General features: G+C 73.3%; 86 protein-coding genes and 1 rRNA gene (1 of these 87 running past the window's edge). 65 read left to right on the forward strand and 22 right to left on the reverse strand.

The features are described from left to right. Together rrf and ACZ7BZ_RS27930 are read left to right on the forward strand one after the other, a co-directional pair. Nucleotides 1-92 (forward strand): 5S ribosomal RNA (gene rrf / locus ACZ7BZ_RS27925); the annotation flags it as partial. A gap of 61 nt (nucleotides 93-153) precedes the next feature. Beyond that, nucleotides 154-999 (forward strand): phosphatase PAP2 family protein, encoded by an 846-nt coding sequence (locus ACZ7BZ_RS27930; RefSeq protein ID WP_470360749.1) that lies wholly within the window; start codon nucleotides 154-156, stop codon nucleotides 997-999. A 13-nt stretch (nucleotides 1,000-1,012) separates the two neighbouring features. Here ACZ7BZ_RS27930 and ACZ7BZ_RS27935 read toward each other — a convergent pair whose 3' ends face one another. After that, nucleotides 1,013-1,576, reverse strand: coding sequence for a GPR1/FUN34/YaaH family transporter (locus tag ACZ7BZ_RS27935; RefSeq protein WP_470360750.1), 564 nt, complete (start codon nucleotides 1,574-1,576; stop codon nucleotides 1,013-1,015). 267 nt (nucleotides 1,577-1,843) lie between these two features. Continuing rightward, nucleotides 1,844-4,405, reverse strand: coding sequence for a SpoIIE family protein phosphatase (locus ACZ7BZ_RS27940; protein ID WP_470360751.1), 2,562 nt, complete (start codon nucleotides 4,403-4,405; stop codon nucleotides 1,844-1,846). 581 nt (nucleotides 4,406-4,986) lie between these two features. Here ACZ7BZ_RS27940 and ACZ7BZ_RS27945 point away from each other — a divergent pair. From ACZ7BZ_RS27945 to ACZ7BZ_RS27985, 9 genes are all read left to right on the forward strand, one after another. Further along, nucleotides 4,987-9,501, forward strand: a complete 4,515-nt coding sequence (locus ACZ7BZ_RS27945; RefSeq protein WP_470360822.1) for a HAMP domain-containing protein — start codon at nucleotides 4,987-4,989, stop codon at nucleotides 9,499-9,501. 311 nt (nucleotides 9,502-9,812) lie between these two features. After that, the gene (locus tag ACZ7BZ_RS27950) at nucleotides 9,813-10,448 is read left to right on the forward strand and encodes a response regulator (protein WP_470360752.1); all 636 of its coding nucleotides are present in this window, start codon (nucleotides 9,813-9,815) and stop codon (nucleotides 10,446-10,448) included. Nucleotides 10,449-10,596: 148 nt separating this feature from the next. Then, entirely contained in the window at nucleotides 10,597-13,278 is a 2,682-nt protein-coding gene (locus ACZ7BZ_RS27955) for a DNA translocase FtsK (RefSeq protein WP_470360753.1), read from the forward strand. A gap of 315 nt (nucleotides 13,279-13,593) precedes the next feature. Further along, entirely contained in the window at nucleotides 13,594-14,454 is an 861-nt protein-coding gene (locus ACZ7BZ_RS27960) for a helix-turn-helix domain-containing protein (protein ID WP_380462133.1), read from the forward strand. Nucleotides 14,455-14,550: 96 nt separating this feature from the next. Then, nucleotides 14,551-16,056 (forward strand): 30S ribosomal protein S12 methylthiotransferase RimO, encoded by a 1,506-nt coding sequence (rimO, locus tag ACZ7BZ_RS27965; RefSeq protein ID WP_470360754.1) that lies wholly within the window; start codon nucleotides 14,551-14,553, stop codon nucleotides 16,054-16,056. Further along, on the forward strand, nucleotides 16,053-16,691 hold the full coding sequence (pgsA, locus tag ACZ7BZ_RS27970; RefSeq protein WP_380462131.1) for a CDP-diacylglycerol--glycerol-3-phosphate 3-phosphatidyltransferase: 639 nt from the start codon (nucleotides 16,053-16,055) through the stop codon (nucleotides 16,689-16,691). The genes rimO and pgsA overlap by 4 nt, the downstream gene beginning before the upstream one ends. Nucleotides 16,692-16,706: 15 nt before the next feature. Then, entirely contained in the window at nucleotides 16,707-17,183 is a 477-nt protein-coding gene (locus ACZ7BZ_RS27975; protein ID WP_380462130.1) for a CinA family protein, read from the forward strand. Between the two features lie 313 nt (nucleotides 17,184-17,496). Continuing rightward, nucleotides 17,497-17,865 (forward strand): helix-turn-helix domain-containing protein, encoded by a 369-nt coding sequence (locus ACZ7BZ_RS27980; RefSeq protein ID WP_049660741.1) that lies wholly within the window; start codon nucleotides 17,497-17,499, stop codon nucleotides 17,863-17,865. A gap of 75 nt (nucleotides 17,866-17,940) precedes the next feature. Next, the gene (locus tag ACZ7BZ_RS27985) at nucleotides 17,941-18,240 is read left to right on the forward strand and encodes a hypothetical protein (protein WP_470360755.1); all 300 of its coding nucleotides are present in this window, start codon (nucleotides 17,941-17,943) and stop codon (nucleotides 18,238-18,240) included. 72 nt (nucleotides 18,241-18,312) lie between these two features. Here the strand turns inward: ACZ7BZ_RS27985 and ACZ7BZ_RS27990 are convergent, their stop codons facing one another. Then, the gene (locus tag ACZ7BZ_RS27990; protein WP_470360756.1) at nucleotides 18,313-23,109 is read right to left on the reverse strand and encodes an ATP-dependent helicase; all 4,797 of its coding nucleotides are present in this window, start codon (nucleotides 23,107-23,109) and stop codon (nucleotides 18,313-18,315) included. A 368-nt stretch (nucleotides 23,110-23,477) separates the two neighbouring features. Here ACZ7BZ_RS27990 and ACZ7BZ_RS27995 point away from each other — a divergent pair, with 368 nt between their 5' ends. The 6 genes from ACZ7BZ_RS27995 to rny all read left to right on the forward strand — a co-directional run bounded on the left by ACZ7BZ_RS27995 (nucleotide 23,478) and on the right by rny (nucleotide 30,726). After that, the gene (locus ACZ7BZ_RS27995; RefSeq protein WP_470360757.1) at nucleotides 23,478-25,184 is read left to right on the forward strand and encodes a S8 family serine peptidase; all 1,707 of its coding nucleotides are present in this window, start codon (nucleotides 23,478-23,480) and stop codon (nucleotides 25,182-25,184) included. Between the two features lie 278 nt (nucleotides 25,185-25,462). After that, nucleotides 25,463-25,657 (forward strand): DUF3046 domain-containing protein, encoded by a 195-nt coding sequence (locus ACZ7BZ_RS28000; protein ID WP_350507756.1) that lies wholly within the window; start codon nucleotides 25,463-25,465, stop codon nucleotides 25,655-25,657. Nucleotides 25,658-25,774: 117 nt separating this feature from the next. Beyond that, nucleotides 25,775-26,908 (forward strand): AI-2E family transporter, encoded by a 1,134-nt coding sequence (locus ACZ7BZ_RS28005; protein WP_465751201.1) that lies wholly within the window; start codon nucleotides 25,775-25,777, stop codon nucleotides 26,906-26,908. A gap of 223 nt (nucleotides 26,909-27,131) precedes the next feature. Beyond that, nucleotides 27,132-28,247, forward strand: coding sequence for a recombinase RecA (gene recA / locus ACZ7BZ_RS28010; RefSeq protein ID WP_380454849.1), 1,116 nt, complete (start codon nucleotides 27,132-27,134; stop codon nucleotides 28,245-28,247). A 7-nt stretch (nucleotides 28,248-28,254) separates the two neighbouring features. Continuing rightward, nucleotides 28,255-29,118 (forward strand): regulatory protein RecX, encoded by an 864-nt coding sequence (locus ACZ7BZ_RS28015; RefSeq protein WP_470360758.1) that lies wholly within the window; start codon nucleotides 28,255-28,257, stop codon nucleotides 29,116-29,118. A 138-nt stretch (nucleotides 29,119-29,256) separates the two neighbouring features. Then, complete coding sequence (gene rny / locus ACZ7BZ_RS28020) at nucleotides 29,257-30,726, forward strand: ribonuclease Y (protein WP_470360759.1); 1,470 nt, start codon at nucleotides 29,257-29,259, stop codon at nucleotides 30,724-30,726. A gap of 20 nt (nucleotides 30,727-30,746) precedes the next feature. Here rny and ACZ7BZ_RS28025 read toward each other — a convergent pair whose 3' ends face one another. The 5 genes from ACZ7BZ_RS28025 to ACZ7BZ_RS28045 form a co-directional block, all read right to left on the reverse strand. Beyond that, nucleotides 30,747-32,480 carry an FAD-dependent monooxygenase gene (locus tag ACZ7BZ_RS28025; RefSeq protein ID WP_470360760.1) on the reverse strand — a complete coding sequence of 578 codons (1,734 nt, stop codon included), beginning with the start codon at nucleotides 32,478-32,480 and terminating at the stop codon, nucleotides 30,747-30,749. Nucleotides 32,481-32,602: 122 nt separating this feature from the next. Beyond that, nucleotides 32,603-33,451 (reverse strand): amino acid ABC transporter permease, encoded by an 849-nt coding sequence (locus ACZ7BZ_RS28030; protein WP_470360761.1) that lies wholly within the window; start codon nucleotides 33,449-33,451, stop codon nucleotides 32,603-32,605. After that, nucleotides 33,448-34,098 carry an amino acid ABC transporter permease gene (locus ACZ7BZ_RS28035; protein WP_465749377.1) on the reverse strand — a complete coding sequence of 217 codons (651 nt, stop codon included), beginning with the start codon at nucleotides 34,096-34,098 and terminating at the stop codon, nucleotides 33,448-33,450. Before ACZ7BZ_RS28035 ends, ACZ7BZ_RS28030 begins: the two co-directional genes overlap by 4 nt. Before the next feature lie 56 nt (nucleotides 34,099-34,154). Continuing rightward, nucleotides 34,155-35,060, reverse strand: coding sequence for a glutamate ABC transporter substrate-binding protein (locus tag ACZ7BZ_RS28040; protein WP_380454837.1), 906 nt, complete (start codon nucleotides 35,058-35,060; stop codon nucleotides 34,155-34,157). Between the two features lie 119 nt (nucleotides 35,061-35,179). Next, the gene (locus tag ACZ7BZ_RS28045) at nucleotides 35,180-35,953 is read right to left on the reverse strand and encodes an amino acid ABC transporter ATP-binding protein (RefSeq protein ID WP_380454835.1); all 774 of its coding nucleotides are present in this window, start codon (nucleotides 35,951-35,953) and stop codon (nucleotides 35,180-35,182) included. A gap of 393 nt (nucleotides 35,954-36,346) precedes the next feature. On the opposite strand from ACZ7BZ_RS28045, the gene ACZ7BZ_RS28050 reads away from it, so the two are divergent. Together ACZ7BZ_RS28050 and ACZ7BZ_RS28055 are read left to right on the forward strand one after the other, a co-directional pair. Further along, the gene (locus ACZ7BZ_RS28050) at nucleotides 36,347-37,105 is read left to right on the forward strand and encodes a response regulator transcription factor (protein WP_380454833.1); all 759 of its coding nucleotides are present in this window, start codon (nucleotides 36,347-36,349) and stop codon (nucleotides 37,103-37,105) included. A gap of 6 nt (nucleotides 37,106-37,111) precedes the next feature. Beyond that, complete coding sequence (locus ACZ7BZ_RS28055) at nucleotides 37,112-38,545, forward strand: sensor histidine kinase (protein WP_470360762.1); 1,434 nt, start codon at nucleotides 37,112-37,114, stop codon at nucleotides 38,543-38,545. A 77-nt stretch (nucleotides 38,546-38,622) separates the two neighbouring features. Here the strand turns inward: ACZ7BZ_RS28055 and ACZ7BZ_RS28060 are convergent, their stop codons facing one another. Further along, nucleotides 38,623-39,642: a TAXI family TRAP transporter solute-binding subunit gene (locus tag ACZ7BZ_RS28060; RefSeq protein WP_470360763.1), complete on the reverse strand. Its 1,020-nt coding sequence runs from the start codon at nucleotides 39,640-39,642 to the stop codon at nucleotides 38,623-38,625. A gap of 121 nt (nucleotides 39,643-39,763) precedes the next feature. On the opposite strand from ACZ7BZ_RS28060, the gene miaB reads away from it, so the two are divergent. Together miaB and ACZ7BZ_RS28070 are read left to right on the forward strand one after the other, a co-directional pair. Beyond that, nucleotides 39,764-41,266: a tRNA (N6-isopentenyl adenosine(37)-C2)-methylthiotransferase MiaB gene (gene miaB / locus ACZ7BZ_RS28065; protein WP_470360764.1), complete on the forward strand. Its 1,503-nt coding sequence runs from the start codon at nucleotides 39,764-39,766 to the stop codon at nucleotides 41,264-41,266. Nucleotides 41,267-41,356: 90 nt separating this feature from the next. Next, entirely contained in the window at nucleotides 41,357-42,055 is a 699-nt protein-coding gene (locus tag ACZ7BZ_RS28070) for a class III extradiol dioxygenase subunit B-like domain-containing protein (protein WP_470360765.1), read from the forward strand. Nucleotides 42,056-42,061: 6 nt separating this feature from the next. Here ACZ7BZ_RS28070 and ACZ7BZ_RS28075 read toward each other — a convergent pair whose 3' ends face one another. After that, on the reverse strand, nucleotides 42,062-42,319 hold the full coding sequence (locus ACZ7BZ_RS28075) for an antitoxin (RefSeq protein ID WP_380454823.1): 258 nt from the start codon (nucleotides 42,317-42,319) through the stop codon (nucleotides 42,062-42,064). A 177-nt stretch (nucleotides 42,320-42,496) separates the two neighbouring features. Between ACZ7BZ_RS28075 and miaA the strand changes: the two genes are divergently transcribed. The 5 genes from miaA to hflX all read left to right on the forward strand — a co-directional run bounded on the left by miaA (nucleotide 42,497) and on the right by hflX (nucleotide 49,234). Then, nucleotides 42,497-43,432, forward strand: coding sequence for a tRNA (adenosine(37)-N6)-dimethylallyltransferase MiaA (gene miaA, locus ACZ7BZ_RS28080; RefSeq protein WP_470360766.1), 936 nt, complete (start codon nucleotides 42,497-42,499; stop codon nucleotides 43,430-43,432). A 229-nt stretch (nucleotides 43,433-43,661) separates the two neighbouring features. Continuing rightward, nucleotides 43,662-44,174, forward strand: coding sequence for a hypothetical protein (locus ACZ7BZ_RS28085; protein ID WP_470360767.1), 513 nt, complete (start codon nucleotides 43,662-43,664; stop codon nucleotides 44,172-44,174). A 100-nt stretch (nucleotides 44,175-44,274) separates the two neighbouring features. Beyond that, nucleotides 44,275-45,183, forward strand: a complete 909-nt coding sequence (gene dapF / locus ACZ7BZ_RS28090; RefSeq protein WP_470360768.1) for a diaminopimelate epimerase — start codon at nucleotides 44,275-44,277, stop codon at nucleotides 45,181-45,183. A 167-nt stretch (nucleotides 45,184-45,350) separates the two neighbouring features. Continuing rightward, nucleotides 45,351-47,735 carry a RelA/SpoT family protein gene (locus ACZ7BZ_RS28095; protein ID WP_470360769.1) on the forward strand — a complete coding sequence of 795 codons (2,385 nt, stop codon included), beginning with the start codon at nucleotides 45,351-45,353 and terminating at the stop codon, nucleotides 47,733-47,735. After that, entirely contained in the window at nucleotides 47,732-49,234 is a 1,503-nt protein-coding gene (hflX, locus tag ACZ7BZ_RS28100) for a GTPase HflX (protein WP_380454814.1), read from the forward strand. The genes ACZ7BZ_RS28095 and hflX overlap by 4 nt, the downstream gene beginning before the upstream one ends. A 41-nt stretch (nucleotides 49,235-49,275) precedes the next feature. On the opposite strand, the gene ACZ7BZ_RS28105 is transcribed toward hflX, so the two are convergent. Next, nucleotides 49,276-50,457, reverse strand: coding sequence for a trypsin-like serine peptidase (locus ACZ7BZ_RS28105; RefSeq protein ID WP_470360770.1), 1,182 nt, complete (start codon nucleotides 50,455-50,457; stop codon nucleotides 49,276-49,278). 27 nt (nucleotides 50,458-50,484) lie between these two features. Continuing rightward, the gene (locus ACZ7BZ_RS28110) at nucleotides 50,485-51,657 is read right to left on the reverse strand and encodes a trypsin-like serine peptidase (RefSeq protein ID WP_470360771.1); all 1,173 of its coding nucleotides are present in this window, start codon (nucleotides 51,655-51,657) and stop codon (nucleotides 50,485-50,487) included. A gap of 351 nt (nucleotides 51,658-52,008) precedes the next feature. Between ACZ7BZ_RS28110 and ACZ7BZ_RS28115 the strand changes: the two genes are divergently transcribed. From ACZ7BZ_RS28115 to ACZ7BZ_RS28135, 5 genes are read left to right on the forward strand one after another with little or no spacing between them, the layout of a single operon-like run. Then, a complete protein-coding gene (locus ACZ7BZ_RS28115; protein WP_470360772.1) occupies nucleotides 52,009-53,919 on the forward strand; it encodes an IucA/IucC family protein in 1,911 nt (636 codons plus the stop codon). Further along, nucleotides 53,808-54,479: a GNAT family N-acetyltransferase gene (locus ACZ7BZ_RS28120; RefSeq protein WP_470360823.1), complete on the forward strand. Its 672-nt coding sequence runs from the start codon at nucleotides 53,808-53,810 to the stop codon at nucleotides 54,477-54,479. Before ACZ7BZ_RS28115 ends, ACZ7BZ_RS28120 begins: the two co-directional genes overlap by 112 nt. Before the next feature lie 8 nt (nucleotides 54,480-54,487). Then, entirely contained in the window at nucleotides 54,488-55,996 is a 1,509-nt protein-coding gene (locus tag ACZ7BZ_RS28125) for a lysine N(6)-hydroxylase/L-ornithine N(5)-oxygenase family protein (RefSeq protein ID WP_470360773.1), read from the forward strand. Then, nucleotides 55,974-57,815, forward strand: a complete 1,842-nt coding sequence (locus tag ACZ7BZ_RS28130; protein ID WP_470360774.1) for an IucA/IucC family protein — start codon at nucleotides 55,974-55,976, stop codon at nucleotides 57,813-57,815. Before ACZ7BZ_RS28125 ends, ACZ7BZ_RS28130 begins: the two co-directional genes overlap by 23 nt. A 12-nt stretch (nucleotides 57,816-57,827) precedes the next feature. Next, nucleotides 57,828-59,966 (forward strand): ATP-dependent DNA helicase, encoded by a 2,139-nt coding sequence (locus ACZ7BZ_RS28135; protein ID WP_470360775.1) that lies wholly within the window; start codon nucleotides 57,828-57,830, stop codon nucleotides 59,964-59,966. Between the two features lie 130 nt (nucleotides 59,967-60,096). On the opposite strand, the gene lexA is transcribed toward ACZ7BZ_RS28135, so the two are convergent. Further along, on the reverse strand, nucleotides 60,097-60,792 hold the full coding sequence (lexA, locus tag ACZ7BZ_RS28140; protein WP_380454855.1) for a transcriptional repressor LexA: 696 nt from the start codon (nucleotides 60,790-60,792) through the stop codon (nucleotides 60,097-60,099). A 529-nt stretch (nucleotides 60,793-61,321) separates the two neighbouring features. Between lexA and nrdR the strand changes: the two genes are divergently transcribed. The 13 genes from nrdR (at nucleotide 61,322) to ACZ7BZ_RS28205 (ending at nucleotide 77,931) form a co-directional block, all read left to right on the forward strand. Further along, entirely contained in the window at nucleotides 61,322-61,819 is a 498-nt protein-coding gene (nrdR, locus tag ACZ7BZ_RS28145; RefSeq protein ID WP_380454801.1) for a transcriptional regulator NrdR, read from the forward strand. A 231-nt stretch (nucleotides 61,820-62,050) separates the two neighbouring features. Next, complete coding sequence (locus ACZ7BZ_RS28150) at nucleotides 62,051-64,939, forward strand: vitamin B12-dependent ribonucleotide reductase (protein WP_470360776.1); 2,889 nt, start codon at nucleotides 62,051-62,053, stop codon at nucleotides 64,937-64,939. 185 nt (nucleotides 64,940-65,124) lie between these two features. Continuing rightward, complete coding sequence (locus ACZ7BZ_RS28155) at nucleotides 65,125-65,868, forward strand: SDR family oxidoreductase (protein ID WP_470360777.1); 744 nt, start codon at nucleotides 65,125-65,127, stop codon at nucleotides 65,866-65,868. Between the two features lie 354 nt (nucleotides 65,869-66,222). Continuing rightward, nucleotides 66,223-67,977, forward strand: a complete 1,755-nt coding sequence (locus ACZ7BZ_RS28160) for a sensor histidine kinase (RefSeq protein ID WP_470360778.1) — start codon at nucleotides 66,223-66,225, stop codon at nucleotides 67,975-67,977. Beyond that, entirely contained in the window at nucleotides 67,977-68,420 is a 444-nt protein-coding gene (locus ACZ7BZ_RS28165) for a roadblock/LC7 domain-containing protein (protein WP_380454793.1), read from the forward strand. Before ACZ7BZ_RS28160 ends, ACZ7BZ_RS28165 begins: the two co-directional genes overlap by 1 nt. Then, nucleotides 68,417-68,785 (forward strand): DUF742 domain-containing protein, encoded by a 369-nt coding sequence (locus ACZ7BZ_RS28170; RefSeq protein WP_380454791.1) that lies wholly within the window; start codon nucleotides 68,417-68,419, stop codon nucleotides 68,783-68,785. The genes ACZ7BZ_RS28165 and ACZ7BZ_RS28170 overlap by 4 nt, the downstream gene beginning before the upstream one ends. Further along, nucleotides 68,766-69,557 carry a GTP-binding protein gene (locus ACZ7BZ_RS28175; RefSeq protein WP_470360779.1) on the forward strand — a complete coding sequence of 264 codons (792 nt, stop codon included), beginning with the start codon at nucleotides 68,766-68,768 and terminating at the stop codon, nucleotides 69,555-69,557. Before ACZ7BZ_RS28170 ends, ACZ7BZ_RS28175 begins: the two co-directional genes overlap by 20 nt. Continuing rightward, entirely contained in the window at nucleotides 69,554-70,792 is a 1,239-nt protein-coding gene (locus ACZ7BZ_RS28180; protein ID WP_470360780.1) for a cytochrome P450, read from the forward strand. Before ACZ7BZ_RS28175 ends, ACZ7BZ_RS28180 begins: the two co-directional genes overlap by 4 nt. A gap of 95 nt (nucleotides 70,793-70,887) precedes the next feature. Next, nucleotides 70,888-72,102, forward strand: a complete 1,215-nt coding sequence (locus ACZ7BZ_RS28185; RefSeq protein ID WP_470360781.1) for a cytochrome P450 family protein — start codon at nucleotides 70,888-70,890, stop codon at nucleotides 72,100-72,102. A gap of 274 nt (nucleotides 72,103-72,376) precedes the next feature. Further along, nucleotides 72,377-73,762: an ABC transporter substrate-binding protein gene (locus ACZ7BZ_RS28190; RefSeq protein ID WP_470360782.1), complete on the forward strand. Its 1,386-nt coding sequence runs from the start codon at nucleotides 72,377-72,379 to the stop codon at nucleotides 73,760-73,762. Nucleotides 73,763-73,946: 184 nt separating this feature from the next. After that, a complete protein-coding gene (locus ACZ7BZ_RS28195) occupies nucleotides 73,947-74,969 on the forward strand; it encodes a carbohydrate ABC transporter permease (protein WP_380454783.1) in 1,023 nt (340 codons plus the stop codon). Continuing rightward, complete coding sequence (locus tag ACZ7BZ_RS28200; RefSeq protein WP_470360783.1) at nucleotides 74,966-75,970, forward strand: carbohydrate ABC transporter permease; 1,005 nt, start codon at nucleotides 74,966-74,968, stop codon at nucleotides 75,968-75,970. The genes ACZ7BZ_RS28195 and ACZ7BZ_RS28200 overlap by 4 nt, the downstream gene beginning before the upstream one ends. A 200-nt stretch (nucleotides 75,971-76,170) precedes the next feature. Next, nucleotides 76,171-77,931 carry a DUF4153 domain-containing protein gene (locus ACZ7BZ_RS28205; RefSeq protein WP_470360784.1) on the forward strand — a complete coding sequence of 587 codons (1,761 nt, stop codon included), beginning with the start codon at nucleotides 76,171-76,173 and terminating at the stop codon, nucleotides 77,929-77,931. 242 nt (nucleotides 77,932-78,173) lie between these two features. Here the strand turns inward: ACZ7BZ_RS28205 and ACZ7BZ_RS28210 are convergent, their stop codons facing one another. Next, on the reverse strand, nucleotides 78,174-79,724 hold the full coding sequence (locus ACZ7BZ_RS28210) for an MFS transporter (RefSeq protein WP_470360785.1): 1,551 nt from the start codon (nucleotides 79,722-79,724) through the stop codon (nucleotides 78,174-78,176). A gap of 400 nt (nucleotides 79,725-80,124) precedes the next feature. On the opposite strand from ACZ7BZ_RS28210, the gene ACZ7BZ_RS28215 reads away from it, so the two are divergent. The 3 genes from ACZ7BZ_RS28215 (at nucleotide 80,125) to ACZ7BZ_RS28225 (ending at nucleotide 82,506) form a co-directional block, all read left to right on the forward strand. Next, nucleotides 80,125-80,769, forward strand: a complete 645-nt coding sequence (locus tag ACZ7BZ_RS28215; protein ID WP_470360786.1) for a TetR-like C-terminal domain-containing protein — start codon at nucleotides 80,125-80,127, stop codon at nucleotides 80,767-80,769. A 253-nt stretch (nucleotides 80,770-81,022) separates the two neighbouring features. Beyond that, nucleotides 81,023-81,721, forward strand: coding sequence for a ribonuclease HII (locus ACZ7BZ_RS28220; protein ID WP_470360787.1), 699 nt, complete (start codon nucleotides 81,023-81,025; stop codon nucleotides 81,719-81,721). A gap of 101 nt (nucleotides 81,722-81,822) precedes the next feature. Continuing rightward, the gene (locus tag ACZ7BZ_RS28225) at nucleotides 81,823-82,506 is read left to right on the forward strand and encodes a hypothetical protein (RefSeq protein ID WP_470360788.1); all 684 of its coding nucleotides are present in this window, start codon (nucleotides 81,823-81,825) and stop codon (nucleotides 82,504-82,506) included. A gap of 170 nt (nucleotides 82,507-82,676) precedes the next feature. Here the strand turns inward: ACZ7BZ_RS28225 and ACZ7BZ_RS28230 are convergent, their stop codons facing one another. Beyond that, the gene (locus ACZ7BZ_RS28230) at nucleotides 82,677-83,393 is read right to left on the reverse strand and encodes a hypothetical protein (RefSeq protein ID WP_470360790.1); all 717 of its coding nucleotides are present in this window, start codon (nucleotides 83,391-83,393) and stop codon (nucleotides 82,677-82,679) included. A gap of 366 nt (nucleotides 83,394-83,759) precedes the next feature. After that, nucleotides 83,760-85,955, reverse strand: coding sequence for a RecQ family ATP-dependent DNA helicase (locus ACZ7BZ_RS28235; RefSeq protein WP_470360791.1), 2,196 nt, complete (start codon nucleotides 85,953-85,955; stop codon nucleotides 83,760-83,762). A 228-nt stretch (nucleotides 85,956-86,183) separates the two neighbouring features. Here ACZ7BZ_RS28235 and ACZ7BZ_RS28240 point away from each other — a divergent pair, with 228 nt between their 5' ends. Then, nucleotides 86,184-87,695: a DUF4192 domain-containing protein gene (locus ACZ7BZ_RS28240; RefSeq protein ID WP_470360792.1), complete on the forward strand. Its 1,512-nt coding sequence runs from the start codon at nucleotides 86,184-86,186 to the stop codon at nucleotides 87,693-87,695. 31 nt (nucleotides 87,696-87,726) lie between these two features. Here ACZ7BZ_RS28240 and ACZ7BZ_RS28245 read toward each other — a convergent pair whose 3' ends face one another. Further along, a complete protein-coding gene (locus tag ACZ7BZ_RS28245) occupies nucleotides 87,727-89,040 on the reverse strand; it encodes an alpha/beta fold hydrolase (protein ID WP_470360793.1) in 1,314 nt (437 codons plus the stop codon). A 735-nt stretch (nucleotides 89,041-89,775) separates the two neighbouring features. On the opposite strand from ACZ7BZ_RS28245, the gene ACZ7BZ_RS28250 reads away from it, so the two are divergent. The 8 genes from ACZ7BZ_RS28250 to ACZ7BZ_RS28285 all read left to right on the forward strand — a co-directional run bounded on the left by ACZ7BZ_RS28250 (nucleotide 89,776) and on the right by ACZ7BZ_RS28285 (nucleotide 100,223). Beyond that, nucleotides 89,776-91,899: an amylo-alpha-1,6-glucosidase gene (locus ACZ7BZ_RS28250; protein WP_470360824.1), complete on the forward strand. Its 2,124-nt coding sequence runs from the start codon at nucleotides 89,776-89,778 to the stop codon at nucleotides 91,897-91,899. A 164-nt stretch (nucleotides 91,900-92,063) separates the two neighbouring features. Continuing rightward, nucleotides 92,064-92,822 carry an NUDIX hydrolase gene (locus tag ACZ7BZ_RS28255; RefSeq protein ID WP_470360794.1) on the forward strand — a complete coding sequence of 253 codons (759 nt, stop codon included), beginning with the start codon at nucleotides 92,064-92,066 and terminating at the stop codon, nucleotides 92,820-92,822. 194 nt (nucleotides 92,823-93,016) lie between these two features. After that, complete coding sequence (locus ACZ7BZ_RS28260) at nucleotides 93,017-93,304, forward strand: hypothetical protein (protein WP_470360795.1); 288 nt, start codon at nucleotides 93,017-93,019, stop codon at nucleotides 93,302-93,304. Between the two features lie 212 nt (nucleotides 93,305-93,516). Then, the gene (locus ACZ7BZ_RS28265; RefSeq protein ID WP_470360796.1) at nucleotides 93,517-94,980 is read left to right on the forward strand and encodes an ATP-binding cassette domain-containing protein; all 1,464 of its coding nucleotides are present in this window, start codon (nucleotides 93,517-93,519) and stop codon (nucleotides 94,978-94,980) included. Nucleotides 94,981-94,983: 3 nt separating this feature from the next. Continuing rightward, the gene (locus ACZ7BZ_RS28270; protein ID WP_470360797.1) at nucleotides 94,984-95,889 is read left to right on the forward strand and encodes a hypothetical protein; all 906 of its coding nucleotides are present in this window, start codon (nucleotides 94,984-94,986) and stop codon (nucleotides 95,887-95,889) included. A 194-nt stretch (nucleotides 95,890-96,083) separates the two neighbouring features. Continuing rightward, nucleotides 96,084-96,962 carry a FadR/GntR family transcriptional regulator gene (locus tag ACZ7BZ_RS28275; protein WP_380454753.1) on the forward strand — a complete coding sequence of 293 codons (879 nt, stop codon included), beginning with the start codon at nucleotides 96,084-96,086 and terminating at the stop codon, nucleotides 96,960-96,962. 490 nt (nucleotides 96,963-97,452) lie between these two features. Beyond that, nucleotides 97,453-99,105: an RNA polymerase sigma factor gene (locus ACZ7BZ_RS28280; RefSeq protein ID WP_470360798.1), complete on the forward strand. Its 1,653-nt coding sequence runs from the start codon at nucleotides 97,453-97,455 to the stop codon at nucleotides 99,103-99,105. Nucleotides 99,106-99,422: 317 nt separating this feature from the next. Continuing rightward, nucleotides 99,423-100,223 (forward strand): S1 family peptidase, encoded by an 801-nt coding sequence (locus ACZ7BZ_RS28285; protein WP_470360825.1) that lies wholly within the window; start codon nucleotides 99,423-99,425, stop codon nucleotides 100,221-100,223. Nucleotides 100,224-100,456: 233 nt separating this feature from the next. Here ACZ7BZ_RS28285 and ACZ7BZ_RS28290 read toward each other — a convergent pair whose 3' ends face one another. Beyond that, nucleotides 100,457-100,690: a DUF7455 domain-containing protein gene (locus tag ACZ7BZ_RS28290; RefSeq protein ID WP_097236007.1), complete on the reverse strand. Its 234-nt coding sequence runs from the start codon at nucleotides 100,688-100,690 to the stop codon at nucleotides 100,457-100,459. A gap of 537 nt (nucleotides 100,691-101,227) precedes the next feature. Between ACZ7BZ_RS28290 and ACZ7BZ_RS28295 the strand changes: the two genes are divergently transcribed. The 6 genes from ACZ7BZ_RS28295 (at nucleotide 101,228) to ACZ7BZ_RS28320 (ending at nucleotide 108,366) form a co-directional block, all read left to right on the forward strand. After that, nucleotides 101,228-103,339, forward strand: coding sequence for a DNA gyrase/topoisomerase IV subunit B (locus ACZ7BZ_RS28295; RefSeq protein ID WP_470360799.1), 2,112 nt, complete (start codon nucleotides 101,228-101,230; stop codon nucleotides 103,337-103,339). Between the two features lie 154 nt (nucleotides 103,340-103,493). Next, entirely contained in the window at nucleotides 103,494-103,979 is a 486-nt protein-coding gene (locus ACZ7BZ_RS28300) for a DUF1453 domain-containing protein (protein ID WP_470360800.1), read from the forward strand. Nucleotides 103,980-103,988: 9 nt separating this feature from the next. Continuing rightward, on the forward strand, nucleotides 103,989-105,185 hold the full coding sequence (locus ACZ7BZ_RS28305; protein WP_470360801.1) for a sensor histidine kinase: 1,197 nt from the start codon (nucleotides 103,989-103,991) through the stop codon (nucleotides 105,183-105,185). Between the two features lie 73 nt (nucleotides 105,186-105,258). Beyond that, nucleotides 105,259-105,963: a response regulator transcription factor gene (locus tag ACZ7BZ_RS28310; RefSeq protein ID WP_470360802.1), complete on the forward strand. Its 705-nt coding sequence runs from the start codon at nucleotides 105,259-105,261 to the stop codon at nucleotides 105,961-105,963. 127 nt (nucleotides 105,964-106,090) lie between these two features. Further along, complete coding sequence (locus tag ACZ7BZ_RS28315; protein ID WP_470360804.1) at nucleotides 106,091-106,693, forward strand: DUF485 domain-containing protein; 603 nt, start codon at nucleotides 106,091-106,093, stop codon at nucleotides 106,691-106,693. Next, the gene (locus tag ACZ7BZ_RS28320; RefSeq protein WP_470360805.1) at nucleotides 106,690-108,366 is read left to right on the forward strand and encodes a solute symporter family protein; all 1,677 of its coding nucleotides are present in this window, start codon (nucleotides 106,690-106,692) and stop codon (nucleotides 108,364-108,366) included. The genes ACZ7BZ_RS28315 and ACZ7BZ_RS28320 overlap by 4 nt, the downstream gene beginning before the upstream one ends. A gap of 120 nt (nucleotides 108,367-108,486) precedes the next feature. Here ACZ7BZ_RS28320 and ACZ7BZ_RS28325 read toward each other — a convergent pair whose 3' ends face one another. Together ACZ7BZ_RS28325 and ACZ7BZ_RS28330 are read right to left on the reverse strand one after the other, a co-directional pair. Continuing rightward, entirely contained in the window at nucleotides 108,487-109,173 is a 687-nt protein-coding gene (locus ACZ7BZ_RS28325; RefSeq protein WP_380462239.1) for a response regulator, read from the reverse strand. Then, nucleotides 109,173-110,759 carry a sensor histidine kinase gene (locus tag ACZ7BZ_RS28330; RefSeq protein ID WP_470360806.1) on the reverse strand — a complete coding sequence of 529 codons (1,587 nt, stop codon included), beginning with the start codon at nucleotides 110,757-110,759 and terminating at the stop codon, nucleotides 109,173-109,175. Before ACZ7BZ_RS28330 ends, ACZ7BZ_RS28325 begins: the two co-directional genes overlap by 1 nt. Before the next feature lie 268 nt (nucleotides 110,760-111,027). Between ACZ7BZ_RS28330 and ACZ7BZ_RS28335 the strand changes: the two genes are divergently transcribed. Genes ACZ7BZ_RS28335 through ACZ7BZ_RS28345 form a run of 3 tightly spaced genes read left to right on the forward strand, consistent with a single transcriptional unit; the run spans nucleotide 111,028 to nucleotide 113,818 of the window. Then, nucleotides 111,028-111,837, forward strand: coding sequence for an ABC transporter ATP-binding protein (locus ACZ7BZ_RS28335; RefSeq protein WP_470360807.1), 810 nt, complete (start codon nucleotides 111,028-111,030; stop codon nucleotides 111,835-111,837). Further along, nucleotides 111,827-112,708: an ABC transporter permease gene (locus ACZ7BZ_RS28340; RefSeq protein WP_465749480.1), complete on the forward strand. Its 882-nt coding sequence runs from the start codon at nucleotides 111,827-111,829 to the stop codon at nucleotides 112,706-112,708. Before ACZ7BZ_RS28335 ends, ACZ7BZ_RS28340 begins: the two co-directional genes overlap by 11 nt. A gap of 39 nt (nucleotides 112,709-112,747) precedes the next feature. Then, nucleotides 112,748-113,818: an ABC transporter substrate-binding protein gene (locus ACZ7BZ_RS28345; RefSeq protein WP_470360808.1), complete on the forward strand. Its 1,071-nt coding sequence runs from the start codon at nucleotides 112,748-112,750 to the stop codon at nucleotides 113,816-113,818. Nucleotides 113,819-113,874: 56 nt separating this feature from the next. On the opposite strand, the gene ACZ7BZ_RS28350 is transcribed toward ACZ7BZ_RS28345, so the two are convergent. Together ACZ7BZ_RS28350 and ACZ7BZ_RS28355 are read right to left on the reverse strand one after the other, a co-directional pair. Then, nucleotides 113,875-114,777 (reverse strand): sucrase ferredoxin, encoded by a 903-nt coding sequence (locus ACZ7BZ_RS28350; protein WP_470360809.1) that lies wholly within the window; start codon nucleotides 114,775-114,777, stop codon nucleotides 113,875-113,877. A gap of 179 nt (nucleotides 114,778-114,956) precedes the next feature. Continuing rightward, nucleotides 114,957-115,343, reverse strand: the final stretch of a protein-coding gene (locus ACZ7BZ_RS28355; protein ID WP_470360810.1) for a DNA gyrase/topoisomerase IV subunit A. The gene runs 2,064 nt beyond the window's last position; the window shows 387 of its 2,451 coding nt (coding positions 2,065-2,451); its start codon lies beyond the right edge, outside the window — the gene reads right to left on this strand; the stop codon is at nucleotides 114,957-114,959.

Here is a 115,343-nt window from a genome sequence, read left to right on the forward strand (position 1 = left end):
CGCCCGGTTACATTCCGAACCCGGAAGCTAAGCCTCACAGCGCCGATGGTACTGCAGGGGGGACCCTGTGGGAGAGTAGGACGCCGCCGAACAATCATTCCAAAAAGACCCCCTCCCAGTCGGGAGGGGGTCTTTTTGCGTTACCCTCTGCGAATGCAGAACCTGACCCTGACCTGGCAGACCGCCGGGGGCGCCGCCGTCGTGCTCTACGGTGGCGCGTTCGTCGCCGCGAGGGTCCGGAGGCCGGGGGTGTCGGCGCTGCTGCGGGAGGCCGGCACGCTGCTGGCGCTGTTCGCGCTCTGGCAGCTGGTGGGGCACCTGTCGGTGATGAGTGCGGACCACGCGCTGGACCGGGCGGGCTGGATCCACCGGACCGAGCGGGCGGTCGGGCTGCCGGACGAGGCGTCCTGGCAGGCGGCGGTCACGCCGTACCCGGTGCTGGTGCGGCTGGCGAACTACTACTACGCGGTTATGCACTTCGCGGTGATGCTGGGGGTGCTGCTCTGGGTCTTCCTGCGGCACCGGGAGCGCTACGCGTGGGTGCGCAACACGGTGGTGATCACCACTGCGGTCTGTCTGCTGGTGCAATTCGTCCCGGTGGCGCCGCCGCGGATGCTGCCGCAGAGCGGGTTCGTCGACGTGGCCGCCGAGTACGGGCAGTCGGTGTACGGCGGGGCGGTCGGCGGGGTGGTGGTGGCCGACCAGCTGTCGGCGATGCCCTCGGTGCACGTCGCCTGGTGCGTGCTGGCGGCGGTCGCGGTGGTGCGGGTGTCGTCGAGCCCGTTCCGCTGGCTGGTGGTGCTGCACCCGGTGCTGACGGTCGCGGTGGTCGTGGTGACGGCCAACCACTTCTGGGCGGACGGTATCGTCGCGGTCGCGATCCTGCTGTTCGCCTACGCGGTCCTGGCGTTGACGGCACGGCGACGGGGTCGGGTCTCCGTCTCGACGGAGACCCGACCCCGTCGCCGTGCCGAGGACCGGTCCCAGCAGGTCGGCTGAGAGCCCGGGCAGGTCACTTGACCGGGAGGGCGACCTTCCCCCAGGAGCCGTTGCTCAGGGCGGAGGTGGCCCAGTACCAGGCGGCGAGCCCGGCGACCGCGGCGATCCAGCCGGCCGCCTTGGCGAGGCCGCTGTAGCTGCCGAGGACGGCGATGGCGTTGAGCACCAGGGAGAGCGTGAAGAGGCCGTAGACGGCGCGGCTGACCAGGCCCGCGCCCCAGCTGGCGGCCGTGAGGCTGAGGACGAGCAGGGCCCACAGCAGCAGGAACAGTCCGACGGCGTTCTTGCTCGCGCCGCCCGCCATCGACCAGGTCGCCCAGAAGGCGCCGAGGCTGGTGAAGGCGGTGCCGGTGAAGCCCTCGCCGCCGCGGAGCTGCCACAGGCCCGCGATGAAGAGGGTGACGCCGCCGAGCAGATGGGCGAGGTGGGCCGCGTCCCCGACGCCGGTTCCGTGCAGGACCCCGGTGGAGAGCAGGCCGTAGGCGAGCAGTGTCAGGCCGAGGGCGAGGTAGCCGAGGTTACCCGCGTCGGCTCCGGTGGAGCGGGCGTTCGTTGCCCCGGTAGCGTCGTTGCTCACCGGAGGCTCCTTTCACTCTGGGCGCGCGCAGGGCGCAGTAACGCTTGGTGTCGTCTCGATGAGGGGTTGCGCGCGACCGCGCCGAGGGCGCACGGCGAAGGGCGTGCGCTGGCAGCGGTCAGAAGTGAGGTCAGAAGTGGTGGGCCGGCGGAGATCCGCTGGTCACGTCCTCGTCGGGGGATTCCCCGGCGAGATCGGTGTACCCGGCACGGTCTGCTTGTACCCTTGTGAAGATAACAATTTGTGACGATGTCAGTCGTGGAGTGCTCACGGCTGACGCTGGGTCGGAACCCGCAGCGTCAGGATCGCCATGTCGTCGGACGGCGGCTCCGGGGCGAAGCGCTCGACCGCGCGCTGCACCCGCATCGCGACCGCGCCGGCGGTCAGGCCGGTGCACCCGGTGAGTACCTCGGCGAGGCCGTCGTCGCCCAACATCCTTCGGCCCTCCCGGCGTTCGGTGACGCCGTCGGTGACGCAGAGCAGGACCTCGCCGGGGGAGAGCACCAGGTGCTCGGCGGTGAGTTCGAGGTCGTCCATGACACCGAGCAGCGGCTGCGGGGTGGCGGCCCGGTCGACCTGGCCGTCGGTGCGCAGCCTCAGCGGCAGCGGGTGGCCGGCGCAGACCAAGGACAGTTCGGTGCTGCCGTCCGGGCGGGGCGTCAGTTCGCCGTAGAGCAGGGTGAGGAAGCGGCTGCGCGAACCCTCGTCCAGGATGGCCGCGTTGAGCCGGCGCAGCACCTGCGGGGCGTCCAGGCCCTCGCGGGCGAGCAGCCGCAGCGAGTGCCGGGCCAGGCCGGTGACGGAGGCGGCCTCGGGGCCTGTGCCGCAGACGTCGCCGATGGCGAAGCCGTAGGTGCCCTCGCGGATGGTGAACAGGTCGTAGAAGTCGCCGCCGACCTCGTTGCCCTCGCCGGCGGCCTGGTAGTAGACGTCCACCTCGACGCCCGGGATCTCGGGCAGGTCCGGCGGCAGCAGGCTGCGCTGCAGGGCCTGGCTGGTGGCGGTGCGCTCGGAGTAGAGGCGGGAGTTGTCCAGGGCGAGGGCGGCCCGGCGGGAGAGGTCCTCGGCGAGTTCGAGGATCTCCTGGCGGAAGCGCACGCCGGCCGGGACACCGAGGGCGAGCAGGCCGATCACCCGGTTGCGGGCGGTGAGCGGCAGGACGACGGTCTCGCCGAGCAGTCCGGCGAGTTCGGGGCTGTCGATGAGGCCGCGGGAGCGGGCCGTCTCGGTGGGCGCCGTCCAGAAGCGGACGCCGTGGGTGGGGCCGGCCTCGGGGGAGGCGGTCTTGTCGAGCAGGTCGCGCAGCGGGTCGATCCGGTCCTCGTCCTCGTGCAGCACGAAGGCGAGGCGGGCCGCGGAGCTGTGGTCGCCGTTGGTGTAGACGGCGCACCAGGAGGCGAGGGTGGGGACGGCCATCTGGGCCATCAGCGCCAGGGTCTGCTCGTGTTCGAGGGTGCCGGCCAGCAGGTCGGAGGCCTCGACGAGGAAGGAGAGCGAGCCGCGGCGCAGCCGTTCGAGCTCGGTCAGCCGGGTGCTCTCGACGGCCAGGGCGACCCGGTCGGCAGCGAACTGGAGGCGCAGCGCGTCCTCGTTGTCGTAGCGGCCGGGCGCGGCGGTGGCGATGCCGAGGGAGCCGATCAGGCGGCCCTCGACCTTGAGCGGCACGGTGACCAGGGAGCGCATGCCGCTGCCGGAGAGCAGCGGCAGGCCGGTGGGGCGGGAGTCGAGGTCCTCGTGGACGGAGGGCAGCCGGGCGGAGTCGTAGCGGTTTCCGGTCTCCACCGGGAAGCGGGTGTGCCGGCGGTGCCCGGTGGTCAGGCCGGTGGCGGCGCGGACCTCGAACTCGGCCTCGTCGTCGGTGGTGAGCAACAGGTAGGCGGCGTCGGCGTCGAGCAGGTCGCGGGCGCGTTCCACGGTGCGCTGGAGCAGGGTTTCGAGGTCGTCGGTGGCGACCGGGCCGGCCAGCAGGTCGAGCCTGGGCCCGGTCGGGTCGGGACGGTCGCCGGGCAGCGCGCGGGCGGGGGAGCGCAGCACGGCGCGGTCGGGTTCGAGGACGAGCAGACAGAGGGTGGAGGGGACGCCCTCGGTGTCGCGCACCCGCACCTGGACGCCGTAGACCTCGACCTCCTCGCCGTCGGGCCGGCGCACGCCGTAGCCGCCCTCCCAGCGGGCCAGCCGGAGGGTGTCGGTGAGGCCGAGGCCGCGGCCGGGGGCCTGCGGCCAGACCGCGAGGTCGGCCCAGGGGCGGCCGAGGACGGTGGCGGCGGGGTGCCGGAAGAGCGCCTCGGCGTCCGGGTTCCAGGCCAGCACGCGGCCGTCGTCGTCGAGTTGGACGACGGCGACGTGCACCGGACCGGGGCCGCTGGGCAGGTCGCTGCCGGGGGTGGCGGGAACGGCGTAGCGGGTGCCGGTCACGTGTGCGGGCAGCGCGAGCCGGAACCAGACGGTCTTGCGCCCGGCCGCGTACTCGACGCCCCAGCGCTCGGCGAGGGCGGAGCACATCAGCAGGCCGCGGCCGCCCTCGCCGTCGGGGTCGGCGTAGCGGTCCGAGGCGGTGACGGGCCCGTCATCGAGGGAGGGCAGGCCGCGCTCGGGGTGGTGGTCGGTGACCTCGATCCGGACGGTCTCCTCCTCGCGGAGGCAGCCGACCTCGGCGGCGGTGCCGGCGTGCACGACGGCGTTGGTGACCAGTTCGCTGACCAGCACGACGGCGTCGTCGACGACCTCGGGCAGGCCCCAGCCGAGCAGCGCGTCCCGGACGAAGCCCCGGGCGGCGGCCGCGGACCGGCCGTCGGGATCGAAGGTGGCGGCTGCGCGCGCGGTGACCACGTTGCCACTTCTCCTCTGCTGCTCTTGCCCTGACTGTCCGGGGTTCGGCGCCGACCTCCCCGTGCGCGCCGTCGGTGGGCGGCGCTGGGTCGGGCCGAGGCCCGGTGCAGCGCTCCACCCTACTTTCCGCTTGGTTCCCCGTGGGGGCGGGGCCGTGAAACAGGCACCAGAGGGTGATTCTGCCCACCTGTTTCGGACGGTGCGGGGACAACCGAGCGCAACCGGCCGTATACCCGATGCCAGTGCTGCCAGACTGGGGGGTCCGCGACGGCCGGTGGGAGCAGTACGGTCGTATGGGTGCCGGCGGGCCGTGGGTCCGGCCGGTGCGCAGCCCAGCCGGGCCGGTGCCCGGTTCGTGCCGTACCGACGCGGCGGTCACCGGACAGTTCACACGATGTGGGAGGGGCCCGTTGAGTTCGGCCACCAAGGACGCCACCAAGGACGCAACCGGTACGACGCCGCCCGCTCCGCGCGGGGGGCGGTCCGGGACGGCGCCGCGGATCGCGGCCGGCCGGCGAGCGGCGCACAACCGTAGTGCGGAGCCGGCCGAGTTGCGCAAGCTGCTGGCCGCGCTGACGGCGATGCGGGACGGCAACTTCCGCCGCCGGCTGACCGTGCCGGGGGACGGGCCGCTGGCGGAGATCGCCGCGGTGTTCAACGAGGTCGCCGAGCGCAATCAGCACCTGACCGGTGAACTGGCCCGGGTGCGGCGGGCGGTGGGCCGCGAGGGCCGGCTGAACGAGCGGCTGGAGACCGGCGCGGGCGAGGGCGCCTGGATGGCGGCCGTCGACAACTGCAACGCGCTGATCGACGACCTGGCCCGCCCGATGGCCGAGGTGGGCCGGGTGCTGAGCTCGATCGCCGAGGGCGACCTGGACCAGAAGATGGAGCTGCGCTCGCTGCACAGCAACGGGGTGAGCCACCCGCTGCGCGGCGAGTACCTGAAGATCGGCCGGACCGTCAACGGACTGGTGGACCAGCTCTCGGAGTTCACCGACGAGGTGACCCGGGTGGCCCGCGAGGTGGGCACCGAGGGCAAGCTCGGCGGTCAGGCCAAGGTCCGTAGCGTGTCCGGCAGTTGGAAGGACCTGGCGGACTCCGTCAACACCATGGCGGGCCGGCTCACCGCCCAGGTGCGCAACATCGCCCAGGTGACCACGGCGGTGGCCAAGGGCGACCTGTCCCGCAAGGTGACCGTCGACGTGGCCGGCGAGATGCTGGAGCTGAAGAACACCGTCAACACGATGGTGGACCAGCTGAACGGCTTCGCCGCCCAGGTCACCACGGTGGCCCGGGACGTGGGCACCGAGGGCCGACTCGGTGGCCAGGCGCAGGTGCCGGGCGTGGCCGGGGTGTGGCGCGAGCTGACCGACTCGGTGAACTTCATGGCCGACAACCTGACCGGCCAGGTGCGCAACATCGCCCAGGTGACCACGGCGGTGGCGCGCGGGGACCTGTCGCAGAAGATCGAGGTGGACGCCCGCGGCGAGATGCTGGAGCTGAAGAACACCATCAACACGATGGTGGACCAGCTCTCCGGCTTCGCGGAGCAGGTGACCCGGGTGGCCCGCCAGGTGGGCACCGAGGGCCGGCTCGGCGGTCAGGCCCAGGTGCCCTGGGCGGCCGGGGTGTGGCGGGACCTGACCGACAACGTCAACTTCATGGCGAACAACCTCACCGACCAGGTGCGCAACATCGCCCAGGTGACCACGGCGGTCGCCAAGGGCGACCTCTCGCAGAAGATCCAGGTGGACGCCCGCGGGGAGATCCTGGAGCTGAAGAACACCATCAACACGATGGTGGACCAGCTCTCCGCCTTCGCGGACGAGGTGACCAGGGTCGCCCGCGACGTCGGCACCGAGGGCATCCTGGGCGGCCAGGCGAGCGTGCCGGGGGTGTCCGGGACGTGGAAGGACCTGACCAACAGCGTCAACCTGATGGCCAACAACCTGACCAGTCAGGTCCGCAACATCGCCGAGGTGACCACGGCGGTGGCGCGCGGTGACGTGTCGAAGAAGATCACCGTCGACGCCCGGGGCGAGATCCTGGAGCTGGTGACCACCGTCAATACCATGGTCGACCAGCTGTCGGCCTTCGCGGACGAGGTGACCAGGGTCGCCCGTGAGGTGGGCACCGAGGGCATCCTGGGCGGTCAGGCGCGGGTGCGCGGGGTGTCGGGGATCTGGAAGGACCTGACCGACAACGTCAATTTCATGGCGTCGAACCTGACCGGACAGGTGCGCAACATCGCCGAGGTGGCCTCCGCGGTGGCCCGCGGCGATCTCTCCAAGAAGATCACCATCGACGCCCAGGGCGAGATCGCGACGCTCGCCGGGACCCTGAACACCATGGTCGACCAGTTGTCCGCGTTCGCCGTGGAGGTCACCCGGGTCGCCCGGGAGGTCGGCACCGACGGCACCCTGGGCGGCCAGGCGAGCGTGCCGGGCGTGGCCGGCATCTGGAAGGACCTGACCGACAACGTCAACCAGATGGCCAACAACCTCACCGGCCAGGTCCGCAACATCGCGCTGGTGATCACGGCGGTCGCCCGCGGCGACCTCTCGCAGAAGATCGACGTCGACGCGCGCGGCGAGATCCTCCAGCTGAAGACCAACATCAACACCATGGTCGACCAGCTCTCGGCCTTCGCCGACGAGGTCACCCGGGTCGCCCGCGAGGTGGGCACCGACGGGCGGCTCGGCGGCCAGGCCCGGGTGCCCGGGGTGGACGGCACCTGGCAGGACCTCACCGAGTCGGTGAACGAGCTGGCCAACAACCTGACCCGGCAGGTGCGCGCGATCGCCCAGGTCGCGACCGCGGTGACCAGGGGCGACCTGAGCCTGCGGATCGACGTGGACGCCGCCGGTGAGCTCGACGAGCTCAAGGACAACATCAACCAGATGATCGCCAACCTGCGCGAGACCACCCGCACCAACCAGGAGCAGGACTGGCTCAAGACCAACCTGGCCCGGATCTCCGGCCTGCTGCAGGGCCGCCGGGACCTGGAGGCCGTCGCCTCCCTGATCATGACCGAGCTGACCCCGGTGGTCTCCGCCCAGCACGGCGCCTTCTTCCTAGCCCAACCGGCCGGTCGGACCGCCGAACTGATCACCGAGGACGACGACGAGAACGACACCGTGCTGCGGCTGATCGGCAGCTACGGCTACCAGCGGCGGGCGATGCCGACCACCTTCCGGCCGGGCGAGTCGCTGATCGGCCAGGCCGCGGTGGAGAAGCGGGCGATCATCGTCAAGGAGGCGCCGCCCGGGTACCTCAAGATCGCCACCGGCCTCGGCGAGGCCTCGCCGGCCCACATCGTGGTGCTGCCGGTGCAGTTCGAGGGCCGGCTGCTGGGCGTGATCGAGCTGGCCACCTTCAGCTCCTTCACCACCGTCGCACTGGACTTCCTCAACCAGATCGCCGACCTCATCGGCGTCACCGTCAACACCATCAGCGTCAACACCAAGACCGAGGGGCTGCTGCTGGAGTCCCAGCGGCTCACCGCCGAACTCTCGATGCGCTCCGCCGAGTTGGAAGCCCGCCAGGAGGAACTGGAGCGCACCAACGAGGAGTTGCAGGAGAAGGCCGAGCAACTGGCCCAGCAGAACCGCGACATCGAGATCAAGAACAGCGAGATCGAGGAGGCCCGGCAGGTCCTGGAGGAGCGCGCCGAACAGCTCGCCCTGGCCTCCCGGTACAAGAGCGAGTTCCTCGCCAACATGTCGCACGAGCTGCGCACCCCGCTCAACTCGCTGCTGATCCTGGCCAAGCTGCTCTCCGACAACAACGAGGGCAACCTCTCGCCCAAGCAGGTCGAGTTCGCCGACACCATCCACGGCGCCGGCTCCGACCTGCTCCAGCTGATCAACGACATCCTCGACCTGTCCAAGGTCGAGGCCGGCAAGATGGACGTCCGCCCGGCCCGGATCGCTCTGGTCCAGCTGGTCGACTACGTCGAGGCCACCTTCCAGCCGGTCGCCCTCGACAAGAACCTGGACTTCGCGGTGCGGATCTCGCCCACCCTGCCGGTCACCCTGCACACCGACGAGCAGCGGCTCCAGCAGGTGCTGCGCAACCTGATCTCCAACGCCGTCAAGTTCACCGACACCGGCGGCGTCGACTTCTCGATCAGCGCGGCCGGCCGGGACGTCCCCCAGCACGTGCGCGAGCGGCTGCTGGAGTTCGGTTCGATCCAGGGCCCGGACGACGAGTTGATCGCCTTCTCCGTCTCCGACACCGGCATCGGCATCCCCAGCAACAAGCTGCGGGAGATCTTCGAGGCGTTCAAGCAGGCCGACGGCACCACCAGCCGCAAGTACGCCGGCACCGGCCTCGGGCTGTCGATCAGCCGCGAGATCGCCCGGCTGCTCGGCGGCGAGATCCACGCCGAGAGCGAGCTGGGCAGGGGCTCGACCTTCACGCTCTACCTGCCCCTGCGCACCGACGCCCCCGACGCCGCCACCGAGCGCCAGGGCGGCGCGAACCCGCCCGCGCTGCGCGCCACGGTCGGGGTGACCCCGGTGGGCCTGCCCGTGCCGGTCGGCGAGAGCCCGGCCGACCACTGGGCCCAGGAGGTCCGGGAGCTGGCCGAGGAGCGCCGTCGCGGCGCGGTGGAGCGGCGGCGCAGCGCCGCCCTGGAGAGCGCCGCCGCCCCGCGGGCGGTGGAGCCAGCCCAGCAGTTCCGGCCGGCCCGCGGCGACACCCGCTTCGACGGCCAGCAGGTGCTGATCGTGGACGACGACGTGCGCAACGTGTTCGCCCTGACCAGCGTGCTGGAGCAGCACGGACTGACCGTCCTGTACGCGGAGAACGGCCGCGAGGGCATCGAGATGCTGGAGCAGCACGAGAACGTGGCGCTGGTCCTGATGGACATCATGATGCCGGAGATGGACGGCTACGCGACCACCGAGGCGATCCGCCGGATGCCCCAGTTCGCGGGCCTGCCGATCATCGCGCTGACCGCCAAGGCGATGAAGGGCGACCGGGAGAAGTCCCTGGAGGCGGGTGCCACCGACCACATCACCAAGCCGGTGGAGACCGACCACCTGCTGTCGGTGATGTCCGAGTGGCTGAACGGCGACCGCGCGAGTGAGTGAGCGAAGCGCGTGAGCCGTCGACGGGCGCGGCCGGTGCGGCGTGAACCCCGCGGTTCGCGCCTGCCGGTCGGCCGGTTTGCTGGCGGTCGGGCCCGGGAACCCGGTAGGGTCACCGAGCGTTGCGAACAGTGACCGGACGGCGACACGCTGCTGAGCGTGCGCCGGAGCACTGGCTGCGCGCCGTTCCGGATCGGGTCACGACGGAGCGATGTGCCGGGCGAGGGGGTGCGGCTAGCATGACCGGGGTAGCGGTGGGCAGTACGCGGGTGCCCACACCGGGCGGCAGGCAGGCGACAGGAGGGCGAGCCCCGATGCAGAAGGCCAAGATCCTCCTGGTCGACGACCGGCCGGAGAACCTCCTGGCACTGGAGGCGATCCTCTCCGCCCTGGACCAGACGCTGGTGCGCGCCGCCTCCGGCGAGGAGGCGCTCAAGGCGCTGCTGACCGACGACTTCGCGGTGATCCTGCTGGACGTCCAGATGCCCGGGATGGACGGCTTCGAGACCGCCGCCCACATCAAGCGGCGCGAGCGCACCCGGGACATCCCGATCATCTTCCTGACCGCGATCAACCACGGCCCGCACCACACCTTCCGGGGCTACGCGGCCGGCGCGGTGGACTACATCTCCAAGCCCTTCGACCCGTGGGTGCTGCGCGCCAAGGTATCGGTCTTCGTCGACCTGTACGTCAAGAACTGCCAGCTGAAGGAGCAGGCCGCGCTGCTGCGGCTGCAGTTGGAGGAGAGCGGCGGCGAGCCGGCCCTCGGCGGGGCGCTGCTCGGCGAGCTGTCCGCGCGGCTGGCGGCGGTCGAGGAGCAGGCGGAGGCGCTGGGCAAGCAGCTGGACGGGGCCGAGGACGCCGGGGTGGCCGCCACCGCGGCGCACCTGGAGCGCAAGCTCGCCGGACTGCGCCGGGCCCTGGACGCGATGCGCCCCGGCAGCGCCTAGTCCGGTCGTCTGAGGTTCACCCGCCCGAGTGGTCAGCTGCGGCGTCCGGGTGAATCCCGGTCAGCGTGACGGTGTGTCTGCGACACGGCGGGGCGCCTCGGCTCGCCCGCATGGGCGCTGCTCGCCCGCCCCGGTAGGCTGCTGACCCATGGCCACTCGTACGCCCGGAAACGCCGCACGCAAACCGAGTCCGGGACCGTCCAAGAAGGCCGCGGCCAAGGCCCCGGGCAAGCCGCCCGCCAAGAAGGCGGCCGCCCGCCGGCCCCCCGCGAAGAAGGCGGCAGCCAAGTCCGCCCCGCCGCCCCCGCCGCGCCGCTCGGTGCTGATGGGCGCGCTCAACGCGATCGCCAGCCCGATCGCCGCGATCTTCCGCGGTTTCGGCGACGGCGCCAAGAACCTGCACCCGGCCCACCGCAAGGACGGGCTGGGCCTGCTGCTGTTCGGGCTCGCGCTGGTCGTCGCCGCCGGCACCTGGTTCAGCTCGGAGGGCTGGCTGAACGGGGCGGCCACCGCGGTGGTGTCCGGGCTGTTCGGGCGGCTCGACGTGCTGGTGCCGTTCCTGCTGGCCGCTATCGCGATCCGGCTCTGGCGCCACCCGGAGCTGCCGGAGGCCAACGGCCGGATCGTGATCGGGCTGAGCACCCTGCTGATCGGCATCCTCGGCCTGGTCCACATCGGCTGCGGCGCGCCCACCATGGGCAGCGGCGCCTCCCGGATAAGGGCGGCCGGCGGGATCATCGGCTGGGCCGCGTCCACCCCGATGATGGCCGCGGCCGGTGCGGTGCTGGCCGTGCCGCTGCTCCTGCTGCTGGCCTTCTTCGGTCTGCTGGTGGTCACCGCCACCCCGGTCAACCGGATCGGTGAGCGGGTGCGCGGGCTGGGCGTGCGGCTCGGGGTGGTGGAGCCCGGGACCGAGGACGAACTGCGCTGGGGGCGTACGCCGGAGTACGAGCCGTCCACCGATCCGCCGGAGGACGCCGATCCGGATGCGCTGCCCTTCACCGTGGACACCGCCGGTGACGGCCCGACCGACGAGGTGGCCGCCCGCCGACGCCGCCGCCGGCGCAAGCCGGCCGCCGGTGACGACGAGGAGCAGCCGGAGGCCGTGCGGGTCTCGCTCGACAAGGAGCCGCTGGACCCGTACGCCACCCGCGACCTCGCCGCCGGCGCGGCCGCCGACCTGGACGGCGCGCTGGTCTACGGCGTCCCCGCCTCCTCGGCGGTGGCGGACATGATGCACCAGGTCAAGGACCTCACCGCGGTGCCCGAGGAGCCCGCCGTCCCGGCCGCCCGCAGCGGCGGCCCGGGCGCGCCCGCGGAGCACGGCCCGGCGCCGGTGCGGATGGAGCAGCTCCAGCTCGGCGAGGGCGTCACCTACGCGCTGCCCTCGCTCGACCTGCTGGAGCGCGGCGGCCCGGCCAGGGCCCGCAGCGCCCTGAACGACGAGGTGGTGGCCCAGCTCACCGGTACCTTCGCCGAGTTCAAGGTCGACGCGAAGGTCACCGGCTTCACCCGCGGCCCGACGGTCACCCGCTACGAGGTCGAGCTCGGCCCGGCCGTCAAGGTGGAGCGGATCACCGCGCTCGCCAAGAACATCGCGTACGCGGTGGCCAGCCCGGACGTGCGGATCATCAGCCCGATCCCGGGCAAGTCGGCGGTCGGCATCGAGATCCCCAACCGGGACCGGGAGATGGTCAACCTCGGCGACCTGCTGCGCTCGCGCACGGCCGCCGAGGACACCCACCCGATGGTCGTCGGCATGGGCAAGGACGTCGAGGGCCACACCGTGATGGCCAACCTCGCCAAGATGCCGCACATCCTGGTCGCCGGTGCGACCGGCGCGGGCAAGTCGTCCTGCATCAACTGCCTGATCACCTCGATCCTGGCCCGCTCCACCCCGGACGAGGTGCGGATGGTGCTGGTCGACCCCAAGCGGGTCGAGCTGACCGCGTACGAGGGCATCCCGCACCTGATCACGCCGATCATCACCAACCCCAAGAAGGCCGCCGAGGCCCTCCAGTGGGTGGTGCGCGAGATGGACCTGCGCTACGACGACCTCGCGGCGTTCGGGTTCCGGCACGTGGACGACTTCAACGCGGCGGTGAAGGCCGGCACGGTCACCCCGCCGCTGGGCAGCGAGCGGGAGCTGCGGCCGTACCCGTACCTGCTGGTGATCGTCGACGAGCTGGCCGACCTGATGATGGTGGCGCCGCGGGACGTCGAGGACTCGGTCGTCCGGATCACCCAGCTGGCCCGGGCGGCCGGCATCCACCTGGTGCTCGCCACCCAGCGGCCCTCGGTGGACGTGGTCACCGGTCTGATCAAGGCCAACGTGCCGTCCCGGCTGGCCTTCGCGACCTCCGCGATGGCCGACTCCCGGGTCATCCTGGACCAGCCCGGCGCGGAGAAGCTGATCGGCAAGGGCGACGCGCTGTTCCTGCCGATGGGCGCGAGCAAGCCGATCCGCATGCAGGGCGCGTTCGTCACCGAGGCGGAGATCGCCAAGGTGGTGCAGCACTGCAAGGACCAGCTGTCCGCGGTCTACCGGGACGACGTGACGGTCGGCGGCGGGCCGAAGAAGGAGATCGACGAGGAGATCGGCGACGACCTGGACCTGCTGATCCAGGCGGCCGAGCTGGTGGTCTCCACCCAGTTCGGCTCGACCTCGATGCTCCAGCGCAAGCTCCGGGTCGGCTTCGCCAAGGCGGGCCGGCTGATGGACCTGATGGAGTCGCGCGGGATCGTCGGCCCGAGTGAGGGCTCCAAGGCCCGCGACGTGCTGGTGAAGCCGGACGAGCTGGACGGGGTGCTGGTCACCCTGCGGGGCTGAGGGCGGCTCCGCAGGGGCCCCTGGAGGGCCCCGCAGGGCTGACGGGACGCCGCCTCCGAAGGGGTTCACTCGTTCGGAGGAGGGTAGGCGCGGAACGGGGAACCGAATGCCCGTACGCCGCGTCACAGGCCGGGAAGCACACTCGGGCGGGAAGGGCGTCGCGTCCCCGCGCGTCCCCGCTGACGACCGGTCGGCGGGGGCCGGCCCCCGCCGGGGCGGGCGCGCGCATTCGGGCCCGTTCCGCTTGAGAAACGATCCGCCCACGCCCCTAGACTGTTCTCCAGCAGGTGGCCATCCGCTCGAAAGGCGTGCCCCGTGACCATCGGCAAGTCCTCCGACCGCGATAACGCCCCGTCGTCCGTCGAGCCGACCGACGACGCGGTGCAGGCGGCCGATGCCCCGAGCATCGGCCGGGTGCTGTCCGCCGCCCGGATCGAGGCGGGACTCACGGTGGACCAGGTGAGTACCGCCACCCGAGTGCGGGTGCCGATCGTCCATGCCATCGAGGAGGACGACTTCGGCCGCTGCGGCGGCGACTTCTACGCCCGCGGGCACATCCGCTCGATCGCCCACGCCGTCGGCGCGGACGGCGAGGCACTGGTGGCCCGCTACGACGCCGCCCACGGCGGCTCGCCGGCCTCCAAGCGCCCTGCCACCCAGCTGATCGACAGCGGCCCGATCAAGGTGCCCGGCCGCAGCCGGCCGAACTGGGCCGCGGCCATGGTCGCCGCGATCGTCGCGGTGGTCGTGCTGATCGGCTTCAACCTGGTGAGCGGCAAGGGCGGCCACGGGACCACCGGCTCCGCCAGCGCGCCGCTGCCCAGCGGCTCCGGCACGGGCTCGGTCGCCCCGGCCACCCCGACCGTCCAGCCGCCGGCGCCCGCGCCGAGCGCCGCGGCGATCGCCGCCGTCCCGGCCGACAAGGTCACCGTGAAGCTCGTCGCCGAGGGCACCAGCTGGGTCTCGGCGATGGACGGCAGCGGCAAGTCGCTGTTCCAGAACAACATCAGCAACGGCCAGGACCAGACCTTCACCGACCCCAAGCAGATCAAGCTGGTGCTCGGCAACGGTGGGGCCGTGCACGCGTACGTCAACGGCAAGGACCTCGGCGTCCTCGGCAAGGACGGCCAGGTGGTGCACGTCACGTACACCCCCGGAGACCCCCAGGCAGGCTGACCACGGGGCCCGTCGAGGGCGTCGATGATCAGCTGATCCGTGGCACGCGGCCTCCGGGGCGAACGGCACCGGAGGCCGCGCGTTAATCTTGGGCCTATGCCTGAACGCCGTACTGTCGCCCTTGTCACGCTCGGATGTGCCCGCAACGAGGTGGACTCCGAGGAACTCGCCGGGCGACTGGAAGCCGACGGCTGGTTGCTCGTCGACGATGCCGCCGAGGCCGATGTCGCCGTCGTCAACACCTGCGGCTTCGTCGAGGCCGCCAAGAAGGACTCCGTCGACGCCCTGCTTGAGGCCAACGACCTCAAGGGACACGGCCGCACCCAGGCCGTCGTCGCGGTCGGCTGCATGGCCGAGCGGTACGGCAAGGAGCTCGCCGACGCGCTGCCCGAGGCCGACGGGGTGCTCGGCTTCGACGACTACTCGGACATCTCCGACCGCCTGCAGACCATCCTCTCCGGCGGCCACCACGCCCCGCACATCCCGCGCGACCGCCGCAAGCTGCTGCCGATCAGCCCGGCCGAGCGGCAGTCCGCCGCCGAGGCCGTCGCGCTGCCCGGCCACGGCGCCGAGGCCGCCGCCGAGCCGATCTCCGACCTGCCCGCGGGCCTCGCCCCGGCCTCCGGCCCGCGCACCCTGCGCAAGCGGCTGGACGACAGCCCGGTCGCCTCGGTCAAGCTCGCCTCCGGCTGCGACCGCCGCTGCTCCTTCTGCGCCATCCCGGCCTTCCGCGGCTCCTTCATCTCCCGCCGCCCCTCCGACGTGCTGAACGAGGCCCAGTGGCTGGCCGGCGAGGGCGTCCGCGAGATCGTCCTGGTCAGCGAGAACAACACCTCGTACGGCAAGGACCTCGGCGACATCCGGCTGCTGGAGACGCTGCTCGGCGAGATCTCCGCCATCGAGGGCGTCGAGCGGGTGCGGGTCTCCTACCTGCAGCCGGCCGAGATGCGCCCCGGACTGATCGACGCGATGACCGGGACCGCCGACGTGGTGCCCTACTTCGACCTGTCGTTCCAGCACTCGGCGCCCGCAGTGCTGCGCCGGATGCGCCGCTTCGGCTCCACCGACCAGTTCCTGCAGCTGCTGGGGACCATCCGGGACAAGGCCCCGCAGGCCGGCGCCCGGTCCAACTTCATCGTCGGCTTCCCCGGTGAGACCGAGGAGGACTTCGCCGAGCTGGAGCGCTTCGTCACCCACGCCGGGCTGGACGCGATCGGCGTCTTCGGCTACTCCGACGAGGACGGCACCGAGGCGGCCACCTACGACGGCAAGCTGCCCGAGGACGTCGTCGCCGACCGGCTGGACCGGCTGAGCCGGCTCGCCGAGGAGATGACCGCCCAGCGGGCCGAGCAGCGGATCGGCACCGAGGTCGAGGTGCTGATCGAGTCGATCGAGGACGGCGTGGTCGAGGGCCGCTCCGCCCACCAGGCCCCGGAGACCGACGGCCTGACCACCGTGCACGGCGTCGAGGACCCCCAGGTCGGGCAGTTCTGGCGGGCCACCGTGGTGGCCAGCGAGGGCGTCGACCTGATCGCCGAGGCGCTGGAGCAGGTGCGAGCGCCCAGGACCGCGGGGGCCGAGGCTCCGGGAGCCGGGGAATGACCAAGGGGCCCGGCGCCCCGGCCGCGGCCCACCCGGGCAGACCGGCGGCCGCGCTGCCGCCGGTGCCGGGCATCTGGAACATCGCCAACGTGCTCACCATGATCCGGGTGCTGCTGGTGCCGGTCTTCGTGGCACTGCTGTTCGCCGACGACGGGCACAACCCCAAGTGGCGGGCCGTGGCCTGGGCCGCGTTCGCGATCGCGATGATCACCGACCTGTTCGACGGTGAGCTCGCCCGCCGCAAGGGCCTGGTCACCGACTTCGGGAAGATCGCCGACCCGATCGCCGACAAGGCGATCATGGGTTCGGCGCTGATCGGCCTCTCGGTGCTCGGCGACCTGCCCTGGTGGGTCACCGTGGTGATCCTCGCCCGCGAACTCGGCATCACCCTGATGCGCTTCTGGGTGATCCGCTACGGCGTCATCCCGGCCAGCCGCGGCGGCAAGCTCAAGACGCTGACCCAGGGCACCGCGGTCGGCATGTACGTGCTGCCGCTGACCGGCTGGCTGGCCACCGGGCGGGCCGTCCTGATGGCGCTGGCGGTGCTGCTGACCGTGGCCACCGCGCTGGACTACATCGGACAGGCGGTGCGACTGCGCCGCGAGGGCACGGCCGCGGAGCGCGCGGACCGGTAGGAACGGGGGACCTCGGTGACGGACTACCAGCTGGCCGAACGGGTGCACGCCGCACTGCGGGCCGAGGGCGGCACCCTGGCCGTCGCCGAGTCGCTGACCGGCGGGCTGCTGGCCGCCGCACTGGTGGACGTCCCCGGGGCCTCGGCGACCTTCCGCGGCTCGGTCACCGCGTACGCCACCGAGCTGAAGGCCTCGGTGCTCGGTGTGGACGAGGGCCTGTTGGACGTGTACGGTCCGGTCCACCCGGTGGTGGCCCGGCAGATGGCCGAGGGCGTGCGCGGGCTGCTGGGCGCGACGTACGGGCTCGCGACGACCGGGGTGGCCGGTCCGGAGCCGCAGGACGGGCAGCCGGTGGGCACCGTACACCTGGCGGTCGCGGGCCCGGGGGGAACTCTGGTCAGCTCTCCCCTGCTGTCGGGCGCGCGTGCCACAATCCGTCACGGGGCGGTGACCGCCGCACTGGAGCTGCTGGTCGGCCGGCTCACTCGATAGGGGCCCGCGGCCGGATCTCCACCGAACCGGGATCTGCCGAACGGGCGCGGGTATGGCACAGCTGGAGGATCGTGTTACATCCAACGGCCTGGTTGGGCAGAAACCAGGTGGCGAACGAGTTGCGTGACGGTGGCCGGGTGGGCCAGGTCGGGTACCACGAGGGGCCCGCGAACCCGGGTACGACACCGGAACAAGGAGGGGGACGGCCTTGCAGCCCAGAGTGAACACGACCAGGGTCCCCGCACGCGAAGCGGGCAAGGCGGTACGGTGGGGGCGTGACATCTCGATCCGCAGTCCGAGGAGGGAGGCACCGATGATCCTGCTCCGTCGCCTACTGGGCGATGTACTGCGTCGGCAGCGCCAGCGCCAGGGCCGCACACTCCGCGAGGTGTCGGCAGCAGCCAGGGTTTCGCTCGGATACCTCTCCGAGGTCGAGCGGGGACAGAAGGAGGCCTCTTCGGAGCTGCTCTCCGCCATCTGCGACGCACTCGACGTCCGGATGTCCGAGGTCATGCGCGAGGTCAGCGACGAACTGTCGCTCGCCGAACTTGCGGCGATGGCCACCCTCTCCGAAGGTGATCTGCTGAGGCCGGTACTCGAACCGGTTCCGCTGCCCGCCCCCGGCACCGACCGGGCGAACATGTCGCCCAAGGCCGCTGCGATGGACGTGGTCGCCGCCTGATCCCGGCCTCTGCCTCCCGGGCGCCCGTCCACGACGGGCACGAGAAGCCCCGGGGTTGAACGGAGGAGGGCGGTCGTGCGAAGAGTCGCGACGGTGCGCGCGGTGGCCCGAATACGGCTGCGGATGCGGAGACCGGTGCCCCGGTCGGTCCGTTTGGCCCTGACGATGCTGGTGGCCGGGCTCGCCTGGTGGCTGGTCGCCGTCCGGGGCCAGCTGGCCGACGGCGCGGTGCTCGGGCTCCTGGCGGCCGGCGGCTGGGGACTCGGTCTCATCCCGGTCCACGCCGACCGGAACGCGACCGGACCGGTCCGGCGCCCACGCGGGCGCGAGGAGGCCGTGGGCCGGGCGGAGGTACAGCCGCCGCCGATCGGGTGAATCGACGTGGCCGGAGGCCGCGGGGTCGTTGACTCCGCGGCCTCCGTGCTGTCCAGCCGCCCTCGCGGCGGGCTACGGCCTCAGCCGCAGGCCGCGGGGCGTGGCGTGGAAGCCCGCCTCCTCCAGGGCGCGGCCCAGCTCGGAGCCCAGCGCCGGCTCGCCGTTGGCCCGCTCGACCGTGACGCTGCCGAGCGCGCCCGCGCGGACCGCCCCCGCGAGCGCCCCGGCGGCCAGCGCCAGGGTCGCGTCCTCCTCCGGCCAGGCCAGCAGGGACTTGCCGCCCCGCTCCACGTAGAGCGCCAGCTCGCCGTCCACCAGCACCACCAGGGCGCCCGCCTTGCGGCCGGGGCGGTGGGCCTTTGACTCCTTGGCGCCCGGGGCCCCGTCCTTGGCACCCGCGGTGGTGGGCGGCTCGGGCCAGGGCAGTGCCGCGCCGTAGGCGTTCGCCGGATCGGCGGCGGCCAGCACCAGCAGCTGCGGCGGCTCGGTGGCCGGGACGGCCGGCCACTCGGTGGCCCGGGCCCGCTCCAGCCGGCCGTTGACCGAGCGCAGCCGGTCGGCCGCGCCCTCCATCGCGAACTGGGCGCCGCCCAAGCCCTCGACGAAGTAGCCCCGGCGGGCCCGGCCGCGCTCCTCCATCGCCGCCAGCACCCGGTACACCCCGGCGAAGCCGCCGGGCACCCGTTCGGCCGCCACCGTGCCGCGGGTGAGCAGACCGTGCCGGTCCAGCAGGCTCTGCGCCCGGGCGGTGGCCCGGACCGTCGGATCGGTGGCGAAGGCGGGCAGCAGCGACCAGCGGCCGGCCACCGTCGGCGGGCCGCTGCGCAGTGCCCCGCCCGTCCGGCCGAAGGCGCGGCCCGCACCGCCGTAGCGGCCGCGCGGGGTGGCCCGGGGGGCGCGGTGGGCGGTGGCGCCCGCCGTCCGGCCGGAGCCGAGCAGGGCGCGCAGCGGGGCCAGGGTGTCGTTGCTGACGTACCCGCCCCAGACCAAGTCCCACAGCGCCTCGACCACCTCCGGCTCCGGAGCCTCCTCCGGCAGCTGCTGGACGAGCTGGCGGAAGAACAGCCCGTAGCCGCCGGCCAGGGCCTGCATCAGGGCGCTGTGCAGCGGGGTGAGCGCGGGCGGGACCGGCTCGGGGCGCAGCAGGTGGGCGTTCTCGGCCAGGTGCAGGCTGAGCCAGCCGTCCTTGCCGGGCAGCGCGCCGGCGCCGCACCAGCCGATCTCACCGGCCGCCATCAGCTCGTCCAGCAGGCCGGGGGAGTAGTCGGCGAGCCGGGCCGGGAGGATCAGCTTCTCCAGCGCGGAGGCGGGCAGCGCGGTGCCCTGGAGCTGCTCGACCACCCGGAGCAGGCCGTCCGGGCCGCGCAGCCGGTGGCCGCCCAGGTGCTGCCACTGCGGGAGGAAGGCGGCCAGGGCGCGCGGTGGGACAGCCTCGACCTCCTGGCGCAGCGCCGCCAGCGAGCGGCGGCGCAGCCGGCGCAGCACCTCGGCGTCGCACCACTCGGGGGCGGTGTGCCACTCGGCGGCGGTATGGCCCTCGGCCGGGAGGAACTGGCCCTGCACCAGGCGGCCGGCGGCGGTGAGCCGCTGGAGGGTGCCGGTGACGACCGCGGTGCCCAGGCCGTAGCGGGCGGCCGCCCCGGCGGCGGTGAACGGGCCGTGGGTCCGGGCGTGCCGGGCCAGCAGATCGCCCAGTGGGTCCTTGACCGGCTCGGTGAAGGCCTCGGGGACGCCGACCGGTAGCGGGGTGCCCAGCGCGTCGCGCAGCCGTCCGGCGTCCTCGATCGCGGCCCAGCGCTGCTCCCCGGCGATCCGGACCTGGATCACCCGGCGGGCCGCCTCCAGCTCCAGGGCCCAGAGCGGCTCGGCGCCGCGCGCGGTCAACTCGGCCTCGGTGAGCGGGCCGAGCAGCCGCAAGGCATCGGCCACGCCCTCGGCGTCCTTGATCCTGCGCTCGGGGGTGAGGCGTTGGAGCTCGGCCTCCAGCTCGGCGAGCACCTGGGGATCGAGCAGCTCGCTCAACTCGGCCTGGCCGAGCAGCTCGGACAGCAGTCGGGAGTCGAGCGAGAGGGCGGCTGCCCGGCGTTCGGCGAGCGGGGAGTCGCCCTCGTAGAGGAACTGGGCGACGTAGCCGAAGAGCAGCGAGCGGGCGAACGGTGAGGGCTCGGGGGTGGTGACCTCGACCAGGCGGACCGCGCGGGACTCCAAGTCCCCCATCAGCTCGACCAGGCCGGGGACGTCGAAGACGTCCTGCAGGCACTCCCGGACAGCCTCCAGGACGATCGGGAACGAGCCGTACTCGGAAGCGACTTCGAGCAGCTGGGCGGCGCGCTGACGCTGCTGCCAGAGCGGGGTGCGGCGGCCCGGGCTGCGGCGGGGGAGCAGCAGGGCGCGGCCGGCGCACTCGCGGAAGCGGGAAGCGAACAGGGCGGAGCCGCCGACCTGGTCGGTGACCAACTGCTCGATCTCGTCGGCCTCGAACAGGGCGGCGTCGGCGCCGACCGGGGCCTCGTCGGAGGCCGGCCCGGCTGGTTCCGAAGGACTGCTGAAATCGAAGTCGGGGGAGAGCAGGTCGGCGTCCGGGAGGCGGAGCACGATGCCGTCGTCGGCGTGCATGACCTGGGGGTCCAGACCGTGCTTCTCACGCAGCCGGGCGCCGAGGGCGAGGGCCCAGGGGGCGTGCACCTGGGCGCCGAAGGGGGAGTGGATGACGATCCGCCAGTCGCCGAGCTCGTCCCGGAAGCGCTCCACCACGATGGTGCGGTCGTCGGGGAGGTGACCGCAGGCCGTCCGCTGCTCGGCGAGGTAGTCCAGCAGGTTGGCGGCGGCCCAGTCGTCCAGGCCGGCCCGCTTGAGGCGCTCGGTGGCGGCCTCGGGCGGGAGGGCGCCCAGCTCGCGGGTGAACGCGCCCAGGGCGCGGCCGAGTTCGAGCGGGCGGCCGAGGGTGTCGCCCTTCCAGAACGGGAGTCGGCCGGGGACGCCGGGGGCGGGGGTGACCAGTACCTTGTCGTGGGTGATCTCCTCGATCCGCCAGGAGGTGGTGCCGAGGGTGAAGACGTCGCCGACGCGGGACTCGTAGACCATCTCCTCGTCCAGCTCGCCGACCCGGCCGCCGCCCTTTCCGCCCTTTCCGCCCTCTCCGCCCGTCTTCGCGTCGGCAGCGGCGCTGCCGGCGATGAAGACGCCGAACAGGCCCCGGTCGGGGATGGTGCCGCCGGAGGTGACGGCCAGTCGCTGGGCGCCGGGGCGGCCGGTCACCGTGCCGGCCACCCGGTCCCAGACCACCCGGGGGCGCAACTCGGCGAAGGCGTCCGAGGGGTAGCGGCCGGCCAGCATGTCGAGCACGGCGTCGAAGGCGGACTGGGGGAGGGTGGCGAAGGGTGCGGCGCGGCGGACCACGGTGAGCAGTTCGTCCACCGGCCACGTGTCCAGGGCCGTCATCGCGACCAGTTGTTGGGCGAGCACGTCCAGCGGGTTGCGCGGGATGCGTAGGGCCTCGATCCGGCCCGTCCGCATCCGCTCCGTCACCACGGCGGACTGCACCAAGTCGCCCCGGTACTTGGGGAAGAAGACGCCGGTGGACACCGCGCCGACCTGGTGGCCGGCCCGGCCGACCCGCTGCAGGCCGGAGGCGACCGAGGGCGGGGACTCGACCTGGACGACCAGCTCGACGGCGCCCATGTCGATGCCCAGCTCCAGGCTGGAGGTCGCGACCACGGCGGGCAGCCGGCCGGCCTTCAACTCCTCCTCGACGAGCGAGCGCTGCTCCTTGGAGACGGAACCGTGGTGGGCCCGGGCGATGACCGCGGGCGCGCCCTTGGCGGCGCCCGAGCCGCCCATCAGCTGGGCCGGGGCGTGCGCCCCGGGGATGGCCGCGCCGGTGGCGCGCTCGTGGGCGATCTCGTTCAGCCGGTTGCACAGGCGCTCGGCCAGGCGGCGGGAGTTGGCGAAGACGATGGTCGAGCGGTGCGCCTCGACCAGGTCGACGATCCGCTCCTCGACGTGCGGCCAGATGGACTGCCGGCGCTGCGGGTCGGACTCGGCGGCTCCGCCGGCGGCCGGGGCGGCAGGCAGATCGTCCAGGTCGGGGACGGGGACGACCACCGAGAGGTCGAACTCCTTGGCGGCGGGCGGCTGGACGACGACCGCGCCGCGCTGCGGGCTCAGGAAGCGGGCCACCTCCTCCACCGGGCGGACGGTCGCGGACAGGCCGATCCGGCGGGCCGGGCGGTCCAGCAACTCGTCCAGCCGCTCCAGGGTGAGCGCCAGGTGGGCGCCGCGCTTGGTGCCGGCGACCGCGTGCACCTCGTCCAGGATCACCGTGTCCACCCCGCGCAGGGCCTCCCGGGAGGCCGAGGTGAGCAGCAGGAAGAGCGACTCGGGGGTGGTGATCAGGATGTCCGGCGGGTGGGTGGCGAAGCGGCGGCGATCGGCGGCCGGGGTGTCGCCGGAGCGGATCGCGACCTGGACCTCGGGCTCGGGCAGGCCCAGCCGGACGGCGGCCTGGCGCAGGCCGGTCAGCGGGGCGCGCAGGTTGCGTTCGACGTCCACCGCGAGGGCCTTGAGCGGGGAGACGTAGAGCACCCGGCAGCGGCGCTTGGGCTCGGCGGGGGGCGGGGTGCTGCTGAGCCGGTCGAGGGCGGAGAGGAAGGCGGCCAGCGTCTTGCCGGAGCCGGTGGGGGCGACCACCAGGACGTCCGTCTCCCGCTGGATGGCGCGCCAGGCCTCGGACTGGGCGGTGGTGGGGGCGGAGAAGGCACCGGTGAACCAGGCCCGGGTGATCGGGGCGAACCCGGCCAGGGGGTCGGCGGGCTGGGGCGCGTCGGGCTCGGGTGCGTCGGCGGGTGGGGTCGGGTGCTGGGGCGCCATGCCCCCATGGTGCCGGGTGGGACTGACAAGTGGGGTGGGACGCGGGGGGCACGAGGATGCGAGGGGGCGACGGTGCGAAGAGGCGACGGTGCGAGGGGGTGGGGAGCGAGGGGGTGGGGCGCGAGGGTGCGATGGGGTGGGGCGCGAGGGCGCGAGGGGGTGGGGCGCGAGGGCGCGAGGGGGTGGGGCGCGAGGGCGCGAGGGTGCGAGGGGGCGGGGCGCGAGGATGCGACGGTGCGAGCGGCGGGGGTGTAGTTGCGGGGGCGGGAATGATGATCGGCTCATATCGTGAGGAATCGGGCGTGTGATCAGACCGTGACCGGCCGTAGGGGTGCGGCCTCACCGGACCGACGAGCGGAGAGCGTGGGATGGCGCAGGCGCACCAGGCCGGGCGCGTCGGAGTGGGCCGGCACCGGCGGGTCCGTCGCCGCAGGGTCGGCGGGCCCGTCCGGGTGCTGCTGGCGATGCTGCTCGCGGCGCTGGCGCTGGGCGGCGCCGTGCCGTACGTGTCCGGGCCCGCGCGGGCGTACCTCAGCTACCTGGTGCTGGCCGCGCAGGAGGACGCCGCGGGGGCTGCCCGGGCGGGGGCGGAGAGCCGGGCGGCCGGCGGACAGGTGGTGCAGGAGTACCCGCAGATCGGGGCGGTGCTGGCGTACGCGACCGGGGGCTTCGCGGACAGGGTGCGGGCGCGGCCCGGGATCGCGGCGGTCGGGGCGACGCGGACGGTGCCGGTGGTGGGGCCGCCGCGGGCGGTGGCCGGGGCGGGGGACTTCGCGGCGGGAGGACGGGGTGGGGGGTCGGAGGGGCGGAGTCCGGTGGGGCGGGGCTCGGTGGGCCGGAGTTCGGAGGGGCGGAGTTCGGAGGGGCGGAGTTCGGAGGGGTTGGATGACGAGGGGACGGTGACGGTTCCGGATCCGGCGGAGGGCGGGGAGTGGAACCTCGCCATGATCCACGCGGCGTCGGGGCGAACCGGGGATACGGCGGCCGGGGGCGCGCCGGGCGCGGATGCGCTGCGGAAGGTGCTGGTCGCAGTGCTGGACTCGGGCGTCGACGACACCCACCCGGACCTGCGGGCGGCCGTCGACCCGAAGGCCTCGGTCTCCTGCGCCGACGGCCGTCCTGATGCCCGGACCGGCTCCTGGCGGCCCGACCCCGGGGTCGGGGAGAGCGGGCACGGCACCCACGTCGCCGGGATCATCGGCGCGGCCGGGGCGGGGAAGGGCGTCACCGGGGTCGCCCCCGGGGTGCGGATCGCCGCGGTTCGGCTGCTCGGGCCGCTCGGGCAGTACTACGCGGAGAACATCGTCTGCGGGATGCTCTGGGCCGCCGACCACGGGGCCAAGGCGATCAACGACAGCTACTTCGCCGACCCGTGGAAGTACAACTGCCCCGAGGACCGCGACCAGGCCGCGCTGATCACCGCCGTCGGCCGGGCCGTCGGGTACGCCCGGCGCAAGGGTGCGGTGGTGGTCGCCTCCGCCGGCAACGACGGGCAGGACCTCGGCGCCGCCCGGACCGACGAACGCAGCCCCAACGACCGGGTCTCCGAGCCGGCCCAGAGCCGCCACCTGGGCACCGAGTGCATCCGCCTTCCCGGCGAACTGCCCGGGGTCGTCACCGTGACGGCCGTCAACCGGGACGGGCATCCGTCCTCGTACACCAACTACGGGCGCGGCCGGGTCTCGCTGGCAGCCCCGGGCGGGGATCCGGACGGCGGGGCGCAGGGGGCGATCATCTCGGACTGGCCGGGCGGGCAGTACGCGGCGCTGGCGGGGACCTCGATGGCGGCGGCGCACGTGACGGGGGCGGTGGCGGTGGCGGCGGCGCTGCATCCGGGGTTCGGAGCGGGGCAGCTGGCGGAGTTGTTGGCGGTCACGGCGGCGGGAGGGTGTCCGGTGGGGATGGGGGGGGTGTGGGGATCGGCGGTATTTCGGGGTGGGGGTGCTGGGGGTGCCGCGGTGAGGGGTTCTGGGGGTTTTCGGGGGGTGGGGGGCTGTTGTTGGGGGGGTGGGCTTTCGGGAGGGTGGGTGGTGCCGGGGGCGGTTCCGGGGGTGGGTGCTCCGGGGGCTGGGTGATTTTCGGACCGCCGGCTCTGTGGGTGGGGGGTTGAGACCGTTGGCGGTCTGAAAATCACCCGTCACGCCCCTCTCCGCACCCACCCCCTCCACCGCCCCCTCCCGCAGCGCGTCCCTCTCGCCTGGGTGGGTGAGGGGGGAGGTGGGGGTGGAGGGGGCGGGTGCGGGAAGGGGTGGGGGTGGTGGAGGGGGTGGGGTGGGGGTGGGGGGTGTTGTCGGCGTGTGGGGTGTTGCCTGCGTGCCCGTTGGGGGTGTGGGGGGTCCGGGATACTGGGGGCATGAGGCTGACGGAGTTCTGGCGACGGATGTACGCGCACTTCGGGGAGGGGTACGCGGAGTCGTTCGCGTCCGATCACGTGATGAGTGAGTTGGGTGGGCGGACGGTGCGCCAGGCGTTGGAGGCGGGTTGGGAGGCCAAGGACGTCTGGCGGGTGGTCTGTGAGACCCAGGGGGTTTCCGCGCAGTTGCGGTGAGCGTCTGTCGTGGGGGTGGTGGGACAGACTGTCCGGGTGACTACGAGCGGAGAGCAGAAGGACCCGGACGTGGGGCGGGAGCGGACGCGGACGGGGGGCGGGGTGTTGTGGGGCGGGATGCCGCCCTGGTTGCCGCGGGCGATGGTGCTGTTCCTGGTGCTGGTGGGGCTGTTCCAGCTGGCGGACTGGGCCTTCCGGCAGTTGATCGACCTGTTCGTGATGCTGCTGGTGGCCTTCTTCCTCTCGTTGGCGCTGGAGCCGGCCGTGGACCGGATGGCGGCGCGCGGGGTGCGGCGGGGGGTGGGGACCTTCCTGGTGTTCGTCGCGGTCGGGGTCGCGGTGGTGGGGTTCCTGGCGGCGCTCGGCACGTTGTTGGTGGATCAGGTGGCGAAGATCGCCGGAGACCTGCCGCACCTGGTCGACAATCTGATCGGCTGGGTCAACCGGACCTTCCATCAGGACCTTTCGCTGGGTGAGCTGCAGAAGCGGCTGCTGAAGGACTCCGGGACGCTCGAGGGGTACGCCCAGCAGGCCGCGGACAACGTGTGGGGCGTGTCGTCCACGCTGATCGGGGGGCTGTTCCAGACCTTCACGGTCGGGCTGTTCACCTTCTACTTCACCGCCGAGGGCCCGCGGGTTCGCCGGACGGTGTGTTCGCTGCTGCCGCCCGCCAAGCAGGGCGAGGTGCTGCGGGCCTGGGAGATCGCGTTGGCCAAGACCGGCGGCTACCTGTACTCGCGGGCGGTGCTGGCGGTGGTGTCGGCGGCCGGGCACTGGGTGATGTTCGCGCTGATCGACCTGCCGTACTCGGCCGCGCTGGCGGTCTGGGTCGGCGTCATGTCGCAGTTCGTGCCGACCATCGGGACGTACCTGGCGGGTGCGCTGCCGGTGCTCGTGGCGCTCACCCTGGAGCCGGTGGACGCGCTGTGGGTGCTGGTCTTCACGGTGGTCTACCAGCAGGTCGAGAACTACGTGCTGCACCCGAGGATCACCGCCCGGACGGTCGACGTGCACCCGGCGGTCGCCTTCGGCGCGGTGATCGCGGGCGCGGCGCTGCTGGGTGCGGTGGGCGCGCTGATCGCGATTCCGGCGGCGGCGACCCTGCAGGGCTTCGTCGGGACGTATGTGCGGCGGTACGAGGTGGCCACCGACCCGCGGATCGACCGGGGCGAGCAGCGGCGGGCCCGCCGGGAGCTGCGCCGGGAGGCGGCGCGGCGGCTGCGCCGGATGGTCGGCGGCGAAGGGGAGTGACGGGCGGGGAGTGACGGGCGGCGCGGGGCGGGTGGTGGGGTGGATCCACTGCCCGCCCCGCGGCGTGTTCGGGAGCTGCGGGGCTTGAATCGAACAGATGTTCTTTTGTACTCTCCGGCGTGGAGTTTTCCACAGGGCGAGCCGGGTGGGGCTCGTTTGTCAGTGGGACGCGCTAGCGTCGAGGACGATGAAGCGCACAGCACAGAACCCGAGGGAAAAAGCCATGGCAGGTACGGACAAGGAGAAGGCCCTCGAGGCCGCGCTCGCCCAGATCGAGCGACAGTTCGGCAAGGGCTCGGTGATGCGCCTCGGCGAGAAGGCGAACGAGCCGATCGAGGTGATCTCCACCGGGTCGACCGCCCTCGACGTCGCCCTCGGGGTCGGCGGCATCCCGCGCGGCCGGGTGGTCGAGATCTACGGCCCCGAGTCCTCCGGTAAGACCACTCTGACCCTGCACCTCGCCGCCAACGCCCAGAAGGCCGGCGGCAGGGTCGCCTTCGTCGACGCGGAGCACGCGCTCGACCCGGAGTACGCCAAGAAGCTCGGCGTGGACACCGACGAGCTGCTGGTCAGCCAGCCGGACACCGGTGAGCAGGCACTGGAGATCACCGACATGCTGATCCGCTCCGGCGCGGTCGACCTGGTGATCATCGACTCGGTCGCGGCGCTCGTGCCGCGCGCCGAGATCGAGGGTGAGATGGGTGACTCGCACGTCGGTCTGCAGGCCCGGCTGATGAGCCAGGCGCTGCGCAAGATCGCCGGTGCGCTGAACCAGTCGAACACCACCGCGATCTTCATCAACCAGCTGCGCGAGAAGATCGGTGTGATGTTCGGCTCGCCGGAGACCACGACCGGTGGCCGGGCGCTGAAGTTCTACGCCTCGGTCCGTCTGGACATCCGCCGGATCGAGACCCTGAAGGACGGTACCGAGGCGGTCGGCAACCGCACCCGGGTCAAGGTCGTCAAGAACAAGGTCGCCGCGCCGTTCAAGCAGGCCGAGTTCGACATCCTGTACGGCATCGGCATCAGCCGCGAGGGCGGCCTGATCGACATGGGCGTCGAGCACGGCTTCATCCGCAAGTCCGGCGCCTGGTACACCTACGAGGGCGACCAGCTCGGCCAGGGCAAGGAGAACGCCCGCAACTTCCTGCGGGACAACCCGCAGCTCGCCGACGAGATCGAGCGGAAGATCAAGGGCAAGCTCGGTATCGGCCCCAAGGCCGAGGAGACGGCCGAGGGCGAGCCGGAGGCCGCTGCCGAAGACGGTGCCGCCAAGCCGATCACCGCGACCGCCGCCAAGACGGCCGCGGCGAAGAAGACGGCGGCTGCCAAGGCCTGAGCCGTTGATGCAGCACGAGGTGGTGGGCGGTGGCCCGGAGGACGACGACTACGGGCCGCCGGACTGGTTCGCCGCGGTGGCGGAGGAGCCCGAGCCCGAGTCGGGGCCGGGGCCTGTCGGGGAGCAGGTGGCGGGGGCCTCGATCGAGGCGCTCGGGCTGGTCTCCGCCTCCGAGCTGCCCACCGGGCGCCGTCGCCGCCGTTCGGCGTTGGTGGGTGGGGAGCCGGGCGCTGAGGACGGGGCCGGGGCGGCCGGGCACGGGGGTGTGGCCGCCCCGCCCGCCCGTCCGCGCCGCAGCCGGCGGGGTGGGCGTTCCGGCGAGGGGCCGCCGGAAGAGAAGGCCCCCGGCAAGCGGAAGCGGGCCGAGGAGGAGGCGGATCCGGAGAGCCGCGCCCGCGACATCTGTCTGCGGCTGCTGACCGGTGCTGCCAAGAGCCGCAAGCAGCTCGCCGACGCCCTGCGGAAGCGGGAGATCCCGGAGGACGTCGCCGAGGGGGTGCTCAGCCGGTTGGAAGAGGTCGGGCTGATCGACGACGCGGCCTTCGCGGCGGCCTGGGTGGAGTCCCGGCACGCCGTCCGGGGCTTGTCCCGGCGGGCGCTGGCGCAGGAGCTGCGGACCAAGGGCGTGACCGCCGAGCTGGTCGAGCAGGCCCTCGTCCAGGTCGATCACGACGACGAGACCGAAGCGGCCCGGGTGCTGGTCGAGCGCAAGCTGCGGTCCACCCGGGGGCTGGATCCGCAGGTCCGCACCCGGCGGCTGGTCGGCATGCTGGCCCGGCGCGGCTACTCCGAGGGCCTCGCCTTCCGGGTGGTGCGCGGTGTGCTGGAGGAGGAGGCGGCCGGAGAGCCGTCGGCGAACGAGTGGGAGTAGTGGAGGGAGTGGCGGTTCGGCGCGTTTCTTGGTCTGAACCAGGCCGAGTCTTGACCCTTTCGTGACCCCGACCTAGCCTCGCACTCAGTGCGGGCCGCTTCCGGACGGCGCCCAGCGCAAGGACGGGGAGTGGGGCGCATGGGGATCTCGGCGGGTACCGGTCCGAGTGCCGCTCTGGTGCCGATCGTCGGGTCGGCCGTCGCCGTCCTGGTGGTGCTCGCACTGCTCGCCGTGCTGACGTTCCGGCGGCTGCGGACCGCGCAGCGGCAGGCCCTGGCCGAGGCCGAGCAGGCCCGCCGGTCGGCCGAGGAACAGGGCAGTCGGCAGCGGGCCGAACTGGCCCGGCGCGAGGAGACTCTGGCCGAGGAGCTGCGCAGGCTGCGCCAGCGGGAGGACGAACTGGCCGAGCGCTCGGCGGAGTTGGCGCGATCCCGGGGCGAGGTCGAGGCGCTGGCGGCCCGGCGGGCGGCGGCGCTGGAGCGCGCCGCGGGGCTCTCCGCCGAGCAGGCGCACGCCCAACTCCTGCGCGAGGCTGAGGAGTCGGCCCGGCGGGAGGCGGTCGTCACGGTCCGGGAGATCGAGCGCGGAGCCAAGGAGGAGGGGGAGCGCCGGGCCCGGGAGATCCTGGCCGGGGCGATCCAGCGGCTGGCCTCGGAACAGACCGCGGAGACCGCCGTCACCGTCTTCCGGTTGCCGGGCGAGGAGATGAAGGGCCGGATCATCGGCCGGGAGGGCCGCAACATCCGGGCCTTCGAGGCGGTCACGGGGGTCAACCTGATCGTCGACGACACCCCCGCCTCGGTGCAGCTCTCCTGCTTCGACCCGGTCCGCCGGGAGGCCGCCCGGCTCACCCTGGAGCAGCTGGTCGAGGACGGCCGGATCCAGCCGAGCCGGATCGAGCACGTCCACGAGCGCAGCCGGGTAGAGGTCGAGCAGCGCTGCGTCCGGGCCGGCGAGGACGCCCTGCTGGACGCCCGGATCGGCGGGATGCCCCCCGAACTGGTCCGCACCCTGGGCTCCTTGCGCTACCGCGCCTCGTACGGGCAGAACGTGCTCGGGCACCTGCTGGAGTCCGCGCACCTGGCCGGGATGATGGCCGCCGAGCTCGGGGTGGACCCGGAGCCGGTGCGCCGGGCGGCGCTGCTGCACGACATCGGCAAGGCGCTCACCCACGAGGCGGAGGGCAGCCACGCGGCGGTCGGCGCGGAGTTCGCCCGGCGGCACGGGGAGTCGCCCGAGGTGGTGCACGCGATCGCCGCACACCACGGCGAGGTGGAGCCCCGTACCGTGACGGCCGTGCTGACCCAGGCCGCGGACGCCTGCTCGGGCGGGAGGCCGGGCGCGCGCAAGGAGTCGCTGGAGCTGTACGTGCGGCGACTGGCGCGGCTGGAGGAGATCGCCCGCTCGCACAGCGGGGTCGCCGAGGTGTACGCGATGCAGGCCGGGCGCGAGGTGCGGGTGATGGTGCGGCCGGACACCGTGGACGACCTCGGGGCGGAGCTGATCGCCCGTGAGGTGGCCCGACAGGTCTCGGCGGAGCTGACCTACCCGGGCCAGATCCGGGTGACGGTGGTCCGGGAGAGCCGGGCCACGGCGGTGGCGAGTTAGGGTCCGTCGCCGGACAGACCCTAGGCCTGGCTCGCCGAGTCGACCTGCTGGGGTTCGGGTTCCGGGGCCGCCTCGGGCCCGGGTTCGGCCGGGCCGGTGAGCGGGGCCGGGCCGCCGCGGGCGCGGTCGGCGAGGACCAGGAGGTCCTCGGCGGCGGCGCCCTGGGTGACGCCGACCAGGTGCCCGTCCGGCCGGATCAGCAGCACGGTGTGCGGCCCTGCGCCCGGGTACTCCTCGGTGACCAGCACCTCGGCCGGTACCGGCAGCGCGGCCGCCACCTCGCCGAGCCTGGGCATCAGTCCGGCGCCCAGCCAGTGCTCGGCGGACCACACGGCGGTGCCGGGGGCGACCAGCAGCAGCAGGAAGGTGGCACCGAGCCGGGCGTGCAGGTGGTCCGGGGTGCCATCGGAGGTGAGCACCGGCAGGTCCGGGACGAGCACCCCGGGGGCGGTGGCGGGCAGCAGTTCGCTGAGCGAGGTGGCGCCGCGCGCGCCGCGCTGGACCGGCACCCGGCCGGGGACGCCGGAGGGCGCCGCCGGGTAGGCGGGCGCCCCGCCGAAGCGGCCGGTGCCGAGCTGCCCGTCGGCGAGCAGCGGGGCGTGCTTGCGGAAGCCGCCGACCAGCAGTGAGCGACGGGTCTGCTGCCAGCCGCGCAGCGGGCGCAGCAGCGGCATGGACTGGTCGACGGCACGCAGCCGGGCGCCGACCGCGCCGCGCCGCTCGGCCTCGTAGCCGTCCAGCAGCGAGCCGCCGGGCTGGGGGCCGCCTGAGTGGAGGTGCCAGGCGAGGGAGAGCCGCCAGGCGAGGTTGTCGGCGTCGCGCAGCCCGTCGGCGAGGTTCTGCATGCCGAGGGCGCCGTGCAGGTGGGCGGCGTCGCCGGCCAGGAAGCAGCGGCCGCTGCGGAAGCGGGCGGCGAGGCGCTGCTGGGCGGTGTGGTCGGCGGCGGCGAGGAGTTCGTAGCGGGGGAGTTCGCCGCACCAGCCGGTGAGGGTGGCGGTGACCCGGGTGAGCAGGGTGTCGCCGGTGACGATGCCGGGCCAGGTGGCGTGCGGGTCGACCTGTTCGGCGGGGTCGGGCCGGCCGGGGGGCAGCCGCCAGTCGAGCCGCCAGACGCCGTCCGGGAGCGGACGGGCGGAGGCCTCGCGGTCGCCGCGCCAGGGGGGCTCGCGGTGCAGCCGGGCGCCGTCGAAGGGGAGGTCGACCCGGACGGTGGCGATGGCGTTGCGGTCGACGGCGGGGCGGCCGGGGAAGCGGATCTTCAGCAGCTTGCGGACGGTGGACCGGGCGCCGTCGCAGCCAACCAGGTGGCTGCCGCGCCACCAGGTGGTGGAGCCGTCCTGGGTGCCGTGGGTGCGGACGCTGACCCCGTCGCGGTCCTGTTCGAGCTCGACGACCCGGTTCAGCGGGACCAGCCGGACCAGCGGGGTGCCGGTCAGGGCGTCCCGCAGGCCGCGCTGGAGGCGGTGCTGGGGGAGGTGGAAGGTCGGGGAGTCGGTGAGGTCGATCCGCAGCACCTCCTGGCGGCGCCGCCAGACGGCGAAGGAGTCCCACAGCGCCGAGTCGGAGACGGCCCGGGAGTAGCCGATCCGGGTCAGGAAGGCGGTGGAGTCGGCGCCGAGGACGACGCTGCGGGGCCCCTCCGGGCAGAGCCCGGAGCCCTCGTCCAGGACGACGGTCGGCACCTCGTGCCGGGCCAGCGCGAGGGCCAGGGCCAGACCGACCGGTCCGGCCCCGACCACGATCACCGGATCCATGCGCGGACCTCCGGGCACGAACCGGACCATGGGCCGGCGTCAGTTACCGCTGGCGCATATGCCGCGTGGATGCTCCCGGGAGGTGTCACGAAGAGCAATGCAACAGTTCGCCTGGGTGTCCGTCAAGCAGCAGGTGAAGTGCGCCGGTTCGCGCCGCGACGACCGCGTGCTTCGATCCACCGCGCGAGCGCGGTCAGCAGGAGGCACAGGGCGATGTAGATGGGCGCGATCACCAGGACCACGGGGATGTAGGGGAAGCCCGCGGCGTTCATCGGCTGGCTGGCGATCTTCTTGCCCATGAACAGCAGCTCGTTGTACGTGATGATGAAGCCCAGCGAGGTGTCCTTGAGGGTGACCACCAGCTGGCCGATCATCGTCGGCAGCATCGAGCGGACGGCCTGCGGCACCAGGATGCCGGACATCACCTGGGTCTTGCGCATCCCGAGGGCGTACGCCGCCTCGCCCTGGCCGCGCGGTACGGCGTTGACGCCGCTGCGGATGATCTCGGCCTGGACGGCGCCGTTGTAGAGGGTGAGGCCGAGCACCAGCGCCCACATCGGGTCCTTGGCGAAGAACGCGTAGTAGAGCGCGACGATCAGGATCAGCAGCGGCATCGCCCGGAAGAACTGGACGACCGAGGTGCAGACCCAGCGGACCGGCCGGTGGTCGGACAGCTGCCCGGCGGCCAGCAGCGCACCCAGGGTGAGCGAGAAGGCCGCGGCCAGGCCGAAGGCCTTCAGGGTGGCCAGCAGGCCGTCCACGATCATCTGCTGGACGAAGGTGTACTGGAACGGGTCCCACAGGTCGGCGTCGAACTGGCCGTTGTCGGCGAGCGCGGAGACGACGTACCAGAGCAGGCCCGCGATGCCGATCAGCGAGAGGACGCCGAAGAGGCGGTAGCGGGCGCGGGCCCGGGGGCCGGGGGTGTCGTAGAGGACACTGGCCGAGGCCTGGCGCTGGAAGAAACTCATCGGGCCACCGCCAGTCGGGATTCCAGGAAGCGGAAGAACGAGGCGACCGTCGCGCTGATCAGCAGGTAGGCGCAGGCCACCCAGAAGAAGATCGAGAAGATCGAGTAGCCGCGCTCGGAGAAGGTCTGCTGGGAGCTGTACAGCTCGCCGACGCTGAACGCGCCGGCGATCGCCGAGTTCCTCGGCAGCGCGATGAACACGCTGCTCATCGGGGCCAGCACGGTACGGGTGGCCTGCGGCAGGACGACCAGGGTGAGGGTCTGGAAGAAGTTCATGCCGAGGCTGCGGGCCGCCTCCGCCTGGCCGAGCGGCACGGTGTTGATGCCGGAGCGGATCACCTCGCAGACGAACGAGGCGGTGTACCCGCCGAGGGCCAGCACCGCGAAGGCGAGGTGGCTGAAGTGCACGCCGAGCGGCGGCAGGCCGAAGGTGACGGCGAAGAACAGCAGGGTCAGCGGGGTGTTGCGGAACAGCGTCACCCAGGTGGTGCCGAAGGCGCGCAGGACCGGCACCGGGGAGACCCGGAAGGCCGCCAGCAGGGTGCCCAGCAGCAGGGCGAGCAGGGCGCTGAGCGCGCTCAGCTCGATCGTCTGCAGGAAGCCGTCGCGGAACAACGCGAAGTTGTCCTGCTCGAACAGGAACCCCATCCGGCGGCCCTCCTCTCACAGATGGTCAGAACGGGTGGTCGGGTACGGCGGCCGGATCAGTAGCGGTCGAGGGTCGGGATCGCCGGGGCGGCCGAGCCGGACGCGCCCAGGGTCGCGTCGTAGGCCTTCTTCCAGTCGCCGTTGTCCTCGTGGGCCTTGAGGGCGTCGCTGATCGCGTCGCGCAGCGCCTTGTCGTCCTTGTTGAGGCCGACGCCGTAGTTCTCCTTGGTGAACGGCTTGCCGACCACCTTGAGCTTGGGGGAGTACTTGGAGGCGTAGCCCTTGAGGATCGCGTCGTCGGTGGTGACCGCGTCGACCTCGCCGGACATCAGCTTCTCGACGCAGGCCGAGTAGGTGTCGAACTGGGTGATCTTCGGGTTGTACTGCTGGATGTTCTTGATCGAGGTCGAGCCGGTGGCGGTGCAGATGTTCTTGCCGCTGACGCTCTCCGGGCCGGTGATCGAGGTGTTGTCGCTCTTCACCAGGAAGTCCTGGCCGGCGATGTAGTACGGGCCGGCGAAGGAGACCGTCTTCTTGCGCTCGTCGTTGATGCTGTAGGTGCCGACGTAGAAGTCGATCTGGCCCTTGGCGATGGCCGGCTCGCGCTGCGAGGAGACCAGGGTCTGCCACTTGATCTGCTGCGGGGTGAAGCCGAGGTCGGCGGCGACCATCTTGGCGATCTCGATGTCGAAGCCGCTGCGGTCGCCGCTGGCGACGTCCTCCCAGCCGAGGTTCGGCTGGTCGGCCTTGGCGCCGATGATCAGCTGGCCGCGCTTCTTGGCCTCGGCGATGACCGGGGAGTCGACCTTGACGTCGGTCTTGACCGTGTAGGTCGGCAGCGCCGGGGCGTTGCTGGCGCTCGCCGCGTTGGAGGAGGCGGGCGTGCCGTCCTTGCCGCAGGCGGCGGTGGCGGTGAGCGCGACGGCACAGAGGGCCACGGCGAGGGTGCGGGAAGTCCTCATGAGGGTTGTTCTCCTGGGGCTGGGCCGCGGCATCAACCGGGCTCTGGCGTCTGGAAGTCGTGCACGGGCGGGGCCGGTCGGCGCCGTTGCCGGCCGCGGCCCCGCGTGGTCTCGAAGGGTCAGTGGTGGAGGATCTTCGAGAGGAAGTCCTTGGCGCGGTCGGAGCGCGGCGCCGTGAAGAAGGCGTCCGGGGTGTTCTGCTCGACGATCTTCCCGTCGGCCATGAACAGCACCCGGTTGGCGGCGGAGCGGGCGAAGCCCATCTCGTGGGTGACCACGACCATCGTCATGCCGTCGGCGGCCAGTTGGCGCATGACCTCCAGCACCTCGTTGACCATCTCCGGGTCGAGGGCCGAGGTCGGCTCGTCGAAGAGCATCACCTTCGGCTTCATCGCCAGCGCCCGGGCGATCGCCACGCGCTGCTGCTGGCCGCCGGAGAGCTGGGCCGGGTACTTGTCCGCCTGCGCCCCGACGCCGACCCGCTCCAGCAGTTCGCGGGCGGTCTTCACGGCGTGCGAGCGGATCACCTTGCGCACCTTGACCTGGGCGAGAACGACGTTCTCCAGCACGGTCTTGTGCGCGAACAGGTTGAAGCTCTGGAACACCATGCCGACCTCGGCGCGCAGCTTGGCCAGCTCCCGGCCCTCGGCGGGCAGCGGGCGGCCGGACAGCGTGATCGTGCCGGAGTCGATGGACTCCAGCCGGTTGATCGTGCGGCAGAGCGTGGACTTGCCCGACCCGGACGGGCCGATCAGCACCACGACCTCGCCCTGGCTGATCTCCAGGTCGATGTCCTGCAGCACGTGCAGCGCGCCGTAGTGCTTGTTGACCTTGTTCAGCACGACCAGCGGGGCGGCTGCGGGGGTGGAGTCCTCGACCGGCTTCTCGGACATCGCGCCTTGCTCCCTTTTGTGTCGAACTGAGATGGTTCCTGCCTGCCGGAGGAGTCCCAACTCCCTTGGGCGGCAAAGGTGGTACGTATCCGGGAGCCGCGACCGGCGGAGCCGCAGCCCCCGGTGGGCCGACCATAGGAGCGCTGACGGTGCCCCGTCAGCCGATCTGAGCGGAACTTGAGGATCACGAAACGGCCACGCGATCCGTACGTACTGTTCGCGAGTGTGTCGACGGGGCATGTCACAGCGGGAATCCGCACCGGTGCCGGTCGTCCCCCACGAGCCCGGTGCGCGGTCGAACCTGGCGCCCGGCCGCCCGCTGGCCCATACTGCGCAGGACCGGGCCCCGCGCGAACTGGCCCGGTGATCACGTGGGGGAAGGAGGAGAACAGGATGCGACTGCTGCTCGTCGAGGACGACGAACGCGTCGCCGCGGCCCTGGTCGCGGTGCTCGGCCGGCACGGCTTCCAGGTGCGGCACGCCCGCAGCGGACACGAGGCGCTGGACGCCCTGGTGCCGGACGGCAACGAGCCGTACCGCGTCGTGCTGCTCGACCTCGGGCTGCCCGACCGCGACGGCTTCGAGGTCTGCAGTCGGATCCGGGCCGGCAGCGGGGTGCCGGTCATCATGGTGACCGCGCGCGCCGACATCCGCTCCCGGATCCACGGCCTCAACCTGGGCGCCGACGACTACGTCACCAAGCCGTACGACATGGGCGAGCTGCTCGCCCGCATCCACGCGGTCGCCCGCCGCGGCGCCCAGCCGTCCTCGGTGGCGCTGCCCGCGCCCGACGCCGTACCGCAGCAGCGCGGCCCGCTGGAGTCCCGGGGCATCCGGATCGACCGGGAGCGCCGCCGGGTCAGCGTGGACGGCCGCGACGTGCCGCTCACCCGCAAGGAGTTCGACCTGCTGGCGCTGCTCGCCCAGAGCCCCGGCGTGGTCTACCGCCGCGAGCAGATCTTCAGCGAGGTCTGGCGCAGCGGCTGGGAGGGCAACGGCCGCACCCTGGAGGTGCACATCGGCTCGCTGCGCAACAAGCTCGCGCTGCCGGGCCTGGTCGAGGCCGTGCGCGGCGTCGGCTACCGGCTGATCCCCGACTCCCCGTCCGCTCCCGCGGCCGACCAGGCCCCGTCCGCCCCCGCGGAGCACTGACCGCACGTGCGCACCCGCCTGCTCGGCATCCTGATCGCCCTCATGCTCTGCGTCCTGGCCGCCCTGGGGCTGCCGCTCGCGGCGGCTTTCGCGGCGGCCGAGCAGAGCCGGGTGGTGGTCGACCGGCTCGACGACGCCGCCCGCTTCGCCCAGGACCTGCCCACCTCGGGCGCCGCCGCCCTGGACTCCGCCCGCAAGGCCGACCCGGAGCCGGCCCCGGGCGACCTCAGCCGGCGGCACGCGATCGACGCCGAGGTCCAGCGCTACTACGACCTGTACGGCGTGCGGCTGGGCATCTTCCAGCGCGACGGCATGCCGATCGCGGTGGCGCCGCACGACTGGCGGGTGCCCGCCGTCGGCTGGGGTGCCCAGGCCTTCCAGGAGGCCCTCGACGGGCGGCGCAGCCACAACCCGCCACAGGTCTGGCCGTGGACCGAGGACCGGACGATCACCGTCGCCGCCCCGGTGGTGCGCGACGGCGACGTGGTCGCGGTGGTGCTCAGCGAGTCCCCGACCGGGGCGCTGCGGGCCAGGGTGCTGCACAAGTGGCTGGTGCTGGCCGGCGGCGAGGCGGCCGCGATGGCCGTCGCCGTGCTGCTGGCCGTCCGGCTCACCGAGTGGGTGCTGCGTCCGGTGCGCACCTTGGACCGGGCCACCCACGACATCGCCACCGGGCAGATGTCCGCGCGGGTCGCCCCCGGCGGCGGACCGCCCGAACTCCAGCGGCTGGCACGGTCGTTCAACGAGATGGCGGACCACGTGGTGCACGCCATGGACCAGCAGAAAGCCTTCGTCGCGGACGCCTCGCACCAGCTGCGCAACCCGCTCTCGGCACTGCTGCTGCGGGTCGAGGTGCTCGGCCTGGAGCTGCCCGAGGGGCACGAGGAGGAGGTCAGCGGCGTCCGGGAGGAGGGCATCCGGCTGGCCCGGGTGCTGGACGACCTGCTCGGCCTGGCCACCGCCGAGCACGCCCGCCCGGAACCCGAGCAGACCGACCTCGCCCAGCTGACCCTCGCCCGGGTGGACGGCTGGCGGCCGGTGGCCGAGCAGCGCGGGATCGAACTGCGCTGGGACGGTCCGGCGCTGGCGATCGGCATGGCGGACCCGATCGGCTTCGGCTCCGCGCTGGACGCCGTCCTGGACAACGCGCTCAAGTTCGGCCCGGCCGGCAGCCAGGTGCGGCTGCGGGTAGCGGTGCGCCGGGACGAGGTCGCGGTGACCGTCAGCGACGCCGGGCCGGGGCTGACCGAGGACGAGCTGTCCCGGGCCGGGGACCGGTTCTGGCGCAGCGCGCGGCACCAGAACGTGGACGGCTCCGGGCTGGGCCTGTCGATCGCCCGCACCCTGCTGACGGCCGGCGGCGGCTCCCTCGGCTTCGCCCCGGTCAAGCCGACCGGGCTGGCGGTGACCCTGGCGGTGCCGAGGCCGGAGCGGCCGTAGCAGCCGGAGCGGCCTCAGCAGCCCCGGCAGCCCCGGCAGGGCGCCTCAGGGCTTCACCGCCTCAGGGCTTCACCGAGTCAGGGCTTCACCGAGCGGTAGTAGCGCGCCGCGCCCTCGTGCAGCGGGAGCGGGTCGGTGTAGACGGCGGTGCGCAGGTCGACCAGCTGGGCGGCGTGCACCTGGGCGCCGATCTGGTCCCGGCTGTCGATCACCGCCCGGGTCATGCCCTCGACCAGGCCCGGGTCCACGTCGTCCCGGGTGACCAGCAGGTTGGGGACGGCCATGGTGGCCACGGCGTCCTTGGGCTCGGCGTTCGGGTAGGTGCCCTTGGGCATGGTGGCCGCCCGGTAGGCGTCCACGCCGCCGCCCTCCGCCTTGTGCAGCGCCTCCGAGAGGTCGGCCAGCGGGACGATCCGGATCCGCATGTGGTCGGAGAGGTCGGTGAGCGCGCTGGTCGGCAGGCCGCCGGACCAGAAGAAGGCGTCTATCCTGCCCTCGCGCAGCTCGTCGGAGCCGTCGCTGACGCCCCCCGGCACCGGCGTTATGTCGTGGTCCGGGTCCAGGCCGGCCGCGGTCAGCAGCCGCCTGGTCACCAGGTTCACCCCGGACTGCGGCAGGCCGACGCCGACCCGGAGGCCCTTGAGGTCGGCGGTGCGGCGCACCGTGGAATCCGCCGGGACGATCAGCTGCAGGTAGTCGTCGTACAGCCGGGCGATCGCCCGCAGCCGGTCCTTGCCGGGCCCCTGGTATTCGGCGACCGCGTCGGCGGTGGCGATGGCGAAGGTGTCCTGGCCGCTGATCACCCGGGCGAGGTTGTCCACCGAGCCCTCGGAGCTGTCCAGGGCCAGCCGCACCCCCGGCATGGTCCGCGAGACGTGGCCCTGCAGCAGCTGCCCGTACCGGTCGTAGACCCCGCGCGGGACACCGGTCGCGAAGCGGGTCTCCCCGCGCGGGTACCCCGGCGAGCGGGCCGCCGACAGCCACCAGCCGCCCAGTCCGGCGACCAGCAGCACCAGCACCAGCACCGTCCGCCACAACGGGCTGCGGGCCGCGCGGCGGACGGCGGCGCCGAGACGTGACGGATAGGTGGGGGTCATATGCAGGGATACTGCCAGGCGCTCCCGCCGAACGGGAGGGGAGCGGCGGGTGGAAAGCTCCGGAGCCGCCGTGACGAAGATCCGGGAAATGGCGGCTCGCGGCTGCCCGTACCCTGGTCTGGTGAGCGGTGAGAGCGGATTGAAGAGCTACAAGGTCGTCACGCACGGCTGTCAGATGAACGTCCACGACTCCGAGCGGCTGTCCGGCCTGCTGGAGGACGCGGGGTACGTCAAGGCCGGGCCCGAGGGCGACCCGGACCTGGTCGTGTTCAACACCTGTGCGGTGCGCGAGAACGCCGACAACAAGCTGTACGGCAACCTCGGGCAGCTCGCGCCGGTCAAGAGCCGCCACCAGGGCATGCAGATCGCCGTCGGCGGCTGCCTGGCCCAGAAGGACCGCGAGTCCATCGTCAAGCGCGCTCCATGGGTCGACGTGGTGTTCGGCACCCACAACATCGGGCACCTGCCGGCGCTGCTGGAGCGGGCCGCGGTCGAGCGCAGGGCCCAGGTCGAGATCCTGGAGTCGTTGGAGACCTTCCCCTCCACGCTGCCCACCCGCCGGGAGTCCGCGTATGCGGCCTGGGTCGCCATCTCGGTCGGCTGCAACAACACCTGCACCTTCTGCATCGTCCCCGCGCTGCGCGGCAAGGAGGAGGACCGCCGCCCCGGTGACGTCCTCGCCGAGATCGAGGCGCTGGTGGACGAGGGCGTCATCGAGGTGACCCTGCTCGGCCAGAACGTCAACGCCTACGGCTCCGACCTGGGCGACCGCGAGGCCTTCTCCAAGCTGCTGCGCGCGGCCGGGCAGATCGAGGGCCTGGAGCGGATCCGCTTCACCTCGCCGCACCCGCGGGACTTCACCGACGACGTGATCGCCGCGATGGCCGAGACCCCGAGCGTGATGCACCAGCTGCACATGCCGCTGCAGTCCGGCTCGGACCGCGTCCTCAAGGCGATGCGCCGCTCCTACCGGCAGGACCGGTTCCTCGGGATCATCCGCAAGGTCCGCGAGGCGATGCCGGACGCGGCCATCTCGACCGACATCATCGTGGGCTTCCCCGGCGAGACCGAGGAGGACTTCGAGGAGACGATGCACGTCGTCCGCGAGGCCCGCTTCACCAACGCCTTCACCTTCCAGTACTCCAAGCGCCCCGGCACCCCCGCCGCGGACATGGCGGACCAGGTGCCCAAGGAGGTCGTCCAGGCCCGCTACGACCGGCTGATCGCCCTCCAGGAGGAGATCTCCTGGGACGAGAACAAGAAGCAGGTCGGCCGCACCCTGGAGATCCTGGTCGCCGAGGGCGAGGGCAAGAAGGACGACAAGACCCAGCGCCTCTCCGGCCGCGCCCCCGACAACCGGCTGGTGCACTTCACCAAGCCCGAGGAGCCGGTGCGCCCCGGCGACGTGGTGACCGTCGAGATCACCTACGCCGCCCCGCACCACCTGCTGGCCGAGGGCCCCACTCTCGCGGTGCGGCGTACCCGGGCCGGCGACGCCTGGGAGAAGCGCCAGGCCAAGCCGGCCGACAAGCCGGCGGGCGTCATGCTCGGCCTGCCCGGCATCGGCGCCCCGGCGCAGCTGCCGCTGGCCGCCCCGGCGGGCGGCGCCTGCTGCGGCGACTGACCGGCGGGCGGCGACCGACTCGCGTGCCGTGACGGCGGCCCGGCCGGAGCTCCGGCCGGGCCGTTCGGCTTCCCGGCTAGAGTGATCGGCATGCTGGTAGCCGCCGCCGTGTGCCCCTGTCCGCCGCTGCTCGTCCCCGAGGTCGCCGCCGGGGCCGCGCCCGAGCTGGACGGGCTGCGCGCCGCCTGTGACGAGGCGCTGGCGGCGCTGGTCGCGGCCGGGCCGCAGTTGGTCGTGGCGGTCGGCGCCGGGCCGGAGGCCGAGGTGTGGACCGAGGGCGGGGCCGGCTCCTTCCACCGCTACGGGGTGCCGCTGGTCGCCAAGCTGCCCGGCGGGCGGGTAGAGGGCCCGGAGCTGGCGCCCTCGCTGACCGTCGGCGCCTGGCTGCTGGAGCGCGCCGGCGTGACCCTGCCGACGCACGCCTGCGCGGTGCCCGCCGACGCCCCCGCCGACCGGATGCTCGGCCTCGGCCAGGGCCTGGCCGGCCTCGCCGACCGGGTCGCCCTGCTGGTGCTCGGCGACGGCAGCGCCTGCCGTTCGCTGAAGGCGCCCGGCTACCTGGACGAGCGGGCCGAGGGCTACGACGCCGCCGTGGCCGCCGCCCTCGGCTCGGCCGACCTGCCGGCCCTGGCCGGCCTGGACCCGGCGCTGGCCGCCGAGCTGAAGGCCGAGGGCCGGGCGCCCTGGCAGGTGCTGGCCGGCGCCGCCGAGGGCGCCGGCCTCACCGGGCGGCTGGGCTACCAGGACGCGCCGTACGGGGTCGGGTACTTCGTGGCGTCCTGGGGCTGACCGCCGCTACGGCTGCGGGGGTCGGGGGGCCTGGCCCTCCCCGCCCTCCGGCTTCGGCTTGTGGGCGAAGTCGCCCACCGCGTCCTTGGCCTTGTCGGCGCCGTGCTCGATCTTGTCGCTGTACTTGCCCTTGGTGGCCTTGTCGATCGCGCCGCCGGCCTTGTCGACCATGTGCTCGATCTGGTCGCTGTGCTTGCCCGCGAGCTCGCTGGCCTTCTCCTTGAGCTCCTCGGCCTTGCCCTTGAGGTTGTCCATCAGACCCATGGTGATCTCCTTCTTTCGCTGTCTCCCGCACAACGCGTCCGACCGGTAAAGAGTTCGCAAAGCCGGGTCGGGGTGGAAACGGCCGGAGACCGTCCGGGAACCAGTCACATCCTCGCGCAGTGGGCGGCGGGCGGCAGCCCGGCCCCGACCGCGGCGGCGGTTTGGGAGACTGGAGCGGTGAGCAGCTCCCGTGTGATCAGCATCGTCGGCGCGACCGCCGCCGGAAAGTCCGACCTGGCCGTCGCCATCGCCCGCAGCCTCGGCGGCGAGGTGATCAACACCGACTCGATGCAGCTGTACCGGGGCATGGACATCGGCACCGCGAAGCTGACCATGGCCGAGCGCGGGGGAGTGCCGCACCACCTGATGGACGTCTGGGACGTCACCGAGGCCGCCAGCGTCGCCGAGTACCAGCGGCTGGCCCGGGCCGAGATCGACCGGCTGCTCGCGGCCGGGCGCACCCCCGTCCTGGTCGGCGGCTCCGGGCTGTACGTCCGGGCCGCGATCGACGAGATGGAGTTCCCCGGCACCGACCCGCGGGTGCGCGCCCGGCTGGAGGCCGAACTGGAGCAGGGCGGCCCGTACGCGCTGCACCGGCGGCTGGCCGAGCTGGACCCGGCGGCCGCCGAGGCGATCCTGGTCGGCAACGGGCGGCGGATCGTCCGGGCGCTGGAGGTCATCGAGATCACCGGGCAGCCGTTCACCGCCAACCTGCCGAGCAACACCGCGGTGTACGAAGCGGTGCAGATCGGCGTCGCCGTGCCGCGACCCGAGCTGGACGAGCGGATCGCGCTGCGGGTCGACCGGATGTGGGAGGCCGGGCTGCTGGACGAGGTGCGGGAGCTGGAGCGGGTCGGGCTGCGCGAGGGCCGGACCGCCTCCCGGGCGCTCGGCTACCAGCAGGTGCTGGACCACTTCGCCGGCGAGTGCACCGAGGACGAGGCACGGGCCGAGACCGTCCGGGCCACCAAGCGCTTCGCCCGCCGCCAGGAGTCCTGGTTCCGTCGGGACGACCGCATCCACTGGCTCTCCCGACCGGCCGGTACCGACCCCGTCGAGCTGCTGGAACACTCCCTCGAACTGATCGGCCGTCAGGGAGTTCCGGCCGCATAGGTGCTGTTCCGGCCAATTCGGCGGTGCACCTGCGCGCGCAGGCGACCGTGCAGGACGAACCGGGGGTCACGGCCCGATCACGTGATGGCCACGGATCACCCGAGGACCCCGGTCAGGCCCCGAACGCCCCCTCTGGACATGCCATCATCGATGCCATAAGGGTCGGCCCGCGCGGGTCGGCCGTGCCCGGCCGCGAGTCCGCTCGTGTCGAACTGTCAGGGGAGGCCGTGTGTCGACGGGTACCGGCCCCGAATCCGGCCAGAGCGGGAGCGTCACCGTACCGGCCGAGGAGTTCGACGAGTCGACGAGGGGGGACCTCCCCGTGCTGACCGGCCTGGAGGCGCCGACCTCGTACGCGGCCGCGGTGCCCGCACTGGACACCCGCACCCCGCCGGACGCCGCGGTGCACGAGCGGGAGATCCGGCCGCTGCGCCGGCTCCGCTGGTGGCAGACCCTGCCGATCGCCCTGCTCGGCACCCTCGGCTCGCTGATGTTCGCCTTCCCGCTCGCCTTCGGCTCGGCCGGGGCGCGGGCCACCATGGTCGGGATGCTCGGGCTGCTGTTCACCGCCGCCTCGGTCGGCTGGGGCGCGATGGCCGCCCGGCACGCCGGCTACAAGTGGCCGGGCCTGCCGCGCCGGGGCTCCGGGCGGCGGGCCGGCTGGAAGGCCATCGTGGTCTACACCCTGATCGCGCTGGCCGCCTGCGCGCTCGCGGTGTGGCGGGTCGCCTACCTGCGCTGAGGACGCCGCCCGGGCCCGGCCGGCCGCGGGGCCGTCCGCCCCGAGCCGTGGGGTCGGAGCGCCCGGCGGCGAGCGGGCGGGCATCAGTACCATCGGTGGGGTGAGCGCATCCTCTCCTCAGCAGGCCGGTCTCCCCTTCTTCAAGGGGCACGGCACCCAGAACGACTTCGTGATCGTGCCCGACCCGGACGGGGTGCTGGAGATCGGCCCGGAGGCCGTCGCCGCGCTCTGCGACCGGCGGGCCGGCATCGGCGGCGACGGGCTGCTGCGCGTGGTGCGGGCGGCCGCCGACCCGGCCGCCGCGAGCCAGGCCGACCGGGCCGAGTGGTTCATGGACTACCGCAACTCCGACGGCAGCATCGCCGAGATGTGCGGCAACGGCCTGCGGGTGTTCGCCCGCTTCCTGGTCGAGGCCGGCCTGGCGAAGCCCGGTGAGCTGGCGATCGCCACCCGCTCCGGGGTGCTCACCGCGACGGTCGCCGAGGACGCCGCGGACGGCACGCCCGGCGACGTCACCGTCGACATGGGCCGGCCCCGGCTGCCCGGACCGGACGGCATCGAGGTGGCCGTCGGCGAGCGGCGCTGGCCCGCCCTGAACGTCAACATGGGCAACCCCCACGCGGTGGCCTTCGTGGAGAGCCTGGACCACGCCGGGGACCTCTTCGGCGCGCCGCTCACCAGCCCCGAGGGCGCCTACCCGGAGGGCGTCAACGTCGAGTTCGTGGTGGACCGGGGCCCGCGGCACGTGGCGATGCGGGTGTACGAGCGCGGCTCCGGCGAGACCCGCTCCTGCGGCACCGGCGCCTGCGCCGTCGCGGTGGCGGCGATCCGCCGGGACGGCGTGGACCCGGCGGTCACCGGCGCGGCGGTCTCGTACACGGTGGACGTGCTGGGCGGTCGGCTGGTGATCACCGAGCACCCGGACGGCCGGGTGGACATGACCGGGCCGGCGGTCATCGTGGCCGAGGGGCGGCTGGACGCGCGCTGGTGGGAGTCGCTGAGTCGGTAGCGACGCCCCGGTTTGCCCAGTTCGTACGGTGACGAATCCCCCCGATCGGGTGATACCGGTCGCGGACGGGAATCACGGCGTCGCGGAACGTGCTCTGCTCGGTAGCATGGACCACCGGGTCACCCCACGGGGAGGGGCCGCACCCGGCGACGTTGCCGGAGGTGCCGATGACCATCGAAGCCGGGCAGCCCCCCATCACGGGGCAGCCGACGAGCGCACGGCAGGGCGGGGCCAGGAGGCCCCTCGGGGAGCTCGGCCGGGCCGCCCTCGGCCGGGCCGGGCGGGCCGCCCTGCTGGCCACCGGCCGGCCGCCGGTGCCGGACGCCCTGGAACCGCTGGTCCAGGTGCACCGACGGCACCATCCGCAGGCCGACCTCGCCCTGCTGGCCCGGGCGTACCGGCTGGCCGAGGCCAGCCACCGCGGCCAGAAGCGCAAGAGCGGTGAGCCGTACATCACCCACCCGCTGGCCGTCACCATGATCCTGGCCCAACTCGGCGCCGGGACGACCACCTTGGTCGCCTCGCTGCTCCACGACACCGTCGAGGACACCGAGTTGACGCTGGACCAGGTGAGCGCCGGGTTCGGGCCCGAAGTCGCCTACCTGGTCGACGGGGTGACCAAACTGGAGAAGGTCGACTTCGGCGCCGCCGCCGAGGCCGAGACCTTCCGCAAGATGCTGGTCGCCACCGGGGACGACGTCCGGGTGATGGTGATCAAGCTCGCCGACCGGCTGCACAACATGCGCACCATCCGGCACATGAAGCCGGCCAGCCAGGTGCGGATCGCCAAGGTCACCCGGGACGTGCTGATCCCGCTGGCCGAGCGGCTGGGCATCCAGGTGCTCAAGGCGGAGCTGGAGGACATCGTCTTCGCCACCCTGCACCCCGAGGAGCACGCCCGCACCCGCGGCCTGATGGCCGGCCACGAGGCCGAGCCGGACGCCCTGCTGGAGCCCTTCGCCCGGCAACTGGCCCGCCAGCTGGCCGAGACCGGGGTCGCCGCCGAGGTGACGGTACGGCCCCGGCACTGCGTCTCGCTGCACCGGGTGCTGCTCAAGCGGGCCGCCGCGCCGGGCCGGGACGGGCGGCCGCAGGAGCCCCAGCCGGCCGACTTCGGGCGGCTGCTGGTGGTGGTCGAGGAGAACGCCGACTGCTACGCGGTGCTCGGCGAGCTGCACACCTGCTGGACGCCGCTGCCCGGCGAGTTCAAGGACTTCGTGGCCGCCCCCAAGTTCAACCTCTACCAGTCGCTGCACACCGCCGTCGCGCTGGACGGCGGCGCGGTGGTCGAGGTGCTGGTGCGGACCCGGCGGATGCACGAGGTGGCCGAGACCGGGGTGGTCGCGCTCGGCGACCCGTCCCCGGCCGGCCCCGCCCAGGACGCCGACGAGCTGGACCGCACCGACCCGGCCCGGCCCGGCTGGCTCAGCCGGCTGCTGGAGTGGCAGCAGGAGACCCCCGACCCGGACGCCTTCTGGTCCGCGCTCACGGCCGACCTGGCCGGCGACCGCGAGATCACCGTGGTGACGGAGAGCGGCGAAACGCTTCAGCTGAGGGCCGGGGCCAGCTGCGTGGACGCCGCCTACCTGCTCGGCGAGGAGACCGGTCACCGATGTATCGGCGCCCGGGTCAACGGCCGGCTCACCGCGCTGTCCACCGTGCTGCAGGACGGGGACGTGCTCGCGGTGCTCACCGAGAGCCTCCCGGCCGGCGGCGGGGTGCAGCCGTCCGGCCCCTCGCCCGAGTGGCTGGCGCACGCCCGCACCCCGGCCGCCCGGCTGGCCATCGAGCGCTGGCTGGCCGACCACCCGGCCCGGCTGCCGGTGGTGCGCACCGGCCCGGCCGCCGGCCAGCCCGCCCCGCCCGCGCACCGGCCGGGCGAGCGCCGGACCGCCCCGGTGGCGGTGGCCGGCCGGCCCGGGGCGCCGGTGCGGCTGGCCCGCTGCTGCACGCCCGTCCCCCCGGACGAGGTGGCCGGCTACCCGATCCGCGGCGGCGCCGTGGCCGTGCACCGCACCGCCTGCCCGGCCGGGCAGCGGCTGCGCGCGGACGGGCGGGCCGAGCTGGAGGTCCGCTGGCGGCAGGAGGACGCCCCGGCGGCCGGGCACCGGGTGACCCTGCGGGCCGAGGCGCTGAACCGGCCCCGGCTGCTCGCCGACCTCACCGCGGCGATCTCCGCCGCGGGCGTCGGCATCGTCTCCGCCGAGGTCGAGCCGCCGCAGGAGCTGCGGGTCCGGCACACCTACACCGTGGAGCTGCCCGAGCCGGGCGCGCTGCCGGCCCTGATGCGGGCGATGCTCAGGGTCTCCGGGGTGTACGACGTGAGCCGGCCGCACGCCCCGGAGGGGACCCGGACCCGCGAGGGCGCGACGCGCTCCCCGGAAGGGCGCCCGGGCCGGCACTCCGGGGGAAATGGGGATGACCGGCCCGTGCCCGGCGTGCGACCATCGTGGGGAATTCACGGCCGGTCCACGGCGTTCTCAGGGCACAGGAGCCCGGGTGAGATCCAGGGGTCCTCGCCGAAGCCACCCAGCGACCAAAGGACAGAATGACCTCCACGTTCGACACCCGCGACCACGCCGACGCCCCGCGCCGCCTCGACGGTCTGCGGGCGGAAGCCCTCATGGACGAGGACCACGCGGCCATCGACGAGGACCTCGGCCACAGCTACGACGGCGACCAGTACGACCGCAGTGAGCGCGCAGCCCTGCGCCGGGTCGCCGGCCTCTCCACCGAACTCCAGGACGTCACCGAGGTCGAGTACCGCCAGCTCCGCCTGGAGCGCGTGGTGCTCGTCGGCGTCTGGACCGACGGCACCCTGGAGGAGGCGGAGAACTCGATGGCCGAGCTCGCCGCGCTCGCCGAGACGGCCGGCTCCGAGGTCCTGGACGGCGTCATCCAGCGCCGGGACAAGCCCGACGCGGCCACCTACATCGGCTCCGGCAAGGCGCAGGAGCTGCGCGACATCGTCGCCGCCACCGGCGCCGACACCGTGGTCTGCGACGGTGAGCTCACCCCCGGCCAGCTGATCCACCTGGAGGACGTGGTCAAGGTCAAGGTCGTCGACCGGACGGCCCTGATCCTGGACATCTTCGCCCAGCACGCCAAGTCCCGGGAGGGCAAGGCGCAGGTCTCGCTCGCGCAGATGCAGTACATGCTGCCGCGCCTGCGCGGCTGGGGTCAGTCGCTGTCCCGGCAGATGGGTGGCGGTGGCTCCGGCTCCTCGGGCGGCGGCATGGCCACCCGTGGTCCCGGTGAGACCAAGATCGAGACCGACCGGCGCCGGATCCGCGAGAAGATGGCGAAGCTCCGCAAGGAGATCGCCGACATGAAGAAGGGCCGCGACACCAAGCGCCAGGAGCGCAAGCGCCACCAGGTGCCGTCCGTGGCCATCGCCGGTTACACCAACGCCGGCAAGTCCTCCCTGCTCAACCGGCTCACCGGCGCGGGCGTACTGGTGGAGAACGCGCTGTTCGCCACCCTGGACCCGACCGTGCGCCGGGCCCAGACCCCGAGCGGGCGGCTCTACACCCTGGCGGACACCGTCGGCTTCGTCCGGCACCTGCCGCACCACCTGGTCGAGGCCTTCCGCTCGACCATGGAGGAGGTCGCCGACGCGGACCTCATCCTGCACGTGGTGGACGGCTCGCACCCCGAGCCGGAGACCCAGCTGGCCGCCGTCCGCGAGGTCATCGTCTCGGTCGACGCGCAGAACGTGCCGGAGATCGTGGTGATCAACAAGGCGGACGCCGCCGACCCGCACGTGCTGCAGCGCCTGCTGCGCCGCGAGCCGCACGCCATCGTGGTGTCGGCCCGCAGCGGCGCCGGCATCGAGGAGCTGCTGAAGCTCATCGACGACGAGCTGCCGCGCCCCGCCGTCGAGGTGCGGGCCCTGGTGCCCTACACCCAGGGCGCCCTGGTCTCCCGGGTGCACAAGGAGGGCGAGCTGCTCGGCACCGAGCACACCGCCGACGGCACGCTGCTGCACGCCAAGGTGCCGGCCGAGCTGGCCGCCGAGCTGGAGCACTTCACGGTCGCCCTGCAGGGCTGACCGGTCTGCCGCGGTAGCCCCCGGACGTCCGCGTCCGGGGGCTACTTCACGTTCTTGACGAAGTAGTCGAAGGCCTGCTTCGCCTGGTCCTGGAGCGACGGTCCGGCCAGGTAGCCCGCCGGGGCGCGGTTGCCGACCGAGCTGACGCTGACCAGGTTGGGCTTGCCGTCCTTGGTGATGAACCAGCCGCCGCCACCCGCGCCGCCGGTCATGGTGCAGCCGATCACGTACATCGGCGGCCGGGCCCGGTCGAAGGAGAGCAGGCCCGGCGCGGCGGCGGACTCGCAGCGCTGCAGCTCCAGGCCGTCGAAGGGCCGCTCGACCGGGTAGCCGTAGGCGGTGGCCGAGGTGACCTGCTCGCGCGGGGCGTTGAACCAGACCGGCACGGACCCGCCGACCGCCTCCTCCAGGGACGGGCCGGAGCCGGACTCGCCGCGCACCCGGACGATCCCGTAGTCGTACTGGTCGTGGGCGCCGACGCCGTCCTCCTGCAGCCAGGTCGGTGACACCAGCGCGCGCACCGCCGTCCAGCGGCCGTACGGGGCAGCCTGCTGGTCGCCGGAGGGCTTGCCGCGGGCCGCCCGGCCGTCCCGGTTGCCCGCCTGTCCGTCCCGGTTGAAGGCGGGCACGAAGACCAGGTTCTTCACCCAGCCGCCGCCCTTGCCGTCGTGCAGGCAGTGCGCGGCGGTGTACACCAGGTTGCTCCGGCCCGGGTTGAGCGGGTCGGCGACCACCGTGCCGGAGCAGGCCGCGTCGCCCTGGGGCGTGGTCATCAGCAGCTTGCCGACCACGGCGGAGTCCGGGCCGTACGGGTGCGGCTGGGCCGTGGCCGGGACCGGGCCGGGCGGGGCGTCGCGCTGGACGGCGGCCGGTGCGGGGGCGGTCAGCGAGTACTCGGGGGTGGGGCGGGCCTTTGCGGCCTCCATCCGGGCGGTCGTCCAGTAGCCCGGGGCCGTCTGGTTGGTGAAGCCGCTGTCGGCGACGTACCGGGTCCAGTCCTCCAGCTTCCAGCCGCCGAGGTCACCCACGCTGGTCGGGGCGGCCTTGGGCAGTGCCGCGGGCGGGGCGGCGGGGGCGCCGGGGCCGTCCGGGCCGCAGGCGGCCGCGGTGAGCGTCAGGGCGGCGAGCAGCGCGGCGCCGGCCGTGGCAGCCCGCCGTCCCCTGGTGCCGGTGGTGCTGGTGCTGGTGGTGCTGGTGGTGCCGGTGGTGCTGGTGGTGCGCAAGCTGAGGTGCCCCCGTGGTGGTGCCGGTCACTGCTTCCTGGAGATCCAGTCCAGGGCCTGCTTGGCGACCGTCTCCAGGTACGGGCCGCTCAGCGAGGTGTGCTCCTGGGTGCCGATCGAGGTGTTGCTGACCAGCGCCGTCCTCCCGTCCGGCATGGTGGCGAACCAGCCGCCGCCGCTGGCGCCCTGGGTCATGTTGCAGCCGATGGTCAGCATGGACGGGCGCTTGGCGTCGAAGGACAGCCGGGTGGGCTTGCCGCCGTCGCACTTGTAGAGCTCCTGGCCGTCGAACGGCTTGACCAGCGGGTAGCCGGCGGCCGAGACCTTGAGCTGGTCGCGGGGCGCGTCGAACCAGACCGGGACGGCCGAACCGACCGTCTCCTCCAGGGACTTGCCGGTGTCGTTCTGGTTGTGCACGCGCATCACGGCGAAGTCGTACTGGTTGGCGGCGTCACCGGTCGGGCCGCCCTCGACCATCCACTGCGGGGAGGTGACGACCTGGTCGGCCCACCAGGTGCCGAGCGGGGCCAGCTCGGACAGCGGGGCCTTCTTGCCGCCGCTGGAGGCACCGGAGTTGTTGTAGGCGGGGACGAACACCAGGTCCTTGTAGAAGGCGCCGCCCTTGCCCTCGTGCACGCAGTGCGCCGCCGTCCAGACCAGGTTGCTCTTGCCCGGGTGCTGCGGGTCGGCGATCACCGTCGCCGAGCAGTTGCCCCGGCCGCCCTGGGCGGAGAAGAACACCTTCCCGGAGGGCTGCTTGAGGTACGGGCGGGGCACCTGGACGGCCTTGACCACCGGCGGCTCGGGGTCGGTCACCCCGTCGTCGGCGGCCGGCTTGGCGGTGGGCGGGGCCGGGTCGGCGGGTTTGGCGTCGCCCATCTTGTCCGGGTTCCAGAAGTCCTTCACCACCGGGTTGTTGAAGACGTGCTTGGACGCCCACTTGTCCCAGTCGTCGAACTTCCACTTCTTCAGGTCGTCCCAGCTCTTCGGCAGGCCCTCCAGCAGGCTGGTCGGCAGACCGGACGGCAGGGCGATGCCGCCGATGACACCGCCGGGGGCGGCGCTCGCCTGCGTGCTGGGCGGCGGCGCCGCCGCGGTCCTGTCGCCGCCCGCCGGGCCGTCCGGTCCGCAGGCGCTGACGGCCAGCAGCGTTCCGGTGACCAGGGCGGCGGCGAGGGCTGACCGGTGGATCGATGGCATCGGTGCGCTTCCCCCTGTACGCGATGGGATGGTGTCGGGTCGGGCTTCGGTGCGGCGGCTCGCCGCCCTGGAGTCTTCCATCGCGGTACAGGACGGCGGCAGTCGCCCCCCGGGTTCCTGGGTTGACCGGAGGTCACCGATCCGTGATGCCGGACCGGCCCCTCCGTTGGCAGAGCAGGGCAGCCCCGCCCGGTGGCGCACTATCCCCGATCTTCACCCGGACGAGTGAGCGGTCCTTGTGATCAACCGTCAGGGATAGGTAACCCTTACCTGACGCGACGGTGCGAGCGCCCGCCGACCCCCTCCACCACCAGCGCGCGTCCGCACCCCCACGCGCACCAAGGAGCAGCCTTGAGCACCGCCCTCACCGGAGCCCCGCCCGTACCGCCGCCGTCCACGGACTCCCGCCCCGAGCCGAAGGACACGTCGGCGCCGGAGGTGACGAGCGACCAGCGAGTTCAGGACCGAGGAGGGCAGGTGTCGGACCGTGAACACCCCGACGCGGGCGCGGAACACCGGCCCGGGCCCGACCCGCTGCTGCACCCCGACCCCGCCGTCGCCGCCGAACAGGCCGCCCTGGAAGCCCTGTTGCGCTGCTGGGCGCGGGAGACCGGCGCCCGCCCCGGACCGGACGGCCGACTGCGGATCGACGTCCTCGGCGGCGCCGCCCGGCTCACCGCGCCGGTCCGCTACTGGTCCCCCAGCGGCTGGCACCGCTTCGGCCCGGCCGCCCTCTCGGCCGGGGACAGCACCGCCGCGGCCCCGGTGGACGCCGTCACCGCCGCCGCCCTGCTCGCCGCCGCGGCCGCCGACCGGCCCGACCCCGGACAGGTCGCCGACCTCGCCGCCAGGGTCGCCGACTCGGTCGTGCGCACCGCCGAGATCCTCACCCACCACCGCACCGCCGCCGCACCCGGAGGACCGGAACGCTCGCACTTCCTCGCCGCCGAACAGTCCCTGCTGCTCGGCCACCCGCTGCACCCCACCCCGAAGAGCCGCGACGGCCTCGGCCCGGCCCAGAGCGCCGCCTACTCGCCCGAACTCCACGGCAGCTTCCAGGTCCACTGGTTCGCCGTGGACCGCACCGTGCTCGCGGCCGGCTCGGCCGTCGCCCGGAGCGCCGACCGGATCACCGCCGACCTGCTCGGCGGCCACGCCACCCTGCCGCCCGGCACCGCCGCCCTGCCGCTGCACCCCTGGCAGGCCCGCGAACTCGCCCACCGCCCGGCCGCCGCCGCCCTGCTCGCCGACGGGCTGCTGCACGACCTCGGGCCGGCCGGCGAACCCTGGCACCCCACCTCCTCGGTGCGCACCGTCTACCGGCCCGGCACCCCGTGGATGCTCAAGCTCTCGCTCGGCCTGCGGATCACCAACTCCCGCCGGGAGAACCTGCGCAAGGAACTCCACCGCGGCCTGGAGGTGCACCGGCTGCTGGAGAACGGCCTCGCCGCCGAATGGCGGGCCGCCCACCCCGGCTTCGACATCGTCCGGGACCCGGCCTGGATCGGCGTCGACCACCCCGCACTCGGCGACCCCGGCGGACTGGACACCGTTCTGCGCGCCCAGCCCTTCGCGCCCACCCAGCGCGCGCTGTGCGTGGCCGGGCTGGTCGCCGAACAGCCGCGCGGCACCGGCGCCACCGTGCCGTCCGCGGTCGGCGACACCCTGCGCGCGCTCGCCGCCCGCACCGGGCGCCCGCTGCGCACCGTGGCCGCCGAATGGTTCCTGCGCTACCTGGAGGCCGTCGTCCTCCCCGTCCTCTGGCTGGACGGACACGGCGGCATCGCCCTGGAGGCGCACCAGCAGAACAGCATCGTCCTGCTGGACGCCGAGGGCTGGCCCAGCGGCGGCCGGTACCGCGACAACCAGGGCTACTACTACCGAGAGAGCGCCGCCGAACGGCTCACCGCCCGGCTGCCCGGACTCGGCGCGGAGAGCGACACCTTCCTGCCGGACGCCGTCATCGACCACCACTTCGCGTACTACCTCGGCATCAACCACGTGCTCGGGCTGATCGGCGCCTTCGGCTCCCAGGGGCTCGCCGACGAGACGGTGCTGCTGGCCGGGCTGCGCCGGTTCCTGGCCGGCCCGCGGGCGGCCGCCACCGGCTCGGCGCTGCCCGCCCTGCTGCTGGACGCGCCCACCCTGCCCTGCAAGGCCAACCTGCTCACCCGGATCAACGGCCTGGACGAGCTGGTCGGCCCGGTCGCCACCCAGTCCGTGTACGTGGACATCCCCAACCCGGTGGCGGGGGCCCGATGACGGAGGACCTGGCCGGGTGGGGCGAAGTCCCCACCCCGGCCGGCCGGTTCCGGCTCGACCCGGTCCGGCTGCCGGAACACCTGGGGCTGCTCACCGGGTGGATGAACGACCCCGAGGTCGACGCGTTCTGGGCGCTGGCCGGGCCGCCCACCGTCACCGAACGGCACCTGCGGGCCCAACTGGACGGCGACGGACGCAGCGTGCCCTGCCTCGGACTGCTCGACGGCGAGCCGATGAGCTACTGGGAGGTCTACCGCGCCGACCTCGACCCGCTCGCCGCCCACTACCCGGCCCGGCCGCAGGACACCGGCCTCCACCTGCTGCTCGGCCCGGCCACCAGCCGGGGCCGCGGCCTCGGGGCCCAGCTGCTCGGCGCCCTGGCCGAATTGATCCTCCGCCGGAGACCGGGCTGCGAGCGGGTGGTGGCCGAACCGGACGTCCGCAACCGGCGCTCCGTCCGGGCCTTCGAGCGGGCCGGGTTCCGGGCCGCCGCCGAACTCGACCTGCCCGACAAGCGCGCCGCCCTGATGGTCCGCGACCGAGACCTACTCCCCGCCTAGGACGTTCTGTGGACACCTCGACACCCCCTTCGCACCCCGGGCCGCACGACCCGCCGCACGACCCGCCGTACGACCTGCTGGGCGTCGGCATCGGCCCGTTCAACCTCTCGCTCGCCGCCCTCGCCGAGCCCGTACCCGGCCTGAGCACGCTCTTCTGCGACCAGCGCCCCGAATTCCGCTGGCACCACGGCATGCTGGTCGACGGCGCCCGGATGCAGGTGCCCTTCCTCGCCGACCTGGTCTCGCTGGTGGACCCGACCAACCCGTGGTCCTTCCTCAACTACCTGCGCGCCCAGGACCGGCTGTTCCCGTTCTACTTCGCCGAACGCTTCCAGCTGCCCCGCCGGGAGTACGACCACTACTGCCGCTGGGCCGCCGACCGGCTGCCCAACTGCCGCTTCGGCACCGAGGTCACCGCCCTGCACCGGGACGGCCCGCTGTTCCGGGCCGAACTGACCGACACCGCGACCGGGCGGCGCAGCACCGTACGGGCCCGCAACCTCGCGCTCGGCGTCGGCACCCGGCCCGTGCTGCCCGAGGCCTTCGCCGCCCTCGCCGACCACCCGCGGGCCTTCCACTCCGCCGAGTACCTGGACCGCCGCGAGGACCTGACCGGCGCCCGGGACATCACCGTGATCGGCAGCGGACAGTCCGGCGCCGAGGTCTTCCTCGACCTGCTCCGCCGCCACGAGGGCGACGGCATCCGGCTGCGCTGGCTCACCCGCACCAGGGCCCTCGCGCCCATGGAGTACTCCAAGCTCGGCCTGGAACACTTCACCCCCGACTACACCCGCTACTTCCACGGCCTGCCCGGGCCCGTCCGGGACGCCCTGGTCGGCGCCCAGTGGCAGCTGCACAAGGCCGCCAGCGCGGAGACCCTCGCCGAGATCCACGACCACCTCTACGAGCGCACCATCGGCCGCCCGATCGACAGCGCCCCGGTCGAGATCGCCCCCGGCACCGCCGTCACCGAGGCCCGCCCCGGCCCCTGCGGCGGCCTCGAACTGCGCTGCCGGCACACCGACTCCGGCGCCGAGCACGTGCTGCGCACCGACGCCGTGGTGCTCGCCACCGGCTACCGGGCCGCCCGCCCGGCCGCCCTCGAACCGCTCGCCCGGCTGATCGACTGGGACGAGTCCGGGCGCTACCGGGTCGACCTGGACCACCGGGTCGCCACCCGGCCCGAACTCACCGGCGGCCTGTACGTCCAGAACGCCGAGCTCCACACCCACGGCGTCGGCACGCCCGACCTCGGCCTCGGCGCCCACCGGGCTGCGGTGATCCTCAACGCCGTCACCGGCCGGACCGTCCACCGGTTGCCCGATCGCACCGCCTGGACCGGCTTCGCGCCGCCGGCGTCTTCCGTGTCCTCCAATAATCTTCCGAACATTCCGAAAACCGTGAATGTTCCGGACGGTCAGCACAGTCAGCACAGTCCGCACAGCGCCACCCCCGAGCAGACCCCCGTCGTCCCCCGTCCCCAGGAGCTGACCCGTGCCGCAACCGTCGGCCGCTGAGCCCGCCGAACCGCTCTACCTGCCCCCGCACCTCACCGCCGGGCACTGGCAGCGGGCCGGCCGCGCCCTGCTGGCCAAGATGCTCGGCGAGTTCGCCTACGAGGACCTGCTCCGGCCCGTTCCCGGCGCCCTCGACGGCGAGTACCTGCTGAAGCTGCCCGAGGCCGAGTACCGCTTCGCCGCCCGGCGCGGCGCCTACGACGGCTGGCAGGTCGACCCGGACTCGATCCGCTGCTCCCGCCCGGACGGCCTGGACCCGCTGCGCTTCCTCCCGTACGCCCGGGAGGCCCTCGGGCTGCGCGGCGAGACCACCGCCCACCTGCTCCGCGAACTCTCCGTCACCCTCACCGCCGACGCCCGCCAGCTCGCCACCGCGCTCACCGCCGCCGAACTCGCCGACCTCGACCACCCCGCGCTGGAGGGCCGGCAGGGCGGCCACCCGTGGATCGTCCCCAGCAAGGGCCGGATCGGCTTCTCCGGCACCGACGCCGCCCGCTGGACCCCGGAGGCCCGCAGCCCGCGCCCGCTGCCCTGGATCGCCGTCCACCGCAGGCTCGCCGAGTACCGTGGCGTGCCCGGCCTGGAGCGGCCCGAGCAGCTGTACGTCCGCGAGCTGGACGACGTCGACGCGCTGCGCGCCCCGCTCGGCGCGGACGCCGACGACTACCTGCTGCTGCCCGTCCACCCCTGGCAGTGGGACGAGACGGTGCTGCCGCTGTTCGCGCCCTGGATCGCCTCCGGCGAGATCGTCCCGCTGCCCTCGGACGGCGACCCACGGCTGCCCCAGCAGTCCATCCGCTCCTTCTTCAACACCGCCCACCCCGAGCGCTGCACCGTCAAACTGCCGCTGTCCATCCTCAACACCCTGGTCTGGCGCGGACTGCCGGTCGAGCGGACGCTCGCCGCGCCCGCCGTCACCGCCTGGCTGCACGGGCTGCGCGACGCCGACCCGTACCTGCGGGACGATTGCCGGGTGATCCTGCTCGGCGAGATCGCCTCCGTCACCGTCGACCACCCGCTCTACCGGGAGCTGCCCGACTCGCCCTACCAGTACAAGGAACTGCTCGGCGCGATCTGGCGCGAACCGCTCGGCCCCTTCCTGGCCGGGGACGAACGCGCCCGCACCCTCGCCGCCCTGCTCCAGACCGGCTCCGACGGCCGGGCGCTCGCCGTCGAGCTGATCGCCCGCTCCGGCCTCACCCCCGCCGAGTGGACCGGCCGGCTGTTCGCCGCGATGCTGCCGCCGCTGCTGCACTTCCTCTACCGCTACGGACTGGTCTTCTCCCCGCACGGCGAGAACGCCATCGTGGTCTTCGACGACCGCGGCACCCCGACCCGGCTCGCGGTCAAGGACTTCGTCGACGACGTCAACCTCAGCGACCAGGACCTACCCGAACTGCGCGACCTGCCCGCCGAGGTGGCCGGCGTCCTGCTGCGCGACGACCCCCAGGGGCTGTGCCAGTTCATCCACTCCGGCCTGTTCATCGGCGTCTTCCGCTACCTCGCCCCACTGCTGGAGGCCCAGGCCGGGCTCGCCGAGACCGAGTTCTGGGCCCTGCTGCGCGCGGAGATCCACTGCTACCAGCACCGCTTCCCCGAGCTGCGCGAACGCTTCGAGCTGTTCGACCTGTTCCGGCCCCGGATCGACCGGCTCTGCCTCAACCGCAACCGGCTGATCATGGACGGCTACCAGGACCGCCCGCACCGCCCGCACGCCGTCCGGCACGGCACGGTGCCGAACGCCCTGGTCGGCGTGGAGGTGCGGCTGCCCGGCGGCCTCCCCGGCCAACGGGACCGGATTGTCACCCCCGCCCCGTAGGGTGGAAGGGTCATGACGAACGACTCCGAATCCCAGCCCGCGACGGACCTCGGCGACGAGGCCGAGGAAGCCGTCGCCGTTCCGCGCTCGCGGATCCCCGAGCTGTTGCACGCCGCGGTCGAGGCCGTCGGCGGTGTCGAGCGCCCCGGCCAGGCGCGGATGGCCGAGGCCGTCGCCGACGCCGTCGACCACGCCGAGCACCTGCTCGTCCAGGCCGGCACCGGCACCGGCAAGTCCCTCGCCTACCTGGTGCCGGCCCTCGCCCACGGCGACCGCGTGGTGGTCGCCACCGCCACCCTGGCGCTCCAACGCCAGCTGGTGGAAAGGGACTTGCCGCGCACCGTCGAGGCGCTGCACCCGGTGCTGCGCCGCCGGCCGCTGTACGCGATGCTCAAGGGCCGCTCCAACTACCTCTGCCTGCACCGGGCCAACGAGGGCACCCCGAGCGACGAGGGCGAGGGCCTGTTCGACCCGGTGGACGCGCTCGGCGGCCCCGCCGGCAAGCTCGGGCAGGAGGTGCTCCGGCTGCGCGACTGGGCCGACGAGACCGAGACCGGCGACCGCGACGACATGAGCCCCGGCGTCTCCGACAAGGCCTGGGCACAGCTGTCGGTCACCTCCAAGGAGTGCCTGGGCGCGACCCGCTGCGCCTACGGCCAGGAGTGCTTCGCGGAGAAGGCCCGGGAGCGCGCCAAGCTCGCCGACGTCGTCGTCACCAACCACGCGATGCTGGCGATCGACGCCATCGAGGGCGCGCCGGTGCTGCCCGAGCACGGGCTGCTGATCGTGGACGAGGCGCACGAGCTGGTCAACCGGGTCACCGGCGCGGCCACCGCCGAACTGACCGTCGGCGCCGTCAACCGGGCCGTGAAGCGGGCCGCCCGGCTGGCCAACGAGAAGGCCGTCGACCTGCTGCAGGCCGCCGCCGAGAACTACCACGGCCTGATGGAGACCGCCCAGCCCGGCCGGGTCGAGGAGCTCCCGGAGTACCTGGCCTACGCCGTCACCGCCATCCGGGACGCCGCCCGGCAGGTGATCACCTCGCTCGGCGAGACCCGGGACAAGGGCCTCAGCGACGAGGACGCCGTGCGCAAGCAGGCGATGGCCTCCGCCGAGACGGTGCACGAGACCGCCGAGCGGCTGCTGGAGGACTCCGAGTACGACGTGATCTGGATCGAGCGCAGCGACCGCTACGGGCTGGGCACCGCCTCGCTGCGGGTCGCGCCGCTGAGCGTGTCCGGGCTGCTGCGCGAGGGCCTGTACAAGGAGCGCTCGGTGGTGCTCACCTCGGCCACCCTCAAGCTCGGCGGTGACTTCAACGGGGTGGCCGGCTCGCTCGGCCTGCCCAAGGAGACCAGGCTGCCGGACGAGCGTACGGCCGGCGACGACCCGGAATCCGGCTCCGGTGCGGGCGAAGGTTCCGGCTCCGGGTTCGGGGAGGACGCCGTCCCGTACTGGCGGGGGATCGACGTCGGCTCGCCGTTCAAGTACCCCAAGCAGGGCATCCTGTACGTCGCCAAGCACCTCGCCGACCCCGGGCGCGACCCCGAACGGCCGGACATGCTCGACGAGTTGGCCGAGCTGGTCGAGGCGGCCGGTGGGCGCACGCTGGGCCTGTTCTCCTCCATGCGCGGGGCTCAGATGGCCGCCGAGGCGATGCGGGAACGGCTGGACCACCGGATCCTGCTCCAGGGGGAGGACACCCTGGGCGAGTTGATCCGGGAGTTCGCCTCGGACGCGAGCACCTGCCTGTTCGGCACGCTCTCGCTCTGGCAGGGCGTGGACGTGCCCGGCTCGGCCTGCCAGCTGGTGGTGATGGACCGGATCCCCTTCCCGCGGCCGGACGACCCGCTGATGAGCGCCCGCCAGAAGGACGTCGAACAGCACGGCGGGAACGGCTTCATGGCGGTCGCGGCCACCCACGCGGCGCTGCTGATGGCGCAGGGCGCGGGCCGGCTGGTGCGCGCGGCGGACGACCGGGGCGTGGTGGCGGTGCTCGACCCGCGGGTGGAGACCAAGCGGTACGGGGGCTTCTTCCGGTCCTCGATGCCGGAGTTCTGGTACACCACGGACCGCAACCAGGTGCGCCGCTCGCTGGCCGCGATCGACGCCTCGGCGGCGCCGGTGCGGCCGGTGGTGAAGCGGGGCTGAGGGTCCGGGGGCTGTGGCCCCGGGAGCCGAGGCTGCGGCCCGGTGAACGACGGAGGGGCTCCCCGCGACGCGGTGGAGCCCCTTCCCGTTGTAGTGGCGGCCGCGGGTGGGTGGCGGCCGGGCGCTGCCGTCAGAGGCGGCGCAGGACCGCGACGACCTTGCCCAGGATGGTGGCGTTGTCGCCGTTGATGGGCTCGTACGCCGGGTTGTGCGGCATCAGCCAGATCCGGCCGTCCTCGCGCTTGAGCCGCTTGACGGTGGCCTCGCCGTCGATCATCGCGGCCACGATGTCGCCGTTCTCGGCGACCGGCTGGCGGCGCACGGTGACCCAGTCGCCGTCGCAGATGGCCGCCTCGATCATCGAGTCGCCGCGCACGGTGAGGGCGAACAGCTCGCCCTCACCGACCAGCTGGCGGGGCAGCGGGAAGACGTCCTCGACGGTCTGCTCGGCGAGGATCGGTCCACCTGCGGCGATCCGGCCGACCAGCGGCACGTACGAGGTGGAGGGGCGCCCGGCCGTCTCGGCGGTGTTGGGGCGGGCCACCTCGACGCCGCGGACCTCGTAGGCGCGAGGGCGGTGCGGGTCCCGGCGGAGGAAGCCCTTGCGCTCCAGGGCCATCAGCTGGTGAGCGACCGAGGAGGTGCTGGACAGGCCGACGGCCTGGCCGATCTCGCGCATGGACGGCGGGTAGCCGCGGCGCTGGACGGAGTCGCGGATGACCTCGATCACCCGGCGCTGGCGCTCGGTGAGGCCTGCCTCGTCGGTCCGGATGCCGGGGGGGCGGCCGGGCATCGAGCGGGCGGGGGAGGTGTGGGTGTCGTCCATGGTGGGGGAGTGCTCGATCGGCTGGTCGGGGACTCGGCCCGTGGTGGAAACGGCCGGCCCGGAGAGGCGGTGGTCTTCGCTGCGGTCCATGCTGATGTCCACGCTCTGCTGATTCGTGGTGCGCTGCCCCACCTTGAACTGGGAGTGTTCCTGCACCGGGATGGTGTTGGTTTCGACGGTGTTCACGGCGGCCCCTCTCGACGGCTGTCCTCTCCCCTTTTCCAGCCCAACGCACCTCCTATCGAAAGGTTGCGCCAAACACACGTTCGAGTGAATTATTCGGGAGTTGGCTGACTCGATCAAGGCTTTGTTGTACATCGAGTAAATGTTCGACCGGATGTCGACTCCGGCAGTCTAATCGGCGCCGACACGCCAGGGGTGCCGCTTCCCTCTGGGACCTAGATGTAGTGGCTAGAGTCCTCTCCGTGCCCAGTACTAGTGGTCGCGTCGCATGATCAGCTTGCCGAGGCCAGGGGCGCATCGCATAGACTCAACAGGTCCGCACGTCCTGCCAGGGAGGGATCCCCAGGTGCACTGCCCCTTCTGCCGGCACTCCGACAGCCGCGTCGTCGACAGTCGGACCACGGAGGACGGCAGCTGTATTCGCCGTCGTCGACAGTGCCCGGACTGCGGTCGCCGTTTCACCACCGTGGAGACGGCCGCGCTGATGGTCATCAAGCGCAGCGGCGTCACCGAGCCCTTCTCCCGGCAGAAGGTCATCACCGGCGTCCGGAAGGCCTGCCAGGGCCGCCCGGTCACCGAGGACGCGCTCGCCCAGCTCGGCCAGCGGGTCGAGGAGTGCGTGCGCGCCAGCGGCAACGCCGAGCTGACCACCCACGAGGTCGGGCTGGCCATACTCGGCCCGCTCAAGGAACTCGACGTGGTCGCCTACCTGCGCTTCGCCAGCGTGTACCAGGCGTACGACGGACTCGAAGACTTCGAGGCCGCCATCGCGGAACTCCGCGCCGAGCGGCCCGCCCCCGAGGCGGACGGCACCTGCGTGCCCGTTCCCGCCGCCGCGCCCTAGGAGGCGTGCCGGGCCCTCGCGGCCCCCGAACCACAATGCAGGCCCCCCGTGGGTCGTCAGCACCACACCGGCCCCGCGTGGGCCCACGCGTGCCCGAAAACGGGGCACGGAACACTACGAACCGTGCGCAAGCGGACGGGTCCCCGCCTGCCCGCACACCGGAAGAACGAACCAGCGGTGCCCGGACTTTTCAGGGCACTACGGGCGTTTGCCCAGGAGGAGGAGCGAGAAGTGACAGACACCACGAGCGGTTCCGCACGCGGGTCGAAGTCCGAGAAGACGGCGGCCAAGGGCGCCAAGGCCCCGAAGGGCGGTCTCCGGATGGAGCGCATCCACACCACCCCTGGCGTGCACCCGTACGACGCGGTCCGCTGGGAGCGGCGTGACGTCGTCATGACCAACTGGCGCGACGGATCGATCAACTTCGAGCAGCGCGGCGTCGAGTTCCCCGACTTCTGGTCGGTCAACGCCGTCAACATCGTCACGTCCAAGTACTTCCGCGGCGCCGTCGGCACCCCCCAGCGCGAGTGGAGCCTCAAGCAGATCATCGACCGCGTGGTGCTCACCTACCGCGCGGCCGGCGAGAAGCACGGCTACTTCGCCACCAAGGACGATGCCGAGATCTTCGAGCACGAGCTGACCCACGCCCTCCTCCACCAGGTGTTCAGCTTCAACTCGCCGGTCTGGTTCAACGTCGGCACCAAGCAGCCCCAGCAGGTCAGCGCCTGCTTCATCCTGTCCGTCGACGACTCCATGGAGTCGATCCTCGACTGGTACAAGGAAGAGGGCATGATCTTCAAGGGCGGCTCCGGCGCCGGCCTCAACCTCTCCCGCATCCGCTCCTCCAAGGAGCTGCTCTCCTCCGGCGGCAACGCCTCCGGCCCGGTCTCCTTCATGCGCGGCGCCGACGCCTCGGCCGGCACCATCAAGTCCGGCGGCGCCACCCGCCGCGCGGCCAAGATGGTCGTGCTCGACGTCGACCACCCGGACGTCGAGGCCTTCATCGAGACCAAGGTGAAGGAGGAGGAGAAGATCCGCGCCCTGCGCGACGCGGGCTTCGACATGGACCTCGGCGGCGACGACATCACGTCCGTCCAGTACCAGAACGCCAACAACTCGGTCCGCGTCAACGACGAATTCATGACCGCCGTCGAGAACGGCACCGAATTCGGCCTGCGCGCCCGGATGACCGGCGAGGTCATCGAGACCGTCGACGCCAAGAAGCTGTTCCGCAAGATGGCCGAGGCCGCCTGGGCCTGCGCCGACCCCGGAATCCAGTACGACACCACCATCAACCACTGGCACACCTGCCCCGAATCCGGCCGCATCAACGCGTCCAACCCGTGCTCGGAGTACATGCACCTGGACAACTCCAGCTGCAACCTCGCCTCGCTGAACCTGATGAAGTTCCTGCGCGACGACGACACCTTCGACACCGCCGCCTTCGCCAAGGTCGTCGAGCTGGTCATCACCGCGATGGACATCTCCATCTGCTTCGCCGACTTCCCGACCGAGAAGATCGGCGAGACCACCCGCGCCTACCGCCAGCTCGGCATCGGCTACGCCAACCTCGGCGCCCTGCTGATGGCCACCGGCCACGCCTACGACAGCGAGGGCGGCCGCGCCCTGGCCGGTGCCATCACCTCGCTGATGACCGGCACCGCCTACCGCCGCGGCGCCGAACTCGCCGGTGTCGTCGGCCCGTACGACGGCTACGCCCGCAACTCCGCCGCCCACCGGCGGGTCATGAAGCAGCACGCCGACGCCTCCCTGGACGCCGTCTCCTTCGAGGACATGGACGCCCCGGTCTGGCTCGAGGCCAACAAGACCTGGCAGGACGTGCTGCGCCTCGGTGAGCAGAACGGCTTCCGCAACGCCCAGGCCTCCGTCCTCGCCCCGACCGGCACCATCGGCCTGATGATGGACTGCGACACCACCGGCGTCGAGCCCGACCTCGCCCTGGTCAAGTTCAAGAAGCTCGTCGGCGGCGGCTCCATGCAGATCGTCAACGGCACCGTGCCGCGCGCCCTCAAGCGCCTCGGCTACCAGGACGAGCAGACCGAGGCGATCGTCGCCCACATCGCCGAGCACGGCAACGTGGTGGACGCGCCCGGGCTGAAGACCGAGCACTACGAGGTGTTCGACTGCGCCATGGGCGAGCGCGTCATCTCGGCCATGGGCCACGTGCGGATGATGGCCGCGATCCAGCCGTGGATCTCGGGCGCCATCTCCAAGACCGTGAACATGCCGGAGAGCGCCACCGTGGAGGAGATCGAGGAGATCTACTTCGAGGCCTGGAAGCTCGGCGTGAAGGCACTGGCCATCTACCGCGACAACTGCAAGGTCGGCCAGCCGCTCTCGGCCAAGAAGAAGTCCGGCGACGAGGCCAAGGCCGAGGAGGCCCCGGCCGCCGTGGTCGAGAAGGTCGTCGAGTACCGCCCCGTCCGCAAGCGCCTGCCCAAGGGGCGCCCGGGCATCACCACCTCCTTCACGGTCGGTGGCGCCGAGGGCTACATGACTGCCAACTCCTACCCGGACGACGGCCTCGGCGAGGTCTTCCTGAAGATGTCCAAGCAGGGCTCGACCCTCGCGGGCATGATGGACGCCTTCTCCATCGCCGTCTCCGTCGGCCTCCAGTACGGCGTGCCGCTGGAGACCTACGTCTCGAAGTTCACCAACATGCGCTTCGAGCCGGCCGGTCTGACCGACGACCCGGACGTGCGGATGGCCCAGTCGATCGTCGACTACATCTTCCGCCGCCTGGCGCTGGACTTCCTGCCGTTCGAGACGCGCTCGGCGCTCGGCATCCACTCCGTCGAGGAGCGCACCCGCCACCTGGAGACGGGCTCCTACGAGCCGCTGGAGGCCGAGGAGATCGACACCGAGTCGCTCGCCCAGTCCGCTCCGGTGGCCGCCGCCAAGCCGGCCCCCGCCCCGGCCCCGGCCGTCGAGGCGTCCAAGGCGGCTCCGAAGCAGGCCCACAACTCCACGGAGCTGATGGAGATCCAGCTCGGCCTCAACGCCGACGCGCCGCTCTGCTTCTCCTGCGGCACCAAGATGCGCCGCGCCGGCAGCTGCTACCTCTGCGAGGGCTGCGGCTCCACCAGCGGCTGCAGCTGACGACCCCGGTGTTCACCTGCTGAGGTGAATCCCTGAAGCGGGGCGAGGACTTCACGGTCCTCGCCCCGCTTCTGCGCGTTTCCGGGAGGGGCCGATGTCACGAATGCGGGCGGTGTCCGGTCCGTAGCCGGTGTCGGCGGTTCGGGATTCGGGAGAGGCGTGGTGCGGTGATGGGGACGGTGCTGGTGACCGGGGCGACGGGGACGCTGGGGCGGGAGGTGGTGCGGCTGTTGGTGGCGCGCGGGGTGGCGGTGCGGGCCTTGAGCCGGCGGGCGCGGGCGGCGGGTGACGGGGTCGAGTGGGTGGTCGGGGACCTGGTGACCGGGGCGGGGGTCGCGGCGGCGGTCGCCGGGGTGGAGACCGTGGTGGACTGCGCGACCACGCAGGGGAGGAAGGACGTGGCGGCGGTCGGGCGGCTGGTGGCGGAGGCCCGGCAGGCCGGGGTGCGGCACCTGGTGTACGTGTCGATCGTGGGGATCGACCGGGTGCCGATCGCGTACTACCGGGCGAAGCTCGGCTGTGAGCGGGTGGTGCGGGAGTCGGGGCTGGGGTGGACGGTGCTGCGGGCGACGCAGTTCCACGACCTGGTGCTGAAGGCCTTCGACCTGAGCGCGAGGCTGCCGGTGTTCCCGGTGGTGAACGGTGCCCGGATCCAGCCGGTGGAGGTCCGGGAGGTGGCGGCGGCGGTCGTGGAACTGGTGGGGCGGGAGCCGGCCGGGTTCGCTCCGGAGGTGGGCGGGCCGCGGGTGCGGTCGTACCGGGAGCTGGCCGAGGCGTACCTGCGGGCGGCGGGCCGGCGGCGCGTGCTGCTGCCGCTGGGGATCCCGGGGGCGGCCGGCCGGGCCCTGCGGGCGGGCGGGCTGACGACGCCGGAGCGGGCGGTGGGGCGGGGGACGTTCGAGGAGGCGCTGGCGCGGCGGTTCGAGTAGTCCGAAGTTGCCGATCAGGGTTGACGCTTGGGCCTGGGCGATGGTCGGACGGTTCGCCGACGCGACGTGGGGGCGGTGGAGCCCGGACTGGCCCGGGCCGCGGCGTCCGGTGGGGTGGAAGGTGTCGCGGTGCGGTGTAGTCGGCGTGAATGAAGGAGATTGGCCGTCAACTAGCGGGTTGAGGCCAATGTCTGAATCGATATGATCGGCCGAAAGCGTGAACCGATCAGCCGCCCGGAGACGTTTCGCGACGCCACCGGGCGGTCTTGGTATGCGCCCGACCAGCTGTCGGCGGCCGCAGCCGTCGCCGGCCGCCCGCGCCGCCGCCCGCCGACGTTGCCGAGGACCGTACCGATGAGAGAAGCCACCAGCCCCGACGGTCGGCCGCGCCGCCGCCCCGCGCCGCGCACCGTCGCCCTGACCGGGGCCGCCGTCCTGCTGGCGCTGGTCGCCGCGCCGGTCGGCATCGGCCGGGCCCTGGGTGCGCACCAGCCGCTCACCGCCCTCGCGGTGGGGGCCGTGGCGGTGCTCTGGCTGATCGCGGTCGGCCAGGCCGCGACCGGCGCCGAGCGCGCCCGGCGGCTGACCGAGGACCTGGCCGCCCAGCACGAGGAGACCCGGGCCGCGCTGGTCGCCGCCGGCACCGCCCGGCAGGCCGAGACGGCCGCCCTGGACCGGGCCGCCGCCGCGCTCACCGAACGGGACGCCGCCCGCGCCGAACAGGCCCGGGTCGAGGCCGACGTCACCGCCGCGCACGCCGAGCTGGCCCGGCTGGCGGCCGAGCTGGCCGCCGAGCGGGCCGAGACCGCGGCGGAGCGCGAGCGGGCTGCCGTCGAGCGGGCCGAGCTGGAGCGGATCCCCGAGGGCGTGCTGCCCGAGGTGGTGAAGAAGCTGCGCGGGGGCGCGTCCGTGGACAGTGCGCTGTCCGCGCACCGCAAGCACCCCCAGTACGCCCTGCTGCGCGCCGTCGGCGAGGAGGTCGGCCGCGGTGAGCGGCTGCGGGCCGCCGCGCTGGCGGTCTGCGCGACCGCCGCCGGCCGGGTCCAGGCGCTGGCCACGAGCATGCACGCGGAACTGCGCGAGATGCAGCACCGGCACGACGAGGAGGTCCTCGGCGATCTGCTGCGGCTGGACCACTCGACCGCCCAGGCGGGCCGGATGGCGGACGGCATCGCGGTGCTCACCGGGGCCCGTTCCGGCCGCCGGTGGGCCAAGCCGATCGCGGTGGAGTCGGTGCTGCGCGGTGCGCTCGGCCGGATCGGCGCCTACCAGCGGGTGCGGCTGCACAACGCCAGCACCGCGGCGGTGGCCGGCTTCGCCGCCGAGGGCGTGATGCACGCGCTGGCCGAACTGCTGGACAACGCCACCAACTTCTCCGCCCCGCCGGCCGAGGTGCACGTCTACGTCGAGGAGGTGCCGGCCGGCCTGGTGGTCACCGTCGAGGACAGCGGCCTGGGCCTGGGCGACAGTTGGCTGCGCCGGGCCGAACGCGCGGTGTCCGCCGAGCCGCTGGACCTCGCCACGCTGTCCGCCGGCACCCGGCTGGGCCTCGCGGTGGTCGGCGTGCTGGCGCGCAAGCACGGGCTGCAGATCTCCTTCCGGCCGTCCGCGCGCGGTGGCACCGGCGTGGTGATGCTGATCCCGCAGCAACTGGTCACCCACGCGACCCCGGCACCGGCGCCCGCCCAGGCACCCGCGCCCGCCGTGGAGTCCGTACGCCCGGCGCTCAGCCCCGCCCGCCCGGCGCCCGCTTCACTGCCGCCCGCGCCCAACACCTCCACGGCCACCGCGGCCGGGTCCGTCGCGCCGAGCGCCGTCCCCGCAGCCCGGGCGGTCCCGGCGCCCGCCGTCCCCACCCCGGGCCCGGCCGCAACCGCCCCGATGACCGACAGCGGCCTGCCGCAGCGCCGCCGTGGGCAGACGCTGGCCACCACCGCGGCGGCGACCCCCGCCGCGAAGCCCGTACGGACCGACGCGGCGCGTGCCGCCGCCCGGTTCGGCGCCTTCCGCCGGGCCGCCCAGCCGGTGCTGCCCGCCCCCGGGCCGGCGCCGGCCACGGCAGCCGACACCACGCCCGACGCTTCCCCTGTCACCGAGAAGGACTCCTGATGAGCAGCGCCACCGACCGCGACCTCGACTGGCTGTTGGAAAACCTGCTGGCGGCAACCCCCGGTACCCGGCACGCCCTGGTGCTCTCCGCCGACGGCCTGAAGCTCTGCCACACCGCCGGGCTGAGCGCCGACCAGGCCGACCAGCTGTCCGCGATCGCCTCCGGACTGCAGAGCCTGGCGCACGGCGCCTCGATCGAGTTCGGCGACGGCAGCGGTGGAGTGCGGCAGTCGATGACCGAGTTCCACGGCGGCATCCTGTGCATCGTGGCGGCCGGTGAGGGCGCCCACCTCGCGGTGGTCACGGACGACGACGCGGACGTGGGCGTGGTCGGCCACAACATGCACGGCCTGATCGAGCAGATCGGCATCCACCTCAGCGCGCCCGCCCGGGACGCGGAAGCGGACGCCGACGGGGCCGCGCGCGAGAGCGCCGGGATATGAACGCAGGGCCGGTGCTGCCGGGCCGGGACGACGACCCGGACCGCCTCTACACCATCACCGGGGGCCGCAGCCGCGCCCCGGAGAACGCCTTCGACCTGGTCACCCTGATCGTCGCGGAGCGGCAGCCGGCGCCGGGGATGCAGTCGGAGCACGCCCGGATCCTCGGGATGTGCGAGGCGCCGACCGCCGTCGTGGAGGTGGCGGCGGAGCTGTCGCTGCCGATCTCGGTGGTGAAGATCCTGCTCGGGGACCTGCTGGAGTCCGGGGCGGTCACCGCCCGCCACCCCAGGTTCGCGCCGAACAAGGCCCGGCTGCCCGATCTCGACACGCTGAAGCAGGTGCTGCATGGCCTCCAACGGCTCTGACCTCCAGGACGTCCGGCCCGCAGCGCGCACCCCGCTGCGGGCGACCGCCGACAACGCGCTCAAGATCGTCGTGGTCGGCGGCTTCGGGGTGGGCAAGACCACCCTGGTCGGCTCGGTCAGCGAGATCCGCCCGCTGAACACCGAGGAGGTGATGACCCGGGCGGGGGAGGGCATCGATCCGGCCGGCAGCTGGGGCAAGCGCTCCACCACGGTCGCCTTCGACTTCGGCCGGATCACCCTGTCCGAGCGGCAGGTGCTCTACCTGTTCGGCGCGCCCGGCCAGGAGCGCTTCTGGTTCCTCTGGGACCGGCTGTTCAGCGGCGCCCTGGGCGCGGTGGTCCTGGTGGACACCCGGCGCCTGGAGGACTCCTGGTACGCGATCGACCGGCTGGAGCACCACGGCACCCCGTTCGTGGTGGCCCGCAACAACTTCGGCGAGCCCGGCCACACCCTGGAGCAGGTCCGGGAGGCCCTGGACCTGCCGCCGGAGGTGCCGCTGGTGGACTGCGACGCCCGCGACCGCGACTCCGGCAAGCGGGTGCTGATCACCCTGGTCCACCACCTGGCCGCCCTGGCCGGGGCCGACCCGGTCGAGCTGGCGGAACTGGCGGAGCCCGCCGCCCCGGCCCCCGCCCCCGTCGCTGCCGCCGCCGCCCCCGTTCCCGTCGTGGCCGCCGCGACCGTCGGGGCCGACTCCGCCGAGTCGACCGCCCCCGCCACGGCTGCCCTCACCGGAGCACCCGACGCGATCTACGAGGAGAGCACCCCGTGACCCAGCCCGCCGCCACCCCGCCCCCGGGCTGCCCGGCGCACGTCGGCGCCACGCCGCTGTACGGCCCGCGCTTCCAGACCGACCCGGCCCAGCTCTACCACGAGCTGCGCGCCGCGCACGGCCCGGTCGCCCCGGTCGAGCTGGCCGGTGGGGTGCCCGCCTGGCTGGTGATCGGCTACCGCGAGCTGCAGCAGGTCACCGGCCAGCCGCAGCTGTTCGGCCGGGACTCCAGCCGCTGGCACGCCTGGGAGACCCTGCCCGCCGACTGGCCGCTCAAGCCGATGATGGCCCCGGTGCCGTCGATGCTGTACACCGAGGGCGAGGAGCACGTCCGACGGTCCCGCGCGGTCACCGACGCGCTGGCCGGGATCGACCCGTACGAGCTGCGCAAGCACAGCGAGGACATCGCGGACCGGCTGATCGACGGATTCGCCGGGCGCGGTGAGGCCGATCTGGTCACCGAGTACGCCCACCTGATGCCGCTGCTGGTGCTCTGCCGGGTGTTCGGTCTGGACGAGGAGCAGGCGCCGGAGCTGGTCGACGCGGTGCTCACCATGCTGGACGGCGGGCAGGGCGCGCCGGCCGCCGCCCAGCGGCTGCTGGAGCTGATGCTCGACGTGGTCCGGACGAAGGCCGAGGTCCCGGGCGAGGACGTGGCCTCGCGGATGCTGGCCCACCCAGCCGGCCTGGAGCACGACGAGGTCATGCGCGACCTCCGGGTGCTGCTGATCTCCGGCCACCAGCCGAGCTCGTACTGGATCTCCAACGCGCTGCGACTGATGCTCACCGACGAGCGCTTCGCCGCCTCGCTGGCCGGCGGTCGGCGCAGCATCAGCCAGGCGCTCAACGAGGCGCTCTGGGAGGACACGCCGGTCCAGATCTTCGCCGGTCGCTGGGCCACCCAGGACACCTCGCTCGGCGGCCAGCGGATCGCCGCCGGAGACATGGTGCTGCTGGGCTTCGCCGGGGCGAACGGGGATCCGCTGGTGCGTCAGCCCGACGGCCGCCCGGCCGAGGGGAACCGGGCGCACATGAGCTACTCGTACGGCGAGCACGGCTGTCCGTTCCCGGCGCAGGAGGCGGCCGAGGTGATCGCCACCACGGCGATCGAGGTGCTGCTGGACCGGCTGCCTGACCTCCGGCTGGCGGTGGCCGAGCACGCGTTGGTGTGGCGGCCCTCGGCCTGGGTGCGCGGGCTGGTCGCGCTGCCGGTGTCGTTCACCCCCGGCCACTGAGGCGCGCGTCTTGCGGATCTTCGCCGGGCCAGCCAAGATCCACCGGGCGTGCACAAACGTTCGAAGTTCCGCCATGTCAAGGAGAGTTGCCGCCGATGACCGCTGCCCCGGCCCCGATCGCCCTCGACCCGCTGGCCCGCGACAACGCCGCCGAGGGCGCCCTGCTGCGGGCCGCCGGTCCCGCGGTGCCGGTGGTGCTGCCCGGCGGGGTGGCCGCCTGGGCGGTGAGCCACCACGCGGCCGCGCGTGACCTGCTCACCGACCCCCGGCTGGTGAAGGACGCCCGGCACTGGGCCGCCTACCAGCGCGGCGAGGTGCCGAAGACCTGGCCGCTGATCGGCCTGGCGGTGCCCGGCCCGAGCATGGTGACCACGGACGGCGCCGAACACCGCCGGCTGCGGGCGCTGGTCGCCCAGGCCTTCACCCCGCGCCGGGTCGAGCTGATGCGCCCGCGGGTGGAGGAGATCACCCACGCGCTGCTGGACACCCTGGCCGCCGGGGAGCCGGAGATCGATCTCAAGGCGGCCTTCGCCTTCCCGCTGCCGATGACGGTGATCTGCTCGCTGCTGGGCGTCCCGGAGTCGGACCACGGGCTGCTGCGCGACCTGTACGAGCGGTTCTTCGGCATCAAGCCCGACCCGGAGGGCATCCAGGCGACTGTCGCCGGATTGAACGCCTTCGTCAACGGCCTGGTGGTGCAGCGCCGTTCGGCACCGGGCGAGGACCTGGCGAGCGTCCTGCTGGCGGCGGACACCGAGGGCGGGGCGCTCACCGACGCGGAGGCGGCGGCCACCCTGCGGGTGATCATCGCGGCCGGCCACGAGACCACGGTCAACCTGATCGGCAACGCGGTGCGGGCCCTGCTGGCGCACCCGGACCAGTTGGAACTGGTGCGGGCGGGCGAGGTCTCCTGGGACGCGGTGGTCGAGGAGTCGCTCCGCTGGACGCCGCCGACCAGCAACTTCCTGTTCCGCTTCGCCGCCGAGCCCATCGAGGTCGGCGAGCTGGTGATCCCGGCGGGCGACCCGGTGCTGGTCTCGTACAACGCGATCGGGCGGGATCCGCTGCAGCACGGGGTGACCGCCGAGCTGTTCGACATCACCCGGGACCCGACCCGACACCTGTCCTTCGGGCACGGCCCGCACGTCTGCCCGGGTTCGCCGCTGGCCCGGCTGGAGGCGGGGATCGCGCTGCCGGCGCTGTTCGAGCGCTTCCCCGGGCTGTCGCTGGCGGTGCCGGACGGCGAGCTGCGGCCGAGCCCGTCGCTGGTGGTGAACAGCCTGCTGGAGCTGCCCGTCCGGCTCTGGTGACGTCCTTTCCGGCGGTGCGCCGGGTACGCGGCCCCGTCCGGCTTCCGGGTGGGGCCGCGGCTCGTGGCGGCCGAGGCAGGTGTTTCGGAGGCGGCGGTCGGGGCACCGGTACGGAAGGTCGACCGTGGACCTTGGCGGCGGCGGACGGCTGCGTTAACGTCGTCGAATCGGTTCGGCCGCCCGCTCGTCCAGCGATCTCCGCACGCCCATCTCCGGTACAGCGCAATGTCGTTCAGCCCACCCCAGGAAGCACGCCCTGGCGAGGAGGACCGCATTGACTCTCAACCCGACCGCGTCGTACACGGGTTACCGCCGCAGACTGGTGGCCGCGCCCGCCCTGCTGGCAGCGCTGGCTCTGACCGCGGCCTGCTCGAACAGCTCCAGCGGTTCGGGTGACGGCGGTGGAGCGGCCCAGACGCTGACCGGCGACTGCGCCAAGTACCAGCCGTACGCCGGACATTCGGGGACGACGGTGACGATGTTCGCCTCGATCCTGAGCCCGGAGTCGGACAACCTGGAGAAGTCCTGGGCCGAGTTCGGCAAGTGCACCGGGATCAAGATCAGCTACGAGGGCTCCAACGACTTCGAGTCCCAGCTGCCGGTCCGGGTGGCCGGCGGCAACGCCCCGGACTTCGCGATCATCCCGCAGCCGGGTCTGCTGGCTCAGATGGTCAAGAGCGGCAAGGTGGTCAAGCCACCCGCCCAGACCGTCGCCAACCAGGACAAGTGGAGCCCGGTCTGGAAGACCTACGGCTCCGTCGACGGCACCTTCTACGCGGCCCCGATGAGCGCCAACATGAAGTCGCTGGTCTGGTACTCGCCGAAGGCCTTCACCGCGGCCGGCTACCAGGTGCCCAAGACCTGGGCCGACCTCATGGCGCTCAGCGACCGGATCGCCAAGGCGGGCGGCCCCAAGCCCTGGTGCGGCGGCATCGCCTCCGGCACGGCGACCGGCTGGCCGGCCACCGACTGGCTGGAGGAGGCGGTGCTGGGCACGTACGGCGGCGAGGTCTACGACCAGTGGGTCGGCCACCAGGTGAAGTTCTCCGACGAGAAGATCACCACGGCGATGAGGACCGTCGCCGACTGGATGCTCAACCCGGCCTGGGTGAACGGCGGTTACGGCGACGTCAAGTCGATCGCCACCACCACCTTCCAGGACGCGGGCGCGCCGATCCTCACCGGCAAGTGCGCGATGCTCCAGCAGGCCTCCTTCTACGAGGCCCAGTGGCCCAAGGGCACCAAGGTCGCCCCGGACGGTGACGTCTTCGCCTTCCACCTGCCCGCCGTCAACCCGGCGATCGCCAACCCGGTCGAGGGCGGCGGCGAGTTCCTGGCCGCCTTCTCCAGCCGGCCCGAGGTGCAGGCGGTGCAGAACTACCTGTCCAGCTCGGACTGGGCGAGCAGCCGGGTGAAGACCGCGAGCGGCTGGGTCTCGGCCAACCAGGGCGTGGACAAGAGCCTGTACACCGACCCGATCGACAAGCTCTCGGCGGAGGCGCTGACCGACCCGAGCGCGACCTTCCGCTTCGACGCCTCCGACATGATGCCGGCGGCCGTCGGCTCCGGGCAGGAGTGGAAGTCGCTCACCGCCTGGTTCGCCGAGGGACAGTCGATCCAGAAGGTGGCCGGCGACATCGACGCCGCCTGGCCGAAGTAGTCCGCCGTACGGCGGACCACGGGACCACCCGCCGAGGGCGGTGCGGGGCCACCCACCCGCACCGCCCACCCCTTCCCCACCTCGCCTTTCCGCCTACCTTCCCCGTCTCCCCATTCCGTCTCGTCCTCCCGCTTCGCCTTCCTGACTCGCCTTCCCGTTGGATGAACCGAAGGGACGTGCAGCCATGCCCGTATCCGGCTCCCCGCCGGCCGTCGACTCCCTGGCCGTCGGCGCCTGGGGCGATGCGGCGGTCAAGTTCGGCAACAGCTTCGGCGCGATCGCGGGCTTCCTCGGCATCCTGCTGGTCGTCTTCCTGGTGGCCGGCCGGGCCCGCGGCCGCCTCGCCCGCCCGCTGGCCGTCCTGGTCTTCCTCGGCCCGGCCGTCCTGCTGCTGGCGGTCGGCCTGGTGGCGCCGCTGATCCGCACGATCTACCTCAGCCTGCACAGCGCGGACGGCAGCACCTTCGTCGGTGGTGAGAACTTCGGTTGGGCCTTCACCACCGACTCGGTGCGGAAGGTGCTGCTCAACACCCTGCTGTGGCTGGTGGTCGCGCCGCTGGCGGCGACCGGCCTCGGCCTGGTGCTGGCGCTGCTGGTGGACCGGATGCGCGGCCAGTCGGTGTACAAGTCGCTGATCTTCATGCCGATGGCGATCTCGCTGGTCGGCGCCTCGATCATCTTCAAGTTCGTCTACGAGGCGCGCGGGAAGGACCAGCCGCAGATCGGCCTGCTCAGCCAGCTCGCCCACGCGGTCGGCTGGTCCGACCCGCCGAACTGGCTGCTCAGCCAGCCGCTGAACACCTTCCTGCTGATGGCGGTGATGGTCTGGGTGCAGACCGGCTTCGCGATGGTGGTGCTGTCCGCGGCGATCAAGGCGATCCCGGACGAGGTGGTGGAGGCCGCCCGGTTGGACGGCGCGACCGGGGTGCGGCTGTTCTGGCACGTCACCGTGCCGATGATCCGCACCACGGTGATGGTCGTCCTGACCACCGTCATGATCATCACGTTGAAGGCCTTCGACATCGTCCGCACCATGACCGGCGGCAACTTCGGCACCCAGGTGCTGGCCAACGAGATGTACTCGCAGTCCTTCGTGCAGTTCAACGACGGGCGCGGCGGCGCCCTGGCGGTCCTGCTGTTCCTCGCGGTGCTGCCGCTGGTGGCCTACAACATCGTCCAACTGCGGAGGGAGCGTGAGGTGCGGTGAGCACTCCTGAGGGGAGCACTCCCGAGGTGAGCACTCCCGGGGTGGGGACTCCGGAGGCGAGCACTGCTGCGGCGAAAGCCGTCGGCCGCCGTTCCGGTGGGAGGAGCCCGGTCCGGAAGGCCTTCAGCAGCCCGCTGGCCTCGGTGTTCGTGATCGCGGTGACGGTGCTCTGGACGATCCCCACCCTCGGCCTGCTGGTGACCTCGCTGCGCCCCAAGCAGGACGTGACCGCCGACGGCTGGTGGAACGCCTTGCTCCACCCGGACTTCGGGCTCGGCAACTACCACGCGGTGCTGTTCGAGGGCGGCTCCGGCGGTTCCACCGGCCTGATGCCCTTCCTGGTGAACTCGCTGGCGATCAGCATCCCGGCCACCCTCTTCCCGCTGGTGCTGGCGGCCATGGCGGCGTACGCGCTGGCCTGGGTGCGGTTCCGGGGGAGCGACACGGTGTTCTTCACGGTGTTCGCGCTCCAGGTGGTGCCGCTCCAGATGGCGCTGATCCCGCTGCTGCGGCTGTTCTCCAGCGGCGCCCACCTGGGTTCGTTGACGCTGATCCCGGCGGTGGACCTGAAGGGGAGCTACGCACCGGTCTGGCTGGCGCACACCATGTTCGCGATGCCGCTGGCGGTGTTCCTGCTGCACAACTTCATCGCCCAGCTGCCGCGCGACCTGATGGAGGCGGCGGTGGTGGACGGCGCCTCGCACTTCAAGATCTTCCGGTCGATCGTGTTGCCGCTGTGCGCCCCGGCGTTGGCCTCGTTCGCGATCTTCCAGTTCCTGTGGGTCTGGAACGACCTGCTGGTCGCCCTCACCTTCGCCGGCGGTACGCCGGAGGTGGCGCCGATGACGGTCCGGCTGGCGCAGTTGTCCGGCTCGCTCGGCGGCCGGTGGGAGCTGCTCACGGCCGGGGCGTTCCTGTCGATCACCGTGCCGCTGATCGTCTTCTTCAGCCTGCAGCGGTACTTCGTCCGGGGGCTGCTGGCCGGGTCGGTCAAGGGGTAGCCCGTTTGTGACCCTGGCGGGGAGGGGGTGGTCCCGGCGGGGAGGGGTGGCAGCCAGGGGCGTCTGAACGTGTTCAGAACCAACTTTTGAACTTGTTCAGAATGGTCTACAGTCGGCAGCGGCAGAGGCGTCGAGCACGCCCGCCCGCGGACCGTCCGGAGGACGGCTTCCGCATGCCCGCCGACCACTGAGGGGGAGCCATGCCAGGCCCGTCCACGCCTGCCCCGACCGATCCGCCGCCCGCGTCCGACCCGCAGGCGTCGGCCGACCCGTACACGCCGTACGCGCCGTACACGCCGGGCGACCCGTACGCGCCCTACGCGTCGGCGGATCCGTACGCGCCGTATGCGTCGTCCGGCCAGGGGCCGTCGTCCGGCCACGGTCTGTCGTCCGGCCAAGGTCCCTCGTCCGGCCGGTACCGGCCCGGCGGCCCGTACGGCCCGTCCGCTGCGTCCGGGCCGACGACCGGGGACCGGCTGCGCGCCACCGACCCCGAGCGGCACGCGGCGGCCACCCCCCGGGTGCTGCTGTTCGCCCTGCTCACCGGCCTGCTGACGGCCTGGCTGCTGTACGACGGGGTGGGTGCCAACCTGCTGATCGGCGGTGCCGCCACCGCCGTCACCGCCGGACTCGTCGCTCGTGCCGCCGACCGCCGGATCCGGCCCTGGACGGTCGTCTGGAGCCTGCTGGCGCTCGCCCTGCTCGCCGTCCCGGCCCGGTGGGACGCGGGCTGGCCCGCCCTGCTGGCCGCCGGCTGCGCGCTGGGCCTGGCCTCGTTGGCCCTGCACGGCGGTCGACGCTGGTCGGGGGTGCTCTTTGCGCTGCCCGCCCTGATCTGGCAGCTGATTCCGGGCGTGGCCTGGCTCTGGGAGGGACTGGCGGGCCGGTCGCTGCCCGGCCGCGGCCGGATCGTCCCGGTGCTCAAGGCACTCGCAGTCGCCGCCGTCCTGCTGACCGTCTTCGGCCTGCTGTTCGCCGACGCCGACGCCGCCATGGCGGACCTGCTGGCCGGGCTCACCCCCAGCCTCGACATCCACCAACTGCCGCTGCGCGGGCTGCTGTGCGGACTCGGGACGCTCGCCGCGCTGGGCTTCGCGCACATCGCGGCCGGCCCGCGCCGCTGGGACCGCCTGGAGATCCGTCCCGGGCGGGAACGTCGGCGGCTGGAGTGGGCGCTGCCCCTGGTCGCGCTCAACCTGATGTTCGGCGCCTTCGCGGTGATCCAGGCGGCGGTGGTGCTCGGCGGCGCGGACGCCGTGCTGAGCAACACCGGGATGAGCCGCTCCGCGTACGCCCGTCAGGGCTTCTGGCAGCTGAGCGTGATCACCGTGCTGACCCTGGTCGTGGTGGCCGTCGCCCGGCGCTGGGCCCCGCGTACCACGCCGGCCGACCGCCGGGTGGCGCGGATCCTGCTCGGGCTGCTCTGCCTGCTGACGCTGGTCGTGGTCGCCTCGGCGCTCGGCCGGATGTGGTTCTACGTGGACGCCTCCGGCCTCACCCGGCTGCGGCTGTGGGTGCTGGTGGTCGAGATCTGGCTGGGCGTCGTCTTCCTGCTGCTGATCACCGCGGGGCTCACCCGCGGCGCCGGCTGGCTGCCGCGGGCCGTCGTCCTCAGCGGCATGCTCACCGTCGCGGTGTACGGACTGATGGGGCCGGACACGGTGGTCGCGGAGCAGAACGTGGCCCGGTACGAGCGGTCGCAGCAGATCGACCTGCGCAACGTCCGCGACCTCTCGGCGGACGCGGTGCCCGCCCTGGACCGGCTGCCGGAGCCGGAGCGGTCCTGCGCGCTGCAACTGATCCGGCGCGACCTGGACCACGACAACCGTCCCTGGTACGCGGCTGGCGGCTCGGTCGCCGGGGCCCGGCACGCCCTGCGGGATCGGCCGCTGGTGGAGGAGCCGCTGACGGGGCGGGGGCCCTGCGAGTGGGCCGGCCTGGTGCCGACGGGGAGCCGGTAGCGGAAGCGTCGTGCGGGGCCGGCCGCTGGTGGAGGAGCCGCTGACGGGGCGGGGGCCCTGCGAGTGGGCCGGCCTGGTGCCGACGGGGAGCCGGTAGCGGAAGCGTCGTGCGGGGCCGGGTGGCGCGTGGCCGGGGTGGTGCGAGGCCGGGGTGGCGCGGGGCCGGGGACGGGGAAGGGATCGGGCCGGCCGGGAGCGTGCTGCTCCCGGCCGGCCCGTGGCGGTTCCCGGTGCGGTGCGGGTCAGTGCATCGCGATGCCGGCGCTGTCGCCGCTCGGCAGGTCGCTGGCCTTCGCCTTGACCACGAACAGCGCGACCAGCAGGGCCACCCCGGCGAGCGCCGCACCCACGATGAAGCCGTGCGAGATCCCCTGGGCGAGCACCGAGTTGGCGGCGTCGGAACCCGGCGGGAAGTCGTGCTTCTCCTGGAAGTAGGCGAGCTGGTCCGGCGAGGCGGCCTTCATGAAACCGGGCACCTGCGCCTTGAACTCGGGCACGGCGTAGTGCGCGAAGACCGTGGTCAGGATCGACAGACCGAGCGAACCGCCGATCTGCTGCATCGAGTTGAGCAGGCCGGACGCGGCGCCGGTCTCCTCGCCGGGGACGCCCGCGACGGAGAGCAGCATCACCGGGACGAAGATCAGGCCCATGCCGAAGCCGAAGATCACCGTGGGGGCGAGCACGCCGTCCAGGTAGCCGCTGTCCTTGTGGATCTGGGTCAGCCAGGTGAGACCGATGGTGACCAGCAGCGCGCCGCCCGCCATGAACGGCTTCGGGCCGTACTTGGCCTGGAAGGCGGAGGCGATCTGAGCGGCGATGATGATCGACACGCTGATCGGCAGGAAGGACACGCCCGCCTTGAGCGGGCTGTACCCGAGCGGTCCCTGCACGAACAGGACCACGTAGAAGAAGATGCCGAACATGGCCGCGGCCAGGCAGAGCATCATCACCAGGCCGCCGGTGCGGTTGCGGTCGGCGAACAGGTGCAGCGGGGTGATCGGTTGGTCGGTGCGCCGCTCGATCACGACGAACGCGGCCAGCAGGATCACGCCGGCCGCGAAGGAACCGAGCGTCAGGCCGTCCGACCAGCCGTCCGAGGCGGCCCGGATGAAGCCGTAGACCAGGCCGACCAGGCCGAGGGTCGAGGTGAGCGCGCCGGGTATGTCGAACCGGCCCGCGTGCCGCTCGGACTCGGTGATGTAGCGCGGCGCGGCGATCGCGATCAGGACGGCGATCGGCACGTTGACGAAGAACACCCAGCGCCAGTCCAGGTACTCGGTGAGCAGGCCGCCGGCCAGCAGGCCGATCGCGGCGCCCGAACCGGCCACCGCCGAGAAGACGCCGAACGCCTTGTTGCGTTCCGGCCCCTCCTCGAAGTTGGTCGCGATCAGGGCGAAGGCGGTCGGTGAACAGATCGCGCCACCGATGCCCTGGAGCGCGCGGGCGGCCAGCAGCAGGCCGCTGTCCTGGGCGAAGCCGCCCAGTAGCGAGGCGAGGCCGAACAACAGGGTGCCGAAGATGAACACCCGGCGGCGGCCGAGGATGTCACCCGCGCGACCGCCGAGCAGCAGCAGCCCGCCGAAGGTCAGCGTGTAGGCGTTGATGACCCAGGACAGGTCGGTGGTGGAGAAGTTCAGCGCGTCCTTGATGCCCGGAAGTGCGATGTTCACGATGGTCGCGTCGAGCACCACCATGAGCTGAGTGGCCGCGATGACGGCCAGGGTGATGCCCTTCCCCCGGCTCTGGCCCCCCTTCGGTGGCGAGTTCTTGCTGAGAGTGTCGGAGATAGCCACGAATGTGCCCCCTGCTGGCTACGTGCTTGGGTGCTTGGGTCTTGGAGCCTCGGGCGTCCGGGATGCGGCGGATCCGCGGCCCGAACTGGCTGCTGCGCGATGGCGCGGGCTTAGAAGGAACGGTGCCGTTCACTAAGCTGGACGATATCCTGGGGTCGATAGTGAACGCAAGCGTTCCTTAAGGAGGGTGGCAATGGATCGGTTGATGCGGCGCTTTTCGGCGGACCGGACGCCCGGTCGGACGGCCGCCCGAGCGGCGGGCGTGAGTCCGCCGCCCCCGGCGCCGACGGAACCAGGGGCGTCCGGGGTGTCCGGGGGCACTGCCGGGATGTCCGGGGGTGCTGCCGGGCCGGGGACGCCTGGGAGGACCCCCGGGGTGGCGGGGCCCGAGGTGCTCCCGGTGGCGCCGTCGAAGGCCGGAGCCGAGCCCTGCTGTCCGGTGCGGGCGGCCCAGGAGGCGCTGACGCGTCCGGTGCGCCGTCGGGGGAAGGAGTTGGAGAACGCGATCTTCGAGGCCGCGCTCGACCAGCTCACCTCCGGCGGTTACGCGCGACTGACGATGGAGGGCGTCGCCGCTGCGGCGCGGACCGGGAAGGCCGCGCTCTACCGGCGCTGGGCGTCCAAGGTCGAACTCGTCATCGACGCCCTGGACTCCACTCTCCCACGCCCCTACGACATCCCCGATCTCGGGTCCGCCCGGGCCGAGTTGCTGCAGCTCATCGAGCTCTTCGCGGACGCGATCTGCTCCCGCGCGGGCGCCGCCCTGCATGCGCTGATGGCCGAACTCTCCCAACAGCAGGCCGAGGTGTTCAAGGACTTCATCGTGCAGCGGGTGATCGGACCGACCAAGGACACCGTCCTGGACATCCTCCGCCGCGGCGTCGAGCGCGGCGACGTCCGCCCGGACGCGGTCGCTCCGCTGGTCGCCGACGTCGTCCCGGCGATGCTGATGTTCCAGGTGAAGGTCTTCGACCGCGGGCTCGCCCCCGACTTCGCGGTCCGGCTGGTGGACGACGTGTTGGTGCCGATGATCCGGCGGCCGTAGCCGGGTGCGGGGTGAGTGCGGTGGGCGCGGGTCTGTGCGATGCGGGTGCGGGGTGGCGGCCAGGGGGCAGCTCCGGGGCGGCTCCGGGGCGACTCCGGGGTGGTTCGCGCCGGTCGGGATCGGGGTGTTGTCGGGGCGTTGTCGGGGCGCCCGTGAGCGGGCTTAGGCTGGAGGCTGCCCCCAGCGGAGTGGGCCGCCTCACCCGACCGGGCTGTTCCGCCCGACGGGGCTGTTTTGCCGAACGGAGTCCGTCATGCCCATCGTCCCGCCGACGCACTCCGTCGAACGCTCGCTCCGCCGGGCCGGCGCCAAGGTCGTGGTCGGGCTGGACGAGGTGGGCCGAGGCGCCTGGGCCGGGCCGGTCACCGTCGGCGCCGCCGTCACCGGCCTGCGCAAGCCGCCGGAGGGGCTCACCGACTCCAAGCTGCTCACCGTGCTGCGCCGGGAGGCACTCGCGCCGGTGCTCGCCGACTGGGTCACCGCGTACGCGCTCGGTCACGCCTCGTCGCAGGAGTGCGACGAGCTCGGTATGACGGCAGCCCTGCGCCTGGCCGCCGTCCGCGCGCTGGAGGCACTGCCGGTCGAGCCGGACGCGGTGATCCTGGACGGCAAGCACGACTACCTCGGCGGCCCCTGGCGGGTGCGCACGGTGATCAAGGGCGACCAGTCCTGCATCTGCGTCTCCGCCGCCTCGGTGCTCGCCAAGGTCCACCGCGACGGGCTGATGGCCCAACTCGGCGAGGCGTGCCCGGAATACGGCTTCGCGGACAATGCCGGCTATCCGTCCCCGGTGCACCGCGCCGCGCTTGAGGAGTTCGGCCCCACCGAGCACCACCGGCTCTCCTGGGCGTACTTGGACGCACTGCCCGAGTGGCGTCATCTGAAGCGCGGGCGGGACGTCGCCGGCACTGGGCAGGGGTCTGCCGACGAACAGTTGACGCTCGGTTTCTGACGGTCCGTCTGGAATTGCCCCGGGTGGGAGTCGCGGGTGCCCGGTGCCCAATGGGTGGGGTGCCCGTGCGCGTTCGACCGGCATTTGATAGATATCCGGGTATGCCTGTCTTCCCCGAGGAGCCGGAGATTCACGAGAGCCTCCCGGGCCCCGGCGTTCCCTTCCCCCGCGAGTCGGACGCACAAGCCCTCCACGCGCCTGCCAACGGCGGCGCACCCGCCACCGCACCCACCACCGTCGCCGCCGCACCGCTCCCGGTGCCCGGCCCGCGTCCGGCGCCGCCGCGACCGGCACCGCCGCGTGCCGACCGCCAGGGCCCGCCGCGCCTGATCCCCAAGCCCGGTCCGGCACCGCGCCGCCCGGCACCCGCCGCACCGCAGATCGAGGTCCAGCGCATCGCCGCCACCCCGGCCGAGGCACTGGACCGCGCCGGCGACGCGGTCGACCGGCTCCTGGACTCGGGCCGCAACCCGGGCGACATCCTGGTGCTGACCGTCGGCGGGCCGCACCCCTGGCAGCAGCACGAGCTCTCCTTCGGCGAGGATCGCTACTGGGCGCAACTCGCCGACGGCGGCGACGTGTTCTACGCCGACGCCGCGCTGACCAGGCCGGTCCGCCGTGAGGTGGTCGTCCTGGTGGTCAACGGCGGATCGCCCGCCCGGGCTGCTGAGGCGTACGCCGAGGCGCTCGGCCACGCGAACGCCCTGCTGGTGGTCTGCGGAGAGGCCGGCCCGGCTGCCTCGGGGGCGGCCGGCGCCGCACCGGGACGCCCGGTCAGGGCCTGACAGCCGTCCTCACTCCGGGTCCGGTGCCGGAACGGTGCCGGGCCCGGAGTCCGTCCGCAGTCCAACAGCGGTCCGTCCGCGGTCCGTTGCCCGTCGGCGGCTGCCGACCGACGCGTTCGGCCCCTGCTCCGGTCGGAACGCCCGTGCCCGTGACGGCCGTTCGGGGCCGCTCAGCGTGTGCCGGTGCGGCGGCTTGGTTCGATGGCCGTGACCCGAGCGGGGATCCACGGCGGCTCGGACTGCGGGGTGCGCTGGGGAGCGTCGACCCGCTTGGTCTGCTCGGCCGCCTGCTGCCGGGCGCGTCGGCGGCGCGGGGCGTCGAGCACCGGCCGCGGTGGCAGTTCCGTCACGGTGTGCACCGGCCCGTCCGCCCATGAACCCGCGTGCGGATTGCGTCCGCCCCTTCCGTCCCCGAGGATCTGCCAGCCCGTCGGCGTGAGCCCGATGTACGAGCCGCAGCGCAGTCCGTGGAGCCCGGCTGCGTCCCGCAGCGCCCACATCCAGGCGCCGTCCTGCTCCGTCCAGCCGGGCGCGCCGTCACGGCAGCGCAGCAGCACGGCCGTCCGGTTCGGCTCGGGCAGTCGCAGGTCGTGCGGGGTGATCCGGCGCAGGTGCGCCAGCAGGGCGTTCCGGTGCTGCCAGCCGTCGGTGTCGTGGGGCCAGGGCGTGAACGAGGCCGAGGCGGTGACGTGGTGGAGCGCGTCCAGGACTGCCACCACGACCGTGCCCGGCTGGGGCAGGTGGCGCTGGTGCAGTTCCTGGACGAACTCGCGCGGATCGCGCAGCAACGGGATCCCCGAGGCGGTCCAGGTCTCCAGGTCCAGCAGCCGTCTGGGCGCCGAACTCCCGGAGAGGGGATGCTGACCTCGGCCGATACCGTTGATCACGATCCTCCTTCCTGGCCCGCGGGCAGGCGGGTGCCTGGGTACGCCGAAGGGCAGGTCCAGTGGACCGGATTTCGGGTACTACCCAATTCTCGGGGCAACGGGGCCGGAGCGGCAACGATGAAATGATGAACGCCACCCGATAGCCCATGTTCTGCCGGATATGTTCCACTGCGGCCCGAGTGGGGTTCAACTGCCGTTCGACCTTGATCCACACTGGGTGAAGGGCATGGTGGGCCGTCATCGACATGGTGAGCACTCCTTTCTCGGGTCGGATCTGCGACGTGATCGAAATCGCCCTGTCGACTCCTTTCTGTTAGGCCATTCGAGTGAAGGTGGTCCCGGGTGCGGCGGCCGTCCGCCGCAGACTCACCCCTGCACGGCCAGGACCAGCGGCAGCACCGCGCCGGCTCCCGCCCGGCGCAGCAGCCGGGCCGCCACGGTGACCGTCCACCCCGAGTCCACGAGGTCGTCCACCAGCAGAACAGGCCCGCCCGCCGCCGCCACCGCCTGTTCAAGCTCCGGCGGCAGGACCAGCGCCCCGGCCAGCGAGTGCAGTCGCTGGGCGCTGTTGCTGCGGGCCCCGTGCGGGGGCTGCCCGCCCGCGTACTCGATCCGGCCGAGCAGCGGCAGCCGCCCGATCTCGGCGATCCGCGCACCGAGGCTGCCGACCAACTGGGGGCGGGACGAGGACGCCATGGTCACCACGCCGACCGGCCGCTCCAACCGGGTGCCCTCCGCCGTCGCGGGCCCGGCCCAGCCGCCCGGGCCGCGTGCCCAGTCGGCCAGCACCGCCACCAGCGCGTCCACCGCCTCGCCGGGCACCGGAACGTCCGGCGCCTGCTCGGCGAGCAGAGTGCGCAGCCGGTTGCCCCAGCCGATGTCGGACAGCCGGCCGAGCGCCCGGCCGGTCTCCGCCTGCTCGCCGACCGGGATCCGGCCCTTCAACGGCACCCCGAGCGCGTCCATCCCGGTCGGCCAGAGCCGGCGCGGCTCGAAGCTCACGCCCGGGCGGCCGAGCGCGGCCCGGGCCGCGGCCAGCGTCTCGGCGGAGACCTCCGGGGTGTGCAGCGGGCCCGCGCAGTTGTCGCAGCGCCCGCACGGCACGGCCTGTTCGTCGTCCAGCTGGCGGCGCAGGAACTCCATCCGGCAGCCGGTGGCCGCCGCATAGTCGCGCATCGCCCGCTGTTCCGCCTCCCGGGAGGCGGCGACCTTGGCGTAGCGGGCGGTGTCGTACGCCCAGCTCTGCCCGGTGGCCGTCCAGCCGCCCTTGACCCGGCGGACGGCGCCGTCCACGTCCAGCACCTTTAGCATGGTCTCCAGCCGGGCCCGGCGCAGGTCCACCCGGGGTTCCAGTGCGGCGGTGGAGAGCGGGCGGCCGGCCTCGGCGAGCGCGTCGATGGTGCGCCGCACCTGTTCCTCCGGCGGGAAGGCGAGCGAGGCGAAGTAGCGCCAGATCGCCTCGTCCTCGCGCCCGGGCAGCAGGAGCACCTCGGCCCGGTCCACGCCGCGGCCGGCCCGGCCGACCTGCTGGTAGTAGGCGATCGGCGAACTGGGCGAGCCCAGGTGGACGACGAAGCCGAGGTCGGGCTTGTCGAAGCCCATGCCGAGTGCGGAGGTGGCGACCAGCGCCTTGACCCGGTTGGCCAGCAGATCGGCCTCGGCGGTGCGGCGCTCGGCGTCCTCGGTGCGGCCGGAGTAGGAGGCCACCGGGAAGCCGCGTTCGCGCAGGAAGGCCGTCACCTCCTCGGCGGCGGCCACCGTCAGGGTGTAGACGATGCCCGAGCCGGGCAGCCGGTCGAGGTGGTCGGCCAGCCAGGCGAGCCGGTGCGCCGGGTCGGGCAGGGCGAGCACGCCCAGGGTGAGGCTCTCCCGGTCGAGGGGACCGCGCAGCACCAGGGCGTGCTCGTCGGTGGTTCCGGTGCCGAGCTGCTCGGCGACGTCCGCGGTGACCCGGGCGTTGGCGGTGGCGGTGGTGGCCAGTACCGGGACGCGCGGCGGCAGGTCGGCGAGCATGGTGCGCAGTCGGCGGTAGTCGGGGCGGAAGTCGTGGCCCCAGTCGGAGATGCAGTGGGCCTCGTCGACCACCAGCAGGCCGGTGGAGGCGGCCAGCTTGGGCAGCACCTGGTCGCGGAAGTCCGGGTTGTTCAGTCGCTCGGGGCTGACCAGCAGGACGTCGACCTTCCCGGCGGCGACCTCGGCCTGGACCTCGTCCCACTCCTCGGTGTTGGCCGAGTTGATGGTCCGGGCGTGGATGCCGGCCCGGGCCGCCGACTCGACCTGGTTGCGCATCAGGGCGAGCAGGGGGGAGACGATCACGGTCGGCCCGGCGCCGCGGGCGCGGAGCAGTGCGGTGGCGATGAAGTAGACCGCGGACTTACCCCAGCCGGTGCGCTGGACGACCAGGGCGCGGCGGTGGTCGACCACGAGGGCCTCGATGGCCGTCCACTGGTCCTCGCGCAGGCTGGCGGCGGGGCCGGCGAGCTCGCGCAGGACGGCCTCGGCCCGCGCCCGGACCTCGGCGCGGTCGGCGGTGGCGGTGGTGTGGATGTCGGGCTGCTTCATGGCGTCGATGTAACCCCATGGCGCCGACAAGGGGCGAATGCGGTCCGGCCGGCGAAGCGGAAGACGGAGTGTATTTCATCCGTCGATCCGCTGAACGGTCGCCAAAATCCACTCTCTGGGGCGAGTGTCGCGTGCGCCGAATGAGCGAACGGAAATTCGGAGGCCGAGTTATCCACAGGAAAAAGGAAAGTTCCGGAGTCGTCATCGGATAGCGCGCACTGTTGCGCCATGAACGCGATGAACAACGAACACGTCATCCTGTCCCTGGGCCCGGCTTCCGAGCAGCGGCCCGTCGTTATGCAAGGTCCGGCCGACATGGCCGAACTGTTGCCCTACCTCCTGGGGTTCTACCCCGACGACAGCATCGTCGCGGTCGGCCTCCAGGGCCCCGACCTGCACCAGGGCGGGGTCATCCGGGCGGACATCCCGGTCTCGTCCGCGGAGTGGTCGGCCGCGGCGGAGGAGACGGCCGCCCTGCTGGTCGCCCTCTCCGAGCGGCACGGCAGTCGGCCGCTCGAAGTGCTCCTCTACCTCTGCCAGGACCCGGACACGGCGCACGCCCCGCCGACGGTCGAGGGCTTGCGGCCGCTCGCCGACCACCTGCGTGCGGCCTTCGGGCGCAGGGGAGTGGCGATCAAGGAGTCGCTGTGCGTCTCGGAAGGCCGCTGGTGGTCCTTCCTCTGCCGCAGGGAGGGCTGCTGCGATCCGGCGGGCAACCCGGTGCGCCGAGGGCCCGACCCGGGGCCGGCGGCCGCCGCCGCGACGGTGGCCGGCCTGGTGCCGCGCGGCAGCCGGAGGGCGATCGTCGGTGGCCTGGCCCCGGTCGGCCCGCCGGAGGACTCCGCGCAGCGGGAGGCACTGGCCCGCGCCGAGCCCCTCGCGGGGGCGGTCTCCCGGGAGCAGGGCCTCGATCTGCTGGAGCAGGTCTTCGCCGAGTTCGCGGCCGGTGCCCGGGAACTCGACGAGGAGCGAACGGCCCGGCTGCTGTTCGCCCTCCGGGACCGCCTCACCCGGGACCGCGGCGTCGAGTACGTCCGTCCCGCCGAGCTCGCGCCCGCCGAGCGGCTCTGGCGCTTCCTCGCCCGGCGCGCCGTACCGCCGTACGAGGGCTGTGCGGTGGCCCCGCTGACCTTGCTGGCCTGGGCATCCTGGGTCGCGGGCGACACGGCCACCGCCCGGGTGGTGCTCGGTCACGTCCTTCGGCTCTCCCCGGGCTACCTGCTGGCCGAGTTGCTGTACGAATCGATGAACGACGGCATGACACCCGGGCCGCTGCTGACCGCGGTCGAGGCCCAGCGGCGGCGACGCGAGGAGCGCACGGCCACCTCGCAGCCCGGGGCCGGGCCCACGCCCGCGACCGACGGCGAGCCGGGGCCGGCGCCTGGGCCCGAGCAGGCCCCGGGCGGCTCACCCGGGGAGCAGCCCCGACCGGCAGGTGGGGCACGCCGACGGCGGCGGGGCGGCCGCCGGAAGGCCGCGGTTCCGGGAGCGTCCCCGGCCGACCGCGGCGCCGACGGGCCCGGTGACCCCGGCGAGCCGAAGCCGGACGCCGGCGACCCCGGACCGGTCGCCCTGCGCCCGGCCACCGGGCACGGTCCGGTCGCCGGAGCACGGTCCGCTCGGGGTGTGCGCCTCGGCCGGGCGGGGTCCTGCGCCCCGGCCGTCCTCCGGTCCGGCACCGGCCTCCACCGGTGCCGGGGCAGTCGGCAGGCGGCGAGGGGGTCCCACCGTGCGCACTGAGCCACTCGCCGACCCACCGGCAGGGAGGTCGCTATGCCTCGCCGTGCGCCATCTTGATCAGCCGGTCCAGCACTTTGCCTTCGCTGACCCGCAGGCCGTCGTGCTCCCACTCGTTGGTGATCCAGACCCGCAGGCCGCGCACCGCGCGGGCGGTCTCCAGCGAGTCGGCAGTGTCCACGTACATGTCGTCGTGGTACACCGCCGCCACGACGGGCACGGCGTTGGTGGCCAGGCGCGCCGGGTCGTAGAGGTCGGGCCAGTCGGTGCGGGCGGCGAGCAGGTCCGCGGTCTCCTTCAGCGGGCGCAGCGCCGGGTCGGTGTCGAACATCCAGGGGTAGATCATCTCCCCGGTGAACAGCACCGGTGCGTCGGACGCCAGTGCCGCCCGTGCGTCGAACTGCGGGAACTCCTTGCGGACCCGCTCGGCCGACCAGCCGGTGCCACCCTGGTCCACCGAGCGCTGGCCGTAGATCGACTCGTGCAGCACGGCGTACAGAGGGCCCTCGGCGAAGGACAGCTTGGCCTGGACACCGGCCAGGAACGTGTCCGAGAGCTCGGCCCCGGCCGGGCCCTCCACCCAGGCCTCCTCCAGCAGGTAGTGCAGGGCCCCGGAGCCGCTGCCGCCGCCGAGCATCATCCCGAGCACCTGGAAGGCCTCGACGGTGAGCTGTCCGCCGTCGGGCAGCGTGGCGGGGGAGTCGGCGAGGTGGGCGGCGATCCGCCGCACGGCCTCGACGTCCTGGGGGAAGCGGGTGTAGTGGTCCTCGTTCTTGCGGACGACACGCGGGTAGGCGGCGCGGTAGACGTCGTCGGCGGAACTGCCGAGGCCGGAGAGACCGCCGGTGATGAAGGCCTCGGCCAGGCCCTCGGGGGCGATGGAGAGGTAGGTGAGGGTGCAGAAGCCGCCGAAGCTCTGGCCGAGCACGCTCCAGCGCCGGTCGGCGCCGAGCAGCCGTTGGCGGATCAGCTCGGCGTCCCGGACGATCGAGTCCGCGCGGAAGTTGGCCAGGTAGTCCGCCTGCGCCTGCGGGCCGCCGCGTCGGGCGAGGGTCTGCCGGGTCGCGGGCGTGGACCGTCCGGTGCCGCGCTGGTCCAGCAGCAGCACCCGGTAGTCGTCCAGGGCACGATCCAGCCAGGCGTCCCGGCCCAGCGGGCGGGCGGCCTTGCCGCCGGGCCCGCCCTGAAGGAAGAGCAGCCAGGGCAGGTCGTCCCGCTGACGGCCCGAAGCCACCACCTCGCGGGCGTACACCTCGATCTGCTCGCCCTCCGGCGCGGAGTGGTCGAGTGGGACCTGGAAGACGTGGTCGGTCGTGACAATCCCGGGCAGCCGGCTGATGGTGGACATGCAACTCCTCGGTCTCTGCTGGTCACAGCGGGTGCGTCGCGGTTCACGGGGTCACCGGGTACGGGCGCCGCGACCCCCGCACCGTATCCTGGCGGCGGTCGAGCACCGGTTCGATTGCCCCAGTCCGCCGGGCCGGGCAGCCGATCGCGACCTCGACCGGGCATCGGCTTCAGCGGTGCCGGAGTCGGGCTCAGGCCCCGGACGTGCCAGGGCCCTGGCGAAGCCTTCCGTGACGGCCTGGCGGAGGCGGCCCGACCGCCTGACGACCCGAGCGCGACCAGGGGCGGGGACGGCGGGCGTGACCTGGCGGCGGTTCGCGGCGTTCACTCCGGGGGCCCTGCGCCCGAACGGTGCCCGGCCGCAGCCCGGTTCCAGGCGGCCGTCAGGCGGCGCGGACCGGCCGGGCACGACAGGCCGGGCACGACCGCCGGTCCGTCGGGCGCGGGCCGCGAAGGCAGGGCGCCACGGGCGGGGCGAACCGGCAGGCCCGGAGCGCCGGGCCTGCCGACGTGAGGTGCCGAGCACGACGAGGTGCCCGGCGTGAAAGGCGCGGCGTGCCGGTACCGGCCCGGTACCGCACACCGCATGGCACGGCCCGCCGCCGGGTACGGCCAGCACGGCAGCCGACGGGACAGACCCCGTCGGCCAGGCACCAGCACGCGATCGAGCATGCTCGCGGCCCACCGGCCTGACCGGCCACCGGACCGCCGAGGGGAGGAGAGTCCGGTGACCGCCATGAGGCCACTACAGGCCATGCCGGCCGAGAGCGTGGTCGGCGCGCCCAGACCGGTCGGCCGTCCCGACCAGGCCCCGGCAGTCGGGCCCGCAGGCGCACCCGTCGGCCCCGGACGGCCTGCGGCCCCGCCGCGCCCCCAGCCCCCCGCCGTCCACCACGCGGTGCTCTGCGTCAACGCCCCCGCGATGGCCGCCTCCGGCCCGGACGGCCAGCTGCGCGGCCACGGCCTGCACGGCTTCTACCGCAACGGGGTCCGGGTGCTGGCCCGGATGGAGCTTCGGCTCGGCGGCATGGAGCCGCTGCCGCTCCAGGGCACCTTGACCAGCACCGCCCAGGCCCGCTTCCTCGGCTCCGTCCGCGTCCCTGGCGACCTCGACCCGGACCCGGCGCTCACCGTCGAACGGCTGCGCCACGCGGACGGCGTGGAGACGATCACGGTGCGCAACACCGGTGCCCGGCCCGCCCGGCTGCCGCTGGAGGTCGCCCTGGGCACCGACCTCGGCCCGGTGGCCGAGATCGCCGCCGGGCACCGCTCGCCCGACCTGCCCGGCCAGGTGCAGTCCGCCGGGCTGCGCTGGTCGGGTCCCGCGCACAGCGCCGTGGTCAGCGCCAAGCCCTCCCCGCACGCCGTCCTGGCGGGGGCCGGGGTCCTCCGCTGGGACTTGGAGGTCCAGCCGGGCGCCCGCTGGTCGGTCGAGCTGCGCGCCGAACTGGAGAGTGCCCCGAGCGGCCCGCGCCCGCCCGGTGGGCGCGGCACGGGTGTCCCGCTGCCCTGGACGGAACCCGAGGTGCGCAGCGACGACCCGCGCGCCGCCCCGCTGGTCGATCGTTCCCTGGACGCCCTCGGCGGGCTGCTGTTCGCCGACCCGGACCGCCCCACCGACCTCTACCCGGCCTCCGGTGCGCCCTGGCGCTTCGGCCTCGCCCCGGCCGACGCGCTCTGGGCCGCCCGGCTGACCCTCCCGCTGGGCACCCGGCTCGCGGTCGGCACCCTGCGTGCGCTGGCCCGCCGTCAGCAACTCGCCTCCGCCCCCGGTCGCACCGAGGGTCTGCTGCCCGGTGGCCTGCGGCACGGCGGCCCCGAACTGCCGCCCACCTGCACGGCCACCGAGGCCACCCTGCTGTTCGTCACCGTGCTCGCCGAGGCCTGGCGCTGGGGCTTGCCGCGGGCTGAGGTCGCCGAACTGCTCCCGGCCGCCGAGCGGGCTCTGGCCGCCCTGCGGGAGGGCCTGGTCGACGGCTTCGTCACCGACCTGAGCCGCCCTGTCGCGGACCGCGGCGCCCACCCGGTCGCCGCCCGGGTCGAGGTCCAGGCGCAGGCCCACCGGGCGGCCCTGCACGGTGCCGAGTTGCTGGAGGCCTTCGCCAGGCCGGGAGCCGGGGAGTGGCGGAGCTGGGCGGCCGACCTGCGCGGGCGCTTCCGCGAGCGGTTCTGGATCGACGACCTCTCCGGCGGCCGCCCCGCCGCCGGGCTGGCCCCCGGCGGCCAACCGCTGCCCGCGGTCGCCTCCTCCCTGGTGCACCTGCTCGACACCGGGCTCGCCGCCGACGGCGGGCGGCACGAGAGCCTGCTGGACCGCGAACACACCCGGCTGTTCGCCCAGCGCCTGGTCGCGCCCGAGCTGGACAGCGGTTGGGGTCTGCGGACCCTCAGCGCCAAGTCGCCCCGCTTCAACCCGCTGGGCCACCGCGGTGGCGCGGTGCGGATCCACGAGACCGCGCTGGCGATCGCCGGCCTCGCCGAGGCCGGCCACGAGAACGAGGCCGGCACCCTGCTGGAGGGCCTGCTCGCCGCCTCCGCCCACTTCGAGTCACGGCTGCCCGAGATGTACGCGGGGGAGCAGCGCATCCCCGGCTGCCCACCGGTGCCGCACCCTGCGGCCTGCCGCCCGGCGGCGGTCTCCGCGGCCGGGGCCGTCCACGCGGTGTTCGCGCTCGCCGGAGTCCGGCCGGACGTCCCGGGCGGCCGCGTCCTGGTCCGCCCGGCGAGCACCGCTCCGCTCGGCGAACTCGAACTGACCGGCCTGCGGGTGGCGGGCGAGCCCTTCTCGGTCCGGGTGAGCCGGATCGGGGTGGCGATGGTGGAGGAGGCTTCTGCGGACCTGCAACTGGTCGCCCGCTGACACCGGACCGGGCAGCGCCTGCCGGCAGCCCGCCCGCGCACACCCCGGCTGCCCCAGAGCCGATCGCCCGTGCGCGAATCGTGCCGGGCGGCCACGGCCCCCACGGGCGCGCGCTCCCGTACGGGCCTGTGCTTATCGTCAGAGAGACGACTATGATCGTCGCCATGTCGCGCTACGATCCGTCGGCCTTCCCCCCGTTCGCTGTCACGGTTGACCTGGTGGTTCTGACGGTGCGCGACCACTCGCTCTGCGCCCTCCTGGTCAGACGGGGTGAGCCGCCCTACCAGGGGTACTGGGCGCTGCCCGGTGGCTTCGTCCGCCCGGATGAGGGCCTGGCCGAGGCGGCCTCCCGCGAGCTGGCCGAGGAGACCGGGCTGCGCGCCCACTCCGCCCCCGGCCACGAGGCGGTGGGCCCCGGCGCGGCCGGTGCCCACCTGGAGCAGCTCGCCACCTACGGCCACCCGCAGCGCGACCCCCGGATGCGCGTGGTCAGCGTGGCCTACCTGGTGCTCGCCCCGGACCTCCCCACCCCCCGGGCCGGCGGCGACGCCAGCGGCGCCCGCTGGGCCCCGGTCAGCGAACTCCTCGCCGAGAGCCCGACCGACGGGGTGCCGCTCGCCTTCGATCACGGCCTGATCCTGGCTGACGGCGTGGAACGCGCCCGTTCCAAGATCGAGTACTCCTCCCTGGCCACCGCCTTCTGCCCGACCGAGTTCACCGTGGGCGAGCTGCGCCGGGTCTACGAGGCCGTCTGGGGTGTCGCCCTCGACCCGCGCAACTTCCACCGCAAGGTCACCGGCACCCCCGGCTTCCTGCTGCCCTCCGGCGGCACGACCACCCGTCAGGGTGGTCGCCCGGCCCAGCTCTTCACCGCCGGCGGCGCGACCGTCCTCAACCCGCCCATGCTCCGCCCCGACTCCTGAACACCCCCGACTCCTGAACACCCCCGACTCCTGAACACCCCCGACTCCCGAGTACCCCGGGCAGCCCCGGACAGCCGCCCGCACGGAACGCCGAACGGCCCCGGCCCGGAGGCCGACGCGGCGCCCCCGACGCACAGTGTCGGTGGACGCTTCGGTCGCCGGGCCGAAGGCCTTCGGACCCTGGGAGCTCTGTGATGGACGCCGACGACCTGTGCGCCAATCAGCGGGACGGCCTCGTGAAGCTGGTGGCGGCCTCCAAGAGCCTCACCACGACGACCGACAGGACCGAGAAGCAGTTGGCCGCCTTGAAGGCCGCGCACGGCGACCCGGCGACGATCGCCTCCGTGCAGGAGAGGCTGGATGCCGAACAGGAGCAGCTGGCCCAGATCGCCCTGGAGGGCAAGGTCGCCGCCGAGGAGTTCCAGCGGCAGTGCGCCGGCGAGCCGCTCCCGCCGGGTGCCGCGGCTTTCCTGACGACATAGGCCGGCCCCGGCGCCTGGCCGGAAACCGGGGTGGTGCCGACGGCGCGTCGGAGCGGCGGCGCCCGTGAATCGCAGGATCGGATTGTCCCCTGATCGGGTGAGGCGAGCGGGTGGCGGGCCCGTGGCGGTTCGGTAATGCCCGGAATCTGCGGTGCTGGCCCCTAATGTGCTGGCGTCGAGCAGGTCGGCCGAGGGCATGGGAGCAGCCAGCGATGATCCAGATCACCGGACTGACCAAGGTCCATCGCAAGGGCACCCCACCCGCCGTGCTCGATCTGACCTTCGACGCCCGGCCGGGGATGGTCACCGTGCTCCTCGGCGACGAGGGGGCCGGCAAGTCCACCGCGCTGCGGCTGATGCTCGAACTCGAACGCGGCCAGGGCATCACCCTCTTCGACGGCCGCCCCTACCGCCGGATCCGCCGCCCCGAACGCGAGGTCGGAGTGCTGTTGCCCGGGCCGGGCGAGGGAGCCGCAGCGGTGGCCGGGAACCCGGGGCGCAAAGCAGGCGGGCACCTGCGGATGCTGGCCGCGGCCGTCGGCGTCCCCATGCGGCGGGCCGACGAACTGCTGGAGCAGACCCGGCTGGCCGCCGTGGCCGGGCAGCGGTTGCGTACCTTCTCGCCGGGCATGCACCGCCGGCTGTCCCTGGCCGCCGCGCTGCTCGGTGACCCCGGGACCCTGCTGCTGGACGCACCGACCGAGGGCCTGTCCCCGCGCAACGTCGAGTGGTTCCACGCCTTCCTGCGCTCCTTCGCGGTCGCGGGCGGGACGGTGCTGGTGACCACCCGGATCCCGCAGGAGGCCGCCCAACTCGCGGACCGGGTGGTCACCCTGGACCGTGGTCGCCCGGTGGCCGACCAGCCGGTCGCGGAGTTTTGCCGGACCAGGCTCAGCCCCGAAGTGGCCGTCCGGGGGCCGCAGATGGCGCGGCTGGCCGACCTGCTGGTCAGCCAGGGCGCCGAGGTGCGCCGGGACGGCGGCGCGGGCCTCGCGGTGGCGGGCATCGACCGCACCGAGATCGGTGAACTCGCCTACCAGCACGGGATCCTGCTGCACGAGCTGGCCGACCGGGTGGTCGAGCAGCCGGCGCCCCGGGCGGCCCTGCCGGTCGCTTCCGGCCGATCCGGCCGCCTCCGCCGCCAGCCGGAACCCGAATCGGCCCACGGGGCGGTTCCCGAGGGCGCGCGGCCCGGCACCGACCCGCAACACCTGTCCACCGCCGCCGACCCCGCGAACCCCGCGCATCCCGACCCCGCGCACCCCGAGCCCTCCGTCCCGGAGCCCACAGTCCCGGAGCCCGCCACGGAGGGCCGCGCCCGCGAGGACGCGGCCCGGAACACCCGTGCGCTGCCCGTCGCCGCCATGACGGCCGCCCTGCCCGTCCTCGCCGCGGTCACCGCCCCGCAGCCGGAGCCGGCCTCCACCGTCGCCGTCGACCGGCTCTTCCGGGACCAGCCCGGCGCCACCTCGCCCGCCCGCGTCGAGGCGGTCCGCACCGAGGCGGAGCCCGTCCGGTCCGGGAACGGACCGGAGAGCGAGGCCGGGACCGAGCCCGTGCGCCGCCGGCAGAGCGCCGCCGACCTGCTCACCGACGACACCGTCCGGCTCGGCCGGGTCACCACCGGCAAGGCCCCCGCCACCTCCGCCACCCCCGACGACCACCGGAGCGAGTGAACCGTGCGTGTCCTGGCCTACGAGCTGCGCCGCCTGCGCGGCCTGCGTTCCACCTGGCTGCTGCTGTCCGCCGTCCTGCTCTGCGACGTGGTCGTGGCCGCCGTCCTGGCGAGCCAGGCCCCGGCCGGTCCGTTGGCCGCCTCGGCCGGGGTGCGGCTGCTGACCGCCGCCGTCCCGTTGATCCCGCTGCCCTTCGCGGCGCTCGGCGCCGGCGTGCTGGGGGCGCTCTCGTACGGGCACGAGGTGCGTCACCCGGGGCTGGCGGCCTCGCAGGTGGCCTACTCGCGTCGGGTGCGGCTGCTGCTGGCCAAGCTGCTGGTGGTCGGTCCGGTGGCGGCGCTGTTGGCGCTGGCCACCGTGTTGCTCGACACCGTGGCCGTGCACCTCGCCCTGCCGGACGGGGTGACGGTGGCGGCCTGGACGGATCCCGGCGCGCTGTCCGACCGGGCGTTCGGGGCGCTGGGCGCCGTCGGGCTGAGCGGGCCTGCCGACCTGCCGGGCGCCTTCGCCCCGCTGGGGCTGGTGGCCGGGCACGGGGTGCCGGCCGCGCTGCTGGCCTTCGTCCTGCTGACCGTGGTGGCCGCCTGGACGGGTGTGCTGACCGCCTCGCTGACCCGCAGCGCCGCCGCCGGGGTGCTCCTGCTGTGCGCGCTGCCGCCGCTGCTGGAGTCCGGAGTGGCCCTGCTGCTGCGCCGGACCGGACGTCCGTGGCCGACCCGGGCGACGGAGCTGCTGCCCTTCCAGTCCGGCATCGAGTGGGCCTACGGCTGGGTGTACGGCGGAGCCCGTGGGGTGGCGGCCAGGAGTGCGGCGTTGACCGATCCGGCGCTGCTGGTGGCGGTCGCGGCCCCCGCTGCGGCCCTGCTGCTGGCCGCCCTGCTGGTCCAGGTCCGCCGCCGCTCGCTGTAGACCGCCGTCGGGCGCACCCGGGCCCGTCGGGCGGACCGCACGCCGTCCCGAAGCACCAAGATCGACCAGCAGTGACCGTAATGAGCGGTTCTTCCTGATAAGAAGTCAATTATCCAGCCATGGTCGATCACCCTTTCGTGTGCTTTTCACGAGAATCCTCAAGCTGCGCCCGCCAATCGCCGACAAAGGATGGCGTGAGTACCCTTGCGCACCCCACCATGACCCCCGCCCGTTCCGCCGATGGGCCCATCCACGGCCCCGGCGATCTGGACCGCTTCTCGTACGCCGACCGGCCGACCCCGCCGGCGCCCCGCTGGGAGGGCGCCGAGTCCGACATCGCCCGGGTCGGCCGCAAGACCACCAGCAGCCGCGGCCGCGGTCTGCACGGCCAGCTGGTCCAGCAGCTCGGCCAGATGATCGTCTCCGGCGACCTCGGTGCCGACCGCCCGCTCGTGCCCGAGGAGATCGGCCAGCGCTTCGAGGTGTCCCGGACGGTCGTCCGCGAGTCGCTGCGCGTGCTGGAGGCCAAGGGCCTGGTCAGCGCCCGCCCGAACGTCGGTACCCGGGTCCGCCCGGTCGGTGACTGGAACCTGCTGGACCCGGACATCATCGAGTGGCGCGCCTTCGGCCCCCAGCGGGACGAGCAGCGCCGGGAGCTGTTCGAGCTCCGCTGGGCGATCGAGCCGCTGGCCGCCCGGCTCGCGGCCGGTCACGGTCGGGAGGACGTCCAGCAGCGGCTGGTCGAGCTGGTCGAGATCATGGGTCACGCCGCCGCTCAGGCCGACCTGTCCACCTACACCCGGGCCGACGCGGAGCTGCACGGCCTGGTCCTGCAGATGGCCGGCAACCGGATGCTGGAGCACCTGTCCGGCATCATCTCCTGCGCCCTGCAGGTCTCGGGTGGTCCGACGATCTCGTGCGAGCGGCCCTCCGAGTCCTCCGTCAGCCTGCACGCCCGGCTGGTGGACGCGCTGGGCACCGGCGACGGCACCGCGGGCGAGGCCGCGATGCGGGCGCTGCTCACCGTCCACCCCGAGATGGAGCCCTCCGTCCCCGCCCCCCGGGAGCACTGAGCGGACTGTTCTCGGCGAGCGGACGCGCCGGGCGCGGTCCCGCTCCTCCAGGGCCCTCCGGCCGCACCGTGTGGCGCAGCCGGAGGGCCTCTGCGTGGGCGAAGGCGCATGGGTGCGGGGGCGGTGTGGATCGGAGGGACCCGTCCCCGGCGTCCCGATGACGTGTCCCGCCCATGACAATCGACTTGGGCGCGAGTGCGCGATGATGGATGACGGCCCCGGGGCCGCGGGCGCCGAGTGGTGTGACCCGCGACACCAAGGCCATGCGTAACACTTGACGAGTAGCAGCGATGTGTCCTGAGCGGGAGCAGCTCCGGAATACTCCAACATGTCAGAATGCTGTGTTGGTCCGCGGCGCTGCTGCCGTCCTGCAAACCCAGTCCTCAAGCCCGAGTCGGTCGGAATCGACACCGCGCGTCCGGCGCGCGATCTCCTTCCCCGCCCGCTCGGGCGGCCGGTACGGGTTCGAGTCCACTCATCGTCCGAGAGGTTGTTCGTGTCGGCCAGCACATCCCGTTCGCTTCCCCCCGAGATCGCCGAGTCCGCGGCTCTGCTGGCTCTCATCGAGCGGGGCAAGGCCCAGGGGCAGATCGCCGGTGACGACGTGCGCCAGGCGTTCGAGGCGGACCAGATCCCGGTCACCAAGTGGAAGAACGTCATGCGCAGCCTCAACCAGGTACTGATTGAGGAGGGGGTGGACCTCATGGTCAGCGCGGCCGAGCCGGCCGGCGCCAAGCGCAAGAGCGTTGCTGCCAAGAGCCCCGCCAAGCGCACCGCCACCAAGGCTGTCACCACCCGGAGCCCGGCCGCTCCGTCGGCCCCGACCAAGCCGCCCGTGCGGATCGCCCCCGGCGCCCCCGTCGCGGCTCCGGCTGTCGCGGCCGCCGCCGCGGCGCCCGCTCCCACCGTGTCCGCCGAGATCACCGTCGAGGAGACGACCACCGTCGTCACCGAGGTGAAGGCCGTTGCGGCGAAGAAGGCCGCGCCGGCCAAGAAGGCCGCGGCCAAGAAGACCGCCGCGCCGGCCAAGAAGACCGCCGCCAAGAAGACCGCCGCGGGCAAGGGCGGCAAGGGCGACGAGGAGCTGCTCGGCGAGGAGGAGCTGCTCGAGGACGCCGCGCTGCCCGGCGACAAGGCCGAGGCCGAGGGCGCCCCGGAGGAGGAGTCGGAGGGCTTCGTCCTCTCCGACGACGACGAGGACGACGCGCCGGCCCAGCAGGTCGCCGTCGCCGGCGCCACCGCCGACCCGGTCAAGGACTACCTGAAGCAGATCGGCAAGGTCCCGCTGCTCAACGCCGAGCAGGAGGTCGAGCTCGCCAAGCGCATCGAGGCCGGTCTGTTCGCCGAGGACAAGCTCTCGGCCGCCGACAAGCTCGCCCCGAAGCTCAAGCGCGAGCTGGAGATCATCGCCGAGGACGGCCGCCGGGCCAAGAACCACCTGCTGGAGGCCAACCTCCGCCTGGTGGTCTCGCTGGCCAAGCGCTACACCGGCCGCGGCATGCTGTTCCTGGACCTGATCCAGGAGGGCAACCTCGGTCTGATCCGTGCGGTCGAGAAGTTCGACTACACCAAGGGCTACAAGTTCTCGACCTACGCTACGTGGTGGATCCGCCAGGCGATCACCCGCGCCATGGCCGACCAGGCCCGCACCATCCGCATCCCGGTGCACATGGTCGAGGTCATCAACAAGCTGGCCCGCGTCCAGCGCCAGATGCTCCAGGACCTGGGCCGCGAGCCCACCCCGGAGGAGCTGGCCAAGGAACTCGACATGACCCCCGAGAAGGTCATCGAGGTCCAGAAGTACGGTCGTGAGCCGATCTCGCTGCACACCCCGCTGGGCGAGGACGGCGACAGCGAGTTCGGTGACCTGATCGAGGACTCCGAGGCGGTCGTCCCGGCCGACGCGGTCTCCTTCACCCTGCTCCAGGAGCAGCTGCACTCGGTGCTGGACACCCTCTCCGAGCGCGAGGCCGGCGTGGTCTCGATGCGCTTCGGTCTGACCGACGGCCAGCCGAAGACGCTCGACGAGATCGGCAAGGTGTACGGGGTCACCCGTGAGCGCATCCGCCAGATCGAGTCGAAGACCATGTCGAAGCTGCGCCACCCGTCGCGCTCCCAGGTGCTGCGCGACTACCTGGACTGATCGGTCCGCCGGTCGGCCAGGCCCGGTCGGCAGCAGCACACGACGAAGGCCCGGAACCCGTGGGGTTCCGGGCCTTCGGGCTGTTCGGGGGCGGGGCGTCAGCGTCCGGGTGGCGCTTGTCGCTCGTCCGGGTGGCGGCATGCCGGGAAGGGGTCGCGCAGTGTAGTTGATCACCTACGCTGTGCCGGTTGCCTGCTGCCGAGCCTTGTGGAGTCACGGTGCTGACCGACCCGGACCGAGCCGACCTGCCGACCTCCGTCCCGCGCCGGGTCGTCCCGGCCGCCGCCCGTCCCGGCCGCCGTCGGCGGCGTGGCGCCCTGCTGGCGCTGCTCGCCGCCGTCCCCGTGCCGCTGGTCGCCCTCGGGGCGGCCGGTCCGGCCGAGGCGCAGCGCCGGGTGGTCGGGGGTGGCGCGGTGAGCACCGCCGACCACCCCTGGATCGTGGCGCTGGCCAGCCGCCAGCAGTTCGGCAGCGGGCGCTCTGGCCAGTTCTGCGGGGGTGCGCTGGTGACCCCGACCAAGGTCGTGACGGCCGCGCACTGCTTCTACGACGAGTCCAAGGGCCGGGTGGACCGGCCGGGGCTCAAGGTGGTCGTCGGCCGGGACGACATGCGCGGCTCGGCCGGTCGCGAGGTGGCAGTCCAGCGGGTCTGGATCCACCCCGACTACAACTTCGCCGCGAACATGAACGACGTAGCGGTGCTCACCCTCGCCGAGTCTCAGGGCTCCCGGCCGGTGGTCGAGCTGGTCGGCCAGGGGGAGAGCGGGCCGTACGCGGCGGGGACCGGAGCGCAGGTCTACGGCTGGGGTGACACCAGCGGACGGGGCGACTACTCGCCGCTGCTGCGCGAGGTGGACGTGCCGATCGTCTCGGACCAGACCTGTGCGCACGCCTACCCGGGCGGCCAGGACGGCAAGTTCGATGCTCGGGGCATGGTCTGCGCGGGCGAAGAGAAGGGCGGCAAGGACGCCTGCCAGGGGGACAGCGGCGGACCGCTGATCGTGGCCGGCCGGCTTGCCGGGCTGGTGTCCTGGGGGACGGGCTGCGCGGAGGCGGGGCACCCCGGCGTCTACACCCGGGTGTCCTCGGTCACGGACGCGGTGCGCTCCGCGCTCTGAGTGCCCCCGAGCGTCGCCGCGGGTGATGGCGTGGTGACGTTCTGACGCCGTTTCGGCTCCGGCCGACCCGGCTCCCGCTCTCGGTCCCGTGGTCGGGGTGAACGGGGGAGAACGGTCGGGAGAACAGCGAAGCCGGGTGGACGGCCCCGAAGGGTCCTCCACCCGGCTCCCCGGTCGCGCGCGGTGCGCGGCCGGACACAGCTCGACGCTGGTTGCTTGTCGAGGCGCCTGGGTCAGCGCTCGTCGTCGGTGGCCGTCGCGGTGGTGCTGGTGGTGAGACGGCCGCTCTCGTCCTGTATCTCCACGGCGATCTTCTTGAGCTCCGGCTCGAACTTCCGGCCGTGGTGGGCACAGAAGAGCAGCTCTCCGCCGCTGGCGAGTACGACGCGCAGGTATGCCTGGGCGCCGCAGCGGTCGCAGCGGTCAGCCGCGGTGAGCGGGCTCGCAGGTGTCAGAACAGTAGTCACGTCGCCTCTTCTCTAGCTCGACGAGCTGTCGTACCAGGGTCAACATCCAACCAGGCCGAAAACGTTCCCGCTCGTGGCTTTTCTTCTCTGAGGATTCTGCTGTGTTGATGAGGACGTGCCCCGGGTGCCGGTGGTTCATGCGTGCCGAATCCCGGGAGCTGCCCGTCGCTCGAACGTCCGATCGGGACCGGGGTCGAGGTCCGCGTAGCATAATCCTCTGCCGGGTTGGAGCATAAGCCCCGTCCCGGGCCCCGGTAGCCTGCATAACGGCAGTTCCGGAGCCTGTGCCGGACCCCACGGTCCGCCAGGACCGGTGGTACCGGGAGGAGATGGCGCCCCGGGGCCCACGCCCGGGTGCGGTCCTTGTTCGCGCAGCGCGTACAAGCTGCGCCGGGCCGGCCCGCTGTGCTGTGCACCCGTCGCAGGGTGGCGAGCACACAGAGCGACGACTGTCGGTGCGGCGTGCTGCACTGGCGGTTGGTCCGGATGCGTCCGGATGTGACCGATGAGACAGAACTTCACCGAGGAGAGTGCCGCGTGAGTGCCGAAACGACCGTGCCGTCCGCGCTGCTGGCCGGCGACGACGGTTCCAACTACACCGCGCGGCACCTGCTCGTCCTGGAGGGCCTGGAGGCCGTCCGCAAGCGCCCCGGCATGTACATCGGCTCCACCGACAGCCGCGGTCTGATGCACTGCCTCTGGGAGATCATCGACAACTCGGTCGACGAGGCGCTGGGCGGCTACTGCGACCGCATCGAGGTGCTGCTGCACCCGGACTCCTCGGTGGAGGTCCGCGACAACGGCCGCGGGATCCCGGTCGACGTCGAGCCCAAGACCGGGCTGTCCGGCGTCGAGGTCGTGATGACCAAGCTGCACGCGGGCGGCAAGTTCGGCGGCGGCTCGTACGCGGCCTCCGGCGGTCTGCACGGCGTCGGTGCCTCGGTCGTCAACGCGCTCTCCGCCCGGCTGGACGTCGAGGTCGACCGCAGCGGGCACACCCACGCGATCAGCTTCCGCCGCGGCACCCCCGGCATCTTCACCGAGGCCAGCCCGGACGCGCCCTTCGAGCCCGCCAACGGCCTCACCAGGACCTGCAAGGTGCCCAAGGCCCGCACCGGCACCCGGATCCGCTACTGGGCCGATCGGCAGATCTTCCTCAAGGACGCCAAGCTCTCCCTGGAGAACCTGCACAGCCGGGCCCGGCAGACCGCCTTCCTCGTCCCCGGCCTGACCATCGTCGTGCGTGACGAGCGCCTCACCGAGAGCGAGAAGGTCGAGGAGTCGGTCTTCCACTACGACGGCGGCATCGCCGAGTTCTGCGAGTTCCTGGCCCCCGACAAGCCGGTCAGCGACGTGGTGCGGCTGCACGGGGAGGGCACCTTCAAGGAGACCGTGCCCGTCCTGGACGACCTCGGCCACATGACCCCGACCGAGGTCACCCGGCACCTCGGCGTGGACATCGCGCTGCGCTGGGGCACCGGCTACGACACCACCCTGCGCTCCTTCGTCAACATCATCGCCACCCCCAAGGGCGGCACCCACGTCACCGGGTTCGAGCGCTCGCTGGCCAAGACCGTCAACGAGGTGCTGCGCGCCAGCAAGCTGCTGCGGGTCGCCGAGGACGACATCACCAAGGACGACGCCACCGAGGGCCTCACCGCCGTGGTCACCGTCCGGCTCGCCGAGCCGCAGTTCGAGGGCCAGACCAAGGAGGTGCTCGGCACCTCGGCGGCCAACCGTATCGTCGCGGCCGTCGTCGCCAAGGAGCTCAAGGCCTTCCTCACCTCGGCCAAGAAGGACCAGAAGCAGCAGGCCCGGGCCGTGCTGGAGAAGGTCGTCGCCGCCGCCCGCACCCGGGTGGCCGCCCGGCAGCACAAGGAGGCCCAGCGCCGGAAGACCGCGCTGGAGACCAGCTCGCTGCCCGCCAAGCTGGCCGACTGCCGCAGCGACGACGTCGACCGCAGCGAACTGTTCATCGTCGAGGGGGACTCCGCGCTCGGCACCGCCAAGCTCGCCCGCAACTCCGAGTTCCAGGCGCTGCTGCCGATCCGCGGCAAGATCCTCAACGTGCAGAAGGCCTCGGTGAGCGACATGCTCAAGAACGCCGAGTGCGCCGCGATCATCCAGGTGATAGGGGCCGGCTCGGGCCGCACCTTCGACATCGACCAGGCCCGTTACGGCCGGGTCATCTTCATGGCCGACGCCGACGTCGACGGCTCGCACATCCGCACCCTGCTGCTGACCCTGTTCCACCGCTACATGCGGCCGATGGTCGAGCAGGGCCGGGTCTTCGCCGCCGTGCCGCCGCTGCACCGGATCGAGCTCACCAGCCCCAAGCGCGGTCAGGAGAAGTACCACTACACCTACTCCGACGCCGAGCTGCGTTCCACCCTGCTGGAGTTCCAGCGCAAGGGGCAGCGCTGGAAGGAGCCGGTGCAGCGCTACAAGGGTCTGGGCGAGATGGACGCCGACCAGCTGGCCGAGACCACCATGGACCCGCGCCACCGCACCCTGCGCCGGATCAACCTGGGCGACCTGGAGCAGGCCGAGCGGATCTTCGACCTGCTGATGGGCAACGACGTCGCCCCGCGCAAGGAGTTCATCGTGGACTCGGCGGCCACCCTGGACCGCTCCCGCATCGACGCCTGACGGCCCGGACCGACGGGGGCCCTCCACCCGTGGGTGGAGGGCCCCCGAGCCGTCGGTTCCACCCGCGCTCCACCCCGGCTCCGATCAGCGGGGAACGCCGGATCCGTAGCGTCGGAGAGGTCAGCACAAGCCTCTCCCCGGACGGAGAAATCCGATGGCCTCCCTCGCCAACCTCCTGGTGATCGCAGCAGTGGTGGTCCTGGTGGTCACGCGCCAGATGCGCGTCCAGCGCCTGGACACCGAGCGCCGGTTCTGGCTGCTGCCGCTCATCCTGGGTGCGCTCGCGCTGCGTGATCCGCAGATCATCGACCACCAGCACACCGCGCTGTCCGCCATCCTCCTCGCCGCCGGCCTGGTCGCCGTGCTCGCGATGGGCTCGGTCTGGGGCTGGACCGTCCGGGTCTGGCGGGCCGCCGACGGCGCCGTCCTGGTCAAGGGCACGAAGGCCACCCTGGCCGCCTGGGGCGGGATGGTCGCCGTCCGGATCGGCCTGTACGCGATCGGCTCGGCCCTGGGCGTCCACCAGGCGGGCAGCTCGTTGATGCTCGGCATGGCGGTCCTGCTGCTGGTCCGCTCGCTCGTGGTCAACTGGAGGGCCCGGACACTGGAGCCCGCGCAGGTGACCGCCGTACTGCACTGATCCGCTGCCGTGAGCACCGAGGAGGCCCCCTTGGCCGGGTGGTACTGGACCCGCTGGCCGTCCCGGGAGGGACTGGAGCGCGAGGCCGAGAGCCGGCCGCGGCGGGTCCTCACCGTGTTCGGCCGGACCGTCCTGGTGGCCGTCGTCGGCTGGGCGACCCTCTCCGAGGGCAAGTACGCCGGCTGGGCAGTGGCGGCCGCGGTGGCCGGGCTGGTCGCGGCCGTCGCGCTGTGCGCGGCGTACCTGAGGGCCAGCCGGGAGCAGCACCGGGCGGCCTCGTACCTGCTGTCCGCCGTCGTGGTCGGCGCCGGCTGGCTCGCCAACGGGGGGCTGGCCTACACGCTGGCCGACTTCCTCTGGATCGGGCTGGCCGTCACGGCCCTGATCCGGCTGCCGCCCGCGCCCGCGCTGCTCACCGCGGCGGCCGCGCTGGCCTCGTACACGGCGGCCTCCCCGGCGAGCTGGCTCAGCGTCGCCGCCACCCTCGGCGGGTCCCTCCTGGTCGGCTTCCTGCTGCGGCTGGACATCGAGGCGCGCGGCACCGCCCGTCGGCTGCTGGTCCAGGAGCGCGCCGCCCGGGCCGCCGAGGCGGAGAGCGCGGCGCTCGCCGAACGGGCCAGGATCGCCCGGGAGATCCACGACGTGCTCGCGCACAGCCTCTCCGCGCAGCTGGTCCACCTGGAGGCGGCCCGGCTGATGCTGGACGCCGGGGTGGAGCGCGAGCAGATCCGCGAACGGGTCGTCGCCGCACGGCGGATGGCGCAGGACGGACTGGCCGAGACCCGGCAGGCGCTGTCCGCGCTGCGCGGGGAGTTCACGCCGGTCGGGGAGTTCCTGGTGGAACTGGCCGAGCGGGAGCGGGCCCCGATCACCGTCACCGGTACGCCCCGGCCGCTGGCCGCCGAGGCGGGGCTGGCGGTACGGCGCACCGCGCAGGAGGCGGTGACCAATGTGCGCAAGCACGCGCCGGGTGCCCGCTGTTCGGTCGAACTGCGCTACCTGGACGACGCGGTGGAGCTGGAGGTGCGCAACAGCCGGGCGCCGCGCGGGCCGTCCGCCGGCGAGCCGACCGCCGCCGAGCTGGCCGGCAGCGGCGGCGGGTACGGTCTGCTGGGGATGCGCGAACGCGCGGAACTGCTCGGCGGCACCCTGCTGGCGGGCCCGGAGGACGGAGGGTGGCGGGTGTTGCTGCGGGTGCCGGCATGAGCGAGCGCGGCGAGCTCGTCATCGGAGGGTGCGCATTGCGCGAAACGACTGCCGGGCGCAGCGAGGTGGGCGCATGACCGCGGGGGTCACCAGGGTGCTGGTGGCGGACGACCAGACGGTGGTGCGCGAGGGCATCGTGATGCTGCTGGGGCTGCTGCCCGGCATCGAGGTGGTCGGGGCGGCGGCGGACGGGGAGGAGGCCGTCGCCCTGGTGGAGCGTCATCACCCGGACGTGGTGCTGATGGACCTGCGGATGCCGCGGGTCGACGGCGTCGAGGCGACCAGGCGGATCCGGGCCGCGCATCCGGAGACCGAGGTCGTGGTGCTCACCACCTACGCCGACGACGAGTCGCTGTTCCCGGCCCTGCAGGCCGGGGCGCGCGGCTACCTCACCAAGGACGCCGGCGGCGAGGAGATCGCCAAGGCCATCGCGGACGTCCGCGCGGGTGCGGCCGGGCTCTCCCCTCAGGTACAACTCCGTTTGCTGGAAAGGCTTTCGGAGGCACCGGCGAAGTCCGCGTCGACGGGCGGGCCGGGCCCGGAGCGGTCGGCCGCGCGGAGCGGGGAGCTGCCGGACGGGCTGACCGTGCGGGAGGCCGAGGTGCTCGCGCTGATCGCCGAGGGGCTCTCCAACGCGGAGATCGCCCAGCGGCTGTTCGTCAGCCAGGCCACCGTGAAGACGCACATCAACAACCTGTTCGCCAAGACCGCGGTGCGGGACCGCGCGCAGGCGGTCGCGTACGCCTTCCGGCACGGAATCACCGGTACGCAGCAGTAGTCGGATGAGCGTCCGTCAGATGATCGATCACCTCATTGAGTGAACGTATCTGCGATGGTCAGGGACGGTGTCCGGGGGCCTCCATGATGGTTCGGGTCAGAACGCCCGGCCCGGCCCAGGAGCAGCAGTGCCACAGCAGCAGACCAGCAGTCCCGGACAGGGGCAGCGATTCGACTGGTGGGCCGCTCCGGCCACCGCCGCCGCATCCGAGCCGGCTGCCGCGCCCCGCCGAACGGCCGTACCGGCCCAGCCGGTGCCCACCCGTTCGGCCGCCGGCCGGCCGGCCGCCCCCGAGCCGGCGGCCGCCCCCGCCGCCCCGCCGTCCGCGTCCCCGGTCGTGCCGCCGTCCCCGGCCGCCGCGTCGGCCGCCGCACCGGTGGTCCCGCCGGAGCCGACCGCACCCGTGAGCACCACCGACAGCACCGAGGTCTACCGGAGCGTCCAGGCCAGCGCGGCCTTCCAGGACATCCGCCGCAGCTACCGGGGCTTCGTCTTCCCGACCAGCGGGGCATTCCTCGGCTGGTACCTGATGTACGTCGCCGCCGAGGCCGCCGCTCCCGGCGTGATGCGCACCCCGGTGGTCGGCCCGCTCAACGTGGCCTGGCTGCTCGGCCTGCTGCAGTTCGCCTCGACCTTCCTGCTCACCTGGCTCTACGCCCGCAACGCCCGGACCAACCGCGACCGCGCCGCCCTGGGCCTGCGCTGGGACACCCAGGACCAGCTGCGATGACGGCCACCACCGGCGTGCTGACCACCGCCACCCCGCCCCCCGTCGCCCCCACCGGCCAGCACCACGGCCTGGCGATCGTGCTGTTCGCCGTCATCGTCCTGGTCACCCTGGGGATCACCCTCTGGGTCGGCCGCCAGGGCAACGCCGCCGAGGACTTCTACGCCGGCGGGCGTGACTTCACCCCGTTGCAGAACGGCTTCGCCCTCTCCGGCGACTACCTCTCCGCGGCCTCCTTCCTCGGCGTCGCCGGGCTGATCGCCCTCTACGGCTACGACGGCGTGCTCTACAGCATCGGCTTCCTGGTGGCCTGGCTGGTCGTGCTGATGCTGGTCGCCGAACTCGTCCGCAACGCCGGCCGGTACACCCTCGCCGACGTGCTCGCGCTGCGGCTGCGCCGCCGCCGGGTGCGGGCGGCGGCCGGTGGCGCCAGTGTCGTCGTCACCCTGCTCTACCTGGTCGCCCAGATGGTCGGGGCCGGCTCGCTGGTCGCCCTGCTGCTCGGCACCAACAGCTCCCAGGCCCGGACCTGGACGATCATCGCGGTCGGCGCCCTGATGATCGTCTACGTCACGATCGGCGGGATGCGGGCCACCACCTGGATCCAGATCGTCAAGGCCGTCCTGCTGATCGCGGGTTCGGTGCTGCTGACGGTGCTGCTGGTGATCCGCTTCCACGGCGACCTCCTCGAGCTGATGCGCCAGGCCGCCCAGCACAGCGGCGCCGGGCACCGCTACCTCGAACCCGGGCTCAAGTACGGCGCCACCTTCACCAGTCGGCTGGACTTCTTCAGCCTGGGCCTGGCCCTGGTGCTCGGCACCGCCGGCCTGCCGCACATCCTGTCCCGCTTCTACACGGTGCCCACCGCCCGGGCCGCCCGCCGCTCCACGATGTGGGCGATCGGCCTGGTCGGCGGCTTCTACCTGATGGCCATCGCGCTCGGCCTGGGCGCCACCGCGCTGATCGGCTCGGCCGAGGTGCGGCACGCCAACTCGGCCGGGAACACCGCCGTTCCGCTGCTCGCCCTGGTGCTCGGCGGCGGCAACGGCAGCACCGGTGGGGTGGTGCTGTTCGCGTTGATCTCGGCGATCGCCTTCGCCACCATCCTCGCCGTGGTCGCCGGGCTGACCCTGGCCTCCTCGGCCGCCTTCGCCCACGACATCTGGGCCGGCGCCTGGCGCGGGCGTCCGCGCCGTCGCGGTGGGGAGCGGGCCGCGGAGAAGGTCAGCGAGCAGCAGGAGGTGGTGGTCGCCCGGTTCGCCGCCGCCGGGATCGGCGCGGTGGCGATCGTGATCAGCCTGTACGCCCAGCAGTTGAACGTCGCGTTCCTGGTCGGCCTGGCCTTCGCGGTGGCCGCCTCCTCGAACCTGCCGGTGCTGCTGTACAGCCTGTTCTGGTCGCGGTTCACCGTCCGGGGCGCGGTGTGGTCGGTGTACGGCGGGCTGGTCCCGGCGATCGTGCTGGTGTTCTTCTCGCCGGTCGTCTCCGGCTCCAAGGTGGCGCTGTTCCCCGGCGTGGACTTCCACTGGTTCCCGTTGGAGAACCCCGGGATCGTGTCCATCCCGCTGGGCTTCCTGGCCGGCTGGATCGGGACGCTCACCTCGCCCGAGCCCGCCGACGCGGACCGCTTCGCCGAGCTGGAGGTGCGGGCCCTCACCGGTGCGGGCGCGGCCTAGCTAGGGTCTGTCCGGCGGATCCTGCCGGGCGCGCGGATCCGCCGGCCACAGACCCCCGGCTGTACTGACCCGTGAGGTCGGGGCCCCGGCGGGCCGGGGGCCGCCGGGGTTCCCCCGTCTCTAGGCCCGGGCGGCCAGTCCGTAGCGGTGCTCCGGGCGGCCGGTGTCGCCGTAGCGCAGGGTCAGCCGCAGCCGGCTGTCGCGCTCCAGTTGCTTGAGATAGCGCTGGGCCGTCGAGCGGCTCAGTCCGGTGGCGTCGGCGACCTCCTGGGCGGACAGCGGCCGGCCGGCCCGCCGCAGCACGCCGAGGACCAGGTCGGTGGTGGGCGCCGAGTGGCCCTTCGGCAGGGCGCCGGTGGGCGCGCAGGCGCTGCGCAGGGTCGCGAACAGCCGGTCCACCTCGTCCTGGCCGGCCTCCCGGGCCGGTGCGGCCAGCGCGTGCCGCAGCTGCGCGTACGAGACCAGCTTGTCCCGCAGTCCGGCGAAGGTGAACGGCTTGACCAGGTACTGCAGCGCACCGTGCTGCATCGCGGCGTGCACCGTGGAGACGTCCCGGGCGGCGGTCACCATCATCACGTCGCAGGCCACCTGGCGGTCCCGCAGCCGGCGGACCAGCGCCAGGCCGGTCTCGTCCGGCAGGTGGTGGTCGAGCAGCAGGAGGTCCACCGGGCGGCGCTCCAGCGCGGCCAGCGCCTCGCCGGCCGAATGGGCGGTGCCGGTGACCCGGAAGCCCGGCACCTTGGCCACGTACGCGGCGTGCACGTCCGCGACCCGGAAGTCGTCGTCCACCACGAGTACGTCGATCATCACGCCTCCACGAGCTGAGCGGTGAGCAGGGCCTCGGGCAGTTCGACGGTGAACCGGGCGCCGCCGAGCGGGCCGGTGTCGAGCACGATCCGGCCGCCGGTCCGTTCGACCAGCCGCCGCACCATCGCCAGGCCCAGCCCGCGCGGGCGGTGCGCGGGCGCGTCCTTGCTGGTCCACCCCTCCTCGAAGACCCGTATGCGCAGCTCCTCCGGCACGCCCGGGCCGCTGTCCGCGACCTGCAGCAGCAGGGTGGAGCCGGCCGCCGCCAGCGTCACCTCCACCCGGCCGCCCCCCTCCAGGGCGTCCACCGCGTTGTCGATCAGGTTGCCGAGCACCGTCACCAGCGCCCGGGCGTCCACCACCGTGTCCGGCAGGTGGGCGGCCGGGGCCAGCGCCAGCCGCACCCCGCGCTCGCCGGCCACCGCCGTCTTGCCCGCCAGCAGCGCCGCCACGTGCGGGTCCTGCACCTGCTCGGCGATCCGGGCGGCGACCACGGCGTGCGAGCCGGACTGCTCCGAGATGAAGGCCACCGCCTGTTCGTGGCGGCCGAGTTCGAGCAGGCCGAGCAGGGTGTGCATCCGGTTGGCGTGCTCGTGGTCCTGGGCGCGCAGCGCGTCGGTGAGGCTGCGGGTGGTGTCCAGCTCGCGTACCAGCGACTCCAGTTCGGTGCGGTCGCGCAGCGTCACCACCGCCCCCTCGCTGGTGGCCGTCCGGTTCACCACCAGCACCCGGTCGTCCCGTACGGCGGGCAGGTCGGGGCCGTTGATCCGCCCGGTCAGCACGTCGGCCAGCCGGCCCGGGGGCAGCACTTCGGCGATCGGGCGGCCGGTGCAGTCCTCGGGCAGGCCGAGCAGCCGGAGGGCCTCGTCGTTGGCCAGCCGGATCCGGCCGCGCTCGTCCAGCGCCACCATGCCCTCGCGGATGCCGTGCAGCATCGCCTCCCGTTCGACCAGCAGCGCGGAGATGTCGGCCAGCGCGATGTTGTGGGTGCGGCGCTTGAGCCGGCGGGCCAGCACCAGGGTGGCGACGGTGCCGGCGGCCAGGCCGGCGGCGGCGCACAGCAGGATGCCGGTGAGCATCTTCAGCAGGCGGCGGCGGATCGAGTCGTCGCTGATGCCGACGGACACCTCGCCGACGATCCGGCCGTCCGTCGTCCGCAGCGGCACCTTGCCGCGGGCGGTGCGGCCCAGGGTGCCCTGCTGGATCGCGGTGACGCTGCGGCCGTTGAGCGCGGGCTCCGGGTCGGTGCTGACCCGCTGGCCGATCCGGCCGGGGTCGGTGTGCGAGAGCCGGATGCCGTCCAGGTCGGTGACCACGACGAAGCTGGCGCCGGTGGCCAGTCGGATCTGCTCGGCGTTGCGCTGTGCGGTGACGACGTCCCGGGCGTCGGCGGCCCGGGCGATGGTCTCGTCGGTGGCGGTGGCCTGGGCGATGGACAGCGCCCGCTGCATCGCGTCGTGGTCCAGTTCGCTGCTGACCGGGGCCAGGAACAGCCCGGCGGTCACGGCGGTGACGCCGACGGTGACGACGGTCTGGCTCAGCAGGAGCTGGGCGAAGACCCGGCGGGGCCAGTGGGGGAGCTTCATCCGGGCCTCCTCTCGGTGGCGTCGGTGCTACGGGGGGCGGGGTCCGTCAGGGGTGGGTTCCGTCCGGGGTGAGGTCCATCAGGGGTGGGGTCGGGACACCCTATGTTTCCGGGGTGTTTCTGTCAGCCCGCGTCCCCGCAGTTGTAGCGGAAGCAAAACGAGCAGAACACCCCTCAAAGCGGAGAAGTCGCACTACGCGGAGAAGGCTCCCGCCGGGGCCGGGGCCGCTTCTACCTTTCCGGGGCAAGCACTGACCCGGGAGGAATCAATGACCAATACCCCGGCGATCGAGCTGACCGGCGCGACGAAACGCTTCCGCACCCCGTCCGGGGCCCTGCACACCGCCGTCCGCGATCTCGATCTGACCGTCGCCCAGGGCGAGTTCGTCGCCGTCGTCGGCCCCACCGGCTGCGGCAAGTCCACCACCCTGACGCTGGTCAGCGGTCTGGAGGAGCCCACCGAGGGCGAGGTCCGGGTGTACGGCAAGCCCGTGCGCGGGATCGACCCCCAGGTCGGGTTCGTCTTCCAGCAGGACGCCGTCTTCCCCTGGCGCACGGTGCTGTCCAACGTGATGGCCGGGCCGCGGTTCCGCGGCGTGCCCGCCGCCGAGGCCAGGGAACGGGCCCGGGACTGGCTCGGCCGGGTCGGGCTGTCCGCCTTCGAGGACCGCTACCCGCACCAGCTGTCCGGCGGCATGCGCAAGCGCGTCGCGCTCGCCCAGACCTTCGTCAACGACCCGGCCATCCTGCTGATGGACGAGCCCTTCTCGGCGCTGGACGTGCAGACCCGCGCCCTGATGTCCGACCAGCTGCTGGAGTTGTGGGCCGGTACCGGCTCGTCGGTCGTGTTCGTCACCCACGACCTGGACGAGGCCATCGCGCTCGCCGACCGGGTCGTCGTGATGACGGCCGGGCCGGCCACCGTCAAGGAGATCTTCACCGTCGACCTGCCACGGCCGCGCACCGTGGAGGCCGTCCGGCTGGAACCGAGGTTCGTCGAGCTGTACCGCGAGATCTGGGCCTCGCTCGGCGAAGAGGTGCGCATCACCCGGGAGAGAGGAGCGGGTCGTGCCGCTTGAGACCGCGTCCGAAACCGCTTCGACCGCCGCCGGGAAGCCCCCGGCCGCCACGACCAGGACCGAGGCCCGCGAGCGGGCCGCCCGCAACCGCAGGCTGACCGTCTACGCGGCCCGGCTCGGCGTGCTGGTCGCCTTCCTCGGCCTCTGGGAGCTGTGCGCCCGCACCGAGGTCATCGACCCGTTCAACTTCTCGCAGCCGTCCAGGATCTGGGACCAGATCTGGCAGTGGATCACCCACGGCACCGCCCAGGGCTCGCTCGGCGAGCAGATCGGCTACACCCTGTACGAGGCCCTGAGCGGCTGGGTGATCGGCGTGGTCGGCGGTGTTCTGCTGGGCATCGCGCTCGGCCGGATCCGGTTCCTGGCCGATGTGTTCGGGCCGTACATCAAGGTGCTCAACGCCATCCCGCGCATCGTGCTCGCCCCGATCTTCCTGATCTGGTTCGGCCTCGGCCCGGCCTCCAAGGTCGCCTCCGCGGTGGTGCTGGTGTTCTTCCCGGTGTTCTTCAACGCCTTCCAGGGTGCCCGTGAGGTGGACCGCAACCTGGTCGCCAACGCCCGCATCCTGGGTGCCGACAACCGCAAGGTCACCCTCCAGGTGGTCATCCCCGCCGCCACCACCTGGATCTTCACCAGCCTGCACGTCAGCTTCGGCTTCGCGCTGATCGGCGCGATCGTCGGCGAGTACATCGGGGCCACCAAGGGCCTCGGCCTGCTGGTCGCCGCCGCCCAGGGCACCTTCAACGCGGCCGGGGTGTACGCCGCGATGACCATCCTCGCGGTCGTCGCGCTGGTCACCGAGGGGCTGTTGACCTTCGCCGAGAAGAAGCTGTTCCGCTGGAAGCCCGCCGACGCGGGCGACGGCCGCTGAACTCCCCCCTGCCCGTACGTACAGAGAGGCTCCCCCACGATGCGCCCGCACCCGACCGGCAGAGCTGCCGCCGCCGTCCTCGCCGCCGCCCTGGTCCTCCCGCTCTCCGCCTGCGCCAACGACGCCGCCTCCTCGGCCCACGGCGCCGCCCCGGCCGGGCAGCAGGTCGACGGCCCCAAGGTCAAGATCATGGTCGGCGGCTTGGACAAGGTCATCTACCTGCCCGCGATGCTCACCCAGCAACTCGGCTACTTCGCCGAGGCCGGAGTCAACGTCGAGCTGCTCACCGAGCCGGCCGGCGTCAACGCCACCACCGCGCTGCTGGCCGGTGACGTCCAGGGCGCCGTCGGCTTCTACGACCACACCATCGACCTCCAGGCCAAGGGCAAGCACGTCGAGTCGGTGGTCCAGTTCGCCCAGGCCCCCGGTGAGGTCGAACTCGTCTCCGCCAAGCAGGCCGACGCCATCAAGTCCGGCGCCGACTTCAAGGGCAAGAAGCTCGGCGTGACCAGCATCGGCTCCTCCACCGACTTCCTCACCAAGTACCTCGCGGTCAAGAACGGCGCCTCCGTCAGCGACTTCAGCCCGATCGCGGTCGGCGCCGGCCAGACCTTCATCGCCGCCCTCCAGCAGGGCAGCATCGACGCCGGGATGACCACCGACCCGACCGTCGCCGCCGTCCTCGACAAGGGCCTCGGCAAGATCCTCTACGACATGCGCACCCCCGAGGGCTCGCGCCAGGCGCTCGGCGGGCTCTACCCCTCGTCGTCGCTGTACATGAACACCGAGTGGGTGGAGAAGAACAAGGAGACCACCCAGAAGCTCGCCGGCGCCTTCGTGAAGACCCTCAAGTGGATGTCCACCCACAGCCCGGAGGAGATCGCGGCGAAGATGCCCGCCGACTACGCCCAGGGCGGTGCCGAGCAGTACGCGGCGGCGATCAAGTCCACCCTGCCGATGTTCACCACCGACGGGGTGATGCCGGCCGACGGGCCCAAGACCGTGCTCGCGGTGCTCGCCGCCTTCCACCCGGACGTCAAGGGCAAGGAGGGGACGATAGACCTGGCCAAGACGTACACCACCGAGTTCGTCGGCAAGGCCACCGGCTGAGCCCGGCGCCCGTCGGTCCCGCGCTCACCCCCACGGGCGCGGGGCCGCCGCGGTGTTCAGAGCCCCCGTACGGACAGCACGTCCATCCGCGACGGCGTCCCCGCCGCCTTGCCGCAGCTCTCCGGACGCGGCGGCTCGCTCACCGACTCGATCACGTCCACTTCCCAGGCCCGGCCGTCCCGGTGCACCACCCGCACCAGCCAGCGGCCCGCGCCGTCCGGCCGCTGCACCAGGGTCAGTGCCGCCGCCCCGGTCTCGCCGGTCGCCAGCCGCACCGCGTGCTCGGCCGCCTGGCCCGGACGCTCCCAGCCCGAGCAGCCCCGCGACCACTCCGGCACCATGTGCCCGGCCGCCGTCGCCGCCAGCACCTCCTTGGCGCTCTCCGGCGTCAGCCGCCCGTACGCGTAGCCGTACGGCAGCACCAGCATGGTGGGGGAGAAGCGGTGCCCGCCCAGGTGGGTCACCTCCCACACTTCGCTGTGCCCGGCCGCCGCCAGCTCGGCCGCGAGCGGACGGCCCAGCAGCGCGCAGCAGCGGTCCCGGCGGCCGTTGGTGCACACCAGGGCCAGCGGGCCGCCGACGTGCTCCACCCCGAAACCCGTGTGGTCGCCGACGCCCAGCGCCGCGAAGTCCAGCTCCAGCAGCTCCGCCGGGTCCCCGACCTGCGCCCGGCGCACCCAACCGCGGCCCGGCACCACGTGGGCCACGACCACCTCGTGCCGCGCGGTCGGCAGGCAGTCCGCGTGCCGGCCCGGCCGCCGGATCAGGGCCACCCGCACGCCGGTGCCCGCAGCGGCCGCCTCCAGGGCTCGCCCGACCGCCGTGTCGAGGTGGCTCTCGGCCAGCGCCTTCGCGCCCCACGGGCCGTTCTGCTCCAGCAGCAGCCAGGTGGTCGCGACCGCCGCCGTCGCGGTCAGCGGTTCCGAAAGTTCACGCGACACGGTCGCACAGGTGCTCACTTGGGCAAGGCTACCCTCAGCCGTTCGGGCCGGCCGGAGGGCCGGGAACAGGCCTCGGACGAGCCCGCGACGGCCCCGGACACGTCGGAGGGCGGGGCACCCACAGGCACCCCGCCCCCGAACCGGGCATCATGCCGGGCCGGGCATCATGCCGGGCCGGGCATCATGCCGGGCCGGCGTCACGCCGGACCCGCCACCACCGCGATCGGCGCCGCCACCGGGGTGCCCGAGCCGTCCCGGCGCGGGTCGCGCTCCGGCAGGTCGACCGGCGCGCCCTTGGCACCGGCCGCGCGGGCCGGGGCCGCACCCGCCCAGGCGAACGCCAGCGCGTCCTCGCCCCGCAGGAAGCGCTGGCAGCGGACGCCGCCGGTCGCCCGGCCCTTGCGCGGGTACTGCTCGAACGGAGTGACCTTCCAGGACGACTGCTCGTCACCGGACAGGGTGCCGGAGGCGCCCGCCACCGAGACCACCACCGCGTCCACGGCCGGATCCACCGCCGTGAACGACAGCACGCGCGCGCCGTCCGCCAGCTTGATGCCCGCCATGCCGCCCGCCGGACGACCCTG

The organism is Kitasatospora sp. NPDC036934, from assembly GCF_055608425.1.

Bases quoted from the DNA above. Each gene is read 5' to 3' on its own strand.
- ACZ7BZ_RS27930 (WP_470360749.1), top strand. From the start codon at position 154: ATGCAGAACCTGACCCTGACCTGGCAGACCGCCGGGGGCGCCGCCGTC.
- ACZ7BZ_RS27945 (WP_470360822.1), top strand. From the start codon at position 4,987: ATGCGGGACGGCAACTTCCGCCGCCGGCTGACCGTGCCGGGGGACGGG.
- ACZ7BZ_RS27950 (WP_470360752.1), top strand. From the start codon at position 9,813: ATGCAGAAGGCCAAGATCCTCCTGGTCGACGACCGGCCGGAGAACCTC.
- ACZ7BZ_RS27955 (WP_470360753.1), top strand. From the start codon at position 10,597: ATGGCCACTCGTACGCCCGGAAACGCCGCACGCAAACCGAGTCCGGGA.
- rimO (WP_470360754.1), top strand. From the start codon at position 14,551: ATGCCTGAACGCCGTACTGTCGCCCTTGTCACGCTCGGATGTGCCCGC.
- pgsA (WP_380462131.1), top strand. From the start codon at position 16,053: ATGACCAAGGGGCCCGGCGCCCCGGCCGCGGCCCACCCGGGCAGACCG.
- ACZ7BZ_RS27980 (WP_049660741.1), top strand. From the start codon at position 17,497: ATGATCCTGCTCCGTCGCCTACTGGGCGATGTACTGCGTCGGCAGCGC.
- ACZ7BZ_RS27990 (WP_470360756.1), bottom strand. From the start codon at position 23,109: ATGGCGCCCCAGCACCCGACCCCACCCGCCGACGCACCCGAGCCCGAC.
- ACZ7BZ_RS27995 (WP_470360757.1), top strand. From the start codon at position 23,478: ATGGCGCAGGCGCACCAGGCCGGGCGCGTCGGAGTGGGCCGGCACCGG.
- ACZ7BZ_RS28000 (WP_350507756.1), top strand. From the start codon at position 25,463: ATGAGGCTGACGGAGTTCTGGCGACGGATGTACGCGCACTTCGGGGAG.
- ACZ7BZ_RS28005 (WP_465751201.1), top strand. From the start codon at position 25,775: ATGCCGCCCTGGTTGCCGCGGGCGATGGTGCTGTTCCTGGTGCTGGTG.
- recA (WP_380454849.1), top strand. From the start codon at position 27,132: ATGGCAGGTACGGACAAGGAGAAGGCCCTCGAGGCCGCGCTCGCCCAG.
- ACZ7BZ_RS28015 (WP_470360758.1), top strand. From the start codon at position 28,255: ATGCAGCACGAGGTGGTGGGCGGTGGCCCGGAGGACGACGACTACGGG.
- rny (WP_470360759.1), top strand. From the start codon at position 29,257: ATGGGGATCTCGGCGGGTACCGGTCCGAGTGCCGCTCTGGTGCCGATC.
- ACZ7BZ_RS28025 (WP_470360760.1), bottom strand. From the start codon at position 32,480: ATGGATCCGGTGATCGTGGTCGGGGCCGGACCGGTCGGTCTGGCCCTG.
- ACZ7BZ_RS28030 (WP_470360761.1), bottom strand. From the start codon at position 33,451: ATGAGTTTCTTCCAGCGCCAGGCCTCGGCCAGTGTCCTCTACGACACC.
- ACZ7BZ_RS28035 (WP_465749377.1), bottom strand. From the start codon at position 34,098: ATGGGGTTCCTGTTCGAGCAGGACAACTTCGCGTTGTTCCGCGACGGC.
- ACZ7BZ_RS28040 (WP_380454837.1), bottom strand. From the start codon at position 35,060: ATGAGGACTTCCCGCACCCTCGCCGTGGCCCTCTGTGCCGTCGCGCTC.
- ACZ7BZ_RS28045 (WP_380454835.1), bottom strand. From the start codon at position 35,953: ATGTCCGAGAAGCCGGTCGAGGACTCCACCCCCGCAGCCGCCCCGCTG.
- ACZ7BZ_RS28050 (WP_380454833.1), top strand. From the start codon at position 36,347: ATGCGACTGCTGCTCGTCGAGGACGACGAACGCGTCGCCGCGGCCCTG.
- ACZ7BZ_RS28060 (WP_470360763.1), bottom strand. From the start codon at position 39,642: ATGACCCCCACCTATCCGTCACGTCTCGGCGCCGCCGTCCGCCGCGCG.
- ACZ7BZ_RS28070 (WP_470360765.1), top strand. From the start codon at position 41,357: ATGCTGGTAGCCGCCGCCGTGTGCCCCTGTCCGCCGCTGCTCGTCCCC.
- ACZ7BZ_RS28075 (WP_380454823.1), bottom strand. From the start codon at position 42,319: ATGGGTCTGATGGACAACCTCAAGGGCAAGGCCGAGGAGCTCAAGGAG.
- ACZ7BZ_RS28095 (WP_470360769.1), top strand. From the start codon at position 45,351: ATGACCATCGAAGCCGGGCAGCCCCCCATCACGGGGCAGCCGACGAGC.
- hflX (WP_380454814.1), top strand. From the start codon at position 47,732: ATGACCTCCACGTTCGACACCCGCGACCACGCCGACGCCCCGCGCCGC.
- ACZ7BZ_RS28110 (WP_470360771.1), bottom strand. From the start codon at position 51,657: ATGCCATCGATCCACCGGTCAGCCCTCGCCGCCGCCCTGGTCACCGGA.
- ACZ7BZ_RS28135 (WP_470360775.1), top strand. From the start codon at position 57,828: ATGACGAACGACTCCGAATCCCAGCCCGCGACGGACCTCGGCGACGAG.
- lexA (WP_380454855.1), bottom strand. From the start codon at position 60,792: ATGGACGACACCCACACCTCCCCCGCCCGCTCGATGCCCGGCCGCCCC.
- ACZ7BZ_RS28160 (WP_470360778.1), top strand. From the start codon at position 66,223: ATGAGAGAAGCCACCAGCCCCGACGGTCGGCCGCGCCGCCGCCCCGCG.
- ACZ7BZ_RS28165 (WP_380454793.1), top strand. From the start codon at position 67,977: ATGAGCAGCGCCACCGACCGCGACCTCGACTGGCTGTTGGAAAACCTG.
- ACZ7BZ_RS28170 (WP_380454791.1), top strand. From the start codon at position 68,417: ATGAACGCAGGGCCGGTGCTGCCGGGCCGGGACGACGACCCGGACCGC.
- ACZ7BZ_RS28175 (WP_470360779.1), top strand. From the start codon at position 68,766: ATGGCCTCCAACGGCTCTGACCTCCAGGACGTCCGGCCCGCAGCGCGC.
- ACZ7BZ_RS28185 (WP_470360781.1), top strand. From the start codon at position 70,888: ATGACCGCTGCCCCGGCCCCGATCGCCCTCGACCCGCTGGCCCGCGAC.
- ACZ7BZ_RS28195 (WP_380454783.1), top strand. From the start codon at position 73,947: ATGCCCGTATCCGGCTCCCCGCCGGCCGTCGACTCCCTGGCCGTCGGC.
- ACZ7BZ_RS28205 (WP_470360784.1), top strand. From the start codon at position 76,171: ATGCCAGGCCCGTCCACGCCTGCCCCGACCGATCCGCCGCCCGCGTCC.
- ACZ7BZ_RS28220 (WP_470360787.1), top strand. From the start codon at position 81,023: ATGCCCATCGTCCCGCCGACGCACTCCGTCGAACGCTCGCTCCGCCGG.
- ACZ7BZ_RS28225 (WP_470360788.1), top strand. From the start codon at position 81,823: ATGCCTGTCTTCCCCGAGGAGCCGGAGATTCACGAGAGCCTCCCGGGC.
- ACZ7BZ_RS28235 (WP_470360791.1), bottom strand. From the start codon at position 85,955: ATGAAGCAGCCCGACATCCACACCACCGCCACCGCCGACCGCGCCGAG.
- ACZ7BZ_RS28240 (WP_470360792.1), top strand. From the start codon at position 86,184: ATGAACGCGATGAACAACGAACACGTCATCCTGTCCCTGGGCCCGGCT.
- ACZ7BZ_RS28245 (WP_470360793.1), bottom strand. From the start codon at position 89,040: ATGTCCACCATCAGCCGGCTGCCCGGGATTGTCACGACCGACCACGTC.
- ACZ7BZ_RS28250 (WP_470360824.1), top strand. From the start codon at position 89,776: ATGAGGCCACTACAGGCCATGCCGGCCGAGAGCGTGGTCGGCGCGCCC.
- ACZ7BZ_RS28255 (WP_470360794.1), top strand. From the start codon at position 92,064: ATGTCGCGCTACGATCCGTCGGCCTTCCCCCCGTTCGCTGTCACGGTT.
- ACZ7BZ_RS28260 (WP_470360795.1), top strand. From the start codon at position 93,017: ATGGACGCCGACGACCTGTGCGCCAATCAGCGGGACGGCCTCGTGAAG.
- ACZ7BZ_RS28265 (WP_470360796.1), top strand. From the start codon at position 93,517: ATGATCCAGATCACCGGACTGACCAAGGTCCATCGCAAGGGCACCCCA.
- ACZ7BZ_RS28300 (WP_470360800.1), top strand. From the start codon at position 103,494: ATGGCCTCCCTCGCCAACCTCCTGGTGATCGCAGCAGTGGTGGTCCTG.
- ACZ7BZ_RS28310 (WP_470360802.1), top strand. From the start codon at position 105,259: ATGACCGCGGGGGTCACCAGGGTGCTGGTGGCGGACGACCAGACGGTG.
- ACZ7BZ_RS28320 (WP_470360805.1), top strand. From the start codon at position 106,690: ATGACGGCCACCACCGGCGTGCTGACCACCGCCACCCCGCCCCCCGTC.
- ACZ7BZ_RS28325 (WP_380462239.1), bottom strand. From the start codon at position 109,173: ATGATCGACGTACTCGTGGTGGACGACGACTTCCGGGTCGCGGACGTG.
- ACZ7BZ_RS28330 (WP_470360806.1), bottom strand. From the start codon at position 110,759: ATGAAGCTCCCCCACTGGCCCCGCCGGGTCTTCGCCCAGCTCCTGCTG.
- ACZ7BZ_RS28335 (WP_470360807.1), top strand. From the start codon at position 111,028: ATGACCAATACCCCGGCGATCGAGCTGACCGGCGCGACGAAACGCTTC.
- ACZ7BZ_RS28345 (WP_470360808.1), top strand. From the start codon at position 112,748: ATGCGCCCGCACCCGACCGGCAGAGCTGCCGCCGCCGTCCTCGCCGCC.